This window comes from Mycobacterium ahvazicum (assembly GCF_900176255.2).
GTDB classification, from domain to species: Bacteria; Actinomycetota; Actinomycetes; order Mycobacteriales; family Mycobacteriaceae; genus Mycobacterium; species Mycobacterium ahvazicum.
Genome location: NZ_FXEG02000003.1, coordinates 1,423,758 through 1,539,100, shown reverse-complemented (window position 1 = coordinate 1,539,100; position 115,343 = coordinate 1,423,758). Strand labels below are relative to the sequence as shown.

The 115,343-nt window shown below is 65.9% G+C and carries 99 protein-coding genes and 1 pseudogene (2 of these 100 cut by a window edge); 57 read left to right on the top strand and 43 right to left on the bottom strand.

Annotation, left to right across the window (positions count from 1 at the left end; translation table 11 throughout):
- A protein-coding gene (locus MAAFP003_RS19780; RefSeq protein WP_096289518.1) for a GntR family transcriptional regulator crosses the window boundary here: on the top strand, positions 1-627 show its 3' portion. It extends 54 nt beyond the left edge of the window; the window shows 627 of its 681 coding nt (coding positions 55-681); its start codon lies beyond the left edge, outside the window; its stop codon occupies positions 625-627.
- On the opposite strand, the gene MAAFP003_RS19775 is transcribed toward MAAFP003_RS19780, so the two are convergent.
- Positions 624-1,562 (bottom strand): GlxA family transcriptional regulator, encoded by a 939-nt coding sequence (locus MAAFP003_RS19775; protein WP_096291287.1) that lies wholly within the window; start codon positions 1,560-1,562, stop codon positions 624-626. The two genes, MAAFP003_RS19780 and MAAFP003_RS19775, sit on opposite strands and share 4 nt — an antisense overlap.
- 75 nt (positions 1,563-1,637) lie before the next feature.
- On the opposite strand from MAAFP003_RS19775, the gene MAAFP003_RS19770 reads away from it, so the two are divergent.
- The 3 genes from MAAFP003_RS19770 (at position 1,638) to MAAFP003_RS19760 (ending at position 3,043) form a co-directional block, all read left to right on the top strand.
- Positions 1,638-2,294: a DJ-1/PfpI family protein gene (locus tag MAAFP003_RS19770; protein ID WP_096289517.1), complete on the top strand. Its 657-nt coding sequence runs from the start codon at positions 1,638-1,640 to the stop codon at positions 2,292-2,294.
- Positions 2,295-2,603 (top strand): hypothetical protein, encoded by a 309-nt coding sequence (locus MAAFP003_RS19765; RefSeq protein WP_096289516.1) that lies wholly within the window; start codon positions 2,295-2,297, stop codon positions 2,601-2,603. It abuts the gene before it with no gap.
- 77 nt (positions 2,604-2,680) lie between these two features.
- Positions 2,681-3,043 (top strand): Rv1352/Rv1906c domain-containing protein, encoded by a 363-nt coding sequence (locus MAAFP003_RS19760; RefSeq protein ID WP_096289515.1) that lies wholly within the window; start codon positions 2,681-2,683, stop codon positions 3,041-3,043.
- Here MAAFP003_RS19760 and MAAFP003_RS19755 read toward each other — a convergent pair.
- Genes MAAFP003_RS19755 through MAAFP003_RS19730 form a run of 6 tightly spaced genes read right to left on the bottom strand, consistent with a single transcriptional unit; the run spans position 3,040 to position 10,034 of the window.
- On the bottom strand, positions 3,040-4,572 hold the full coding sequence (locus MAAFP003_RS19755) for a class I adenylate-forming enzyme family protein (RefSeq protein ID WP_096289514.1): 1,533 nt from the start codon (positions 4,570-4,572) through the stop codon (positions 3,040-3,042). The genes MAAFP003_RS19760 and MAAFP003_RS19755 overlap by 4 nt on opposite strands.
- Positions 4,565-6,130 carry a class I adenylate-forming enzyme family protein gene (locus tag MAAFP003_RS19750; protein WP_096289513.1) on the bottom strand — a complete coding sequence of 522 codons (1,566 nt, stop codon included), beginning with the start codon at positions 6,128-6,130 and terminating at the stop codon, positions 4,565-4,567. The genes MAAFP003_RS19755 and MAAFP003_RS19750 overlap by 8 nt, the downstream gene beginning before the upstream one ends.
- Positions 6,120-7,595: a class I adenylate-forming enzyme family protein gene (locus MAAFP003_RS19745; protein ID WP_096289512.1), complete on the bottom strand. Its 1,476-nt coding sequence runs from the start codon at positions 7,593-7,595 to the stop codon at positions 6,120-6,122. Before MAAFP003_RS19745 ends, MAAFP003_RS19750 begins: the two co-directional genes overlap by 11 nt.
- Positions 7,595-8,398: an enoyl-CoA hydratase/isomerase family protein gene (locus MAAFP003_RS19740; protein ID WP_096289511.1), complete on the bottom strand. Its 804-nt coding sequence runs from the start codon at positions 8,396-8,398 to the stop codon at positions 7,595-7,597. Before MAAFP003_RS19740 ends, MAAFP003_RS19745 begins: the two co-directional genes overlap by 1 nt.
- On the bottom strand, positions 8,389-9,201 hold the full coding sequence (locus MAAFP003_RS19735; RefSeq protein ID WP_096289510.1) for an enoyl-CoA hydratase/isomerase family protein: 813 nt from the start codon (positions 9,199-9,201) through the stop codon (positions 8,389-8,391). Before MAAFP003_RS19735 ends, MAAFP003_RS19740 begins: the two co-directional genes overlap by 10 nt.
- An 11-nt stretch (positions 9,202-9,212) precedes the next feature.
- A complete protein-coding gene (locus tag MAAFP003_RS19730) occupies positions 9,213-10,034 on the bottom strand; it encodes an enoyl-CoA hydratase/isomerase family protein (RefSeq protein ID WP_096289509.1) in 822 nt (273 codons plus the stop codon).
- Positions 10,035-10,208: 174 nt separating this feature from the next.
- Between MAAFP003_RS19730 and MAAFP003_RS19725 the strand changes: the two genes are divergently transcribed.
- Both MAAFP003_RS19725 and MAAFP003_RS19720 read left to right on the top strand, forming a co-directional pair.
- Complete coding sequence (locus MAAFP003_RS19725) at positions 10,209-10,886, top strand: hotdog family protein (protein ID WP_096289508.1); 678 nt, start codon at positions 10,209-10,211, stop codon at positions 10,884-10,886.
- Complete coding sequence (locus tag MAAFP003_RS19720) at positions 10,883-11,773, top strand: enoyl-CoA hydratase/isomerase family protein (RefSeq protein WP_096289507.1); 891 nt, start codon at positions 10,883-10,885, stop codon at positions 11,771-11,773. The genes MAAFP003_RS19725 and MAAFP003_RS19720 overlap by 4 nt, the downstream gene beginning before the upstream one ends.
- 15 nt (positions 11,774-11,788) lie before the next feature.
- Here MAAFP003_RS19720 and MAAFP003_RS19715 read toward each other — a convergent pair whose 3' ends face one another.
- On the bottom strand, positions 11,789-12,595 hold the full coding sequence (locus MAAFP003_RS19715; RefSeq protein ID WP_096289506.1) for a TetR/AcrR family transcriptional regulator: 807 nt from the start codon (positions 12,593-12,595) through the stop codon (positions 11,789-11,791).
- Between the two features lie 251 nt (positions 12,596-12,846).
- On the opposite strand from MAAFP003_RS19715, the gene MAAFP003_RS19710 reads away from it, so the two are divergent.
- Both MAAFP003_RS19710 and MAAFP003_RS19705 read left to right on the top strand, forming a co-directional pair.
- The gene (locus tag MAAFP003_RS19710) at positions 12,847-13,644 is read left to right on the top strand and encodes an SDR family NAD(P)-dependent oxidoreductase (RefSeq protein ID WP_096289505.1); all 798 of its coding nucleotides are present in this window, start codon (positions 12,847-12,849) and stop codon (positions 13,642-13,644) included.
- A 33-nt stretch (positions 13,645-13,677) separates the two neighbouring features.
- Positions 13,678-14,682 (top strand): dihydrodipicolinate synthase family protein, encoded by a 1,005-nt coding sequence (locus MAAFP003_RS19705; protein WP_096289504.1) that lies wholly within the window; start codon positions 13,678-13,680, stop codon positions 14,680-14,682.
- 87 nt (positions 14,683-14,769) lie between these two features.
- On the opposite strand, the gene mbp1 is transcribed toward MAAFP003_RS19705, so the two are convergent.
- Both mbp1 and MAAFP003_RS19695 read right to left on the bottom strand, forming a co-directional pair.
- Entirely contained in the window at positions 14,770-14,988 is a 219-nt protein-coding gene (gene mbp1 / locus MAAFP003_RS19700) for a microaggregate-binding protein 1 (protein WP_096289503.1), read from the bottom strand.
- A 96-nt stretch (positions 14,989-15,084) separates the two neighbouring features.
- The gene (locus MAAFP003_RS19695; protein WP_133160876.1) at positions 15,085-15,348 is read right to left on the bottom strand and encodes a hypothetical protein; all 264 of its coding nucleotides are present in this window, start codon (positions 15,346-15,348) and stop codon (positions 15,085-15,087) included.
- Positions 15,349-15,611: 263 nt separating this feature from the next.
- Here MAAFP003_RS19695 and MAAFP003_RS19690 point away from each other — a divergent pair, with 263 nt between their 5' ends.
- The 10 genes from MAAFP003_RS19690 to MAAFP003_RS19645 all read left to right on the top strand — a co-directional run bounded on the left by MAAFP003_RS19690 (position 15,612) and on the right by MAAFP003_RS19645 (position 29,381).
- Positions 15,612-16,469, top strand: coding sequence for an enoyl-CoA hydratase (locus MAAFP003_RS19690; protein ID WP_096289501.1), 858 nt, complete (start codon positions 15,612-15,614; stop codon positions 16,467-16,469).
- Positions 16,470-16,487: 18 nt separating this feature from the next.
- The gene (locus tag MAAFP003_RS19685; protein ID WP_096291286.1) at positions 16,488-17,690 is read left to right on the top strand and encodes an amidohydrolase family protein; all 1,203 of its coding nucleotides are present in this window, start codon (positions 16,488-16,490) and stop codon (positions 17,688-17,690) included.
- A gap of 12 nt (positions 17,691-17,702) precedes the next feature.
- Positions 17,703-19,352: an acyl-CoA synthetase gene (locus MAAFP003_RS19680; RefSeq protein WP_096289500.1), complete on the top strand. Its 1,650-nt coding sequence runs from the start codon at positions 17,703-17,705 to the stop codon at positions 19,350-19,352.
- Entirely contained in the window at positions 19,349-20,179 is an 831-nt protein-coding gene (locus tag MAAFP003_RS19675) for an amidohydrolase family protein (RefSeq protein WP_096289499.1), read from the top strand. The genes MAAFP003_RS19680 and MAAFP003_RS19675 overlap by 4 nt, the downstream gene beginning before the upstream one ends.
- A 16-nt stretch (positions 20,180-20,195) precedes the next feature.
- On the top strand, positions 20,196-21,254 hold the full coding sequence (locus MAAFP003_RS19670) for an acyl-CoA dehydrogenase family protein (protein ID WP_096289498.1): 1,059 nt from the start codon (positions 20,196-20,198) through the stop codon (positions 21,252-21,254).
- A 13-nt stretch (positions 21,255-21,267) separates the two neighbouring features.
- Positions 21,268-22,461 (top strand): acyl-CoA dehydrogenase family protein, encoded by a 1,194-nt coding sequence (locus tag MAAFP003_RS19665; RefSeq protein ID WP_096289497.1) that lies wholly within the window; start codon positions 21,268-21,270, stop codon positions 22,459-22,461.
- Between the two features lie 108 nt (positions 22,462-22,569).
- Complete coding sequence (locus tag MAAFP003_RS19660; RefSeq protein WP_025735226.1) at positions 22,570-22,839, top strand: metal-sensitive transcriptional regulator; 270 nt, start codon at positions 22,570-22,572, stop codon at positions 22,837-22,839.
- Between the two features lie 132 nt (positions 22,840-22,971).
- Complete coding sequence (locus MAAFP003_RS19655) at positions 22,972-25,665, top strand: cation-translocating P-type ATPase (protein WP_207768557.1); 2,694 nt, start codon at positions 22,972-22,974, stop codon at positions 25,663-25,665.
- Positions 25,666-26,016: 351 nt separating this feature from the next.
- Entirely contained in the window at positions 26,017-26,448 is a 432-nt protein-coding gene (locus MAAFP003_RS19650) for an MmpS family transport accessory protein (RefSeq protein WP_096289495.1), read from the top strand.
- Positions 26,445-29,381, top strand: a complete 2,937-nt coding sequence (locus MAAFP003_RS19645; protein WP_096289494.1) for an MMPL/RND family transporter — start codon at positions 26,445-26,447, stop codon at positions 29,379-29,381. Before MAAFP003_RS19650 ends, MAAFP003_RS19645 begins: the two co-directional genes overlap by 4 nt.
- Positions 29,382-29,700: 319 nt before the next feature.
- On the opposite strand, the gene MAAFP003_RS29250 is transcribed toward MAAFP003_RS19645, so the two are convergent.
- Together MAAFP003_RS29250 and MAAFP003_RS19640 are read right to left on the bottom strand one after the other, a co-directional pair.
- A complete protein-coding gene (locus MAAFP003_RS29250) occupies positions 29,701-29,874 on the bottom strand; it encodes a hypothetical protein (protein WP_165796394.1) in 174 nt (57 codons plus the stop codon).
- Between the two features lie 11 nt (positions 29,875-29,885).
- Positions 29,886-31,343: an NAD(P)/FAD-dependent oxidoreductase gene (locus tag MAAFP003_RS19640; RefSeq protein WP_096289493.1), complete on the bottom strand. Its 1,458-nt coding sequence runs from the start codon at positions 31,341-31,343 to the stop codon at positions 29,886-29,888.
- 183 nt (positions 31,344-31,526) lie between these two features.
- On the opposite strand from MAAFP003_RS19640, the gene MAAFP003_RS19635 reads away from it, so the two are divergent.
- Complete coding sequence (locus MAAFP003_RS19635) at positions 31,527-31,835, top strand: hypothetical protein (protein ID WP_096289492.1); 309 nt, start codon at positions 31,527-31,529, stop codon at positions 31,833-31,835.
- An 81-nt stretch (positions 31,836-31,916) separates the two neighbouring features.
- On the opposite strand, the gene MAAFP003_RS19630 is transcribed toward MAAFP003_RS19635, so the two are convergent.
- Positions 31,917-32,330: a DUF302 domain-containing protein gene (locus tag MAAFP003_RS19630; protein WP_096291285.1), complete on the bottom strand. Its 414-nt coding sequence runs from the start codon at positions 32,328-32,330 to the stop codon at positions 31,917-31,919.
- An 84-nt stretch (positions 32,331-32,414) separates the two neighbouring features.
- Here MAAFP003_RS19630 and MAAFP003_RS19625 point away from each other — a divergent pair, with 84 nt between their 5' ends.
- The 3 genes from MAAFP003_RS19625 to MAAFP003_RS19615 all read left to right on the top strand — a co-directional run bounded on the left by MAAFP003_RS19625 (position 32,415) and on the right by MAAFP003_RS19615 (position 34,382).
- Positions 32,415-32,795, top strand: coding sequence for a carboxymuconolactone decarboxylase family protein (locus tag MAAFP003_RS19625; RefSeq protein WP_096289491.1), 381 nt, complete (start codon positions 32,415-32,417; stop codon positions 32,793-32,795).
- A gap of 101 nt (positions 32,796-32,896) precedes the next feature.
- Positions 32,897-33,271, top strand: coding sequence for a thioredoxin (gene trxA, locus MAAFP003_RS19620; RefSeq protein ID WP_096289490.1), 375 nt, complete (start codon positions 32,897-32,899; stop codon positions 33,269-33,271).
- Positions 33,272-33,656: 385 nt separating this feature from the next.
- The gene (locus MAAFP003_RS19615) at positions 33,657-34,382 is read left to right on the top strand and encodes a peroxiredoxin (protein WP_243394131.1); all 726 of its coding nucleotides are present in this window, start codon (positions 33,657-33,659) and stop codon (positions 34,380-34,382) included.
- A gap of 39 nt (positions 34,383-34,421) precedes the next feature.
- Here MAAFP003_RS19615 and MAAFP003_RS19610 read toward each other — a convergent pair whose 3' ends face one another.
- Genes MAAFP003_RS19610 through MAAFP003_RS19595 form a run of 4 tightly spaced genes read right to left on the bottom strand, consistent with a single transcriptional unit; the run spans position 34,422 to position 39,342 of the window.
- The gene (locus MAAFP003_RS19610; RefSeq protein ID WP_096289488.1) at positions 34,422-35,651 is read right to left on the bottom strand and encodes an amidohydrolase family protein; all 1,230 of its coding nucleotides are present in this window, start codon (positions 35,649-35,651) and stop codon (positions 34,422-34,424) included.
- Between the two features lie 12 nt (positions 35,652-35,663).
- Positions 35,664-36,809, bottom strand: a complete 1,146-nt coding sequence (locus tag MAAFP003_RS19605) for a thiolase family protein (RefSeq protein ID WP_165796443.1) — start codon at positions 36,807-36,809, stop codon at positions 35,664-35,666.
- 51 nt (positions 36,810-36,860) lie between these two features.
- Complete coding sequence (locus tag MAAFP003_RS19600) at positions 36,861-38,078, bottom strand: CaiB/BaiF CoA transferase family protein (RefSeq protein ID WP_096291284.1); 1,218 nt, start codon at positions 38,076-38,078, stop codon at positions 36,861-36,863.
- Positions 38,079-38,136: 58 nt separating this feature from the next.
- Positions 38,137-39,342, bottom strand: coding sequence for a cytochrome P450 (locus MAAFP003_RS19595; protein WP_096289486.1), 1,206 nt, complete (start codon positions 39,340-39,342; stop codon positions 38,137-38,139).
- Between the two features lie 170 nt (positions 39,343-39,512).
- Here MAAFP003_RS19595 and MAAFP003_RS19590 point away from each other — a divergent pair, with 170 nt between their 5' ends.
- Positions 39,513-40,949 carry a coniferyl aldehyde dehydrogenase gene (locus tag MAAFP003_RS19590; protein ID WP_243394160.1) on the top strand — a complete coding sequence of 479 codons (1,437 nt, stop codon included), beginning with the start codon at positions 39,513-39,515 and terminating at the stop codon, positions 40,947-40,949.
- Here the strand turns inward: MAAFP003_RS19590 and MAAFP003_RS19585 are convergent.
- From MAAFP003_RS19585 to MAAFP003_RS19565, 5 genes and pseudogenes are all read right to left on the bottom strand, one after another.
- Complete coding sequence (locus MAAFP003_RS19585; protein WP_096289484.1) at positions 40,946-41,773, bottom strand: SDR family NAD(P)-dependent oxidoreductase; 828 nt, start codon at positions 41,771-41,773, stop codon at positions 40,946-40,948. The genes MAAFP003_RS19590 and MAAFP003_RS19585 overlap by 4 nt on opposite strands.
- Positions 41,770-43,428, bottom strand: coding sequence for an acyl-CoA synthetase (locus MAAFP003_RS19580; RefSeq protein WP_096289483.1), 1,659 nt, complete (start codon positions 43,426-43,428; stop codon positions 41,770-41,772). Before MAAFP003_RS19580 ends, MAAFP003_RS19585 begins: the two co-directional genes overlap by 4 nt.
- A 20-nt stretch (positions 43,429-43,448) precedes the next feature.
- Positions 43,449-44,069: a PaaI family thioesterase gene (locus tag MAAFP003_RS19575; protein ID WP_096289482.1), complete on the bottom strand. Its 621-nt coding sequence runs from the start codon at positions 44,067-44,069 to the stop codon at positions 43,449-43,451.
- Positions 44,066-44,695: a cysteine hydrolase family protein gene (locus tag MAAFP003_RS19570; protein WP_096289481.1), complete on the bottom strand. Its 630-nt coding sequence runs from the start codon at positions 44,693-44,695 to the stop codon at positions 44,066-44,068. The genes MAAFP003_RS19575 and MAAFP003_RS19570 overlap by 4 nt, the downstream gene beginning before the upstream one ends.
- Positions 44,692-45,680 (bottom strand): annotated as a pseudogene (locus tag MAAFP003_RS19565) (Rieske 2Fe-2S domain-containing protein). The gene MAAFP003_RS19570 and the pseudogene MAAFP003_RS19565 overlap by 4 nt, the downstream one beginning before the upstream one ends.
- Positions 45,681-45,841: 161 nt before the next feature.
- On the opposite strand from MAAFP003_RS19565, the gene MAAFP003_RS19560 reads away from it, so the two are divergent.
- The 4 genes from MAAFP003_RS19560 to MAAFP003_RS19545 are packed head-to-tail and all read left to right on the top strand — an operon-like array spanning position 45,842 to position 50,037.
- Complete coding sequence (locus tag MAAFP003_RS19560; protein WP_096289480.1) at positions 45,842-47,452, top strand: flavin-containing monooxygenase; 1,611 nt, start codon at positions 45,842-45,844, stop codon at positions 47,450-47,452.
- A gap of 19 nt (positions 47,453-47,471) precedes the next feature.
- A complete protein-coding gene (locus MAAFP003_RS19555; protein ID WP_096289479.1) occupies positions 47,472-48,620 on the top strand; it encodes an alpha/beta hydrolase family protein in 1,149 nt (382 codons plus the stop codon).
- Entirely contained in the window at positions 48,617-48,997 is a 381-nt protein-coding gene (locus tag MAAFP003_RS19550; protein ID WP_096289478.1) for a nuclear transport factor 2 family protein, read from the top strand. The genes MAAFP003_RS19555 and MAAFP003_RS19550 overlap by 4 nt, the downstream gene beginning before the upstream one ends.
- The gene (locus MAAFP003_RS19545) at positions 48,994-50,037 is read left to right on the top strand and encodes a TIGR03857 family LLM class F420-dependent oxidoreductase (RefSeq protein ID WP_207768556.1); all 1,044 of its coding nucleotides are present in this window, start codon (positions 48,994-48,996) and stop codon (positions 50,035-50,037) included. The genes MAAFP003_RS19550 and MAAFP003_RS19545 overlap by 4 nt, the downstream gene beginning before the upstream one ends.
- On the opposite strand, the gene MAAFP003_RS19540 is transcribed toward MAAFP003_RS19545, so the two are convergent.
- Positions 50,034-51,530, bottom strand: a complete 1,497-nt coding sequence (locus MAAFP003_RS19540; RefSeq protein WP_096289476.1) for an acyl-CoA carboxylase subunit beta — start codon at positions 51,528-51,530, stop codon at positions 50,034-50,036. The genes MAAFP003_RS19545 and MAAFP003_RS19540 overlap by 4 nt on opposite strands.
- A 143-nt stretch (positions 51,531-51,673) precedes the next feature.
- On the opposite strand from MAAFP003_RS19540, the gene MAAFP003_RS19535 reads away from it, so the two are divergent.
- Together MAAFP003_RS19535 and MAAFP003_RS19530 are read left to right on the top strand one after the other, a co-directional pair.
- On the top strand, positions 51,674-52,693 hold the full coding sequence (locus tag MAAFP003_RS19535; RefSeq protein WP_096289475.1) for an LLM class F420-dependent oxidoreductase: 1,020 nt from the start codon (positions 51,674-51,676) through the stop codon (positions 52,691-52,693).
- Between the two features lie 11 nt (positions 52,694-52,704).
- Positions 52,705-53,925 carry a cytochrome P450 gene (locus MAAFP003_RS19530; protein WP_096291283.1) on the top strand — a complete coding sequence of 407 codons (1,221 nt, stop codon included), beginning with the start codon at positions 52,705-52,707 and terminating at the stop codon, positions 53,923-53,925.
- Between the two features lie 8 nt (positions 53,926-53,933).
- On the opposite strand, the gene MAAFP003_RS29960 is transcribed toward MAAFP003_RS19530, so the two are convergent.
- Positions 53,934-55,202: a PPE family protein gene (locus MAAFP003_RS29960; RefSeq protein WP_096289474.1), complete on the bottom strand. Its 1,269-nt coding sequence runs from the start codon at positions 55,200-55,202 to the stop codon at positions 53,934-53,936.
- A gap of 335 nt (positions 55,203-55,537) precedes the next feature.
- Between MAAFP003_RS29960 and MAAFP003_RS19520 the strand changes: the two genes are divergently transcribed.
- Positions 55,538-55,837 (top strand): PE family protein, encoded by a 300-nt coding sequence (locus MAAFP003_RS19520; protein WP_096289473.1) that lies wholly within the window; start codon positions 55,538-55,540, stop codon positions 55,835-55,837.
- An 18-nt stretch (positions 55,838-55,855) separates the two neighbouring features.
- Here the strand turns inward: MAAFP003_RS19520 and MAAFP003_RS29245 are convergent, their stop codons facing one another.
- On the bottom strand, positions 55,856-56,185 hold the full coding sequence (locus tag MAAFP003_RS29245; RefSeq protein WP_165796442.1) for a DUF732 domain-containing protein: 330 nt from the start codon (positions 56,183-56,185) through the stop codon (positions 55,856-55,858).
- A gap of 192 nt (positions 56,186-56,377) precedes the next feature.
- Between MAAFP003_RS29245 and MAAFP003_RS19510 the strand changes: the two genes are divergently transcribed.
- From MAAFP003_RS19510 to MAAFP003_RS19485, 6 genes are read left to right on the top strand one after another with little or no spacing between them, the layout of a single operon-like run.
- Positions 56,378-57,202: an SDR family NAD(P)-dependent oxidoreductase gene (locus MAAFP003_RS19510; RefSeq protein ID WP_096289472.1), complete on the top strand. Its 825-nt coding sequence runs from the start codon at positions 56,378-56,380 to the stop codon at positions 57,200-57,202.
- 47 nt (positions 57,203-57,249) lie between these two features.
- On the top strand, positions 57,250-57,864 hold the full coding sequence (locus tag MAAFP003_RS19505) for a TetR/AcrR family transcriptional regulator (RefSeq protein WP_096289471.1): 615 nt from the start codon (positions 57,250-57,252) through the stop codon (positions 57,862-57,864).
- Between the two features lie 13 nt (positions 57,865-57,877).
- The gene (locus tag MAAFP003_RS19500; protein WP_096289470.1) at positions 57,878-58,549 is read left to right on the top strand and encodes an ATP-binding cassette domain-containing protein; all 672 of its coding nucleotides are present in this window, start codon (positions 57,878-57,880) and stop codon (positions 58,547-58,549) included.
- A gap of 2 nt (positions 58,550-58,551) precedes the next feature.
- Complete coding sequence (locus MAAFP003_RS19495; protein ID WP_096289469.1) at positions 58,552-60,456, top strand: YhgE/Pip family protein; 1,905 nt, start codon at positions 58,552-58,554, stop codon at positions 60,454-60,456.
- 10 nt (positions 60,457-60,466) lie between these two features.
- Positions 60,467-60,907, top strand: a complete 441-nt coding sequence (locus MAAFP003_RS19490; RefSeq protein ID WP_096289468.1) for a VOC family protein — start codon at positions 60,467-60,469, stop codon at positions 60,905-60,907.
- Positions 60,904-61,638: an SDR family NAD(P)-dependent oxidoreductase gene (locus MAAFP003_RS19485; RefSeq protein ID WP_096289467.1), complete on the top strand. Its 735-nt coding sequence runs from the start codon at positions 60,904-60,906 to the stop codon at positions 61,636-61,638. Before MAAFP003_RS19490 ends, MAAFP003_RS19485 begins: the two co-directional genes overlap by 4 nt.
- A gap of 2 nt (positions 61,639-61,640) precedes the next feature.
- On the opposite strand, the gene MAAFP003_RS19480 is transcribed toward MAAFP003_RS19485, so the two are convergent.
- Together MAAFP003_RS19480 and MAAFP003_RS19475 are read right to left on the bottom strand one after the other, a co-directional pair.
- Positions 61,641-62,798 carry a Zn-dependent alcohol dehydrogenase gene (locus MAAFP003_RS19480; RefSeq protein ID WP_096289466.1) on the bottom strand — a complete coding sequence of 386 codons (1,158 nt, stop codon included), beginning with the start codon at positions 62,796-62,798 and terminating at the stop codon, positions 61,641-61,643.
- Positions 62,795-64,021: a cytochrome P450 gene (locus MAAFP003_RS19475; protein ID WP_096289465.1), complete on the bottom strand. Its 1,227-nt coding sequence runs from the start codon at positions 64,019-64,021 to the stop codon at positions 62,795-62,797. The genes MAAFP003_RS19480 and MAAFP003_RS19475 overlap by 4 nt, the downstream gene beginning before the upstream one ends.
- Before the next feature lie 176 nt (positions 64,022-64,197).
- Here MAAFP003_RS19475 and MAAFP003_RS19470 point away from each other — a divergent pair, with 176 nt between their 5' ends.
- From MAAFP003_RS19470 to MAAFP003_RS19445, 6 genes are all read left to right on the top strand, one after another.
- Entirely contained in the window at positions 64,198-64,557 is a 360-nt protein-coding gene (locus MAAFP003_RS19470) for a Rieske (2Fe-2S) protein (RefSeq protein WP_096289464.1), read from the top strand.
- Positions 64,554-65,612, top strand: coding sequence for an amidohydrolase family protein (locus tag MAAFP003_RS19465; protein ID WP_096289463.1), 1,059 nt, complete (start codon positions 64,554-64,556; stop codon positions 65,610-65,612). Before MAAFP003_RS19470 ends, MAAFP003_RS19465 begins: the two co-directional genes overlap by 4 nt.
- A complete protein-coding gene (locus MAAFP003_RS19460) occupies positions 65,612-66,775 on the top strand; it encodes an amidohydrolase family protein (protein WP_096289462.1) in 1,164 nt (387 codons plus the stop codon). The genes MAAFP003_RS19465 and MAAFP003_RS19460 overlap by 1 nt, the downstream gene beginning before the upstream one ends.
- Positions 66,776-66,913: 138 nt before the next feature.
- Complete coding sequence (locus tag MAAFP003_RS19455; RefSeq protein WP_096289461.1) at positions 66,914-67,879, top strand: alpha/beta hydrolase; 966 nt, start codon at positions 66,914-66,916, stop codon at positions 67,877-67,879.
- A gap of 121 nt (positions 67,880-68,000) precedes the next feature.
- A complete protein-coding gene (locus MAAFP003_RS19450; protein ID WP_096289460.1) occupies positions 68,001-69,152 on the top strand; it encodes an acyl-CoA dehydrogenase family protein in 1,152 nt (383 codons plus the stop codon).
- Complete coding sequence (locus MAAFP003_RS19445; protein ID WP_096289459.1) at positions 69,149-70,393, top strand: acyl-CoA dehydrogenase family protein; 1,245 nt, start codon at positions 69,149-69,151, stop codon at positions 70,391-70,393. Before MAAFP003_RS19450 ends, MAAFP003_RS19445 begins: the two co-directional genes overlap by 4 nt.
- On the opposite strand, the gene MAAFP003_RS19440 is transcribed toward MAAFP003_RS19445, so the two are convergent.
- From MAAFP003_RS19440 to MAAFP003_RS28970, 5 genes are all read right to left on the bottom strand, one after another.
- Positions 70,390-72,354: a SpoIIE family protein phosphatase gene (locus tag MAAFP003_RS19440; protein ID WP_096289458.1), complete on the bottom strand. Its 1,965-nt coding sequence runs from the start codon at positions 72,352-72,354 to the stop codon at positions 70,390-70,392. The genes MAAFP003_RS19445 and MAAFP003_RS19440 overlap by 4 nt on opposite strands.
- A 160-nt stretch (positions 72,355-72,514) precedes the next feature.
- Positions 72,515-72,946: an anti-sigma factor antagonist gene (locus MAAFP003_RS19435; RefSeq protein ID WP_096289457.1), complete on the bottom strand. Its 432-nt coding sequence runs from the start codon at positions 72,944-72,946 to the stop codon at positions 72,515-72,517.
- Between the two features lie 153 nt (positions 72,947-73,099).
- Positions 73,100-74,305 (bottom strand): amidohydrolase family protein, encoded by a 1,206-nt coding sequence (locus tag MAAFP003_RS19430; protein WP_096289456.1) that lies wholly within the window; start codon positions 74,303-74,305, stop codon positions 73,100-73,102.
- Positions 74,306-74,381: 76 nt separating this feature from the next.
- The gene (locus MAAFP003_RS19425) at positions 74,382-75,410 is read right to left on the bottom strand and encodes a hotdog fold thioesterase (protein WP_096289455.1); all 1,029 of its coding nucleotides are present in this window, start codon (positions 75,408-75,410) and stop codon (positions 74,382-74,384) included.
- 122 nt (positions 75,411-75,532) lie between these two features.
- Positions 75,533-75,865 carry a hypothetical protein gene (locus MAAFP003_RS28970; RefSeq protein ID WP_133160875.1) on the bottom strand — a complete coding sequence of 111 codons (333 nt, stop codon included), beginning with the start codon at positions 75,863-75,865 and terminating at the stop codon, positions 75,533-75,535.
- A gap of 194 nt (positions 75,866-76,059) precedes the next feature.
- Here MAAFP003_RS28970 and MAAFP003_RS19415 point away from each other — a divergent pair, with 194 nt between their 5' ends.
- Both MAAFP003_RS19415 and MAAFP003_RS19410 read left to right on the top strand, forming a co-directional pair.
- Positions 76,060-80,499, top strand: coding sequence for a cation-translocating P-type ATPase (locus MAAFP003_RS19415; protein WP_096289453.1), 4,440 nt, complete (start codon positions 76,060-76,062; stop codon positions 80,497-80,499).
- Positions 80,500-80,526: 27 nt separating this feature from the next.
- On the top strand, positions 80,527-81,018 hold the full coding sequence (locus MAAFP003_RS19410; RefSeq protein ID WP_096289452.1) for a hypothetical protein: 492 nt from the start codon (positions 80,527-80,529) through the stop codon (positions 81,016-81,018).
- On the opposite strand, the gene MAAFP003_RS19405 is transcribed toward MAAFP003_RS19410, so the two are convergent.
- From MAAFP003_RS19405 to MAAFP003_RS19380, 6 genes are read right to left on the bottom strand one after another with little or no spacing between them, the layout of a single operon-like run.
- A complete protein-coding gene (locus tag MAAFP003_RS19405) occupies positions 81,015-82,448 on the bottom strand; it encodes an HNH endonuclease signature motif containing protein (protein ID WP_243394130.1) in 1,434 nt (477 codons plus the stop codon). The genes MAAFP003_RS19410 and MAAFP003_RS19405 overlap by 4 nt on opposite strands.
- 40 nt (positions 82,449-82,488) lie before the next feature.
- Complete coding sequence (locus MAAFP003_RS19400) at positions 82,489-83,988, bottom strand: class I adenylate-forming enzyme family protein (RefSeq protein WP_096289450.1); 1,500 nt, start codon at positions 83,986-83,988, stop codon at positions 82,489-82,491.
- A complete protein-coding gene (locus MAAFP003_RS19395; protein WP_096289449.1) occupies positions 83,985-84,920 on the bottom strand; it encodes an acyl-CoA dehydrogenase family protein in 936 nt (311 codons plus the stop codon). Before MAAFP003_RS19395 ends, MAAFP003_RS19400 begins: the two co-directional genes overlap by 4 nt.
- Positions 84,917-86,065: an acyl-CoA dehydrogenase family protein gene (locus MAAFP003_RS19390; protein WP_096289448.1), complete on the bottom strand. Its 1,149-nt coding sequence runs from the start codon at positions 86,063-86,065 to the stop codon at positions 84,917-84,919. The genes MAAFP003_RS19395 and MAAFP003_RS19390 overlap by 4 nt, the downstream gene beginning before the upstream one ends.
- A gap of 2 nt (positions 86,066-86,067) precedes the next feature.
- Positions 86,068-87,177 (bottom strand): acyl-CoA dehydrogenase family protein, encoded by a 1,110-nt coding sequence (locus MAAFP003_RS19385; protein ID WP_096289447.1) that lies wholly within the window; start codon positions 87,175-87,177, stop codon positions 86,068-86,070.
- Positions 87,174-88,241 (bottom strand): acyl-CoA dehydrogenase family protein, encoded by a 1,068-nt coding sequence (locus tag MAAFP003_RS19380; protein WP_096289446.1) that lies wholly within the window; start codon positions 88,239-88,241, stop codon positions 87,174-87,176. The genes MAAFP003_RS19385 and MAAFP003_RS19380 overlap by 4 nt, the downstream gene beginning before the upstream one ends.
- Before the next feature lie 69 nt (positions 88,242-88,310).
- Between MAAFP003_RS19380 and MAAFP003_RS19375 the strand changes: the two genes are divergently transcribed.
- Positions 88,311-89,180 carry an LLM class flavin-dependent oxidoreductase gene (locus MAAFP003_RS19375; RefSeq protein WP_096289445.1) on the top strand — a complete coding sequence of 290 codons (870 nt, stop codon included), beginning with the start codon at positions 88,311-88,313 and terminating at the stop codon, positions 89,178-89,180.
- On the opposite strand, the gene MAAFP003_RS19370 is transcribed toward MAAFP003_RS19375, so the two are convergent.
- On the bottom strand, positions 89,143-89,862 hold the full coding sequence (locus MAAFP003_RS19370; RefSeq protein ID WP_096289444.1) for an SDR family oxidoreductase: 720 nt from the start codon (positions 89,860-89,862) through the stop codon (positions 89,143-89,145). The genes MAAFP003_RS19375 and MAAFP003_RS19370 overlap by 38 nt on opposite strands.
- An 8-nt stretch (positions 89,863-89,870) precedes the next feature.
- Complete coding sequence (locus MAAFP003_RS19365; protein WP_096289443.1) at positions 89,871-90,704, bottom strand: FadR/GntR family transcriptional regulator; 834 nt, start codon at positions 90,702-90,704, stop codon at positions 89,871-89,873.
- 113 nt (positions 90,705-90,817) lie between these two features.
- Here MAAFP003_RS19365 and MAAFP003_RS19360 point away from each other — a divergent pair, with 113 nt between their 5' ends.
- Positions 90,818-93,208, top strand: coding sequence for a CaiB/BaiF CoA-transferase family protein (locus MAAFP003_RS19360; protein ID WP_096289442.1), 2,391 nt, complete (start codon positions 90,818-90,820; stop codon positions 93,206-93,208).
- Positions 93,209-93,219: 11 nt separating this feature from the next.
- On the top strand, positions 93,220-93,414 hold the full coding sequence (locus MAAFP003_RS19355) for a ferredoxin (protein WP_096289441.1): 195 nt from the start codon (positions 93,220-93,222) through the stop codon (positions 93,412-93,414).
- A 1-nt stretch (position 93,415) separates the two neighbouring features.
- Here MAAFP003_RS19355 and MAAFP003_RS19350 read toward each other — a convergent pair whose 3' ends face one another.
- Positions 93,416-94,651 carry a cytochrome P450 gene (locus MAAFP003_RS19350; RefSeq protein ID WP_096289440.1) on the bottom strand — a complete coding sequence of 412 codons (1,236 nt, stop codon included), beginning with the start codon at positions 94,649-94,651 and terminating at the stop codon, positions 93,416-93,418.
- A gap of 144 nt (positions 94,652-94,795) precedes the next feature.
- Here MAAFP003_RS19350 and MAAFP003_RS19345 point away from each other — a divergent pair, with 144 nt between their 5' ends.
- The 5 genes from MAAFP003_RS19345 to MAAFP003_RS19325 all read left to right on the top strand — a co-directional run bounded on the left by MAAFP003_RS19345 (position 94,796) and on the right by MAAFP003_RS19325 (position 98,959).
- Positions 94,796-95,905, top strand: a complete 1,110-nt coding sequence (locus MAAFP003_RS19345; protein ID WP_096291281.1) for a Rieske 2Fe-2S domain-containing protein — start codon at positions 94,796-94,798, stop codon at positions 95,903-95,905.
- Between the two features lie 3 nt (positions 95,906-95,908).
- A complete protein-coding gene (locus MAAFP003_RS19340) occupies positions 95,909-97,492 on the top strand; it encodes an AMP-binding protein (protein ID WP_096291280.1) in 1,584 nt (527 codons plus the stop codon).
- A gap of 60 nt (positions 97,493-97,552) precedes the next feature.
- The gene (locus MAAFP003_RS19335; RefSeq protein WP_096289439.1) at positions 97,553-97,978 is read left to right on the top strand and encodes a nuclear transport factor 2 family protein; all 426 of its coding nucleotides are present in this window, start codon (positions 97,553-97,555) and stop codon (positions 97,976-97,978) included.
- 70 nt (positions 97,979-98,048) lie between these two features.
- Positions 98,049-98,522 carry an FAS1-like dehydratase domain-containing protein gene (locus tag MAAFP003_RS19330; RefSeq protein ID WP_096291279.1) on the top strand — a complete coding sequence of 158 codons (474 nt, stop codon included), beginning with the start codon at positions 98,049-98,051 and terminating at the stop codon, positions 98,520-98,522.
- Complete coding sequence (locus tag MAAFP003_RS19325) at positions 98,519-98,959, top strand: MaoC family dehydratase (RefSeq protein ID WP_096289438.1); 441 nt, start codon at positions 98,519-98,521, stop codon at positions 98,957-98,959. The genes MAAFP003_RS19330 and MAAFP003_RS19325 overlap by 4 nt, the downstream gene beginning before the upstream one ends.
- A 3-nt stretch (positions 98,960-98,962) precedes the next feature.
- Here the strand turns inward: MAAFP003_RS19325 and MAAFP003_RS19320 are convergent, their stop codons facing one another.
- Complete coding sequence (locus MAAFP003_RS19320; RefSeq protein ID WP_096289437.1) at positions 98,963-100,435, bottom strand: aldehyde dehydrogenase; 1,473 nt, start codon at positions 100,433-100,435, stop codon at positions 98,963-98,965.
- A gap of 101 nt (positions 100,436-100,536) precedes the next feature.
- Between MAAFP003_RS19320 and MAAFP003_RS19315 the strand changes: the two genes are divergently transcribed.
- Positions 100,537-101,889: a lipocalin-like domain-containing protein gene (locus MAAFP003_RS19315; protein ID WP_096289436.1), complete on the top strand. Its 1,353-nt coding sequence runs from the start codon at positions 100,537-100,539 to the stop codon at positions 101,887-101,889.
- On the opposite strand, the gene MAAFP003_RS19310 is transcribed toward MAAFP003_RS19315, so the two are convergent.
- A complete protein-coding gene (locus tag MAAFP003_RS19310) occupies positions 101,872-103,026 on the bottom strand; it encodes an aromatic ring-hydroxylating oxygenase subunit alpha (RefSeq protein WP_096289435.1) in 1,155 nt (384 codons plus the stop codon). The two genes, MAAFP003_RS19315 and MAAFP003_RS19310, sit on opposite strands and share 18 nt — an antisense overlap.
- 179 nt (positions 103,027-103,205) lie before the next feature.
- Here MAAFP003_RS19310 and MAAFP003_RS19305 point away from each other — a divergent pair, with 179 nt between their 5' ends.
- From MAAFP003_RS19305 to MAAFP003_RS19285, 4 genes are all read left to right on the top strand, one after another.
- Positions 103,206-103,925, top strand: a complete 720-nt coding sequence (locus MAAFP003_RS19305) for a DUF1906 domain-containing protein (protein ID WP_096289434.1) — start codon at positions 103,206-103,208, stop codon at positions 103,923-103,925.
- 563 nt (positions 103,926-104,488) lie between these two features.
- Positions 104,489-113,719, top strand: coding sequence for a type I polyketide synthase (locus MAAFP003_RS19295; protein WP_096289433.1), 9,231 nt, complete (start codon positions 104,489-104,491; stop codon positions 113,717-113,719).
- A 28-nt stretch (positions 113,720-113,747) separates the two neighbouring features.
- The gene (gene acpS / locus MAAFP003_RS19290; RefSeq protein WP_096289432.1) at positions 113,748-114,140 is read left to right on the top strand and encodes a holo-ACP synthase AcpS; all 393 of its coding nucleotides are present in this window, start codon (positions 113,748-113,750) and stop codon (positions 114,138-114,140) included.
- A 14-nt stretch (positions 114,141-114,154) separates the two neighbouring features.
- Positions 114,155-115,343: the 5' portion of a dipeptidase gene (locus tag MAAFP003_RS19285; RefSeq protein ID WP_096289431.1), read on the top strand. Its footprint extends 137 nt past the window's final position; the window shows 1,189 of its 1,326 coding nt (coding positions 1-1,189); its start codon is at positions 114,155-114,157; the stop codon falls past the right edge of the window.

Below are 115,343 nucleotides of genomic sequence, written 5' to 3'. Positions count from 1 at the left end.
ATTATCCGCGGGCGGATATTCGACGGCGTCTACACCGCGGGGTCCTATATCCGGCTGGATCAATTGGCTGCCGAGCTGGGGATCAGCGTCACGCCGGTCCGTGAGGCGCTGTTCGCGCTGCGCGCCGAGGGGCTGATCGCCCAGCAGCCCCGCCGCGGCTTCGTGGTATTGCCGGTCACCGGCCGAGACGTCACCGACGTGGCGAACGTACAGGCACATGTCGGAGGGGAGCTGGCCGCGCGGGCCGCGGTCAACATCACTGCCGAGCAGCTGCATGAACTCAAGGAACTCCAGGCCCAGCTGGAACAGGCCTATGCCGGCGATGACCACGAGCGGACGGTCCGGCTCAACCACGAGTTTCACCGGGCCATCAACGTCGCGGCGGACTCGCCGAAACTCGCTCAGTTGATGTCGCAGATCACCCGTTACGCCCCCGAATCGGTGTTTCCCTCGATCGAGGGCTGGCCGAGCCAGTCGATCAAGGACCATCGGGAGATCTTGACGGCGCTTGAAATTCACGACGACAAGCTTGCCCGCGCGGCGATGTCGGAACACCTTGCCGCCGGCGCGATCCCGTTGATCGATCATCTCGTCGCGCGTGGTGTGGTGCTCGACGAAGAGTCTTAGCTCTGGCGGAAGGTGTTGCGGTAACTCTGCGGCGATACTCCGGACAGCCGACGGAATTGCTCGCGGAAATTCGTCGCTGACGCGAAACCTACTTGACGCGAAATGGTTTCGACGCTGTCGGCAGTTCTCTCCAGCAGTCGTTGCGCATGGCGGACCCGAACATTGTTGACCCACTGCATCGGCGTCTGACCGGTCTCGAGCTTGAATCGGCGATTGATTGTCCGCTCGCTGCTGGCTGCCCGGCGGGCAATGTCTCGCAGCGTCAGTGGCAGGTGCGCGTTGTTCTCGATCCAAACCAGCAGGCCGTCGAGTTCGGTGTTGGACATGCGGCGGTTGCGGATGATGAATTGTGCTTGGCCGCCGCTGCGGTGCAGCGGGGTGACGGCGAGGCGGGCGGCGTCAGCGGCTGCGGCCGAGCCATAATCGCAGGCGACCATGTGCAGGCACAGATCCAGTCCGGCCGACGCTCCGGCCGAGCTGAGGACTTGGCCTTCGTCGACGTAGAGCGCATCGGCATCGAGCCTGACATTCGGGTAAGTCGCGGAAAACAATTCCGCCGGAAGCCAATGCGTGGTCGCCCGCTTGCCGTCGAAGATGCCCGCGGCGGCGACGGTAAAAGCACCGCTACAGATCGATGCAATTCGAATTCCCCTGTGGTAAGCCGACTTCAATGCTTCGATCACGTCGCCGCGGACTGCTGCCGCGGCATCGTTGCGGCCCGGCACGACGATGGTGTCGGCGTTGGCGAGCTCGTCCAGGCCGAAGTCCGTCGCGATCCGGATTGGCCCCGCCGCGACCACGGGTTCGCAGCCACACACTCGAACGCGGTAGCCTGGCGCTGCGTTGGCGAGCCAGACACGGCCGAAGACCTCGACCGCGATCGCGAGATCGAACGCGATGGTGTCGGGCTCGGCCAGAACAGCGACAGAATGCATGGCTTGGCAATATACCGGCGCAATGTGGCAATCCAGCCACTGGTCTGAGTTGCCGCGACCGGCGAACATAGCCGGGTGCATGCGCAAATCGTGTTGTACGACGGCTTCGACCCGTTGGACGTCATCGCTCCGTTCGAGGTTCTGGCCGCCGGCTCGGATATGGTCGCGGGCGAGCTTTGGGTGACATTGGTAGCGGCGGAAGGCCCTCGCCGCGTGACCAGCGGGACCCGCGGTTTGACGCTGGCCGCCACCGCCGTGCTCGATCCGTCCGAACCCGGGTGCGTGATCGTCCCCGGTGCCAGCGGGCCGATCGCTGGTGACCCCGATGACGGCGTCGACACCATTCCGGTGTTGTTGGCACGGGCTGCGCAGACGGAGCTGACTCCACTGCTGCACAAGGCATTTGCCAATCCCGACGTGACCATGGCGGCGGTGTGTGGTGGTTCGGTGGTGATGGCGATGTCGGGTCTGATCGAAGGACGCCACGCCGTGACGCATCATCTGGGTCTGGATCTGCTCGAGGCCGCAGGTGTGCACCCGGTGGCGGCCCGAGTCGTTGACGACGGAGATCTCGTGACAGCGGGCGGGGTGACGTCGGGACTCGACCTGGCCCTGCATCTGCTCGATCGCCTCTACGGTCCTCGAATCGCGCACGCCGTCGAGGAACTCTTCGAATACGAACGGCGCGGCACCGTATGGCGGCCCGTGGGCCGAGAGCCTGTGGAGGTTTAGTTGAGCATCGACGGCGACTGGGACGTGACGATCAAGACTCCGATCGGAACACTGGCGGTGCAGTACGCGTTCACGCAGCTGCGCGACGGGCTCGCCGGTACGGCGACTTACAAAGACGAAACCGTTGCGCTGCAAGGGCTTACGAGCGAGCCGGCGGATGGTGGTACCCGACTCACCTGGCGTCAGTCGGTGAGCAGGCCCATGCGGCTGAATCTGGCTTTCGACGTACTGGTCCACGGTGATGTCCTGAGCGGACACTCTCGCGCCGGCCGATTGCCACGCTCGGCGGTATCGGGGGTTCGCCGGTAGCCGTCGCCATCGCTTGTTGCTGGGGCGGGGCGGGGCATACGCTGCCATCAGGGTGGGCAACGAATGGAGAGAACAACATGACTCCAACACTTCGGGTATCGGCCCTCTTCGTTGCAACCGCGACGGCGATCGCGTTCGCGGCACCGGCGCATGCGGATTTGCTCGACCCGATCCCCGGTAATGGCGTCTTTGTCGTCGGGGTTGACATCGCACCCGGTCTCTACCACACCGGCGGATCGGGCTCGGCATTCGGAGTGTGGATCAACAATGTGCCGACCCAGGATTCGATGTGCTCGTGGTTCACCTACAGCACCCCCGATGCGAACAAGGATCATGTACTGCAGACGAACACCTCGATCGGTCCGATGTTCGCGAATATCAATACTTCGGTGAAGGCCTTCGAGTCGCTGAACTGTCAACCCTGGACCCGGGTGCCCTAGCGCCGGTCCGCATCGGCCAGCATTTCGCGCAGCCGGCGGATGTCGACCTTGCCGGTGCCGCCCCGCGGAACGTCGTCATCGGAGTCCAGCAGGAGCCACACCGTCGGCACCTTGAACGAACTCATCGCGGCCTTCGCCGCACTGCGCAGCCGCGCGGCTGTCAGCCCACGATCACCGCGCACCACCGCCGCGCCTACCCGTTCCCCCGTGGTGCCAGGCACATTCGTGACGAAGGCATTATCGACGCCCTCGATCGTGCGCAACGCTCGTTCGACCTCACTCGGGTAGACCGTCGCGCCGCTGACTTTGAACATGTCGTCGGATCGCCCGTGGTAGAACAGGAATCCGTCCTCGTCCAGATGGCCGAGGTCGCCGGTCGGGTAGAAGCCGTCGACGGTGAACAGCTCTTCGCGACCGCGACCACAGATCCCCCGCATCGTGTGCGGTCCACGGAGCTGGATCATCCCGGTGGTACCCACCGCGAGGGGCTGGCCGCTGTCGATGTCGACGATGCGGACCTCCATGCCGTCGAACGGTTTTCCGCAGCTGCCCCACGCCGTCGTCGGCATATCCGTGTCGGCGGGGTAGCCGCAGTACGGCCCGAAAGCCTCGGTCATGCCGAACAGCGTGGCTCGAGCTCCGGGCGCGGCTCGCTGCTCGGGCGGCAGCAGGGCTTCCAGGCTGCCCGGTCGCAGTGCCGACAGGTCTACGCCGGCTGCGCTCGCGTGCCGGGCCAGTACCTCGGCTTGATCCGGCCAGCCGCGAAACAGGTTGACGCGCTCGCGTTCCAGCAATCGCAGCGTGGTTTCGGGCCGGGGGAGTTCTTCGGTCACCAGGGTGGCGCCGGCCAGCAGGGCGGACAGTATTCCGCTGCCGAAACCCCCCACCCAGAAGAACGGCATCGGCAGATAGAGACGGGTTTCGGAGGTGATGCACCGCGCCGCAAGTCCCGACCGCACGGCGCCCAACGCGCTGCCATGGGAGTGCATGACTCCTTTGGGTGTTCCGCTGCTGCCGGAGGTGAACATGATGACCAGCGGGTCGGCGGCGGTCACCGTTGCGGTCATGGCGTCGACGATATGGCGGGCGCGATCACTCGCATCAGCCTTGTCAAGCTGCCCGGTCGACCAAACGTGGCGTAGCGCAGGCAGTTCGGCCTGCGGTACCGCCTTGAGGTCGTCGAGATAGCGATGGCCCCGGAATTGGTCGACGCTCACCAGGAACTGCACGGCCGCGATGCGCAGCTGCGCTACGAGTTCGCGGGCCCGCAGCAGGGTGCTCAACGGAACCAGCACGGCGCCAATGCGGGCCAGCGCCATGGAGATCCGCACCCAACGGACGCTGTTGGGCATGATCAATCCGACCCGGGTACCCTTGCCGACGCCGGCTTCGATGAATGCCGCCGCCAAATCGCTTGTAGTCGAATCGAGTTCGCGGTAGCTAAGCCGAGACGTGGGATCGATCACCATCGGCGAATCCCCGTCGCGGCCGGCTCGGAGCCGGACCAGCGCGTCGATGGTGTTAGGCATCGAAGAGCTGCTTCAGGCGCTGGATGTCGACCTTGCCGCTGGACATCAGCGGGACGTCGGCGCGTGCCAAGCTGATGAACCGTTTGGGGATCTTGTACGCGGACAGTACGGATTTGAGTCGTTCGCTCAACGTCACGGTGTCCAGCGCAGTGGCGCCGTCCGGCCGGACCACCACCGCGGCGACGAGTTGCCCGCGTCGTGGGTCGGGTAGGCCGATGACGTACGCCGCAGCTCCGTCGGTGACCTTGGCGATGGCCTTTTCCACCTCGGCCGCCGAGACGTTGGCGCCGGCCGTCTTGATCATCGCGCTGCGCCGGCCGGCAAAGTAGACGAAGCCGTCGCTATCCGTGCGCACCAAATCGCCGGTGTGCAACCAGCCGTCGGCGTCGAAGCACTCTTCGCGCGCCCGCTTGTAGTAGCCCTGCATCACATACGGCCCGCGGATGCAGAGTTCGCCCACCTCTCCCACGGCGACGCGTTCGGCCGTATCGGGGTTGATCAGCATCGTCTCGAATCCGGGTGCGGGCTTGCCGAACGATCCGCGCCGCGCTTCGGGCTGATCGGATTCGTCCTCGGCGATCAGCACGACGCTACCGGCCTCGGTCATGCCCAGCATGTTGTGCCGCAGCTCCGGATCGGCCGGCCTGGTGTCGGGGGCCATGATCGGGTAGAGGTTGCCGCGCCGCATGGACGACAGATCACGTCCGGGGTAACTCGGGTGGTCGGCCAGGTGTGCGATGCCGGCCGCGAATCCGTTGGTCGCCGTCGGCTTTTCGGCTTCCAGCAAATCCAGCATCGCCCCCGCGTCGGTGGCGTTGGAGCACACCAAGGTCGAACCGGCCACCAGGCTGGCCAGCAGACCGAACGCGAACCCGCCAATCCAGAAGAACGGCGAATTGCAGAACAGTTTGTCGGCGGGCGTCAATCCGCGAATCTTGTTGAGGTTGCGTTGATGTCCCAGCAGCGCGGCATGGGTGTGCACCACGCCCTTGGGGGCGCTGGTCGATCCCGACGTGTAGACGATCGATAGCGGATCGCAGCCGTAGACGTCGGCTTCCATCGCCCGCAGCAGCTCGGGGTCGACGGTGCCGGCTCGTCGGCATACCGTCTCGTGAGTGATTGCAACGTGGCGCAGTTGCGGGGCGGCGGGTGAAAACAACCGGGAGTCGAGATCGACGTTCGGGAGGACCTCGGCCAACCGCCGCGCATAGTCGTGGGAGCGAAAAGACGCCGCGGTCAGCAGTATTTCGACATCGCTGTCGACCAGTTGCTCGCCCATTTCGCGGGCGGTGACAAACGTCGAGAACGGGACCACCACAGCGCCGATCCGGGCGGCGGCCAGCATCGCAACCACGAACTCGGTGCCGTTGGGGTAGAGCACGCCCACATGGGTCCCCTTGCCCGCGCCGAGGGCGATCAGTCCGCGGGCGAGCTCCGCCGATGCGATGTCGGCTTCGGCGTAACTGATCCGCTCTGCGTCGCACACCAGCAGCGGGTGGTTGTCCCGCGAGCCGGCTTGCTGCCGTAGGACGTCGGCGACCGTCGAATCACCGGGCATGATCGCGCTGCGCCGCGGATTCGTCGAAGAACCGGCGGATCTCACTCAGGTCGGCTTTACCCGACGGGGTACGCGGAATCTCACCGACGATCGCGATCGCGGTAGGAATCTCGTAGCGGGCCAACCGCGTTCGCAGATACTGCACCAACGCATCGGTATCGGTGCCGCCGGAGTCGCGCAGTTGCACCATCGCGACCGGTGTCTCGCCCAGACGGGCGTCGGGCCGGCCGATCACGGCCGCGCCCGCTACCGCCGGATGGCCCTCCAATGCGACGCGCACGTCGTCGGGCATCACCTTGAAGCCGCCGCGGATGATCGCCTGATCGGCGCGCCCGACGATCCAGAGGAAGCCGTCGGCGTCGATGCGCGCCAAATCCGTGGTCCGCATCCAGGGCACCGAACGCCCCAGTTGTCCCGGTTTGACCTCGAGCAGCCCGACCTGGTCGGCTCCCAGTGGCGTGCCGGCGTCGTCGACCACCCGCAGCTGGGCGCCCGGGTTGGCCCGCCCGACGCTACCGCGTTTGGTGGCCCAATGCTGCCGGTAGTCGGCCAGGGTCCAGCCGGCCACCCCGCCACCGAATTCTGTTGCAGCATAAGATGTTAAGACAGGTATGCCATATTTCTGGGTGAAGGCGTCGGCGTCGTCGGCCGACAGCGGGGCGGTGCCGCAGGTGACCGCTCGAATACTGTCCAGATCGGCACGCGACAGCTCGGAATGCAACACCGTCCGCAACGCGGCCGGCACCAGCGAGACAGCGCGGGGCCGGTGCGTGCGCACCGCCTGTGCCCAGGCGTTGAGCTCGAAGCGTTCCAGCAGCACAAAGGATCTTGCTTCGGTGACACATTGCAGGACCCGGAAGACGCCGCCCATGTGCACCAGCGGTGAGTTCATGATCGCGACACCGCGGCGCAGTTCCTGCGGCGCCGGCGTCTGATCGGGGTCCGGACCCATCACGCTGCGCGCCAGCATGTCGTAGCCGAGGTCGATTCGCTTGGGCGGACCCGTCGTTCCGCTGGTCAGCATCCGCACCGCGATTTGCGTTGCGGCCGTGGGCCACTCGCGTACCGGCTCGCCGGGCTCGGCGAGGCATCCGGAGATCGGCATGGTCGGCGTGCCGGGCGTGACCAAGGTAGCCAGATCTTCGGGCTCGCCGACCACCAGGGGCAGTCGGAGTGCGGCGATGTCGGCTCGGGTGCGCTCGTCGCCCCGCGATGGATTGATGGTGACCACTGTCCCGCCACCCAGCAGCACGCCGAGGAACGCCGCCACTTGGCCCGGCCGGTTGCGCAGCAGCATCCCGATCGCGGGGTCGTGGCGGTGTTCGGCGGTCACCGACGCCATGTGCCGGGCCGCGTCGGCGATCCTTCCCCACGACAGCCATCGGCCGTCGTACTCGATCGCGGGTGCGCTCGGCCGCAGCTCCAGTACGTCGGCGATGCGTCGACTCAGCGGATGACGGCTCATCAGCGGATCTTTGGATTCGCAGCCTTGGCATCGGCGCCCTGCTGCGCCGCCAGTTCGGCGGTGCCCAGGGGGTTGCCCAGCCGGGTGTAGATCAACCCCTGCTCCATGGCGGCGCGGTACGGCCTGTCCAGCGATTCCCAGATCGCCTTGACGGTGCCCTGCGTGGCCGACGGCGGCTTGGCCGCAATCACCGCGGCGATCTCGTGGGCTCGGCTCCAGAGCTGGTCGGTCGCGACGACCTCGGACACCAAGCCGATCCGCAACGCCGTGTCGGCGCTGACCCGTTCGTCGTTGCCCATCAATGCGATGCGCAACGTTTCGCCCAGACCGATGCGGCGCATCAGGCCGATCGGCTCCAGTGCGCAGACCAGGCCCACCGAGACGTGTGAGTCGAAGAACGTTGCGTCATCTGCGCAGATGACCACATCGGACTCGTTGATGAAGTAGAACGCACCAGCGGTGCACATGCCCTGAACGGCGCACACCACCGGCTTCCACAACTTCTGCCACTTGGGGCTGAGCAGTTCGCCGGGATCCTGGTGATTCCATACGTTTTCGGGTTGCCCGTACGGCGTCTTGATGTCCAGGCCCGCGCTGAAGGCCCGGCTGCCGGCGGCTCGCAGCACCACCGCGTGCACCGACTCGTCGAGTCTGACGGTGCGCCACGCTTCGGCCATCTCCTCACACATCGTGCGGTTGAACGCATTGAGCTGATCGGGACGATTCAGCGTGATGGTCGCGACGTGGTCGTCCGCGCCGACGTCGAGCAGAATGGTTTCGAAACGCGGGGTACTCAACGGCACTGCCAGTTTGGTTTGCGCTTCTCTACAAAGGCTTTAGGGCCTTCGGCGGCGTCCTCAGTGCGCAGCACCCGTTCCCGGAAGGTTTCGGCCATGATCTCGGCCTCGTGCAACGGCACGTTCAAGCCCTTCAGAATCGCCAACCGGGTGCCCCGAACCGCCAGTGGCGCGTTGGAGTTGACGATGTCGGCTATCTCGCGGGCACGGCCCAGCAGCTGGTCGTGCTCGACGACCTCACTGATCAATCCGAGCTCGTACGCGCGCCCGGCGCTCATCCGTTCGTGCTTACCCATCAAGGCCATTCGCAAGGCGATCGAGCGGGGCAGCACCCGGGAGATCCGCACCAATTCACGGCCGGCCACCAGCCCGATGCTGACGTGCGGATCGAAAAACGTCGCCTGTTCGGATGCGATGACGATGTCTGTCGTGGTGACCCAGTCCATGCCTGCGCCACAACAGATTCCGTTCACCGCGGTGATCATCGGCTTGGCCATCGTGCGGAACGGGGGAGTGCCTTCCTGCGGGGCCTCCCACTGGTCGTAGGTCGACAGATACGGCCGCTCGTAAATCACCTTGCCGTCTTTGGGAATCTCCCTGACATCGGCCCCGCTGCAGAACGCGCGTCCGGTACCCGTCACGATGGTCAGCCAGACGCTGTCATCGTTTTCGACCTCGTGGTAGGCGGCGCGCAACTCGGAGACCATGTGCGGGCTCAGCGCGTTGAGCGCCTCCGGCCGGTTCAGTGTGATCGTGGCGGTGTGCCCGTCGACCTCGTATTTGATGGTGTCGAACGAGTCAGCAGGCATCCTTGTTCCCTTCAGCGTCCATCGAATTTCGGCACGCGTCGTTGCCGATAGGCTTCCAGGCCCTCTTTGAAATCATTGGTCCGACAGGACAATTCGAGGTTGAACAGCTCTTGTGTCAGGGACTCGCCCAACGACGCGTGCTGGCCGTAGTTCAGGGCTTGCTTGGCCAGTCCGAGCGCGACGGTCGGCCCGTCGGCGAGGCGCGCCAGCAGCTGCTCGACGGTGTCGTCGAGTTCGGCCGGGTGGGCGGCCTGGTGAATCAAGCCCCAGTCGGCCGCGTCGGCTCCGCCCACCTTCTCGCTGAGCAGCAGCATGCGCCGGGCCCGCGCCATCCCGACGAGTCGGGGCAGCAGCCAGCTCGCACCGGAATCCGGGCTGAAACCCCGTTCGATGAACGGTTCCCAGAACACGGCATCGTCGGCCGCCACGGCGAAGTCGGCGGCGAGGGCGAGATTGCAACCCATGCCCACTGCCCAGCCCCGAACCGTGCAGACCACCGGGAGGTGGATGGTTTGCACCAGCTCGATCAGCCGGTGCGCGGCGTGTGGAATCCGGCGCACCAGGTCCCCGGTGCGCGGCCGCTGTCGACTGCCGTTGTTGGTAGCGACCCAGTCGGCGCCCGAGCAGAAGTCTTCGCCGGCGCCGCGCAGGTGGATCGCGCGCAACGAGTCGTCGGCGGCGGCATCGGTCAGTACGCGGACCAACGTCTCGATCATCAAGTGGGTCAAAGAATTACGCCGCTGTGGGCGATCGAGAGTGAGCCGCAGAATCGGGCCGTCCCGACGTGGGATCACCGACCCCTCGGCGTCGGCCGCATCGGCGTCGTGACTCACCGTCGAATCCGGCCTTTCTCAGCGATACGGTTACCCATACAGTAGGCAATACGATTGATACGCTGTATAAGTTATCAAGTAAACGCTGCCGACGGAACAACCGGGTCATACCCGGCGGAAGAGGACCATGCCCCGCGCCGGCGACGATGCACAGGATGAACAGGAGCGGCGCCAATGCCCGAGGGGACACCGGTACGCGCCGATGACGCAAAATTCGGCGAGATGCCCCTTGCTCAAACCATGGCGGCCGCCCGCGCGATGCGGCGGCTGAGTTCACTACTGCTCTCCCTGGAACATCCGCATCCAACGGTTGACGCGATGCTGGCGAAGTTCGGCGAATGGGAAAGTGAGCTCGCCTCCGCCGCGCCGCAGGACCACGCGCCCCGAATCGGTGAGATGGACGACGACCCGCGCCGGGTGTACCTCAACCACGCCACGAACATCGGCGCCTACAACCCGTCCTTCCCGGAGTACTCGTTCGACTACCTCGATGCGGACAAGGCCGAGGGGCGGGTCGTCTTCCCCGTCGTCTACGAAGGGCCGCCGGGACTGGTGCACGGTGGCTTTCTGTCCGTGTTCTTCGACTGCGTGATCCAGCATCACAGTTGCGTCATGGGACTATCCGGTAAGACGCGATCGATGCACGTGAGTTTCCGGCGGCCCACGCCGTTGCTGACCGAGCTGCGCTTCGAGATTGCCCGATCGCAGATCGAGGGAGGCATCGAGTCGACCGCACGGCTGCTGCGTGGCGATGAAGTGTTGTGCATCGGCCGGGTCAATACCCTGGCGTCGCAGCCGGACAAGCTGACCGGCTATCGATTCGGCAGGCGGCGAAAGGAATCCGCGACATGACGGGCCCGAGCGACGATCGCGTGCTTTTCGAGGTTGATCCGGGCAAGAGAATCGCGACGATCACCCTGAACAATCCCGAGCAGCGCAACTCCTATGACGCCACCATGCGCGAGGCCATCGGCCGGTGCCTGGATCAGGTGGCTGAAGACGACGATCTGACTGTGGTACTGCTGCGCGGAGCCGAGGGAGTCTTTTCCGCCGGGGCCGACATGAACAACGCATACGGCTGGTATGACGAGAAGTCCAAGGCGCCCGACGCGGCCGCCCCCAAGCGCCGGCCCAGCCAGCGTAGGCGACTTGCGGTGGACCGCAAGTCATTCAGCTTCTACCACAACTTCATGGGCTTCCCGAAGGTGACGGTAGCAGAGATATCGGGGTACGCCTTGGGCGGCGGTTTCGAGATGGCGCTGATGACCGACATCTCGGTGATCGCGCGTGACACCAAGATCGGCATGCCGGCGACCCGGTTCCTGGGACCCGCGCTCGGCAGCCTGCACATGTTCTTCCACCGGTTGGGCCCGGTCCTGGCGCGGCGCCTGCTGTTGACCGGCGACGTCATCGAAGCGGGCGAGCTCGAACATTTCGGAATCTTCACCGACACTTGCGATCCCGGCGCCGTGACTGCGCGTGCTCGTTACTGGGCCGAGAAGGCGGCGAAGATGCCCGCCGACGGAGTTGTGATCGCCAAGGAAGCATTCCGCCTCGTCGAGCAATCCCAGGCGTACAGCGGTGAGGAAGTCGCGAGCTATCTCTTCCACGCCTACGGCACCAACCTGCAATTCGGGCCGGACGAATTCAACTTCGTCAAAACCCGCGCCGAGCACGGCACCAAGGAGGCGTTCCGGCTACGCGACGAGCACTTTCATGTGCCGGAACCCGAAGCTTAGCAAGGAAATTCGCGCCTAACGGTCCGCGGTTGCCTTCGCTCGGGCACGTGGAGAGGCCGACTTCGTCGCCTTGCGCGGCCGGGATGTCGTCGACTTGGCGGCTTTTGACCCCTCGTCGATCAATCGTTTGGCGTGGTCGAGGATGCAGGTGAGGCCGTACTCGAAATTGGTTTCATCCGGCGCACCGATCCGGTGACCTATCCGGCTCACCTGCGCGAGCAGCGGAGTGTTTTCCGGGTCGATGGCAACGGCGTCCTCGATGGCGCGCGGGCCGACGTCGGAGGACTGGTTCTTTTCGTAGAGCCGCTGCAGTACCACCGAGCCGCGGACGTGGACCGAAACCGCCGAATAGGTGTCGAAGGCGTCTTCGGGCGTGAGGCCGGCCTCGACCAGGTTGGAGATCGCCTTCTCCATCTCGAGGGCGCCGAGTCGGGCCGCCTTGGGGCTCAGCGCCGCGCGAATCAAAATCAGATCGCACAGAATTGGGTTGCCCATGAACGTCTTACGCATCGAGCGGGCGTGGTTGCGCAGGGTTTCGCGCCAATCGCTGGCTTCCACATAGGGCGTGGCGAACACGTATTTGCTCAACGCGCGGTCGGTCATCGCGTTGAGCAAGTCGTCCTTCTTGCGGAAATACCAGTAGATGCTGGTGACTCCGACGCCGAGGTGTTTGCCCAGCAGCGGCATGCTCAAGTTGTCGATCGAGACTTGCTCGGCGAGTTCGAATGCGCCGCTGATGATGTCATCGGGGTTGATGGACCCGCGTTCGCGTCGTTGACGCTTATCAGCGGTTGCCTGCTTTGCCACTACGGGCACCTCCATCAAAATGTATCCTGCGCGTACGGTTGGAAATCGTGCCACCGATTGATTCAAATCTACCGGTAGATGTGCTCCCACCTGCGTATACGTAGGCGTGTCGCCATTCGGGTATGGCCGTCAACCGGGCTCTCGTACGCTTTTCCATCTGCTACTGTAATACCTATCGTAGGCTTTTTGGTATAGAAGGCTGGACGGGCGAAGATGACCGGACGCAAGCCATCGGCTGCCGCACCGCATGAGCCGCGGAAATCTCGATGGATCTAGGTCTGGGGAATGCGACAGCAGTAGTTGTCGGCGGTAGCCGTGGCATGGGTTTGGCCGCATCCCGTTGCCTCGCCGAGGACGGCGCACGGGTGGCGCTGGTCGGCCGAACCCAAGCCGTCCTCGACAACGCGGTGGCGGATCTCACTGAACGCGGCAGTCCGGACGCGGTTGGGTTCGCGGTCGACATCGGGGACGCCGCCGAGGTCGACGGGGTCTTCGCCGAGATCTCCACCCGCTGGGACGGCGAACTCAACGTGCTGATCAACACGGTCGGGCCCGGAGCGCCGGGCAGCTTTGAAGAGCTGACCGACGACCAGTGGCGCGAGGCCGTCGAAGACGGCGTGCTGGGCATGGTGCGCTGTGTGCGTTCGGCGCTCCCCCTGCTGCGCAAGGCGCAGTGGGCGCGGATTGTCAACTTTTCGGCGCATTCGACGCAGCGGCAAAGTGTGATGTTGCCCGCCTACACCGCGGCCAAGTCGATGCTGACGAGCGTGTCGAAGAACCTGTCGTTGTTGCTCGCCAAACACGAGATCCTGGTCAACGTGGTGTCTCCGGGCAGCATCGCCTCCGAGTCGCTCGTCGGCTGGGCCGACTCGGTCGGTGTCGACGGTAGCGACCCCTACCGTCTGATGGAGGCCATCGACAAGCACTTTGGGCATCCGGCGCATATGCCGCGTGCCGGCCTGCCGGAAGAGATCGGACCCGTCGTCGCATTTCTCGCATCGCGGCGCAACTCCTACATGACCGGCGCAAACATCAACGTCGACGGTGGTTCGGACTTCACCTGACTCAAATCGCTTGGCCGACAAAAGGAGTGGATTGTGGCGACAGCTACTGAGGCACGCGCCTGGGCGCGCGGAGCACTGCGGGGAATCGGCGACTCCCTCTACACGCCGTTTTGCGGTACCGACGGTGACGACATCGACTGGGACGCCTACCGGACGCTGGTGCGGTACTGCGTCGGCGATCTCGGGCACCCGATGTTGTGGTGCACCAGCGGGCTTTCCGAGTTCTGGTCGCTGACCAACGACGAGCGCAAGCGCTTGCTGGAGGTGGCGATCGAGGAGGCGCGCCGCATCAATCCCGATGTGGTGGTGCAGTCCTGCACGGCGGCCATGTCAGCCAAGGACTGTCTGGATTTGACTCTGCACGCCCAGGCCTCCGGTGCGGACATCGTCTACATCCAAACACCGATGATGGAGGCACACGGCGGCGACGGCGTGCTGCGCTTCTTCAAATACGTTGCCGCGCGGACGGATATCGCGCTGGGCATGTTCAATTCCCCGTCCTCGGGTTATGTGCTGACGCCAGCCGAAAGCGCCCGCATTTACGATGAGGTGCCTGCGGTATGCGCCACCAAGGAGGGCGCGTTCCGGCCCGCGGCGAGCAGAATGCTGCATGAACTGGCACCGGGTCTGGCGGTGTGGGAATGCGACAAGACGGTCTACCGCGCCGGATGGCTGCGGGACGGAATCGTCTGTCCGGCACAGTTGGGTACCGCCGGCTACCTGTTCGAAACCCCGCACCGGCGACTCTTTTCCGAGTACTGGGATCTGGTGATGTCCGACAAGCTGCTCGAGGCAATGGATTACGGTCGCGAGTCCGGACTGGACCAATTCGATCTCGACGTCGGTCCGTGGTGGACCTGCTATCCGGGGCGATCGGACTACTTCACCCACTGGGGAGGGGCGTTCAAGTATGCCGCCTCACTATTGGGCCTGCCGATAGGTTCGTATCCGCATTCCCGGCCTCCGCAGGCCGAACTGCCGCTGGCGGCCAAAGCTCAAATGGAATCGGCGTATCGCAAGCTTGGGCTCATCAACTAGCAGCTGAACGTCCAAACAGCTTGTGCCGCAGCCAGTACGAAGGCCCGGCCACCGAGGGGGTGACCGGGCCTTGCGAATGCGCGTGGACTAGTTCTGCTCGGCGTGTTGACGCGCCTCGTGAACTTTCGCTTCGGCACGCGCCTTGTCGGCTTCGGCCTCTTTCTTCGAGGCGTTGCGCAGCGCTTCTGCCTTGTCTTGCTGCGCCTGGCCTTCGGTGATCCAGTCGTTGCGACCCGCGACCGTACCGACTACTTCCTTGGCCTTGCCGACAACGTCTTCCACCATGCCCCTGATGACGTCAACCATTGGCGATTCCCTCCTCCTGCCTAGTGGGTGCCACTTCTTCCTCTTCCCAGCCGCCTGACGGGAAAACACGATCGGGACGTGGCGCTCGACACAGTGTCAGCGGGCCAGCCCGTTGGCGGCGGCGTCCGCCGTGACCGGCGTGGGGGCTTCGGTTGCGGCGTCAGTCCCGGCCGGCGCTGTCGGATGCGCCTGCGCAGCGCGCTTTCGTTGCCCTCGCACCCACAGAATGATGCCGATCACGACGCCGATCGGCCCGAGCGCGAACAGAAATTGAATGCCCGCCCACGTCGCCTCGAACTTGATGATGGTCGATCGCGCCTGTTTCACGCGGTGCCAAACCGCTTTTGCTGCCTCTTTCACTGCTGATCCCCTTAGCTGCCTCAAATGCACGTCCGTGGTGTCGAGGTGTCGATAACCCGGTCCACCCCGATCCCAAACAACGCGGTGTGCATCGGGACGGATTCAGGGCCGTCCGGACCGCGGTTGTGCATTGCGAAATTCGCTGTTTGGCGCGGGTTCACGGGGCCGCTAGGCGGTTGTGGAATGCGGTACCGATAGGTATACAGTATGGGTACAAAGCCCATGAAATCCGTACTCGAAAGCATCAGGAGGTGCCGCGGAAGATGTCCGGCAGCAACGGCGCCTCCCAGGACTCTCAGGCCGGCGGCGCGGTGCTGTACGAGACCACCGGCAGCGGCGTCGCGATCCTGACGTTCAATCGGCCGGACCGCCTCAACGCGTGGGGTCCCGACATTGCGGCCGGGTTCTATGCCGCCATCGACCGCGCCGAATCCGACCCCGCGATCCGGGTGATCGTGCTGACCGGCCGGGGCACGGGGTTCTGCGCCGGTGCCTATCTGGGCGCGCCGAGCGCGGCGGCCACGGTCGGCGAAGCGATGGAGGAGGCCAGTGCGACGAACCTGGCCGAATTGGTCGGCGAGCGACCGCCGCACTTCCTGACCACGCTGCGCAAGCCCGTCATCGCGGCCATCAACGGCGCCTGTGTCGGCATCGGGCTGACCCAGGCGCTGATGTGCGACGTGCGGTTCGCCGCTGCCGGAGCCAAATTCGGCGCCGTGTTCGCTCGCCGGGGCTTGATCGCCGAATTCGGCATCTCCTGGATTCTGCCGCGGCTGACCAGCATGGGAATTGCGCTCGACCTGCTGCTGAGCGCACGGACCTTTCTTGCCGAGGAGGCCGTCGAGCTGGGCCTGGTAAAAGAGGTCGTGGCGGCCGAGGACCTGATGAAACGCGCCCTGGAGTACGCCGAGGACATGGCCGAAAACTGTTCGCCGGCATCGATGGCCGTTATCAAACGGCAGGTCTACGGCGACGACATCCGCGACGTCGTGGACGCCAATGCCCGTTCCGAAGTCCTGGTGCACGAGGCGATGTCGCGGCCGGACGTCATCGAAGGGATCACGAGTTTCCTCGAGAAGCGGCCCCCGCATTTTCCGACGCTGCGCCCGACAGACGCGTAGTTCCAGGGAAGGAAGATGATGAATAGCTTGAGCTACAAGGCGATTGACGTCGATAACCACTACTACGAACCGCTGGACGCGTTCACCCGCCACCTGGACAAAGCGTTCAAGAGCCGCGGCGTGCAGATGGTCACTCAGGGCAAGCGCACCTTGGCGGTCATCGGGGGCCAGGTCAATCACTTTATTCCCAACCCCACCTTCGACCCGATCATCGTGCCCGGTTGCCTCGACCTGTTGTTCCGCGGTGAGATTCCCGAAGGCGTCGATCCGGCATCGCTGATGAAGGTCGAGCGGCTTGGCGAACACCCCGAGTACCAGAACCGCGACGCCCGCATCACGGTGATGGACACCCAGGACATCGACACCGTCTTCATGTTGCCGACATTCGGGTGCGGAGTCGAAGAAGCGCTCAAGCATGACATCGACGCGACGATGGCGTCGGTGCACGCGTTCAACCTGTGGCTCGACGAGGACTGGGGCTTCGACCGCCCGGACCGCCGCATCATTTCCGCGCCGATCATCTCACTGGCCGACCCCGTCAAGGCGCTCGAGGAGGTCGACTTCGTGTTGGCACGCGGCGCCAAACTGGTGCTGGTTCGTCCGGCGCCGGTGCCGGGCTTGGTCAAGCCGCGCTCGCTCGGGCATCCCAGCCACGACCCGGTCTGGGCCCGGCTGGCCGAGGCTGGGGTGCCGGTGGGATTCCACCTGAGCGACAGCGGTTATCTGCACATCGCCGCGGCCTGGGGCGGCAAGGCGACGTTCGAAGGGTTTGGCGCCAAGGATCCGTTGGACAATGTGCTCCTCGACGACCGTGCCATTCACGACACGATGGCCTCGATGATCGTGCATGGTGTGTTCACCCGCCATCCGAGCTTGAAAGCGGTCAGCATCGAAAACGGTTCGTATTTCGTGCATCGGCTCGTCAAGCGCCTGAAGAAGGCAGCCAACACCCAGCCGCGCGACTTTCCCGAGGATCCGGTGGAGCAGCTGCGCAACAACGTGTGGATCGCTCCGTACTACGAGGACGACCTGCCGGAGCTGGCCGAGGTCATCGGCGTCGACAAGATCCTGTTCGGCTCCGACTGGCCGCACGGCGAGGGCCTCGAATCGCCGGTGTCGTTCGCCGAAGAACTCACGGCCTTCAGCGAATCGGACATCCGGAAGATCATGCGCGACAATGCGTTAGATCTGCTCGGCGTCAAAGCCACCGTGGCGGCCTAGGCGGCCACGGCAGTGGGTGAATGGACCGTCGGTGCGGTTCTCGACGCCATCGCCGACGTCATCGGTGACCGCTTGATGACGGTGTGCGGATCACGTCGCAGCACCTTCGCCGAGTCGGCAGAACGGACCAGTCGATTAGCGAACTTTCTGAGCGCCAACGGTTTCGGGGTGCACCGTGAGCGCGACACGCTGAGCCGCTGGGAGTGCGGTCAAGACCGGGTCGCGCTGCTGATGTACAACGACCTGTACCCGGACGCGTTGATCGCGTGCCTGAAAGCCCGCGTGGTCCCGGTCAACGTGAACTACAGCTATTCGCCCCGGGAGATCGCCGACCTGCTCTCCTACGTCCGGCCGCGCGGCATCATCTATCACCGATCGCTTGGCGCGCGGTGCGCCGAGGTGCTGCCGTTGCCCGAGTTGTTGATCTCCATCGAAGACGGCAGCGACGCCCCCGAACTGCCCGGTGCGGTATCGCTGGATGATGCGCTGGCGCAAGGCGGTTCGGGCGACCCGGCGCCGGGATCACCCGACGACTTGATCATGATGTGCACTGGCGGAACGACCGGCCGTCCCAAAGGCGTGCTGTGGCGCCAAAGCGACATGTATGTGGCGTCGATGGTCGGGGCCGACCACGTCAGCGTCGAGGAGATTCACGCCAAGGTGCGCGGCGGCGGCCAGCCATGGTTCGCCGTCTCTCCGCTGATGCACGCCGCGGGCATGTGGACCGCGTTCGCGGCGATCATGGGCGGGTTCACCGCCGTGCTCTACGACGGCCGGGGCAAACTCGACGTGCGCGCGGTATGGGAGACCGCGGAGCGCGAAGGCGTCGGCATGATGACCATGGTGGGCGACGCGTATGCCGGCCCCCTGGTCGATGAGTTGCAACGAGGTGCCTACGACCTGTCGACGCTGAACGCAATCGGGACCGGCGGAGCCGCAACCAATCCCAAGTTCAAGCGCGCGCTGATGGAAAAGCTGCCGCAGGTCACCATCATCGATGGGTACGGCTCGTCGGAATCCGGCAACATGGGATTCGGGCACAGTCAGCGCGGCACGCAGAGTGAGACCTTTCACCTCCGCGAGGGCGGAGCGGTGGTGTCGGAGGATCGCAGCAGGTTCTTGGCGCCCGGTGATCCCGAGATCGGCTGGGTGGCGCGCAGCGGCCGGATTCCGTTGGGCTACTTCGACGATGCAGAAGCCACCGAGCGCACCTTCCCGGAGATCGACGGTACGCGGGTGGTGATCCCCGGCGACCGGGCCAGTATCGAATCCGACGGCACCCTGCGTCTGTACGGTCGTGATTCGCTGGTGGTGAACACCGGCGGTGAAAAAGTCTTCGTCGAAGAGGTGGAAGAGGTGCTGCGTACCCACCCCGGCGTCGCCGACGCACTGGTGGTGGGGCGGCCCAGCGATCGCTGGGGCCAGGAGGTCGTCGCGCTGGTCGCCGTCGCGCCGGGCGCCGCCGCCGTCGAAGAAGCCGAACTCGCCGCATTGTGCAAGTCGCAGCTGGCGCACTTCAAAGCGCCCAAGGCCATCTTGTTCGTCGAGCAGGTTCAGCGGCTCGGCAACGGCAAACCGAACTACCGATGGGCTAAACAAGCTGCCGCAGAACAGCTTCCGGCTACCGCATTGGCCGGCGCCGAGGCCGAGGGGCCGGCATGAACGACAAAGCGATCGACTGCCTGGTCAACGTGCATTTCGGCGAGGTCGACTCCCAGCCGACCTGGATGCTCAAGGTCCGCGACGACTACTTCAAGGGCCCGCAGTCGATGTTCGCGCCCGTCGATCTGGCCGAGCTGCTCGACGAGATGGACGACCAAGGCGTGCAGAAGGCCATCCTGATGGACAACCTGGCCAGCCCGTCGACCACCGCGCGCAAATTCGTCGAAGCCAAGCCGGACCGATTCGCCCTGGCCATGGGTGGCGTCAACCTGCTGCGCCCGGTAGCGCCGTTACGTGAACTGACCGCCATCGTGGGCGACCTGCCCGTCGCGTATGCCGTTGTGGGACCTAGCTTTTGGGGCGACGGCCAATATCCGCCCAGCGATGCCGTCTACTACCCGCTCTACGCCAAGTGCGCGGAACTCGACCTGCCGCTATGCGTCAACACCGGTATTCCGGGGCCGCCGATCCCCGGAGAGGTGCAAAATCCCATTCACCTCGACCGGGTGTGCGTGCGGTTCCCCGAACTGAAGCTGTGCATGATCCACGGTGCCGATCCGTGGTGGGATGTCGCGATCCGGCTGATGCTCAAGTATGAAAACCTGCGCTTGATGACCTCGGCCTGGTCGCCCAAGCGGCTGCCGGAAAGCCTGCTGCACTACATGCGCACCCGCGGCCCGAACAAGGTCATTTACGCATCCGACTGGCCGGTCCTGCGGATGCACCGGGTGATCCCCGAAGCCCGAGCGCTTGACCTGCCCGCCGAGGTACTGGACAACTACCTGTACAACAACGCACAGGAGTTTTTCTTCGGCGACCGAGCCTGAGGACAGGAGCATAGAGATGGACCGCTTCGAGCTACGCAGACTGGACTACAGCCTGTCTGACCACCACGTGGATCTGCAGAATGCCTACAAGCAGTTCTTCAAGACCCACTGCTCCATCGAAACGGTGCGCGCCGCTGAGCCTTCCGGATTCGACAAGAACCTGTGGGAGCGCTTGTGCGCGATGGGTGCGACAACGATGGCGCTGCCCGAATCCTGCGGTGGTGACGGGGCGACGCTGGTGGACCTCACGCTGGTGGCCGAGGAGATCGGGCGGTGCATGGCGCCGGTCCCGTGGATCGATCACGTGTGCACGGCGCGGCTGCTGGGCCGGCTCGGCGCGCTGGACGCCGATACCGCCGGCGTCGCCGACGGCGAGCAGCTCGCGGGCATTGACGCGCGGATCGACAGTGCGCCGGGCCTCCGTCTTATCCCCACCGGATCGATCGCCGACCACATCGTCGTCCGCGACGGCGACCAGGTGGTGCGCCTGACATTCGGGACCCGGCCCGCCAAGGTCGACAATCTCGGCCGGTTGCCGATGGCCTGGGTCGATCCGGCCAACGCCGACACCCGCACGGTCGTGGCGGCGGGGCCCGAAGCGCTGGCGAACTACGAACTCGCGCTGGACGAATGGCGACTGCTCACCGCGGCTGCTCTGGTGGGCCTGGTCGAGGAGACGATGACCATCGCCGCCGAATTCGCCAAGACCCGTTACACATTGGGAGTTCCGATCTCGACGCTGCAGGCCATTTCGCATCCGCTGGCCAACATGGCCATCACCGTTGCGGGCGGACGCAACCTGGCCCGGCGAGCGGCCTGGTTCCTGGACAATGAACCGGGCGCACGGGCGGAGCTGGCGCCGTCGGCGTTCGTGTTCATGTCGGAGGAGGCCGCCAAGGCGGCAACCATGGCCGTCCATATCCAAGGTGGACTTGGTGTTTCGTCCGAAGCCGCGGCGACGGCCTACCTGGTGCGTGCCCGGGGATGGCCGCTCGCGGCCGGAGACCCCGGCGCCACCGCGAAGCGTGTCGCTGAGATCGTGACCGCCCGCGAGGGCGCCGCGGCAGCCGTCTAGGACAGGAGCAAACATGGATTTCTCCCAGGTGGAACTCTCCGATGAGGACAAAACCTTTCGCGAGGAATTGCGCAGCTTCTTGAAAACCCATGTGACCGAAGATGTGCTGCGGCGCGACCGTGAGACCGGTGACAACTTCGACGAGGGCGTGCATCTGGCACTCGGCGCTGCGGGCTATCTGGCGTGCGAATGGAAGCCGGAATCCGAGGGCGGATTCAGTCGCGTGCGCCGGCGCATCTACGAGCTGGAGAAGCGCCGCGCTCACGTTCCTTGGGTGACCTGGGGGACGACGGCCATGGTGGCCCGGTCGGTCGCGAGGTTCGGCTCGGCCGAGCTGCACGACGAGGTGATGCCGCGAGTCTTCAGCGGCGAAGTCCGGCTCTGCCTCGGTTATACCGAGCCCGAGGGCGGTTCCGACATCGCGACCTGCAAAACCCGCGCCGTGCGCGACGGCGACAACTGGGTGATCAACGGTTCGAAGATGTTCACCACCGGTGCGCACAATTGCCAGTACGTCTTCCTGATCACGAACACCGCCCCGGATGCGCCAAAGCACAAGAGCCTGACCATGTTCCTGGTGCCGTTGGACTCCCCGGGCATTGAGATCCAGGGCATCCGCACGGTGGACGGCGACCGGACCAACATCGTCTACTACAGTGATGTCCGCGTCGACGACAAGTACCGGCTGGGCGACGTGAACGCCGGCTGGACCGTGCTGCGCGAGCCGCTCAACACCGAGCACGGCGCGGTCGCGGCCGCACCCGACGGCTTGCAGGACACCTCGATAATGATGCACCAGGCCGGTTCGATGGCGCTGGCGGTCGACAACGCCGTGAGGGCCGTGACACGGCCGGATCCCAACGGGCGCAAGCTCGTTGACGACCAGTCCGTCGCATACCGGCTGGGCCGCAGCGTCGCACGGTTGGAGGCGGCTTTGTCATCCCCGAACATCTACGGACGAGTGGCGATTGCCCAGACCATGCGCGATATCTCCCCGGACCTGATGGACATCCACGGCGCGGCCTCGACCCTGCCGTTCGGCGCCGACGGGGCCGCCGATGACGGCAGCGCCGAATACGTCTACCGGTTCGCACCTTTGGTGGGAATCTACGGTGGCACGCTCGAGGTGTTCCGCAACATGATCGGCCAGTACACGCTGGGGCTGGGTAAGCCCAGCTACTCACCGCCGGTCAAGAAGATTTCCTAGCCCCGCGCCACACACCGACCGCTGAGCTCATGCGGTCGTGGTATCGCCTGCGGAATACCCCCGGGGGGATGATGGCTTATATTGGCGTATAACAAGCAAGGAGATGTGATGGTTGGTGACGAAGACAGCATCGCTGCCGTGTTGAATCGGTTGCGGCGCGCGCAAGGCCAGCTGGCCGGCGTTATTTCGATGATCGAGCAGGGTCGTGACTGCAAGGACGTGGTCACGCAACTCGCAGCGGTGTCGCGTGCTCTCGATCGGGCCGGGTTCAAGATCGTCGCCACTGGTATGCGCGAATGCACCACCGGCAAAGGCGCGAAGGGGAAGAAGCCGTTAACGGAAGACGAGTTGGAGAAGCTCTTTCTGGCGCTGGCCTGAGGTGCCCGGCTATAGCCATGTGCGTTTACTCTGAGGCGCAACGGGACTCAATCTGAGGGCGCGGCCGAATTGGGTTCGATGTGTGACCTTTGACCCCAGACTGCGGATGCGCCCAATGACAGGCTCGAACCGATGGGATCCGCTGTCGCTTCACCAGAGCTACTACCGCAGCTTCCGCACGCGATGTCGGCTGCGGACATTGCCGTCCGATTGGGCGTCGACCCTGCCGTCGGCCTGAACGCGGCGGAGGTCGAGCGTCGGCAGCTGTTATTCGGACGCAATCTCCTGCAGACCCGCAAACCGACTTCCGACCTGATCCTGCTGGTGCGCCAGTTCGCCAATCCTGTCGTGGCGCTGTTGGCCGCGGCGATGGCGGTGTCTTTGACGTTCGCTGAATGGCACCAGGCGACGGCGATCGCGATCGTGTTGGTCCTCAACGCCGCGATCGGTTATGGCACGGAGCGCAAGGCCGTGCGCTCGATGGAGGCTTTGCGCGCGCTCGGCGGACGAAGCGCTCGGGTCCGCAGGAGCGGCCGGTCGGAGGTCGTCGGCGCCGACGCGTTGGTGCCCGGCGACGTGGTGCTGTTGGAGGCCGGTGACGTCGTTTCGGCCGACCTACGGTGTGTGGACAGCGCGGCTCTGGGTGTTGACGAGTCGGCGATCACCGGTGAGTCGGTGCCGGTCAGCAAGTCCGTGGCGCCGGACGCCGGAGCTGCCGCCCTGCACGAGCGCGACGCAATGCTGTTCAAGGGCACGCATGTGGTCGCGGGCAGCGGCGTGGGCATTGTGGTGGGTACCGGGTTGGCCACCGAACTCGGTCGCATCACCCAGCTGGTCGAGGAAGCTGATGAGGGAAGGTCTCCGTTGGAAGGCCAGCTCGCCCGGCTGTCTCGCCAGCTCATTTGGTTGACCCTGGTGTTGGCGACCATCGTGGCGGCGACGGGACTGGTCACCGGCAGGTCGGTGCCGCTCATGGTCGAGACCGCTATCGCGCTCGCGGTGGCAGCGATCCCCGAGGGCCTGCCCATTGTTGCCACGCTCGCGCTCGCCCGCGGAATGCTGCGGATGGCCCGGCGCAACGCGCTGGTGGAGAACCTTCCCGCCGTCGAGACGCTCGGCTCGACGACGGTCGTGCTCACCGACAAGACGGGCACGCTGACCGAGAATCGGATGACCGTCGAGCGCATTGTCACGGCCACGGGTGCATTCGAGCTCGACTACCACACCAAGACCGTTCGCACCGATGGTGTCGTGGTCGACCCGTCCACCGATGCGGAACTAGCGAGGGCGCTTCTTATCGCGGTGTTGTGCGGGAACGCCGACTACGACGCCGAAACCGACACCGGTACCGGTGATCCGATGGAAGTTGCGCTGTTACGCGCCGGCGCAGTCGCGGGGCTAAACCGTAGCGAAAAGCTGACCCACTACCCGGAAGTCCGCGAGTACCCGTTCGACTCCGCCACCAAATGGATGGCCACCGTCCATCGCGACCATGATCGGTATCTCGCCGCCATCAAGGGCGCGCCCGAAGCGGTCTTGGCGCTCGCCGATCGCAGGGGTGTCGTGGCTGAGCGTTTCGACGATCGCCGCAAGGCCGAGTGGCTCGAGGCCGCCGAAGAACTCGCGGCCGACGGGTTGCGCGTGCTTGCCCTCGCCGCTGCACCGTGCACGGATCCGCAGCGACTCGTCGGGAACGGGATCGCGTTCATCGGCTTGGTAGCACTGCGCGACCCGCCACGATCTGACATCGCGGACGCGGTCAACGCATTGCGCGACGCGGGGATCGGCGTTGTCATGGCCACCGGCGATCACCCGAGTACGGCGCTGGCCATCGCCCGGGAGGTGGGCATCTCCGCAACCGACGGTGCCGTGACGACCGGAAATGACCTGCCGCGCCTGAGGGATGCTCCGGAAGCAGTTCGCGCGGAGCTGGCCCAGAGGCGGGTCTTCGCGCGGGTGAGCCCCCAGCAGAAACTTGATTTGATCGAGCTGTTCCAAGCCGAAGGGCAGATCGTGGCCATGATCGGCGACGGCGTCAATGATGCGCCCGCGCTGACGAAGTCGGACATCGGCGTAGCGATGGGCAAGCGGGGCACCGAGGTTGCGCGCGATGCGGCCGACATAGTGCTGCTCGACGACAGTTTCCCGACGATCGTGACCGCGGCGCGCGAGGGCCGAGTCATCTTCGACAATATTCGGCGCTTCGCGGTCTACCTGCTGTCGTGCAATTTAGCGGAAGTCCTGGTGGTCGCACTGGCGGTGTTCGTCAGCATGCCGCTGCCGTTGCTGCCGCTGCAAATCTTGTATCTGAACCTGGTCACCGACGTTTTTCCGGCGTTCGCGTTGGCCAGTGGTGAGGGCGAGGGGGATGTTTTGCACCGGCCGCCACGCCGCCCACATGAACCCATCATCACCGCCGGTCACTGGCGCACAATGACGGGTTACGGTGTGGCCATCGCGGCAAGCACCCTCTTGTCAATCGTCTTCGTTACGCAGGTCGTTGGGCTGGGTGGCGCGGCAACGACGACCGTGTCGTTTCTGACCATCGCGCTGGCCCAGCTATGGCATGTCTTCAACATGCGTGGCCGCCGTACCACGTTGCTGGACAACGCCGTAACGCGCAACCCGCTGGTGTGGTGGGCGCTGGCGCTGTGCCTGGTGCTGATCGGTGCGGCATTCACCATCCCGGTGCTGGCAGGGGTGTTGCAGATTCACGCGATAGGTGTCAAAGGTTGTGTGGTGGCCGTCGGGTGCAGCCTGCTGCCGCTGGGGGCAGGTCAGGCGTGGCTTGGGGTCAACTGGCGCCGCGGGCCCGTCGGATCGTAAAAAGCCAGAATACCTGCAGCGCTTGAGAAACCGGGCTGCTGTCCAGCAGCCTCGTACAGGCAGCGAGTAGTCGCTGACATAGCCCGGGTTACTATGCTATACCGGGTAGGGTATATATGACGCGGGTGATCGAGGGGCAGATGGGAGATCGTGCATGTCACAGGGCGGATCGGCGCTATCCCGTTAGCGGCGAACGAGCGACCGCTGCGATCGGCCAGATCACTCGGCAATTTCTAGTAATCGCAGTTGGCTACCCAAAGCCATCTGGATCATGGGCCGAACGGCCCTGTTCGGTGTGTCGACCTGACGCGAAACTGGCCAGACGAGGGAACGAAACCAAGGGAAACTTCGATGTTCACATTTCTCAGACGAGGATGGGTGCCGCTCGTGGTCGTGGTCGCCGTCGCACTCGGCGGTGTTGCCGTCACCCGGTTGCGCAGCGTCTTCGGCTCCGACGCAATCTTCACGGCTACTGGCAGCAGCGCCGAACCGCTCGAGCCGTCGCATATCAAGCGGGTGACGTATGAGATTTATGGACCGAGCGACACGGCGGGCAGCGTGAGCTATCTGAACAAGAGTGCCCAGCCGGAACAGGCGGACTTCACTAGCCTGCCATGGACCTACACAATCACCACGACGGTGCCAGCCGTGATCGCCAACGTCGTGGCACAGGGTGATAGCGACCACATCGGGTGCCGCATCACCGTCAACGACGAGGTCAAGGACGAAAGGCTTGCGGCCGGGCACCACGCCCAAACCTCCTGCCTGGTGAAGGCCGCATGAACACCGATAGCGACGCCCGTCCGAAATTCATGCGATTCGTCTACACGTTCGCGTGGCCGATCATCATCGGCTGGCTGCTGCTGACCGTTGCCCTGAACGTGCTTGTGCCGCCGATCGAGTCGGTCGCGCGCAAGCACGCGGTGACCATGTCGCCGCAGGACGCGCCGGCGATGATCGCCGCCAAACGTATCGGCGCGACGTTTCACGAGTCGGACTCCGACAGCATCGCGATGATCGTCCTGGAGAGCGACAAGCCACTCGGCGAAGAGGCGCACCGCTATTACGACGGCCTGGTGAAAAAGCTGCAGGAGGATCCCAAGCACGTGCAGCACGTGCAGAACGTGTGGGGGGATCCACTCACCGCCGCGGGCGTCCAGAGTAAGGACGGCAAGGCGGCCTACGTCCAACTCAACCTGGCCGGCAACCAGGGCAGCACCCTGGGCAATGAATCCGTCGATGCGGTGCGCAAAATCATCGACAAGCCGAACCCGCCCCACGGGCTGAAGGTTTACCTCACCGGTCCGGCACCGCTGACGACCGACATGAACGAGGCCGCCGACAAGAGCATGTTCAAGATGATGGGCGTGACAGGCGTGGTCATCATGATCATGCTCTTCATCGCCTATCGATCGGTCAGCACGGTGCTGCTGGTCCTCGTCATGGTCGGCTTCGAGATGGGCACGGCCAGAGGGCTTGTCGCGCTCCTCGGAAATTACGAACTGTTGGGATTTTCGACGTTCGTGGTCGCGATGTTGTCCTCGTTGGCGATCGCGGCGGGAACCGACTACGCGATCTTTCTCATCGGCCGCTACCAGGAGGCGCGGCAGGCCGGTCAGGACCGAGAGACGGCCTACTACACCATGTTCCGCGGAACCTCGCACATCATCGTGGGCTCGGGGTTAACGATTGCCGGGGCCACCTTCTGCCTGCACCTGGCACGGCTGTCGTACTTCAAGGCGCTGGGCATTCCATCCGCGCTCGGGTTGCTCGTCGTCGTCGCGGGGGCAATGACCGCAGCCCCGGCCGTCGTCGCGGTGGCAACCCGGTTCGGCTTACTCGACCCACGACGGATGATCAAGACTCGCGGGTGGCGGCGCATCGGCACCGCCACCGTGCGCTGGCCCGGTCCGGTGTTCGCGGCCTCCTTGGTCATCGCCATCGTCGGCATCTTGATCATGCCGAGCATGAAGGTCAGCTACAACGACCGCTTCTACATTCCGGCCGGCCTGCCGTCCAACGTCGGATATGCCGCGGCGGAGCGTCATTTCACCGCGGCCACAATGAATCCCGACATCCTCATGATCGAAAGCGATCACGACATGCGGAACAGCGGCGACATGATCATCCTGGACAGGCTTGCCAAAGACGTGTTTCGTTCGCCGGGAATCGCGATGGTGCAGAGCATCACCCGCCCGCTGGGCGGGCCGATCGAGCACACGTCCATACCATTCCAGATCAGTGCCCAATCCATCCCGATCCAAGAGAACCTTCAATTCATGAAGGACCGCACGGCCGACATGCTGAAGATGAGCGACGATCTCGGCGCCATGATCGGCTCGATGCAGCGGATGCAGCGCCTGCTCGGACAGATGAGCAACGCGACGCACCACATGGTCGGCGACATGCGCGATATGCAAGCAACTCTCGACGAGATGCGTGATCATCTCGCGGACTTCGACGATTTCGCCCGTCCGTTCCGCAGCTATTTGTATTGGGAACAACATTGTTTCAACATCCCGGTGTGTTGGGCTTCGAGATCGGTGTTCGAGGCGATCGACGGTGTGGACAAGTTCAGCGAGAACATGAGCACGCTGATCAAGGACGTGGACAATGTCGACGCGATCATCCCTCAGATGGCCGCGCAGTTCCCGCCGATGATCGCGGTCGCCAAATCCATGCAGGGAACTCTGCTCACGATGCACAGCAGCTTCTCGAGCCTCGTCACACAGATGGCGCAGATGACGGACACCGCCAGCGCAATGGGGCAGGCCTTCGACGCCTCCCGCAGCGGCGACTACTTCTACCTGCCGCCGGAAGCCTTCCAGAATGCCGACTTCCAGCGCGGTCTGAAGCTCTTCCTGTCGCCGGATGGCAAGGCCGCGCGCTTCATCATCACCCATGACGCGGACCCGGCTACCCCGCCGGGTATTTCAGCCGTCATGCCCGAACTGGCCGCCGCGCATCAAGCGGTGAAGGGAACGACCCTGACCGGTGCCAAGTTCTACCTCGCCGGGACGGCGGCTATCTACCGTGACATCCAGTCGGGATCCCATTACGACCTACTGATCGTGGGACTGGCGGCCCTGACGCTGATTTTCGTCGTCATGGTGATCATCACGCGGGCTTTGGTTGCTTCCCTGGTGATCGTCGGGACCGTGCTGCTGTCGCTAGGTGCCGCCTTCGGGCTCTCGGTGCTGGTGTGGCAACACCTCTTCGGTCTGGAGCTCAACTGGATCGCGCCGGTGTTCGGGTTGATCATCCTGCTGGCTGTCGGATCCGATTACAACCTGCTGCTGGTGTCACGGTTCCAGGAGGAGATCGGCGCCGGCCTCAAGACCGGCATCATTCGGTCGATGGGCGAGACGGGTGGGGTGGTCACCACGGCGGGCCTTGTCTTCGCCTTCACCATGATGTCGATGGTCGCCAGCGACCTGCGCTCGATCGGCCAGGCCGGCAGCACCATCGGCCTGGGCCTGCTTTTTGACACGTTGATCGTGCGCTCGCTGATGACGCCGTCGATCGCGGCGCTGCTCGGCCGGTGGTTCTGGTGGCCGCTGCGCGTGCGCTCGCGCCCCGCCAGCTTCATGCTGCGGCCCTTCGGGCCCCGCCGCCTGGTTCGTTCCCTCCTGCTGGGCGAAGATACCGATGCTGCGATGCCCAAAGGCTCAACACCCAATGGGCAAAAGGCCAGTCATGCTGATGCGAATCCATAGGACATCACGTGAATCCGACGCGGCGAACGTAAACGCCGTTGGCTGTAATGGGCCGCGTCCCAGCGCGGCAACGATCGCCGGGGTGATCTCGTCCGACTCGAGGCCGAGTGATGCTCGTCGAATAGGGCCGGTCATAATGATCGAGCACTGGCAACGCTGTCGATGCCGGCGAGCAGCGCTTTCGAGCGCCGGTGCAGCCAGCTTTGCCAGCGCCGGAAGGCCCGAACATAAGTAACTTTCAGATTGGCGAGCGCGCTGTCCGGCAGCCATTTCGAGCGGCGTTCGTGTTCCGCCGAAACACACCCGTTGCGATCGCCCTTCAGCCGTGCCCGTAGATGATTCGCAGCATCTTGAGATTGATTCGAACGAATCGCCAAAACTGGACGAAGATGTTCTGACGCATTCGCAACGTCGCGGCGGTCGGCAGCGGTGCGTCGGCAATGCGCTCGGCAGTTTGCGCGTTCACGTCTGAATACGTGCTTTCGTCATCCATCGGAGTGCCTTTCACTCGGGGATGAGCCACCAGAATGGGCGGCCTTTGGCCTTGTAGATGAACAGGTAATGCAACAGCAGCTTGATCCAGTGCCCGGCCAGGCCGAGTTCGCCGGAGGTGCCGCCGATGTCACGACCGGTCTGCGGATACTTCACCGGGTCGGGGACTACTGGGAACATCGTCATCGCGGCGGCCGAGCCTTGCCGCAGACCGGTGCCGGCCGACGCCACGCATGCGGCGCCCATACCTGCCATTGAGGCACGGTGTGCAGCAGTGGTTTCCCCCGTGGTGATTCGATCGCGGATGGTCTCGGCCACGGTCTTGGCCATGATGCCCGACGGCATACCGGTCCGCGGCGGGCTGGGCGTGATGACCGTTCCGTTCGGACTGGTACGCGGCCGAGAGATCGGATGCGGGGGTGCAAACGCGATGCCCGGCGCGAAGATGTTCGGGTAGACAGGAGACTCGTAGGTATGCGGCCAGTCCTCGGCAGACCACTCGTCGAAGGGCTTGCCCGAGTAGTCGGCGTCCACCTTCAGGAAACCAGACGGTGCGAACAACGCGGACGTGATGTCGTTGCCGCTCTTGTCATATGCCGCAAGGGCAGCCCCCCTGAATGGCGGCAACAGCATGGCGAAGTCGAACTCCAAGTCGTGCTCTTGGCCGTCGAGCTGTTCGTAACGCAGCTTGCCATCCATCACCTCGTGGACAGCTGCCTGCGTGATGGCCTTGACGCCGCGCTCACGGAACAGCGATTCAGTCCACAACCGACTGGACTGCACGAAGCCTTTGTCGACGAAACTCATGCCGTCGACCCCGAAGTCGCCCAATTCGTACTCGTTGGTGAGATAGACAATGTCGGCGAGATCTCGTACTCCCGCGGTTCTCAGCGTGTGCTCAACGTTGAAGGTGTACTCGAACGCCGCGCCCTCGCAGGTGCAGGTGCCGTGTCCGACGCCGATGACCAGACGCTGTCTCTCGCCGGCCTTCAGCCTGGCGATGACCCGGTCGAGTGCCTTGGCGGCCTCGACGGCATGGGACGCGGTGCACACCGAGTATGAGTGGCCGGCAGGGCCGAGCCCGGGTGTGGCGGCGAAATTCAGTTGCGGCCCAGTGGCATTGACGAGGTAGTCGTATGTAATGGAGCCGGTCTGGCCACCGTGCTCCTCGTCGGTGTAGGTGAAGTCCACCGACGGTGCCGACTGGCCTGCGGTGCCCTCTGGATGCAGCGCTGTGGCCAGCGCTTGATGAAAGACGATGCCTTTGCGCCGGTAAATCGGCCTCAGTGGAATGAGCACTTTGGCGGCGTCCATCCGGCCGACGCCCACCCAGATGTTCGATGGGATCCAGTTCCAGTCGGCATTGGGAGAGATCACGACGACCTCGTGCGTGCGGGCTAGCCATCGGCGCAGGTGCAGCGCGGCCGTATGTCCGGCGATACCAGCACCGAGGATGACGACTCGTGCCATTGAAACTCCTCCGTCAACTGTGGCGATCTGATCGCACGGTCGCAGCCTGGCATTTACCCCCATGGGTATACCCAGCGGGCGCGGCAGAACTCGCACTCCGAGCCCAGAATGCGCGCGACGACAGCGCATTCCTAGGGCCGATTGACCCTACCGCCGCAGGAATATGTGCTGCATCGTTCGACCATGGCTGATACGTCTGAATCCAACCCCGTCTCTTTCGAACGGCCGCTCGGCACGGAAAGATCCGAGCGGCCAAGTCGGCTAGGGCAATCCGCGGCGTGGGTGGGCATTGCTGCCGGCGTCGTATTCGTGGTCGCCGTGATCTTCTTCTCTGGGGTGTTGTTGGGCCGGTCGTCGGACGACTTTGGATGGCGACGTGACGGCTGGCCCGACCGGGCCGGTGGTCACTACGGCACTTGCCCGATGATGGGCACAGGCGGCATGATGCCACCTGGTGAAATGGGGCCGATGGGTCCTCGAGCGCGACCCTAGCTTTCGGGCATCGCGGCAACCCGGCCCTCTTCACGAATTAGATTGGCCGCCAGTGTGGCACAGCTCGATCCAAAGTATCGGTTACGAGCCTTGACTGTTGCCCAGCGCCTCGATTGCGGCCTGCAATTTTGCGGCGGCTTCGTCGGCGATTGGGCGAAGTGCCGGCTGGTCGGTGACCTTGATCATGATCTGCGGGTCCATCGCCTCAATCAGTACGGCGCCAGCTTGACTGTCGGGGTCGGCTCGCACCACTACGTTGCAGGGCAACAACTGACCAATCTGGCGGTCCACATTCAGGGCTTTGTGTGCCAGGACCGGGTTGCAGGCACCCAGGATCAGATAGTCCTCCATGTCCAAGTCGAGCTTTTGCTTCAGTGTGGATTTGACGTCGATTCTGGTGAGCACCCCGAAGCCCTGATCGGCCAGAGCCCGGGTGGCCCGTTCGACCGCATCTTCGAATGTGGTGTTCAACTTGGTAGTTAGCCCCATGGTCATGGCCATCCCTTTCTACGGTGTTGCGTCGGATCAATTGTGGGCGGAATCTGGAATACCCCCACCCGTATAAGTATTGTAATAGGCATGACTGAAGACAACCACTACCACCACGTGCTCGACGACCTCAACCCTCAGCACCGCGCGCTACGCAAGATGATCCCGGAGGTGTACCGGGGCTTTGCAGAGATGAGCAATGGCGCACTGAACTCGGGGGCGTTGGACCAGAAATTCAAGGAGCTGATCGCGATGGCGATCGGGGTCGTAGCCGGATGCGACGGTTGCATCGCCTCCCACGCCCAAGGAGCGGCTCGTGCCGGTGCATCGAAAGAGGAGGCCGCCGAGGCCATTGGCGTCAGCATTCTGATGCACGGCGGGCCGGCCACGATCTACGGTGCTCGTGCCTACGACGCCTTCTGTGAATTCGCCGACAGGGCTTCGGAAGCCGTCCCCGGCTCGTCTCAATGATTACACCGGAGTAGGTCCGCCGTTAGAGACCCCAGGGCCGACCCTGGAAGCCGGACAAATCCTGAGATTGGGTCAATACCCTCAAGTTCGAAAGGAAACCAATGACCGTCAAAACGCTCACCGCCGCAGACTTCGAGGCGACGATTATCTCAAGTCCGATCGTGCTGGTCGACTTCTGGGCCCCGTGGTGCGGGCCATGTCGGTCTTTCGCGCCGGTTTTCGAACGGTCGGCGCAAAACCACCCGGATGTTCTTCACGCGAAGGTCGACACCGATGCCGAGAGTGAACTAGCCGCGACCGTCGGCATCCGTTCTGTTCCAACCATCATGGCATTCCGCGAGGGGATCCTTGTGTACAGCCAGCCGGGCGCGATGTCACCAGCAGTACTGGACAATTTGCTCGACCAGGTAGAGGGCCTCGACATGACGAGAGTCCGCGCCAAGATCGCCGAGCGCAAGGCTGCGGCAAATGCCTAGTCGCCCAAGGCTTTCAGACCTTGGCAGCAAGTGAGTTGCCATGTGCTACCCCGTAAGGTGCTCCCACTGCGGCAAGATCACGTGGGCCGGTTGTGGTCTGCACGCCGAAAGCGTGATGAGACATGTGCCCGCCGACCAACGTTGTAACTGTCGCCCTAGCGCCCCCAGATAACGTGTCCCTGCCACGACGACATGTTCGAATGCCAACTAGACCAGTGTTTCACGGGCCGCTGCGTCAGCAGTAGGCCTCATTGCGGGGCAGAACCAACTGACGAAGCAGGAATGTGCACAAAGGTCTTGACGCCCGCCCGCTGGTGACCATCGACCCTATGGGGACGAGGCGAATCAGGCGCACGCTTAGAAGTAGTGAGAAGGGATCAATCTTATGACCGACAGTATCGAAGCAGCCGCTGAGACATCGCCTATGCCGCGTATTGGTGACCCAGCCCCCGCTTTCACCGCCACTAGCACTCAGGGCGAGATCAACTTCCCCGGCGATTACAACGGCAAGTGGGTCATCCTGTTTTCGCATCCCGCCGACTTCACCCCCGTCTGCACAACCGAACTCATGACCTTTGCCTCGATGCAGCAACAGTTCGCGGCCTACAACACACAACTGGTGGGTCTATCAGTCGATGGGCTCTACAGCCACATCGCCTGGCTACGAACGATCAAAGCCCGAATTGTCTTCCGCGACCTCAAGGAAGTCGAGATCAACTATCCGGTAATCGAAGACGTCTCAATGGATGTCGCGCGACGGTACGGAATGATAATGCCTGGGGAGGACTCGACGAAAGCGGTTCGGGCTGTTTTCGTGATAGACCCCAACGGCGTTGTCCGCGCGATGATCTACTATCCGTTGAGCCTTGGACGCAACTTCGATGAATTGCTTCGTGTTGTCAAGGCATTACAGACAGCGGACCATTTCGGCGTCGCGACACCAGCCGACTGGCGACCAGGTGAACCGGTAATCCTGCCCCCGCCCGGGTCCCTCGGCACCGCGCAAGAGCGCATGGCCGGACACGCCGACAGCACGCATTGCGAGGATTGGTTCTTCTGCACTCAGGAACTCGGTGTCGAAGACGTTGAGTCCGCGATTCGGATTTCCTAACGCAAGTGCCCCAGTAGGACGGTCCCGTGGCGCAAACGCTCAGGCGTTCGCCAGCGCGGGTGGATTGGCGGCGTTCGGATCCGGGTTGGTGATCGGAAGGCCCATGAAGCGGCGAGCGTTGTCGCCCATGAAGTCGTAGGTGCGCCGCTCGTCCATGTCGTCGGCGTACTTCCAGAACCCCTTGGGCTCGGCGAGCCCTTCGGGATGCGGGTAATCCGAGCCGAATAGCACGCGGTCCCAGCCGACGGTGTCGACGACGTCGGCCACACAGCCCTCCCAGAACGGGCTGACCCAGATGTTGCGCCGGAACACCTCGTGCGGATGCTCGGGGAAATTCTGCGGCATCTTCTTTTGTAGGTCCTCGAAGTCACCGAACAGCGGGAAGATCCACGAACTGCCGTTCTCGACGCTGGCGATGCGCAGCTTCGGGAATCGGGTCAGCGTGCCGTGACAGATCAAGCTGGTGATCATGTCCGCGATCTCGCGATGGCCCAACGTCATCCAGCGGAAGGCGCTCTGCGCCATGAAGTTCTGCGTGTGTGGTGGTTCCCATTTGGCGACGTAGTCGTCCAGCGGTGGAAAGCTGGCATGCAGCACGATCGGCAGCCCGGCGGCTTCCACGTCACGCCAGAAGGGATCGAACTCGGGGAGCGCCGGCGAGCGCCAGCCGTGAATCCCGTTCACCGGCCCCGGTTTGATCAACGCGGCACGAACACCGTTGTCCAGCAGGTACTCCAGTTCGCGCTGGGCGGCGTCGACCTCGGACAGGTTGATGATCGGCGTGGAGAACACCCGGTCTTGGTAGTTGTACGTCCAGTGTTCGAGCATCCACTGGTTCAGCGCGTGGATGATCGCGAGCGTCAACTCGGGATCGTCGGCCGACGAGTGCTCGACCAGGCTGGCCAGCGTGGGGTAGTTGAGAGCCTCGACGACGCCCTGGCGGTCGAGTTCGGTGATCCGGTCGTCGGGATTGCGCGTCGCAGCCGGCGCCGCGATCGCCGGGCCCTGCATCTCGCGCAGCGTGAGCCCCTCGGTGTTCTCGCCGGCGAAGAACTTCTCGTGCGCGCCGGGCGCGGCCACGCGTTCGAATGTCGGATTCGGGATGAAGTCAGTCACCTTGTTGTTGATGATGATTCGGGTCTGGCGCCCGATCTGGGCGAACTGCACGGCCCGCGCGTACTTTTCCGGAAGATATTTGGTCAACGACTCCGGGGTTTCGTACATGTGTTGGTCGGCGTCGAAAATCGGCGCCTGAGTGAACTGAGCCATCGAATGGTCCCGTCAGGTCGTCAGGATGGTCGCCGCGGCGGTGCCGGGGGCGCCGTACAGCTGGGTGAACCCCACCGTTGGATTCCCGGGCACCTGGCGGTCGCCCGCCTCACCGCGGAGTTGGCGGACGATTTCGTGGATCTGCCGCAGCCCGGAGGCGCCGATAGGCTCGCCGTTGGCGATCAGCCCGCCGTCGGTGTTGACCGGCATCGGGCCACTGATCTCGGTAGCGCCGTCGGCCAGCAGCTTTTCCTGGTCGCCGTGCTCGCAGAACCCGCACTCGGCCATGTGGATGATCTCGGCGCCGGCATCGGTGTCCTGCAACTGGATCACGTCGACGTCGGCGGGCGCGACACCGGCCTTCTCGAACGCGGCACGGGCGGCGTAAACCGTTGGCGCGACGTCTTCTTCGACTGGAGCGCACGTGGTGTTGACCTCGTAAGCGCCGTAGCGCCGGGTGCGGACCTCCACCGCCTTCAGATAGACCGGCTTGGCGGTGAAGCGGTGCGCGATGTCGGCCCGACACATCACCGCCGCGGCGGCACCTTCGTCGGGTGCGCAGAACATGTATTGGGTCAACGGATAGTTGAGCATCGTCGAATTGAGAATGTCCTCTTCGGAGATCGGCTTACGGCGAAACGCGCATGCGTTCAACGCTCCATTGCGGAAGTTCTTCGCCGCAACCTTGGCCAGCGTCTCCCGCGAGATGTTGTGGTCGTGCAGGTAGCGGTTGGCCTTCATGCCGAAGAACTGGGTGGTCAGATATTGCCCGTTCTCCGCATACCAACTCGGCATGCCCACCAGTGCCGGGTCTTCGGTAAAGGCCCCGCGCGGGTGCTTGTCCAAGCCGATCGCGATGCCGATGTCATAGTCGCCCAACCGGATTCCGTCGGCGCAGGCCTTGACCGCGCTGGCCGCCGTCGCGCACGCGTTGAACACGTTGGTGAACGGGATGCCGGTGAGCCCGACCATGCCGACGATCGCATCCGGGTTGGCGACGGTCCAGCTGCCGCCGGTGGCGAATTGCACATCCTGCCAGGCGATACCGGCGTCGGCGACCGCGGCAAGGATGGCGTCCACGCCCATCTGCATCGCCGACTTGCCCTCGAACCGGCCGAACGGGTGCAGGCCCACCCCGATGATCGCCACGTCATTCACGGCGCCACTCCTCCTCATCGCTGCGCTCTGCATCGTCGCCGGCGCAATTCGTCACGCTATGGCTCCTGCGTTTTTGAGTTCCTCGATGCGGTCCCAGTCCATGCCGATCTCCATCAGCACGATCTCGGTGTGCTCGGACGCCTGCGGCGCCCGGGTGGTTTCCAGTGGCTCGTGGTTGAACTGGACCGGGCCGCGTACCACCTTGAACGGCGCCCCGCCTGCGGCGACTTCGACCTCGGCGATCATGTCGTTGGCGATGGCCTGCTCATCGTTGGCCAGGTCGAGCAGGCTCTGGAACGGCGCCCACTGACCCTTCATCGTCTTGAGGTGCTGGCGCCAATACTCAAAGGGCTTGGCGGCGAACGCCTTCGCGATCAGCTCGGCGGCCGCGCTGGCATTCTGAATCAACGGGAGCACCTCGGAGAAGCGTTCGTCGTCGGCGGCCTCGGGGATGCCGAGGTGTTCGAAGGTGTCCCGGATCACGCCCGTCGGGCTGATGATGCACAGGTTGATCGTGCCGCCGTCGGAGGTCTCGTAGTTGCCCATGAACGGATTCACCGATATCGCAGCGGCCGACCCCGGCATGGGCGTGCGCATCACCTCTCCGGTCTCCATGCCTTGGGTCATGCTGGCGCCGGCGGCCCACCACGCCGTGCTCAGCAGCGAGACGTCCAGTTCGACCGCCTCTCCGGTGCGCTCGCGATGCAGTAGCGCCGCCGAGATGCCGCCTGCGATGAACATGCCGCCGATGGAGTCGCCGAACGCGGGAATGCCTTGTCCCAGTGCGCCGCCCAGCTCCTCCGGCGTCAACGCATAACCGATGCCGCTGCGCGTCCAGAACGCCGTCCCGTCGTAGCCACCGACATTGCGCTCGGCGCCCTTGTCGCCGTAGGCCGAACCCCGGGCGTAGATGATGTTCGGGTTCACCGCGCGGATGTGCTCGACGTCGAACTTGTGCTGTTGGCGCTGAGAGGGCTTGTAGTTGGTCAGGAACACATCGGAGGTCTTGGCCAGTTCGTAGATCACTTCCTGACCACCCGGGGTGGAGACGTCGATGCCGACGCTGCGTTTGCCGCGGTTGGGATGTTCCATCAAGGGATGCCGGTCGGGGTTGACCTGAATACCTCCCATATTGAGGAAGCCACGTTGCGTGTCGCCCCGCAGCGGGTGCTCGACCTTGATCACGTCCGCACCCCAGTCCGCGAGAATCGCTCCCGCCGCCGGGACGAAGGTGAACTGCGCAACCTCGAGGACACGAATGCCCTGCATTACCTTGACCATTTCTCCCACCAACTCCGTCTCGACGTCAGAAGACCTATCGCGGACGCTACTTGGCGTCGAACGTCACGGGAAGCGCCGTCGGCGAACGGAAAGGCTGACCGTGGATGTGCGGATCGTCATCGGTGAGCACGGTGAAGTTCGTCAACCGGCGCAGCAGGCATTCGACCGCGACGCGAGTTTCCAGCCGGGCCAGGTGCAGACCCAGGCAGGTGTGCTCGCCGGCGGCGAACGAGATGTGCGGCACGGGCTTGCGGAAGATGTCGAATTCTTCGGCACGCTCCCAGCGCGTTTCGTCGCGATTGGCCGAACCGATGCACACACCGACCACGGCGCGCTGTGGAATCATCACGCCTTCCAGCTCGGTTTCCTCGGTGGTGAACCGCTGCACGGTGGTGAGCGGCGTCTCGTAACGCAGACCTTCCTCGATCGCCGGGCCGATCAGCTGATGATCGGCTTGCACCGCGGCGAACTGTTCGGGATGGGTGAGCAACAGATACAACAGGTTTCCGGACGACCGGTAGGTCGTCTCCAGGCCGGCGGGCAGCAGCAGCCGCAGAAAGGAATAGATCGCCTCGTCGGTCAGCCTTTCGCCGTCGATCTCGGCGGTGACCAGATCGCCGATGATGTCTTGGGTCGGCTGGGACTTGCGTTGCTCGATCTGCGCGACGAAGTAGTCCTTCAGCGCCGCGGACGCCTCGAAGGCCTTCTCGTAGTTGACGTGGTAGCTGATCAACTGCACCGCTCGCTTGCGGAACATCGGCAGATCTTCGTCGGGCAGCCCGAGCAGCCGGGCGATGACGCGGGTGGGGAACTCGAAGGTGTAATTCCGGATCAGGTCGGCATTGCCGGTTTCGACGAATTCGTCGATCAGCGCGTTGCAGATCGGCCGGACGATCGTCGGCTCCCACTGCTCCAGCGCCCTGGACTTGAAGGCCGCCGACACCAGGTTGCGGTGTTCGCGATGCTTCTTGCCCTCCATCGCCAGGATGGTGGGACCCATGAACAGGCCGATCGTCTTGTCGTAGGGCTTGGAGCTGAACACCCGCCCGTCCCGGAACACCGTGTTGACGGCGTTGAACGACACCGCGGAGTACTCGTTCTTGGGCAGCATCGACTCGGGCGTCTTGGTGTAATCCATGACCGTTCCGCGGAAAACCCCGGACTGACGGCGTTTGTGAGCGAAGTACGGATAAGGGTCGCGCAGACTGACGGTTTCCTCGCCGGTGCCGGCGGTGTGAACGTTTGTCGTCACCTAAATCTCCAGCATCTTCTTCCGCCTCGGCACGAACGGGCCGTCGTTACGTAAGATCGTACTGTAATTATTACAGTAGACAACATGGGCTTAGGATCAGCACTGGCATGAGCACACTCGAGGAACGCGCCGGCAGCACCGTCGAACAGCAGCGGGCGGCCCTGGGTGCGATCCTGGCCCGGCAGCGCCAAGCATTCATCGCCGACGGACCACCCAGCCTGGCGCTACGGCGCAACCGGATCGACCGGTTGATGGCGCTGGTGCTCGACAACACCGACGCGTTCGTCGACGCCATGGCCACCGATTTCGGCACCCGGTCCAAGGCCGCAACGCTGTTCACCGAGGTCATCGGCATGATCTCGGTGATCGAGCACACGAGATCCCATGTTGGGCAATGGATGCGGGCCACCAAGCTGCTGCGCGCGGCCGGACTCGTCGGGCTGCGTGCCGAGGTCCAGCCGTCGCCGCTCGGCGTGGTCGGAATCATCGGTCCGTGGAACTTCCCGCTCAATCTCGTGGTGCTGCCGGCCGCGACCGCGTTCGCGGCGGGCAACCGCGTGATGATCAAGATGTCGGAGATCACCGCGCATACCGCCGAGTTGATGAAGGCGACCGCGCCGAAGTACTTCGACTCCGACGAGCTCGAGATCGTCACCGGCGGTCCCGAGGTCGCCGCGATGTTCTCGACGCTGCCGTTCGACCACCTGTTCTTCACGGGTTCGCCCTCGGTCGGCGCGCTGGTGCAGCGGGCGGCCGCCGAAAACCTGGTTCCGGTGACGCTGGAGCTCGGCGGTAAGAATCCCGTCGTCGTCGCACCCGCCGCCAACATCCGCCGATCCGCCACCCGGATCGCGCAGGGCCGCATGGTCAACGGGGGACAGGTCTGCGTGTGCCCCGACTACGTCTTCGTCCCCGACGACCAGCTCGACAACTTCGTCGGCGCCGCACGGGAGACGTTACGCGACATGTTCCCGAACATCGTCGCCAACGACGACTACTGCTCGAGTGTCAACGAGGCCAACTTCGACCGGGTCGTCGGTCTGATCGACGACGCGCGTGCCCACGGTGCCACCGTGGAAACCGTTGCACCCGAGGGCGAGCTATTGCCCGACCGCGGTTCCCGCAAGATCGCACCGACCATCGTTCGCGACATCGACGACACCATGCAGATCGCCACCGAAGAAATCTTCGGCCCGGTCCTGGTGGTGAAGGGATATTCGCGCCTGGGCGATGCGATCGACTACATCAACGCGCGGCCGGCGCCGCTGGTGGCCTACTGGTATGGACCCGACGACGCCGACTTCCGCACCTTCGTCTGCACCACCCGCAGCGGTGGGGTGGCCCGCAACGACTTTGCCGCACAGATGATTCCGTCGGGCGCGCCGTTCGGCGGCGTGGGCCGCAGCGGGATGGGGGCCTATCACGGCAAGGCCGGCTTCGACGCGTTCTCCCACCACCGGTCAGTCGTGGGCAGCGATCTGCCGTTCAGCGTCACCGGCAGCGCCGCGCCACCCTTCGGGAAATCGATGCGCATGTATGCCGACGCCATGATGCGCGTGACGCGGGCCCGGACCCGCCGCCGACTCCGGGGCGATCCGCGCGCCTAGCGCGCGTTGGGGTTCAGCCGCGCGGCCCGCGCCATCAGGTCGGCGTACCGGACACCGAGCAGGCGCGGCATCGCCGCCATTGCCCAGCCGTCGGGTCCGATCACGATGCGGGGACGGTTCTTCTCGGCACCCCGCAGGATGGCCCGGACGGCCTTCTCCGGCGACGTCAGCGCCAGGCGCGAAAAGTACTTCGCCGCTTGCTCGGGATCCTCGGTGTCCGCGGTGCGCATGTTGGTCCCGAAGTTGGTGCGCACCACACCCGGGTGCACGCAGTGCACGGTCACCGGATGGCGCTCCATGATCATCTCCTGGCGCAGCGCTTCGGTGAAGCCCCGCACCGCGAATTTCGAAGTGCTGTAAGCACCTTGGTAGGGGACCGCGATCAGGCCGAAGGCGCTGGACAGGTTCACCAGCCTGGCGGGCCGCCGGGCGGTGCCGGATTCGATCAGCTGCGGCAGAAAGGCCTTCGTCCCGCTGACCACGCCACCGATGTTGATGCCGACGAGCCAGTCGAAGTCCTTCCAGGACATGTCCGCGATGCTGGCGAACAGGTCGACGCCGGCGTTGTTGAACAGCATCGAGGCGGGCCCGAGATCGCGGCGCACGTCCTCGGCGTACCCACACACCGCGTCGCGGTCGGCGACGTCGACCCGATAGGTGCTCACCTGACCGGGACTGCACATCGCCTGTGTCGCGGCCAGATTCGCCTGGTCGATGTCGGATGCCGCGACGTGCGCCCCGTCCTGGGTGAGCGCGAGGGTCAAGGCGCGCCCGATTCCCGAGCCGGCGCCGGTGACGACGGCGACCCGATCCTGATATTTCATGAATTCCCCTGTCCCGCTTGCTCGCGCGCCCAGCGATAGTCGGCCTTGCCCGACGGGCTGCGCTCGATGACGGGGCGAAAGACGATCGCCTTGGGCAGCTTGTAGCGGGCCAGCGACTGCGCGGCGTGCGTCACCAGTTCGTCGGCCTCGGCGTGCGCACCGTCGGTCAGCGCGACGATGGCGACCACCTCCTGGCCCCATCGTTCACTCGGCCGCCCCGCGACCACCACGTCGCCCACCGCGGGATGCGAGGCGATCGCGGTCTCGACCTCCTCGACGAAGATCTTTTCGCCGCCGGAGTTGATCGTCACCGAATCACGGCCCAGCAATTCGATGCTGGCGTCCTCGCGGTGCCGGGCCCGATCGCCCGGGACCGCGTACCGCACACCGTCGATGACCGGGAAGGTCGCGGCGGTCTTGGCTGCATCGCCCTTGTAGCCCAACGGAATGTAGCCGCGCTGGGCCAGCCAGCCGATTCCGTCATGTCCCCGTGGCAGGATCGACGACAGATCCTCGCTAGCGACGAATGCATCCGGGCCGGCGTTGAAGGTGCCGGTGGACACCGCGCCCGAGGCCGACATGTGATGCATCTGCGCGCCGGTCTCAGAGGATCCGACGCCGTCCACGACGATGACGTTCGGCAGCGCTTCGATCAACCGCTGCTTGACATATGGGGTGAGCAAGGCGCCGCCGTTGGCGATCACGGCGAGTGACGACACGTCGGCGATTCCCTTCTGGATGGCGGCGAGCAACGGGCGGGCCATCGCGTCGCCGACCACCGTCACCACCGCTACCCGCTCCCGCTCGATCGTGCGGACTACGTCCTCGGCATCCAAATGGTCGACGACGGAAGGGAATACAACGGATTGTCCGGTGGTCAGGGCGGTCATCACGCTCCACTGTGCGGCACCGTGGATCAGTGGTGGCAGGACCATCAATTTGGTGCCGGGGCCGGGGGTGAGCCGTTCCACGATCTCGTCGACCGAACCGGCTGGCTCGCCGGTCATCAGATTGCGGCCGCCGAAGGACGTCATGAAGATGTCGTGCTGGCGCCACAGCACGCCCTTCGGCATTCCCGTGGTGCCGCCGGTGTACAGGACGTAGAGGTCGTCGGGGGAGTGCCGCACCGGCGGTGGCTTGGCCGGGCTGGAACCGATGATGCTGTCGTAATCGACTGCGCCGTGCACCAAGTCGTTGCCCGAGTCGTCGGCGATCTGAATCAGCACCCGCAGCTTCGGCAACTCGGGCAGGACCTCGGCCACCCGCGGCGCGAACGCGGCGTGGTAGACCAGCGCGGTAGCGCCCGAATCCGCCAACAGATACTGCAGCTCGCTCTTGACGTAGCGGTAGTTGACGTTGAACGGGGCCACCCGCGCCGCAAACGCGCCGAGCAACGACTCGACGAATTCGTTTCCGTTGTAGGCGTACAGGCCGAGCAGGTCCTGGCCCACCTCGTGGCCGGCCAGGCCGGAGCGCTCGGTGTGACACCCGAGGCCCCGCGAGTGCAGATAGGAGGCCAGCCGGTTGGACCGCTCGATGGTCTGGGCATAGCTGAATCGCTTGTCGCCCTGGATCAGCAGGTCGCGATCGCCGATCGTGGCCGCGACGGCGTCCGCGACTGCGGGGACTGTGAATTCGGTTGCGGTTTCTGACATCTTTGTCCTTCGAGCGCCTCTCACGGCTGGTGGGGTAGCAGGCGGACCATCAGGCCGTTGGCCTCGCTGAGCAGCGATCCGTCGGCCGACGTCATCGTCGAGGAGATGAAGACCTTGCGGCCGTCGGTACTGCTGATGCGGCCCTGTGCGATCAGTGGTTCGTCGATCGGGGTGATCTTGCGGTAGTCGACGTGCAGGTATGCGGTGCGGGTCGGGCGAATGCCCGCGGTGGACACCACCATGCCGAACATCCAGTCGTAGAACAGCGGGATCATGCCGCCGTGCACGGCGTGGTTGCCGCCGACGTGTGATTGGGTGAAATGTCCTTCCATCGTGACGCCGTCGGGGCCGAATTCCGTCACCATCCAGGGCGGCATCAGCGGGTGCGCCAACCCCGGCAGGCTCAGTACCCGGCCGGCCACCGCCTCGGTCTCCGGTACCTGATGCCCGTCCAGCAGGGCGCAGGCGTTCTCCAAATGTGTGGTGGCCGCGGCCCACAGCTCCGGATCGGGATTGGTGGACACGGTCAAATCCTGCAGTCGGCGCAGCGCCGCAACGAACGGTCCGAGCTCCACTGGAGCATTTTCGACGGGCTGGACGTCGGGGAACCCGCCGCGGGTTCCGGAGGCGGTGTCGGTCATGCGGATCCTTCGTTCCATGTCTGGAGCAGATCGTCGGTCGTGGTGATCGTTGCCAGCAGCGACAGCGTGTTGGCGATCATCGCAGCACCGTACTCGGTGGGGATGCCCGCGACGGCGTCGCGGGGCACGACCACGCGATAGGCGGCGTTGACCGCATCCATGACGACGTTGGGTATCGCGATGTTCAGCGAGACGCCGACCACGACGATCGTGGACACCCCGAGGTTGCGCAGCACCGCGTCCAGGTCGGTGCCGCCCATCGGTCCCACGCCATGCCAGCGGCGCAGAATCAAATCCGTTGGCTCGGGACCTAATTCGGGCAGTACCTCGGCTCCCGGCGTGCCGGGGGTGATGTCCACCTGGTTGCCGCCGCTCATCGCGAAGATCTTGGCGTTGTGGTTGGACCCGAGCCCGTCGGGCCGCCGCTGCACCAGGCAGTGCACGACGTGCACCCCGGCGGCCCGGGCCGCCGGGAGCAACCGCACGATGTTGGGTAGCGCCTCGCGGCGCGCTTCCTCGGCGAGCATGGCCAGCCCGGCGTCCGGGCCCATGACCGCGCCCTGACATTCCTGGGCGACGATCGCGGTGTGTCCGGGCACAACGAGGTCGGCGAGTCGAGGCTTCATGCTGGCACGTCGTAGAACTGGGTCGCCCATTTCCGCAGTGCCATATAGCCTTTCGCGTCGACCTTGGACAGCGCCGGATTCTCGACGTACTTCTGGTAGCGCCAGATCTGCAGGTCGTCGAAGACCGTGGACAGGAACTGCCTTTCGATCAGGTCGCGCAGCTTGCCCTCCGGTACGTCGGCGTCGTCGCCGGGAGTTCGTGGCCACCAGATCGAATAGAACAGGTCCGAGCACTCGTCGTCGACCGGCGTGCAGGTGAAGATCAGCCGGTGATTCTGCGCTCCCTCGAAGACGCTGATCGCCCCGCCGAGACCGAATAAGTGGCTGTGGAACCGCAATGCGAGATCGTCGGGGTTGTCGCTGCGCGCATCCGGCCAGCCCGCGATGAACTGCCATTCCTGGTCGACGATCTTCCAGTCCAGCACCCGGGGTGTGACCGTCGCGTGGTGGACGTACTCGAAATGGGCGCTGTCGGGTGCGTTCTCCGCGACGATCTGCGGATGCACCGGCTCGCGCGCGGCGCGCCGGGAGAACTCCGGATAGGCCCGGTAATAGCCCGCCGGATCCGTCTCGAACTGCGGGAACTTGAGGAAGATGTCCGGCATCTCCCACTGCGGTTCCTTGCCGTCGGGGTGATGCCAGATGAACACGCAGTCGTACTGCTCCCGGACGGGATACGACTTCAGCCGCAGCGCCTTGTTGGGCCGGTCCGGCTGGTAAGGGATGTATCGGTTGGTGCCGTCCGGTCCCCAGCGCCACCCGTGGAAGGGGCACTCGACGCAGTCGCCGACCACCTTGCCGCCGTGACCGATGTGGGCGCCCAGATGTTTGCAGTGTCCTTCCAGCACGTGCAGCTCGCCCGACTCGTCGCGATAGGCGATCAGATCCTCGCCGAAGTACTGCAGCGGCCGGACCTCGCCGACGGGAAACTCGACCACCCGACCATGAACCAGCCGGTGACTTTCCAGGTGAACGGCACTTTCACACTGGCGCCTCTCGCGATCGTTGATACTAAATCCATTACAGTATAGATTTCAGCAGTTCGTTCCGGATTCGTCTAGGCGCGGCAAGGAGTGAAATGACGGCGGCGGCAGACGAGCTGGAAGAGCTCCGCAAACTCGGCCCGCTACATAAAAGGCGGTGAGGGTGCCTGAACTCGAGGTGCTGGTGATCGGGGCCGGGTTTTCCGGTCTCTACATGCTGCATCGGCTGCGGCAGCTCGGAATCCGCGCCCGGGTGCTGGAGATGGCCGAAAACGTCGGCGGCACCTGGCTGTTCAACCGCTATCCCGGTGCGCGTTGCGACATCGAAAGCATCGAGTACTCCTACAGCTTCTCCGAAGAGATTCAGCAGGAATGGGTCTGGACGGAGTCGATGCCCGCGCAGCCCGAGATCGAGGCGTACCTGAACTTCGTTGCCGACCGGTTGGATCTGCGCCGCGATATCGCGTTCAACACCAAGGTCGTCGCGATGGAGTTCGACGAAGAGTCCGCGGTGTGGCGGGTGCGCACCGACACCGGCGAATCCTTTGTCGCCCCGTTCGTCGTCGCGGCCTCCGGCATCCTGTCGGTGCCGCTGGAGCCCGACATCCCGGGAATGCGGACCTTCGCTGGAACGCCGCTGTTCACCAGCCGCTGGCCGAAGGAGGGCTTCGACCTCACCGGAAAGCGCGCCGGTGTGATCGGCACCGGCTCCACCGGCGTGCAGCTCATCCCGGTTGTAGCTCGACAAGCTTTGCAGCTCTGCGTGTTTCAGCGATCCCCGGCATACACGTTGCCCTGGCGCGTGCACCAGTTCGCGCCCGGCGAGTTGGACGAGATGAAGGGTCGCTACGGCGAGATCCGGGAAGCTCAGCGGGCTCACCCGATCGGCGCCGCCCGGCTGAGCGCCTTCTCGGTGCTACTGGAAATGTTGAGCAGTCCGCCGATCAAGTCGGCCTCGCGCGCGGAGCAACTGCGCGCCATCGAGGAGAACGGCGTGATGGGCGCGCTCAACTGGAGCGACATCTTCTTCGACATCGAAGCCAACCGGATGGCGGGCCGGCTCTACGGCGAGGCGGTGGCCCGCATCGTCAAGGACCCGCAGACCGCGGCGTCGCTGGTGCCCGTGCATCCGTTCGCGTGCAAGCGCCCGATCATCGACCAGGGCTACTACGAGACGTTCAACCGGGACAATGTCACGCTCGTCGACCTGCGCAAGACACCGATTCGCGAAATCACCGCGACCGGCATCCGGACCGAAGGCGACGAGTACGAGCTCGACGTGATCATCTACGCCACCGGGTTCGACGCGATGACGGGAGCGTTGAGCCGCATCGACATCCGCGGTCGCGACGCGATGTCGCTCGGCGAGTTCTGGGCGACCGAGGGGCCGCTGTCCTACCTGGGACTGGCGATCGCCGGCTTCCCGAACCTGTTCACCATCCAGGGGCCGGGCAGCCCGAGCGCGGCCACGAACTTCGTCGCGGCGCTCGAGCAGCATGTGGAGTGGATCGGTGATTGCATCGCATACCTGCGCGACAACGGAATCCGCACGATCGAGGCGTCCGGCACGGCGCAACAGGAATGGATCGACCACGCCACCGCGCTCGTCGCCCCGACGGTGCTGGTTCATCCGTCCTGCAACTCCTGGTACAACGGCGGCAACGTGCCCGGCAAGAAGCGGATGTACATGGGCTACACCGGCGGCATCCCCGAATATCGGCGCCGCTGCGACGAAATCGCCTCCGGTGGATATGCCGGTTTCAAGTTGGCGTAGCTGGTTTAAGGTGAGCGGCATGGCTGGATCTTCGCTGGCGAAACGTTCCTTGGACCTGGGCCGCGAACTGGGCATGGTGCTCCCGCGCACGGTGGCCGGCCTGAACGAATCCACCGGCTGGGATCCCTTTACCCCGCGGGGGGCACGCCAGTTCGGCGAGGTCATGCTGGACGAACTTGTCCTGAGTGGCTTTTCGCTACTGGGCGGAAAGCTGACCACCGACATCCGGCCGCTGAGCGCGTGCGAACCGGCGGCCGAAGAGTTGTCGACGCTGGGTATCGACGGCGCGCATGCCGCACCAAAACCCTTGCAGGTGAAGTCGATACGGCGGCACCGTATCGGTGGGCTGGCGTTCGAACGGATGACCTTCGAGCACGATCCACAGCTGCCCGCGACGCTGGCGGCCGAGGGCCTGGGTGGTCCGGCGCGGGCGGTGGTGCACCTGTGCCGCCACCGCGACCGGCCCCGGCCGTGGCTGGTCTGGGTACACGGAGCCGGTCAGGGTGGCACCGAGGATTTGGTGCTGTCGCGCATCGGTCGCATCCACCACACGCTGGGGTTCAACGTCGCGATGCCGGTGCAGCCCGGCCACGGGTGCCGGCGCCGCGAATGGCCGGCCTATCCGGACATGGATCCACTCGGCAATGTCGCGGGCATGATGCGGTCGGTGTCGGAGGTGCGCGCCGTGGTGCGGTGGGTGCAATCGCAAGCCAGTGCCGTTGTGGTGTCCGGTATTTCGATGGGAACCCCGGTCGCCGCACTGGTGTCGCACCTAGAGCGCGAGATCGACGCGGTGGCGTTGTACACCCCGATTCTGGGGCTCAACGCGATGATCGCCCGGCACCTGTCCCGCTGGGGATCGGCGCGCGACGGGTTCCGGGATCTGCTGGGATCTCCGGTGGTCGCGCAGCTGACATCGGTGATCGACCCGCTGGCGGTCGATCCGGCGCCGCCGCCGCAGCGTCGGCTCATCGTCGGGGCCTGGCACGACCGCATGGCGATGCGCGAGCCCACCGACGCGTTGCAGGAACGCTGGGGCGGCCAGTTGTATTGGTATGACGGCGGCCACGTGGGCCACATATTCTCCCGTCGCGTGCAAAAGGTGTCGGAGCGTTTCCTGCGCGAGGTGGTCTCGCAAAACGGGCCAGAAGCGGTGTCGCAGCGATGACGGCCGCCCGGACCGCACGCGAGGTCGTCGAACTCTACAACCTGGTGGTCTGGAACGAACGCAACATCGAACTGGCCGAAGAGTTGTTGGGCGACACCGTCATCCGGCACGAGGTCGGTGCGGCGCGAACGCTCACCCACGCCGAGGCCGTGGCCCGTGTGTCGGACATGTGGGAGCAGGTCGAGTCACTGCACTTCGACCTCAACATCGTCATCGCCAATGACGACGGCGAACACGTCGCCATCGTCTACGACTCGACCATCATCACCGAAGACGGCGGTGAAACCCACATCGCCAGTATCGAAGTGTTCCGGGTCGTTGCCGGCCGGATCACCGAAGTCTGGAATTGTGGCTACCACCAAGGAGTTTGGAATTGACTGAACGTGCACTCGACGAATTGGGCTACTACCTGCTGGCCGGGGCCGGAGGTGAGGGCCCGGCCACGTTGATGGACGAGGCCCGCCGCGGTGAGCAGCTGGGCTTCGGCACCGGGTTCATCTCCGAGCGCTGGAACGTCAAGGAAGCGTCGTCTCTGGTCGGTGCGGCCTGCGCGGTGACCAACCGGATGCAGATCGCTACCGCCGCAACCAATCACAACACGCGGCACCCGCTGATCACCGGATCCTGGGCGACCACGATGCACCGGCTCTCCCGCGGACGGTTCACGCTGGGCATCGGCCGCGGCATCGCCGCGATCTACGGCGCCTTCGGCATCCCCGCCGTCACGACCGCGCAGATGGAGGATTGGGCCCAGGTCATGCGCCGCCTCTTCCACGGCGAGCTGATCTTCAATCACGAAGGCCCGATGGGCAAGTACCCGATCCTGTTTCTCGACCCGGACTTCGACGAGGACATCCGGCTGGCGCTGGTTGCGTTCGGGCCCAACACCTTAGCGCTCGGCGGCCGCGCCTTCGACGACGTCATCCTGCACACCTACTTCACGCCGGAGACGTTGCAGCGCTGCGTCAAAACCGTCAAGACCGCGGCGGAGAAGTCGGGCCGCGACCCCGACAGCGTGCGAGTATGGTCGTGCTTCGCCACGGTGGGCGACCACCTTCCCGAGGAGCTGCGCCTGAAGAAGACCGTCGCACGGCTGGCCACCTACCTGCAGGGCTACGGCGACCTGATGGTGCGGACCAATGACTGGGATCCGGCTGTACTGGAACGCTTCCGGGCGGACGCGGTGGTGACCTCGATCGCCGGCGGGATCGACCACAAGGCCACCGCCGAGCAGATCGAGCACATCGCGACGCTGATTCCCGATGAGTGGCTGGAACCCTCGGCCACCGGGTCGGCTCAGCAATGTGCGGATCGGATCCGCAAGGAATTCGAATACGGGGCCGACGCGCTGATCATGCACGGCGCGACGCCCGACGAACTCGAACCCGTGGTCACGGCCTACCGAGCGGGAGACTAGGGCAGGATCAGGGTCCGGCTCACGGGCTCGGCGGCGGCCTGCCGGGCCGACAGGCCCCGCAGCAGGGAAGCCAGCAGGGCGTCGCGGGTCTCGCGGGGATCGATGAGTTCGTCGAATCCCATGCTTTCCGCCGAGCGGAAGGACGCCTGCAACTCCGCGTCACGCAACTTCGCGGTGACGTCCTCGCCGGCGTGCGTCGCGCGGCCCAGCGCTGCCGCGCTCATGGCGCCCATCGTCGCGCCGGGGTAGGCGAAGGTCGCCGATTGGCTGTCGAAACCCAACAGCGACATGACCATCGAGCCGAACCCGTACGCCTTGCGCAGCGTCACATGCAGCTTCACCGTGGTGGCCGCGGTTTGGGCGGCGAACATCCGGGCGCCGGCGCGCAGCACTCCGCTGCGTTCGGATCGGCTGCCGGGCAGCATGCCGGGATTGTCGGCAAAGAAGATGAGCGGCAGGTGGAATGAGTCGGCCACCATGATGAAATGCGCTGCTTTGTCGGCGGCGTCGGCGTCGATGGAGCCGGCCAGCACGTTGGGCTGGTTCGCGACGACCGCGACCGGATGGCCGCCGAGATGGGCCAGCGCGCAGATGATCGCCTTGCCGTACTGCGGCTGGACTTCGAACCAGTCCGGCCGGTCGAAGACCGCATCGAGCACGGCGCGCATGTCGTAGACGCGGCGGTTGTCGCGCGACACGATCTCGAGCAGTTCCGGTGTCGGCCGTGGTTCGCTGTCTTCGTCGCGGGGCAGCGGGGTGGGGTACGACCATGCGCTGGGCGGGAAGTACGACAGGTAACGCCGAATATCGGCAATGACGGCTTCGTCGTCGTCGGCGACGTTGTGGATCACCCCGCTGGGCAGGGCGGTGACGGGTCCGCCGAGGTCTTCCTTCGAAATATCTTCTCCGGTTGACTCTTTCACGACCGGGGGCCCGGCAGTGAAGATCGCGCCCTGCTGGCTCATGATCCGGAAGTCGCACACCGGTGCCACCAGCGCGCCGTGGCCGGCCGAGGGCCCGAGCACCGCGGCGACCGTCGGCACCTTGCCCGAGCACTGCGCCTGGGCGAGCAGGTCGGTGGGGGCACGTCCGTAATGCCCACCGCCGGGACGGAAGCCGGCGCCTTCCAGCAGCATCACCAGCGGAGTCTTGTCGCGCAGCGCCAACTCGGCGATGCGATAGCGCTTCGAGTTGCCGCCGGGCCCGATGCTGCCGGCCATCGTGGTGAAGTCCTCGGCGCCCAGCATCACCGGTGAGCCGTTGATCTCACCCGAGCCCACGATCAGCGCGTCGGAGGCGACCTCGCCACCGACGAGCGTGCCGATTTCGCGGAACGTACCCGGATCGAGGAGGTGCTCGATGCGCGCACGGGCGTCGAGCTTGCCCTTGCCGCGGTGCTTGTCGAGCCGCTCCGGCCCGCCCATGCCCCGGGCGTGCTGGCGCCGACGGGCAAGGTCGGAGAGCGTGTCCTCCCAATCCGGGGGTTTTGTCATGCGTCAGTCCTACCTCTTACGGACGCGATCGCGCGCGCCTGGTCCGATGGTGACGACCCGCTGCGCTCGGCTACGCCGCGCTTGCGATCGTCCCTAGGTCTTGCAGGGTCACATACTGGATTGCTTACTGTAAAGTTACCCGCATGCCTGACGGCCCCCGCTTGAAGATCGACGGCGGCATCCCCAATCGACTCGATCGCGTGGTGGAAGCGGTTGGCAACCTGGAACAGCAGGGGTACGACGGGGGCTGGACCGCCGAAACCAGTCACGACCCGTTCCTGCCGCTGCTGTTGGCCGCCGAGCACACGTCGCGGCTCGAACTGGGCACCAACATCGCGGTGGCTTTCGCGCGCAACCCGATGACCGTCGCCAACGTCGCCTGGGACTTGCAGGCGTACTCGCAGGGCCGCTTCATCCTCGGTCTGGGCACCCAGATTCAGCCCCACATCGAGAAGCGATTCAGCATGCCGTGGAGTCATCCGGCCCGCCGGATGCGCGAATTCGTCTCCGCGTTGCACGCCATCTGGTCGGCCTGGAACGGCGAAGCCAAGCTGAGTTTCGAGGGCGACTTCTATACCCACAAGATCATGACGCCGATGTTCACCCCGGAGCAGCACCCGTACCCGGCGCCGAAGGTGTTCATCGCGGCGGTCGGTGAAGTGATGACCGAGTTGTGCGGCGAGGTCGCCGACGGCCATCTCGGCCACCCGATGGTTTCGAAGCGCTACCTCGACGAGGTGACGGTGCCGGCGCTGCTGCGTGGGGCGCAGCGCGCGGGCCGTGGTCGTTCGGATATCCAGGTCTGCGCCGAGGTGATGGTCGCGACCGGCGAAAACGACGCCGAATTGCGAGCGGCGATGACGGCCGCCCGCAAGCAGATCGCCTTCTACGGCTCCACGCCCGCGTATCGCAAGGTGCTGGAGGTGCACGGCTGGGGCGAGTTGCACGCCGAGCTGAATCGCCTGTCCAAGCAAGGCGAATGGGACGCGATGGGGTCGCTGATCGACGACGACATGCTTGCGGCCTTCGCGGTCGTCGGCACCGTCAAGGAGGTCGGCGCTGCCCTGCGTACCCGGTGTGAGGGAGTCGATCGCGTGCTGCCGATCTTCTATAACGCTTCCCAGTCCTGTATTACCGCCGCAATGAAGGAGTTTCGCCAGTGAGCACCACGACGATGGACGACGCCGGAAAGTCGTTGGCAAATCCGTTGGCGTACACCGACGAAAAGCGGTTGCACGCGGAGCTGGCCCACCTGCGCGCCACCGCGCCGGTGTCCTGGGTTGAGGTGCCGGACTACAAGCCGTTCTGGGCGATCACCAAACACGCCGACATCATGGACATCGAGCGCGAGAACATGAAGTTCACCAACTGGCCGCGCCCGGTCCTGACCACCACCGTGGGCGACGAGCTGCAGGCCAACGCCGGCGTGCGCACGCTGATTCACATGGACGATCCGCAGCACCGGGTGGTCCGCGCGATCGGCTCGGACTGGTTTAGGCCAAAGGCCATGCGCGCCATGAAGATGCGCGTCGACGAACTCGCCAAGATCTACGTCGACAAGATGCTGGCCGTCGGGCCCGAATGCGACTTCGTCCAGCAGGTCGCGGTGAACTACCCGCTCTACGTGATCATGTCCTTGCTCGGCATTCCGGAGGCCGACTTCGCTCGCATGCTCAAGCTCACCCAGGAGCTGTTCGGAAGCGAGGACAGCGAATTCAAGCGCGGCACCTCGAACGAGGATCAGATCCCCGCGCTGCTCGACATGTTCGGTTACTTCAACGATGTGACGGCGTCGCGCCGCGCGAACCCGACCGAGGACCTCGCGTCGGCGATCGCCAACGCCCGCGTCGACGGCGAACCGCTGTCCGACATCGACACCGTGTCCTACTACCTGATCGTGGCCACCGCGGGTCACGACACCACCAGCGCGACGATCTCCGGTGGCATGCAGGCACTGATCGAAAACCCGGACCAGCTCGATCGTTTGCGCGGCAATCCCGAGCTGATGCCGTTGGCCATCGAGGAGATGATCCGCTGGGTCACCCCGGTCAAGGAGTTCATGCGGACCGCCAACGAGGACACCACCGTGCGCGGGGTGCCGATCGCCGCGGGGGATTCGCTACTGCTGTCCTATGTGTCGGGCAACCGTGACGAGGACATCTTCGACGACCCGTTCCGCTTCGATATAGCGCGGGACCCCAACAAGCATCTGGCCTTCGGCTACGGCGTGCACTTCTGCATGGGCGCGGCGCTGGCCCGCATGGAAGTCAACAGCTTCTTCTCCGAGCTACTGCCGAGGCTGAAATCCATTGAGCTGAACGGTGATCCGGAGCTGGTCGCCACCACGTTCGTGGGCGGCCTCAAGCACCTGCCGGTGCGTTATACGCTGGCCTGAGTGAGGACTTAGCCCGCCACTCCTGCCAGATCGGCCGCCGCGACGTCCACACCCGAGAGGCCTTGGGCCCATTGCAGCAGCGCCGGCGCGTCGAGCTGGGGCTGAATTCCCGCGGTCCCCGCCAGGCCTGGGGAGGCTGCTAGCGGTGCCGCGGCGGCTCCCAGCCCGCCGGATGCGGCGGGGGCGGCAGCTGGTGTGGCTGTCACGATACCGACTGTCGCGCTCAAGTTAGTTATGGAGGCGCCGGCGGAGCCGACGGTGGCAGTGGCGCTGATGCCAAAGGATTGGATGCCAGTTCCCGTTCCTGCGCCGGCAGGGGCACCGATGAGGGTCGCGGTGCCGCTGACGGGAGTGACAACGACCGATGCTGTGCCGTAGGGGGTCAGGGTGATCGGGCTCGAGCCGGCAGTGATGGTGGTACCGGCAGGCAGCAATGTGGTGCCTTCGTAGGCGGAGTTGTACATAAGGGTAACGGTGCTGCCGGCATTGACGATAATGGAGTCGGCGCTCCAGAGGTAGGTGCCGACTGTCCCGCTGGTCAAAGAGCCGCTGTTCACTGCCACAACTCCGTTACTGATGTCGATAGTGCTGCCGGCCGGAGCGGTGACGGTGTCGCCGACGTTCACTGGCTGTGTGACGCCGATGGCCTGTTGGGCGTTGGCGCTAACTTGCTGCACTGCCGATTGCGCACGGCTGCCGGTGTTTTGGGCGGTGCTGCGGGCGACTGCGTTGGCCTGGTCCGCCTGCCCGTTCTGGTTGGTGGTTTGCTGCGGCTCGTCGAAGGACTCCAGCGTGCTGGCGACTTCGGAGTCGGCGGCGTAGGCGTACATAGCGGTGGCGTCCTGGACCCACATCTGCATGTACTGGGCTTCGGTGGCCGCGATCGCCGGGGTGTTCTGCCCGAAGAAGTTGGTCGCGACCAAGACCATCAGCTGCATCCGGTTGGCGGCGATCACCGGCGGGGGCACCGTCATCGCGTAGGCGACGTCGTAGGCAGCCGCGGCGGTGTAGGCCTGCGCTGCGGTCTGCGCCGCCTGGGCGGCGCTGGCTTGCAGCCACACCACCTGGTGCGTGCCCGCGGCCGCCATCCGCATCGAGGACGGCCCCAACCAGCGACCGGTCAATCCCGAGATCTCCGACGAGCACCCGGCAGCGGCGGATTCCAATTGCGCCGCAACCGCGTCCCAGCTCGCCGCGGCGGCCAGCATCGGCCCGGACCCCGGGCCGGCATACATGAGACCCGAATTGATCTCGGGCGGCAGCAATCCAAAATCCATGTCTTAAACCTTTTCTCGAGTCGACCCGGTAATCCTGGCCAAGAGTACAAACAAACCCTCCGAACTAAACCCGACCGCGCTGAACTCTTGATGACGCCGCTCTGAACTTCAATTCGTTGGGAAGTCAAGCGGGACAGTACTTTTCAAGATCATTTCGCGCGCTGCGTCAGGGGCGTTGCTATCGGAACGCGCATGACCTCGTCGTTATATTGACCGAACGGTAAATTCCTCGTACCGGCTCGTGAACAGTTGCGGTACAGGTGTCCCAGAACGGCCTCGAGCGAATGTCTGCGTCTACTGTCAGTGCAGCATTGGGATCGCGGAGGAGGAACACCATGTCGTTCGTGACGACGCAGCCGGAGGCGTTGGCCGCGGCAGCCGGAGCATTGCAGGGCATCGGGTCAGCGCTTAGCGCCCAAAACGCGGCCGCGGCAGCCCCGACCACCGGGGTGATCCCGGCGGCGGCCGACGAGGTCTCGGCGCTCGCCGCGGCCCGGTTCGCCGCACACGGGGAGTTCTACCAGGCGGTCAGCGCCCAGGCGGCCGAGATTCACGAGCAGTTCGTGAACACGCTGTCGACCAGCTCCGGCTCGTACGCGGCCACCGAGGCCGCCAACGCCGCCGCCACTGCCTGACCCGTAGCACCCGCGCTCTCAGCGGCCAACCCCGAGAAACTGTGGGCAGTAAGCACTCTCGGCGGCACTGATGAAAAAGCCGGCCTGAAAGACCGAGAGTCCCAGGTCGCCCATCACCGGGCCGAACGCCGGTGTCCTGGTCCATCGGGGCAAGCTGGTGGCCAGGTGGGCATTCGAGATGTCGTCGCAGGCGGTGTGCCCTTCGGTGACAAGCTGATTCGGATCGCCGGTAATCCCTTGGTCGGCTAGCACTTTCACGAAATTATCGTCATTGCTGTCGGCCCGTGCCACACCAGTGGGTATGAGCAGGACCGCCAGAACGCAGGATATGAGCGCAGTCAACTTCATGTTGGTGTCCACATCCACTATTTCCGAATGAGTTGAGGTCCGCGCGGTCTCGTACTTTTCACCGTACTCGCGCCGACTTCCACGGGCACCCAAAGCGCGGGTCTCCCAGTGACAACGCCGGTTGCCCGCTCCCGCGTCGTTGAGCAGATCGGTTACTTCCGGCTCGCTACACTCCGAGCGGAGGACTACGCAATGACGTATAGGACGATCCTCATCACCGGTGGCAGCGACGGCATCGGTGCTGCCGCGGCTCGGCGGTTGCGCCATAGCGGTGATGACATCGTGGTGGTGGGGCGCTCGGAAAGCAAGACGGCGGCGGTGGCGGCCGAGTTGGACGCCGACTATTTCGTGGCCGACTTCGGTGACCTGGCTCAGGTGCGAGCCCTGGCCGACAAGATTCGGGCCAACTATCCGCGCATCGACGTGCTACTCAACAATGCCGGCGGCATGGGCACCAAGATCCAGCTGACCGCCGACGGCTACGAACACACCTATCAGGTCAACTATCTGTCGCCGTTTCTGCTGACCACGCAGCTTATGCCGGTGCTGCTGGCCTCACGCGCCACGATCGTCAACACCACCAGCTCGTCGCACAAGCTGGTCCGCCGCGCCACCATCGACGACCTGGAGAACACCGCCCGGCGCCGGGCCAGCACCGCTTACGCGTTCTCGAAACTGGCCATCGTCTTGTTCACGAAGGAGTTGCACCGGCGCCATCAGGGCGGTGGATTGTCCGTTGCGACAGTTCATCCCGGCTACGTCAATTCCAACTTCGGCCGCGCCTCGGGGTCGCGGTTCCTGGTGTTCATGCAGCAGTACACGCCGCAGGCGCGGTTCACCGCGAGCGTCGACGAGGGGGCCGACCAGTTGGTGTGGCTCGCGTCGAGTGCTCCCGGCGTCGCGTGGGCGCCCGGTGAGTACTACGCGAAGCGTGCGGTCGCCAAAGCCAGCCGCTTGGCCAACGACCCCGCGCTTGCGCGCGAGCTGTGGGATCGCACGCTGGCCAGGCTCGGCTGAGGCTCCACCTTTCGATACCGACTAGTATCCAATCGATACTAGCGAGTATGCTGCTGGACATGTCGCCGGTGAAACCACATCGAACCCGCCCCACTCGTGGCGAGGTGCGCGACCGGATCCTGGACGCGGCCGCCAGGGTGTTCGCCGGTGAAGGGTTCGCCGGTGCCACCATCGATGCGGTCGGTCAGGCCGCGGGCTTTACGAAGGGTGCGGTCTACTCGAACTTCGAGTCCAAGGACGAACTGTTCCTGGCCCTACTCGATCGCGAATTCGAATTGCGGGGTGAGCAAATCGCGACAGTCCTAGACAGCAGTGGCGGTGACAACGTTTTGGCGGCAAGCGAATTGAGTCGTTCGGTGCTCGACTCGGTTCGCGACCATTCCGACTATTACGTCCTGTTGGTCGAGTACTGGCTGCGGGCACAGCGCGATCCGCAGCTTCGTGAGCGACTGATCGAACGCCGTCGTGCCGCCGCCGACCAAGCGCTACAGATCGTCAAATCGGCCGACACGGTGCCGTCGGATCGGCGGTTGGCCGACCTCGCCCAGCTCGTCATCACCCTCAATTTGGGTGTCGCGATGGAAGAGGTCTTGCGCCCCGGAAGCATAAACCCGGACCTGCTCACACAATTGATGGCCGCGCTGCTGGAATCCGGCGATTAGGGGAGGGGTCCACATGGATGCGACGGAAGACGTGAGTCCGCCGGTAATTGCCGCCACCGGATTAGGGGTGAACGGCGAGCACGGGCCCCTGTTCTCGGGTGTCGATCTTGCCCTCGCGCAGGGTTTTCACGCCATTCAGATGCCCGGCGGACCGGGGCAGACCACGTTGCTGTTGACCCTCGCCGGGCGCTTCAAGGCCACCCACGGCTCGCTGACCGTGCTCGGCGCGACGACACCGCACGCGATCCGTCGGCACTGCTCGATCGCGGCCTTCGACGACATCGATGACCTGGAGGAGTCGGTGACCGTGGAGACCGTGCTCGCCGAGCAACGGCGGTGGTTGGCGCCTTGGTACTCACTGGTGCCGCTGCGAGGCGGTCAGGCCGAGCTGGCAGAGGTGTTCGGCGAAACGGACCCGCCGCCCGGCGATGCCTACATCGTCGAATTGTCCGACCTGGAACTGTTTTTGCTGCGCATCACGTTGGCCCTGTTGTCGAAGCGACCGATCCTGGTGGTCGGCGACCTCGAGCAGGTTCGAGACAATGCCCGGCGCGCGATCGCGGTGGAGCGCCTCGGCGCGATCGCCGAGCAGCGCACGGTCGTCGTCGGTGTCACCAATCCGCTCGGCACGGACGCGCCCGACCACGAACTTCACGATCACCGCATCCTGACCGAAGGGGATTGACGATGCTGGCTGGACTCGCATTCGGCTCGGAGATAAAGCGTTTCGGTCGCAACCGGTTGACGCGTGTGGCCGTCGTGGTGCTGATGCTGCTGCCGCTGGTGTATGGCGCACTGTACCTCTGGGCCTTCTGGGATCCCTTCGGCCACACCAACAAAATGCCGGTGGCACTGGTCAATTCGGATCGTGGCGCCATGGTGTCGGGCGAGCAGTTCAACGCCGGCGCGGAGATCGCCAAGAGCCTGACCGCGGACGGCGGCCTGGACTGGCACGTCGTGGACTTGGCGGAAGCACGCAACGGGGTCGACCACGGCAAGTATTACTTCATGGTCGAATTGCCGCCCGACTTCAGCGCGGCGATCGCGTCGCCGGTGACCGGGCAGCCCAAGAAGGCCAACCTGATCGCCGTTTACAACGACGCCAACAACTACATCTCGACCAGCATCGGTCGCACCGCGATCAGCCAGGTGCTCAACGCCGTGTCCGACCGGATCTCGGGGCAGGCGGTCAATCACATGCTTTCGGTGGTGGTTTCGTCCGGAGCGGGGATCAAGCAGGCCGCCGACGGGGCGGCTCGGCTCGATGACGGCGCCGGACAACTGGTAGCGGGTCTCGACAGCGCCCGGGCCGGTTCGGCGAAGCTCGCCGCCGGAGCCCAGCAACTGTCCGACGGAATCAACCAGGCCACCGACCCGCTGATCGCGATCACCAAAGCGGTATCCCAGATCGGCGGTAATACGCAGCAACTGCAACAGGGTGCGAGCGCGCTACAACAGGCCAACGATCAGATCGGCGCCATTGCCACGGCACAGGATGGCGCCGCGAACTCGCTTCAGTTGGTCATCGATCAGCTCTCCGCGCGACAGGATCCGCTGGCGAATAACCTGCGCGGCATCCAGGATCAGCTGCGCGGTCATCAGTTCACGCCGCAGATCCGCCAGCAGCTCACCGACGCGCAGAACGCCGCGATCGCGATGACCACTTCGCTGCGCGCTCCCGGCAGCCCGCTGGGCTCAGCCCTCGATCAAGTCGGCAACAGGGGCCAGGAGCTGACGAACAAGCTCACCCAACTGCGCGACGGCGCCCAGCAGCTCGCCGCAGGTAACGTTGAATTGGCCGGCGGCATAGTGAAACTCGACGACGGAGCACACCAACTCAAGGCGGGATCGGCCGAATTGGCGACCAAACTCGCCGACGGTGCCAAGCAATTGCCCAACTGGACGACCCAGCAAAAGGATGCGGTCGCGGACACCATCGGCGGCCCGGTGCAACTCGAAGCCTCGCACGAGAACGCCGCGCCCAACTTCGGCACCGGCATGGCGCCGTTCTTCCTGACGCTGGCCCTGTTCTTCGGCGCGTTGGTGCTGTGGATGGTGCTGCGGCCCCTGCAGAGTCGCGCGATCGCCGCGGAGGTGCTCGCGCTGCGCGTGGTGCTGGCCAGCTATCTGCCGGCAGCCGCGATCGCGTTATTCCAGGCGGTCATTCTCTACTGCGTGGTCCGATTTGGTCTCGGTATGCACGCGGTGCACCCGGTGGCGATGCTGGGATTCATGATCCTGATCTCCGGCGCGTTCGTGGCCGCGACGCAGGCGATCAACGCGCTCGTCGGCCCGGCGGTGGGCCGCGTATTGATCATGGCCCTGCTCATGCTCCAGCTCGTCAGCGCCGGCGGCATGTACCCCGTGGAGACCACGTCACGGCCCTTCCAGATCTTGCATCGCTTCGACCCGATGACCTACGGCGTCAACGGGCTCCGACAGCTCATCCTCGGCGGCATCGACACCCGGCTGTGGCAGGCGATCGTGGTGCTGGTCGTGATAACGGCTGTCGCGCTGGCGATCTCATCGGTGTCGGCGCGACGAGACCGAACCTGGAATGTCGACAGGCTGATCCCGGCGATCAAGATGTAGAGGAGAGCCCATGTTAGGTGTGCACCACTCGGCGATCTGCACCTCCGATGTCGAACGGTCCCTTCGGTTCTGGCGCGACGGCCTGGGCCTGACCCAGGTGATGGACTACGAGTTCACCGGCGATTGGCCAGAACTGTTCGGCGCCAAGTCCGACCGGCTGCGGTCGATCTTTCTCGGCGATCCGCAGCAGCCGGGCAGCGGCAGCGTCGAACTAGTGCAGCTCGAAGGCGCCGACGCGGAACTGCCGGACTCCACCGCACTACGGCACGGTTTCATGTTGCTCTCGCTGCAGCGCGAGGTCGACGAGACGCTGGCCGCGCTGGCGGCGCTGGGTTTCACCGACGGCGTCCGTCGTATCGACGTGGTGGCCCCGGACGGCAAGACCGTCGCGATGGCGGTCATCACCGCACCCGACGGCGTGCTCGTCGAGCTGATCGGACGGGCGAAATGAGCACCGCGCTGGTGACCGGGGGCGCGTCCGGCATCGGGCATGACGTCGTAACGCGGTTGCGCGACGCGGGTCACGACGTCGTGGTGTGGGACCTATCGGGCGGCGACATCGATTGCGACATCAGCGATCCCGAGGCGGTATCGGTCGCGATGGAGGCAACCGTGCGGGAATATGGTGTGCCCACCCGGGTGGTCACCTGCGCCGCGGTCGGCGCGGCGGGCGTGCTGCTCAAGCAGTCACCCGCGCAGTGGGAGCGGGTGCTGGCGGTGAACCTGACCGGCACCTGGCTGACGATCCGCGCGGCGGCGCGGGCGATGATCGACGCCGGTCTGGGGGGCTCGATCGTCGCGGTGTCCAGCATCAGCGGTTCGATCGCCGATCGCGACATGGGCGCCTATTGCGTGTCGAAGGCCGGGGTCGACATGCTGGTCAAAGTCGCCGCGGTGGAGTGGGGGACGCACGGCATCCGGGTGAACGCCGTCGGGCCCGGAGTCACCCGAACGCCGATGCTGCCCAACCCCGAAGCGCTGCCCGGCTGGGTGGAAGGCCTGACCGAGCGGACGCCGCTCGGCGGCCTGGGGCAACCCGACGACGTGGCCGAGGCGATCGTGGGCGTGCTCGAATTGCCTTGGGTGACAGGACAGATCGTGCACGCTGACGGGGGTCTGGCGCTGCACAGCCCGATCGACTCCTACGGCCAGGTGCAGCGGTTGAAGAATCGCGGAAAGTGACGTCACTCGATCCCGAAGTCGATGATGCCCCGGACGATCTTGCCGCTGAGCAGGTCGTCGTAAGCCTCGTTGATGTCGTCGAGCCGGTAGCGCCGAGTGATCATCTCGTCGAGCTGTAGCTGGCCGGTCTGGTAGAGGCGGGCCAACCGGAAGACATCGGCCTTGGGGTTGCACGAACCGAACACGGTGCCGGCCAGCGTCTTGTTCGACAGGATGAAGTCCTGCAGCTCGATCTTGACCGAGCTGGTCAACTGCGAGGTCATGCCGGTCAGCACACAGGTCCCGCCCTTGCGGGTGAGCCGCACCGCGTCGCGGACATCGTCGGGGGTGATCAGCGACGGTGCGACCACGACGGCGTCGGCCATCACGCCGTAGGTCAGCTCGCGCACCAAATCCATTGCCTCGGCGGCGGTTGCGGCGGTGTGGGTGGCACCGAACTGGAGCGCCGACTTCTGCTTGAACTCCACCGGATCGACCGCGACGATCTGCGCGGCGCCACCGATGCGGGCCCCCTGAATCGCACCGGTACCGATGCCGCCGACGCCGACCACGACGACGCTGTCACCCGGTCGCATATTGGAGCGGTTGGCCACCGAGCCGAACCCGGTCGGTATCGCACACGAAAGCAGCGCGCTGGGCGCCAGCGGCAGGTGCGGCTCGATCTTCACCAGTGAATTCGTCGACACCACAGTGTGTTTGGAGAACGCGCCCACCTTCGCTAGATGTCCCAGTGGCTTGCCATCGGCGGTGTGGTGGCGGTAGGTGCCGTCGGTCGGCATGCCCGGTGTCAGCACGCTGGCACCCATGTCGCAGATGTACTCCATGCCGCTGGCGCACCAGCGACACTGCCCGCACACCGCGACGAACGACATCACGACATGATCACCCGGGACGAATTCCGTTACCCCGTCCCCGACTTCACGCACGACGCCCGAACCCTCATGGCCGCCGATCATCGGGAACATGGTGGGCAGCCCCAGCGAACGCAGCATTTCGTTGGGCGCCGACATGTCGCCCTTGAGGATGTGGTCGTCGGAGTGGCACATCCCGGCGGCGGCCATCTCGACCAGCACCTCGCCGGCGCGCGGTGCGTCCAACTCGAATTCCTCGACAGACCACGGCCCGCCGACGTCGTGCAGGATCGCCGCGCGGCTTTTCATGCGGCCGGGGTGAACGTGACGGGAAGTTTGTTCGGCGACCGGAAAATCAGGCCGACGATCCTGGACTCCTCGCCGGTGCCGTCGTCGGGAACGAACGCGAGGTTCTCGACCCGGTCGAGCAGGCTGTTCAGCATCACCCGGGTTTCCAGCCGGGCCAGATGCATACCGAGGCACATGTGGATGCCGCCGGCGAACGCGATGTGGGAGCTGCGCGGGCGGTGGATGTCGAAGCGATTGGCGTCGGGCCAACGGCTTTCGTCGCGGTTGGCCGAGCCCATGCACATGTCGACCTGGGCGCCGGCCGGGATTGTCTTGCCGCCGATTTCGACTTCCTCGGTGGTGGTGCGCATGACCATCGTCAGTGGTGTCTCGACGCGCAGGCCCTCTTCGATGGCGGCCGGGATCAGGGCCCGGTCCTGGCGGACCATCTCCAGTTGGTCGGGGTGGTTCAGCAGCAGATACAGCAGGTTGCCCGACGAGCGGTAGGTGGTTTCCAGCCCGGCGGGCAGCAGCAAGCGCAGGAACGCGATGATCGCGTCGTCGGTGAGCTTCTCGCCGTCGATCTCGGCGGCGACCAGGTCGCCGATGATGTCGTTGGTGCGTTTGCGGCGCCGCTGCTCGACCTGCTCGAGGAAGTAACCCTGCAACTCAGTGGCGGCATTGAGCCCCGCCACGATGTCGGTCGGAATCGAGATGAGGTCGAGCGACAGCCGCCGGAACATGTCGAGATCCTCGGGCGGAAGTCCGAGCAGCACCGAGATGATCCGGGTCGGGAACTCGAACGTCAGCGCCTGCACCAGGTCGGCGTGGCAGTCGTTCTTGATCTCGTCGATGAGCTGATCGCATACCGGGCCGATGACCGAGGGCTCCCAGCGTTCCAGCGCGGTGGCCCGAAACGCCTTGGCCACCAAGCTGCGGTGGTCGTGGTGTTCCTTGCCGCCCATCGCCAAGATGGTGTGGCCCATCACCAAACCGATCGTCTTGTCGTAGGCGGCCGACGTGAAGACCCGGTCGTCGCGGAATGCCTGAAATACGCCGTCATATCCGAACAGCACCCACTCGTCGCTCGGCCGCAGTTCTTCCGGCATCTGCGAGTGGTCACCGAGCGCGCCGTGCCAGACCGGATCGGTGCGCCTCATGTATTCGAAAAACGGATACGGGCTGGTTTCACCGGTGAAATCGAGTGTGACGGGCTGGCCGACGGGGTCGGTGCTTAGCGGCATAAGCGCTCCTCCTGGGCAACCGGAAAGGCGGGGATCTATCCGAGCGGATTTTCGCTATCATAATATAAATAGCAACGAAGCCCAACGGCTTGTGGTGGTTACCGTAACGAGCACAGTATTGATCTGCATAGGTCCTGGATAGGTCCTGGATAGGTCCCGGAGGCGGTGATTCTCGAGTGGCCCAGCGGCGTTTCGTGTGCTCCCTCGATGAGCTGCCGCCCGGCGGGATGAAACTCGTCGACGTCGGCAAGTTCGGGGTCGGCGTCTACAACGTGCACGGCGCGCTGTACGCGATCGTGAACTACTGCTCGCACGAAGGCGCCCCGCTGTGTCTGGGTTTGCTCGGGGGTACCACCGAAGCGGCGCCGGAGGAACCCGGCGGGATACGCCGGGTGCGTGACGGCCAGATCGTCCGATGCCCTTGGCACAATTGGGAATTCGACGTGACGACGGGTCAGAACCTCGCCGATCCGAAGCGTCGGATCCGGACGTACCACGTCGACGTCACCGACGGGGAGGTGTACCTGACCGCATGAGCACGCCCGTCATCGACACCAATGTGCAGCCGCACTTCCGCTACAACGCCGAGATTCGGCGCTACCTGTCCGACGCGCATCAGCTGCGGGCGATCCCCGACGTCGAGCAGCAGTGGTATCAGGCCCCGGGTGGCGACTATCGCCAGGATCTCTACGGCGAGCAGTACCCGGGCTCCGATCCCGAGACCGTCGGCCGCCATCTCTTCGAAGACACCGGAGTGGATTACGCCATCCTGAACCCGCTGACCCGCGGCAATATCGCCGATTACCTGCTCAACAGCCGAATCTGCGCCGCGGTCAACGACTGGCTGCTGGACCGATGGCTCGAGCCCGACACCACCCACCGATACGCGGACCGGTTTCGAGGCACCATCCGGGTCAACCCCGAGGACCCGCGCGGCGCGGTCGCCGAGATCGAACGCCTCGCCGATCACCCCAAACTGGTGCAGGTCGGCATTCCGATGCAGTCGCGCGAGCCCTACGGCAAGCCGATGTTCGAGCCGATCTGGGAGGCGGCGGCCGCCCACGGCCTACCCGTCGCGGTGCACATCAACGGCGGCAACGGCGTCGACCATGCGCCGACATTCGCCGGCCACGCCCACACCTACCCGGGGTACGCGGCGTTCATGCCGCTGAACTATTTCGTGCATCTGGCCACGCTGATCATCGAGGGCGTGTTCGGCCGGCTGCCCAATCTCAAATTCGTGTTCGCCGACGGCGGCTACGACATCCTCACCCCGCTGATGTGGCGGCTGGACACCTTCTGGCTGTCGATGCGCGACCAGACGCCCTGGGTCGACCGCTATCCCAGCGAATACCTGCCTGGCCATGTGCGGTTCTGCTCGTCGGCCTTCGACGGGCCGCTCGAGACGGCCCAGACGCCGCGCTGGATGGAGTTTTCCGGCAAGACCGACCTGCTGATGTACGGGTCGAGCTACCCGCACTGGTCGACCTCGTCGCCGGACGTGGCGGCCCAGGGGCTCGACGCCGAGCAGCGCGACAAGGTGTTGTGGCGAAACGCGCACGAGCTATACGGACTCAAGGAGCGTGTCTGATGACCACCATCGAACGAGTCGAGGACTCGACGGACCAGAACGACGAAATCGCGGTCAGCATCGTCGACACCGACGTGCATCCGCTGCCCGTCTCGACCGACGTGCTCAAGTCCTACGCGCCCGCCGAATGGGTGGACAAGATCTGGCCCACCGGAAATGCGGTCGGCCCGATGTCGTATTTCTACGACACCCCGGACGCGTTCAAAACGTCGTCGCTGCGCATGGACTCGTGGCCGCCGGGCGGCGGCGTAGCGGGTAGCGACCCGGACTACGCCGCCAAGCAACTGCTCGTCGACGCCGGCGTCAGCATCGCGTCGCTGGAACCGATGTGCGACGCGCAGCTGCCGCAGGCCGAACATGTGCTGAAGTCGACCTACAACGACTGGCTCGCCGACGTGTGGCTGGACAAGCACAACGCGCACGGTCGCTGGCGCGGGTCGATCAGCGTCAGCGCGCAGACACCGGAGCAGGCGGCGCGTGAGGTCGAACGCTGGGCCGGCCATCCCTATATGGCGCAGGTGCTGATGACGCCGCAGACCCGCGGAATCCCGTTCGGCAACCCGCATTTCGATCCGCTCTACGAAGCCGCGTCGCGCAACGGACTCCCGATCTCCACGCATCTGATGGGGCAGACGCCGTTCGAGTTGATCCCCCTCTACCCGGTTGGCAATCCCGCGCACTGGCACGACTTCTTCGCGTCCTGGCCGCTGCTGTATGTCTCGCATCTGATGAGCCTGGTGTTCGACGGCGCCTTCGATCGGCACCCCGATCTACGGGTGGTCTTCATCGAGGGCGGCTTCACCTGGGCGATGCCGGTGATGTCACGCATGGACCGGATCTGGGAGGCCCGCCGCGCCGACCTGCCGCACGTGCGACGCCGTCCGTCGGACTACGTGCGCGAGCATGTCCGCTTCACTACCCAGCCGCTGGAAGACGTCGACACCGTCGAGTTCCGCGAGTACCTGGAAATGATGGACCTGGGCGACAATCTGATGTTCTCCACCGACTACCCGCACTGGAGCTACGACTCGCCGGCGTATGCGATCAACCGGTTCCCCGCCGAGCAGCGGGAACGGATCATGCGCGGGAACGCGACGGCTCTTTACGGGTTGCCGGCCACGGTCCAGGCACTCCCCGGCGAGGCGGCCACTCCGGGCAGCTGAGCCGCCCTCCGGGCCAGTCTCCGGTTACCCGCAGCTGCGGCGGTGTGACGGCTCGCGGCTGACCAGGTCTACCTTGACTATGGTTTCCGACAGGGCCTCCCGCCAGGCCCGCACCATAAGCCCGAAAGTTGAGAGGGTATGACGCAAACGGATCTGACCCGCCCGCAAGGCATTAACCGCCTCGACCCGGTGCTGCGCGACGCCGCCGGCGAGGTGGGCATCGTCGAATTCCGTACCGAGACACTGTCCGCCGAGCGAGAGCAGGCCAACCGGGCCGCCGCCGAGCGTGCCGCGGCAGTCGACACCGAGGGCGTGACCATCGACACCCGCCCGATCTCCGGCCCGGGCGCCCAGCAGCTGAACCTCCGCTTCTACCGGGGACCCATCGAGGGTGACTCGGGGGCGCCGTTGCTGGTCTACGCCCACGGCGGGGGCTTCGTGTCCGGCAACCTGGACACGGACCACGCGGCATGCGTGGAGCTGGCTCGCGAGGGCGGTTGTCTGGTGGTTTCGGTCGACTACCGGCTGGCTCCGGAGAATCCGGCCCCGGCGGCGATCGACGACGTCGAGGCGGGTTTGTACTACGCCATCCGAAACTGTGCCGAGCTGAACGTCGACACCGGCCGGCTGGCCGTGATGGGCCGGGATGCGGGTGCCGCCCTGGTCGCGAGCCTGGCGCAGCGGATGTTCGACGCCGAGGGGCCACAGATCCGGATGCAGATCCTGCACCAGCCGATGCTGGACAGCGATGCCACGCCGTCGCGGCGCGAGTTTCAGCGCACGCCGGGGCTCAACGGTCCGGCGGTGAGCCGGGCGTGGGGTCACTACCTGGGGCCGGCCAGCGCCAGCGGTCAACATGTTCCGGCGCACCGGGCGAACCTGGAGGGCCTGCCGCCCACGTTGATCAGCTGCTCGGAGATCGACCCGTGTCGCGACGAAGCCATCGACTATGCCAACCGGCTGCTGCATGCCTTCGTCCACACCGAATTGCATGTCATCGCCGCGACATTCAACGGCTTCGATTCGCTGGTGCCGGACTGGGTCGTCTCACAAGAGAACCGGGCATTGCACGCGCAGTCAGTGCGCCGCGTGTTCGCGATGTAACACCTCGATCGGGTAAGTGCGACCGAACTCCGGTACCGCTTACGGTATTGTCATTTGCTAATATCGAGAACGTGATTCTTGGCGGCGGCGACCGAATGGCGCGGAAGGGTCGGTCGGTGTCATGACGGCCGTGGACACGCCCGAAAAGGCGCTCTTCGTCTCGACAACCCAATCGTTTCTGCAGAAGGAAGCGCCGCTGTCGCGCGTGCGGGAGCTGCACGCCGCGGGGGTTTCCTTCGACCCGGCCTGGTGGCGGCGCGCCGCGGAGCTCGGCTGGACCGGCCTGCTGGTTCCGGAGGAGTTGGGCGGCGGCAGCGTCTCGGAGAGTGGCGTCGCGGATCTGGCCTCGGTCGCCGAGCTGCTCGGCAAGACCGTCGCACCCGGCCCGCTGTACCCGGTCAGTGTCGTGCTTACCGCGCTCGCCGAAAGTGCCGATGCGCAGTCACACGCGGCGGTCATCGAGGAGTTGATCTCCGGCGAAACCGTGGCCTCCTGGGCGGTCTCGGAACCCGGACGTGGCTGGCGGCCACTGGATCCGTCGGTGACAGCCACCCAGGCCGATGCCGGCTATCGCAGGTACCGTCTTGATGGCACCAAGGACCGCGTCGAGGCCGGTGCCCAGAGCGGCCTGCTGCTCGTGGTGGCGCGCTGCGGTGACGAGGTTCGTCAGTTCCTGGTCCCGACGGACGCGCCCGGGGTTCGGGTCGAGCCCCAGCAGTCGGTCGACTTGGTCAAGCAATACGCGCGAGTGCATTTCGACGGCGTGGTCGTGGACTCGTCCGCGGCCATCGGCAGCGCCGCCGAGTCCGCCGCGCTGATCGACCGCCAGAGCCAGATCGCTGTGGTTCTGCAGTGCGCCGAGGTGGTCGGCATTGTGCAAACGGTGTTCGACTTCACCGTCCAGTGGGCGCTGGACCGGCACACATTCGGCCGGCCGCTGGCGTCCTACCAAGCGCTCAAACACGGCTTCGCCGACATGAAGCTGTGGCTGGAAGCGTGCCGCGCCACCACGGCGGCGGCGGTTGCCGACGTCGCCGACCGCGCCCCCGACGCGGGCCTGTCGGCCAGCGTCGCGAAATCCTATGTTTCCGAGATGGCGGGGCGGATCGTCCAGGGTTGTGTGCAGATGCATGGCGGCATCGGTGTCACCTGGGAACACGACCTGCACCTCTACCTGAGGCGAGTTACGTTGTACCGCGCCATGTTCGGCACCCCGGAAGAACACAACTTGCGGGTGTATGACTCAGAGAAAGCCGGCCGTACCGCGAAATGACGCACGACCAGACGCCGACGGAATCCGTCGCAGAATTCGCCGCCCGCGCCCGAGTGTGGTTGGCGGACAATATGCCGCCCATCGACCCCGATTCGCCGCCGGCTGCGCCCCGGGACGACGGGGACGCCTGGAAACGTGCCCGGGAACTGCAAAAGCGGCTCTACGAGGGCGGATTCGCCGGCATCTGCTTCCCGCGCGAATACGGCGGCCTGGGTCTGGATTACACCTACCAGAAGGCGTTCGACGACGAATCCCTTTGCTACGAGCTGCCTTTGATCCTCAATATCCCGACGTTCACCATCTGCTGTGCCACCCTGCTCGACACCGGTACCGAAGAGCAGAAGAAGCAACACATCGCCGCAGCACTGCGCGGCGACGAGGTGCTGGTGCAGCTGCTGAGCGAACCCAGCGGCGGATCGGATCTGGCCGGCGTCATCACCCGGGCCGAACGGCGCGGTGACCGATGGGTGATCAACGGCGCCAAGACCTGGAGCACCAGCGCGTTCGCCGCCGACTACGGCCTGTGCCTGGCCCGCACCAACTGGGATGTGCCCAAGCATGAAGGTTTGACCATGTTCCTGGTGCCGATCGATCACCCAGGCATCACGTTGCGCCACATCACCATGCTCAGCGGCTCCACGGAGTTCTGCGAGGAGTTCTTCGACGGTGTGGACGTCGGCGACGACGCCGTGGTAGGAGAGGTCAACGGCGGCTGGGCGGTGGCCTCACGTCAGCTGTACCACGAGCGGCGGGCAGTCGGTCAGGGTTCGGAGTTCGCCAGCGGCAGCGGCAGCGAGGGCGGCAACGCCAATCCTATTGACTACGTTGCGCTTTTGGCCAAGACCGGTCAGGCCGACAACGAACGTCTGCGGGAGATGGCCGGCCGGGCGTTGGTGCATCGGGCGGTGGCCGAGCAGCTGATCGAACACGTGTCGCGCAACGTCCGCGACGGTGTGCTGCCTCCGGCGGCCGGCACGCTGATTCGGCTGTTCCACGCCGAGACCGTGCAGGTGGACGTCGACACCGCGGTGGCGGTCGCGGGAGCGGCCGGTGTGGTCGGGGAGGCCGGCGACGGCCTGGAGGCCGGACTGCGGTACCTGGTGCGGCAGAGCGTCGCCATCGGCGGCGGCACAACGGAGATGGCGCGCAACGTGATCGGGGAGCGGGTGCTGGGCTTCCCGCGTGAATACGCTGCCGACCGAGGAGTGCCGTTCAATCAGGTGCGACACGGCAAGGACTAGTCCTCGGCGAAGACGTTCTCGCTGTCACCGCTGCTGACGGGAATCTGGACCATCGACAATATGTGCTGGGCGGGGCTGCCGGGCGGGGCGATCAGCACGCAGGCGCCGCCCTGTCGCAACGCCCGATCCCGGGCGGCCGCGAGCGCGCTGACGCCCGCGGACCCCAGATGGGTGACGGCGCTGAGATCAATCGTCAAAGGCGCTATGCCCGAACGGCTTTCGACAGCAATCAGGCGGTCGAGCGTGGACGCGGTGGTCGAGTCGACGTCACCGCTGACGACGATGTGGCCGGGCTCGCGAACGGTCGAGACGAATTCATTGTCCACGGCCCGGCGGTAGGTTGCCCGACTGACGATCGTGTCGGTGACGAAGTTGGCCGGTCGCGACAGCCGGTGTGTCACGCTGGCCGTCGTCCCGTTGTCGCTGCGGGTGATGAGGGCCTGGGAAACCAACGCCTCTGCCATCGCGAGCCCGCGCCCGCGACCCTGTTCGCCTTCACGGTGATCCTTCCACTGTCCGCGGTCGATCACCGCGGCGTGCATGTTGCCATCGCCGGACAGCGATGCCTCGACAACGACGCCGTCGGAAACCTCGGTGCCGTAACCATGTTCGACCGCGTTCTCGACGAACTCGGAGATCGCGTGCACGACGTCGGAGATGTCGTCGGCGTCGGCGCCGACCTCGGAAAGCCAGCCGCGAAGCCGGGAGCGCACGGTCCGTGCGGCGTGGATCGTCGCGTCCAGCGTCATGTGCAGCGGAGCCGGGGGAGTGCGGCGCTGCGCGGCAAGCAGCGTCACGTCGTCGCTGTAACCGGTTGACCGGAGCAGCAATTCGAGCGTCTCCGAACAGATGCGATCGATGGTTCGCGTCGGCGCGTCGATGACGAACCCGCCGACACCGGCGGAGATGTTGGCGGCCAGGTCGGCGAATTCCGCGGTGCTGGCGCCCAATGGGCGCCCGGGCCGCTCGATCAGGCCGTCGGAATAGAACAGGATCGAATCGCCGATGTCGAGCATTTCGGTGCGAACCGGAAACCCGACGCGGCTGCCGAGCGGACCGGCGCCCGATGGTTCCACGTAGCGTGCGGTCGAGGCCGCGCTTACCACCAGCGGCGGTGGATGCCCCGCGGTGCAGTAGTGGAGTTCACCGGTGGCGTAGTCGAGCGAGCCCACGCACAGCGTGGCCGACTTCGACCCGGGCACCTGCTCGTGGAACCGGTCGACGGCCTCGAGCGCTTCGGTGATGCCGTAACCCTGCGATATCTGCATGCGCAGCGCGGTGCGCAACTGCGACATGACTGCCGCGGCTTCGACGCCGTGGCCGACCACGTCGCCGACGACGAGCACCAGCCGGTCCCCGAGGGGTATCGCGTCAAACCAGTCGCCGCCGGCCGCGGTGTCTTCGGTGGCGACGAGGTACTGCGCGGTGATGTCGGCGCCGGGAACCACGGGGACCGACGAGGCCAGCAGCGCCTGCTGCATGACGATGGCGGAATCACGGACGTTGCGATAGCGCTCGGAGAGTTCCTCGATGCGGGCCTCGGTGGCCAAGCGCGCCTGCACCCGATCCGTGACGTCGTCGAAGATGATCTGCACGCCCTCGATCGCTCCGCCCTCGCGGCGGCGAGCGGTGACCAGGAAGTCGAAGTAGCGCTCCTCGAGTCCGGTTCCTTCGAAATCGGCCTGCAGCCGCCACTCGGCCCCGGATTGCGGCTCGCCGGTCTCATAGACCCGGTCGAGCATTTGGAAGATTTGCTGGCTCTCCAGCTCGGGATAGATCTCCCGCGCCAGCATTCCTACCGGGTTGAGTGCCGGATTCAGGGCGCGGTAGGCGGCGTTGGCCGCGACAAAGCGGTGTTCCGGCCCTTGCAGGCCGATCAGCATCGCGGGGACCTTCTCGAAGATGCGACGCACGTCGTCAGCCGCACCGACAATCTTGTCCCAGTCCTTTTCGGCCACCATATGGCCGTCCCTCCTGAGCCTCCCGGCGGGCCTTTCTATGGGCCGAGAAATCCAACAACGCGCGGTTCTATTCGACACGCGCAAGTAATCAGATTAGCAATGGCTCGAGGGTGCTTCATGCATCAGTTTGCTAACGTCCGGTCACCCTGATGACCCGGCCTCAGCCCACCGACGTACCCAGCGCGGTGTCGATGGTCGGATGCAGGGGCAATTCGCTGCCGAGATTGCACGCCTGGATGACCCGGGCAACGCCGGGATCGCAGCTGACCACGCGTAGTGCGATGCCGCGAGCCCGGCAACACTCGGATTCAGCGGCCAGGATCGCGAACGCGCAGCAACCCATGAAATCAAGGCCGTTGATGTCGACGATAAAGGGGCCCGGCGCGGTGGCGACCGCGGCCGCCTCCGCGACCAGCCCCCGCCAGGTGTGCTCGTTGGAGGCGTCGACCTCGCCGCCCGCGCGGATGATCACGACCGCGCCGCTGCGCTGGGTTGCCGCCCGTAGCGTGCTGTGCGGATCGCCCAGCTCGGAAACCAGCCGGGGGCTCAGCGTCACTCTGGTCACTGACGACTCGACCGGAGCCAGATTCATCGTGCGCTCCTAACCCGGAGGGAAGTTTCTTTTCTATAGCAAGGTCGAAGGCCGCGTCTATAGTCCGGCTTTCGACCAGGACATACAAAGCCCACCTCCGAGCGACAACGTAGGCGGGATGTCGCTCGGAGGCGGGCGAGGCTTGGTACCGGATCAGGCTGAGACGGGCTTCTTGGCCGGCTTGGAGACCTTCATCAGCCCCATCAGGTTGCCGCCCATGATCTTGGCGACGTCCTCCTCCGAGAAGTCGGTGAGCTCGTCGACGAAGGAGATCGGGTCCTTCAGGCCCTCGGGGTGCGGCCAGTCGGAGCCGAACAACACCCGGTCGGTGCCGACCATATTGACGATCTCGGTGAACCGGTCCTCCCAGAACGGGGTGATGTAGACGCAACGCTTGAACGCCTCGATCGGGTCCTCGCTGAACGACTGCGGCATCTTCTTGTAGACGCCCTTGAGGCCCTTGAACAGGTCCGGCACCCAGTCGGCGCCGTTCTCGATGGACAGGATCCGCAGCTCCGGGTTGCGCGACAGGGCGCCGTGGCAGACCAGCGCACCCATCGCGTCCAGGATCGGCCGGTGGCCCATCGCGAAGCTGCGGAAGGGGGTCGGCTTGAACGGCAGGAACTCATCGCCGGGCTCCCAGACGTTGGCGAACTCCGAGTAGCCGCTGTCGGACGCGTGCATCGAGACCGGGATCTCGGCCTTGATGCAGGCCTGCCAGAACGGGTCGAACTCCGGGAGGCCGAACGACCGGCTGCCCTTGAACCCGGGCACCGGCGCCGGGCGGACCAGGACCGTGCGGGCGCCGCGCTCCAGGCACCATTCGAGTTCTTCGAGCGCTCGTTCGACGATCGGCAGGGTGATGACCGGCGTAGCGAAGATGCGGTCTTGGTAGTTGAACGTCCACTGCTCGTGCATCCACTGGTTGAGCGCGTGGATGACGTCGTGGGTCATCTCCGGGTCGTCCTTCATGCGCTCCTCGACCAGGCTGGCGAGCGTCGGGAACATCAGCGCGTAGTCGATGCCCAGCTCGTCCATGACCTCCAGCCGCGCGCCCGGTTCGCGGAACGCGGGGATGGCCTTCATCGGCTCGCCGAGGATCTCGCGGTAGCTCTTGCCCTGCGCGCCGTTGCGGAAGTAGTCCTCCTGGGCGCCCGGCTTCGCGACCTTCTCGAAAGTCGGGTTGGGGATGTACTCACTGATGTGGCCGCGCACCACGATCTTCGTACGACCGCGAACCTGCACGTAGTCGATCACGTTCTTGCGGTTGTCCGGGAGGAACTTGGTCAGCGCCTCCTGCGGCTCGTACATGTGGTTATCGGCGTCGAATACGGGGAATGGAAGCTCGCGAGACGGCATAGCGATCTCCTTGAAGGCTGGATTCTCTTTGGGTGGTAATGACGTTACCACTGCCGTGCAATAACATGTATCGGCGTTAGGTGTCCGCCCGGAGACCCTTGGGTGTCGCGCCGTTGATGATGGCGAAATTCACCGTCGCCGTCGCGGCCACCTCGTCGTCCCCGTCGCCGTAGATGTCGATTTGCATGACCATCGCCCGCCGGCCGGCGCGCAGCATCCGGGGCACCGCGAACGCGGCACCCTGCCGGATCGGACGCAGGTAGCGGACGAACAGATCCGCGGTTGTCATGGTGGTCCCCGGCTCCAGAAAATCCAGCCCGTACTGGCCGCCCGCGACGTCGACGAGGGTGGCGATCAGGCCGCCCTGCAACGCCCCAGAAGTGTTGACCACGTTCGGACTTACCGGCATTGTCATCGCGAATTCGCCGTTGCGGGAGCCAGCGCGCAAGCCGATCTGGGCGAACAGCTCGGCCAGCGAGGGCGTGCCGGTTTCGTCGTCCACGTCGCGAATGCCCAGCGCGCGACTGAGGAAGTCGTACAGCTGGCCGGCGTCGATCGGGGTCCCGTTCAATTCGGTGCCCAGCCAATGCAACCGCTGCGCCCCGACCATCGTCTGCATGACGATGGCCGCCGACGCCGCGACATCGAGCCCCGGGTTGAACACCCCCTCGGTGATTCCCTGCCCGACGATGTCGCGAATCAGTTGATGCAATGGGGACAGCACGCGGGCATATTCGCGGGGGCGCGTCTCGGCCAAATGCTGGTTATAGAGACCCAGCGCCCGGTTCAGGCTGTCCTGCGTGGTGGATTCCGGTTGCTGGCTGATGCGGTCGAGCAGCAGCTTCAGCGCGGATGTGCTGTCCAGCCCGTTGATCTCGGCGCGCCAGCTCTGCACAGATTGCGAAATTGTTTTGTCGAAAAGCGCCAGCAGCAGTTCGTCCTTGCTGCTGAAGTGCTGGTAGAAGGCCCGCAGCGAGGTCTTGGAGCGGGCGACGATCTCCTGCACGGTGAAGTCGGTGCGCCCCGTCTCGCGCAGGATCTCCACGGCCGTCTTGATGAAGCGGTCGCCGCGCGTCACCTCGGGTTCATCGCTGGGGGCGGTCATGTGCGCTAGGTCCCCTTCCGTCGCGCATGCGTGCGCGTCGAGAATGAGGTTACCGCGCGGGCCCGCGGGTCGTGGAGTGTCGGCCGCCCGGTGCGCCCGGCCGCCCGGGATCGGGCAGAAACCTATTCGGGGGTTTCGGTCTCGACGTCGATGGTCTCGACCTCGGCTGCGCCGTCGATTTCGGCCTCTGGGGACCGCTTCTTCAGTTTGCTGGCGAGCAGCGCGACACCGCCGGCCGCGAGCAGCAGCGGCCATTCGACGACGGCGATCAGGCCGACGGCCGCGGCGACGACGGCGGTCCGGGGGCGGATGTGGCCCTCCCGCATTCCGGTGCGGATGTCCCTCGTTGTAACAACGACGCCCTCGGCGACCGCGGTCCCGATCTGGCTAACTGTTGAAACCGTTTGGTCGGCAACCGAGTTCGCCGATTTAGTGGCTCGTTCGATGAGCGTCACTGTGCCCTCCCAAGATTCGAGTTGTCGTGTGCGTGGCCAATAATTTGTCGTCCGTTTGCTTTTCAGAAGCTCTAAGTGGCGCTCTTAGATCCTCTCAGTCCTTACGGTGTAGCACGCACGTACTACTTCGACGAGTCTGCTGCGTGAATCTGCAATGTCAAAGCTAACTATCGCGAGAGGGTGTAAAGCGCAATATGGTCATCGAGCCGATCGTCTCGGGGCTTCGAATGGTGGTCGCAGGCGGCGCAGCCGCGGCAGCTGAGTTGTTGGGCGGGGACCGTCCCCGCCGCCGCTGGTCCGGCAATGGCCGGGGGTGGATTGAGCTGCGTATGCCCGAGGCGACCCGCTCGTCCGAGTACGAGACCGTCCTGGAAAGGACGATCGGCAGCACCCTCGGTGTCGCACGCACCCAGGTGAACTGGCCGCTCTCGCGCCTGATCGTCGACATCGACGAAAATGGGCCTACCGTAGACGATTTGGCGCTGATGGTGGAGGCGATCGAGCGGGCCTTCACCGCCAAAGCCGATCGAAGCAGGCCGGCTGACGAGTTCGGTTCGCAGACCCCGGACCGGTTGCCGGTGATCGACATCCCCGGGGATGGCGCCGAAGTCGTCAACCGGATGAGCCTGCTGGGAGCCAAGGCCATCTCGCTCGGTGTGACCACGTTCTTGCAGGTGACGCGGATGCCGAGACTGCCGCGGGCCTTCGCGGCCGCGACAACTTTCGCCGAGGCGCAGCCCGACGTCCGCCGGGTGTTCGAGCGGGCCCTCGGGCGCGGGCGCGCCGACGCACTGCTCGCGTTGGGCACCGCCGTCACCCAGTCGCTCGGGCACACCCCGTCGGTGATCGCCGCCGACATGTGCCTTCGGAGCCTGCGCCTCATCGAGGCGCTGTCAGCCGTGGAAGCCTGGAACGAGCACGAACCCAACCTCGCGCTCAGCGCGCAGTGCGAACCGCACCCGGAAACGTCGCGGCCCCGCCCGGTGCCGGACACCGCGTCGGAGAACTACGCCCGCGCAGCTACCGCGGCCGGCCTTGCCGGCGCCATCGCCCTGACCGTCAGCGGCGGTGCGATGCTGGCGAGCGAGGCGGTCATCGTTGCCGCGCCGCGGGCACTGAACTACGCGCGCGAGTCTTTCGCCACCACGTTCTGCGCCGGCTTGAACCGCTACCACCACACCCTGGTGATGCGACCCGACGCGATCCGCCGCCTGGACGGAATCGACGTCCTGATCGTCGAGCCCGCGGTACTGATCGGCGAAACCCTGCGCGTCGCCGAGATCAGCGGCGTCGACGGCGAACTGCGCACCAAGGTATGGCAGTGCGCCCAAACGGATGTCAACGACGGCCTGCTCGGCCCGGGTGTCCACACCGGCTGCTCGCTGTCGCCCGCGCATCACCTGCCCGAGCTGGAGGACCTCGAGGTCGTGGTGGCGCGCAACGCCGACCCGTACGCCGAACCGCTGATGGCCGCGGCGCGTGCGGCCGATCTCAAGCTCATCTCGGTGGATCAGGCCGATGCCGGCCACCTGCGCGGGACATTCGACGAACTGCTGCCGTTCGACGACGCCGACGTGGACCTCACCATCTTCGGAGCGGTCCGCCAATTGCAGGCCGACGGAAAGATCGTCGCCGTGATCGGGCGTGACCTTCGGCTTGCTTTCGCGGCCGCGGACCTGGCGCTGGGGGTTTGGCCTGGCGGGCGGGCGGCGCCCGCGTGGACGGCCGACGTCCTGATCCCGAATCTGAAGGTCGCCTGCCGCATCATCGACGCCATCCCCGCGGCCAAATCGGCCGCACGTCGCGGCGTCGAGTTAGCCGCTGCCGGAACGCTTCTCGGCTCGCTGACGCTGCTGCCCGGAGTTCGGGCAGCGGGCGTGCGCCCCAGCATCGCGGCTGCCGCCATCGCGCTCATCCCGGGATACGTGATCGGGCGGGGTGTGGCGATGCAGCCGGATCCGGCCGCTGCCTCCGACACCGAATGGCATGCCCTGGATGCCGACCAGGCGCAGGAACAGATTCGGGCGCTGTGGCCCGAGCTCGCCGACTCCACCGGTCCCATTGCACCGGCAGCACAGCTGCCGAAGACCCGGATGCAGGCGCTGGCCGCCAAATTCGCGGACAGCGGCAAGGATGTCGTGGACGCGATGTGGCACGAGATGCAGGATCCGCTCACGCCGATCCTTGCCACCGGCGCCATGGCGAGCGCGCTCGTCGGTTCGCCGATGGACGGTGTGCTGGTCGGGATCGTGCTCGTCGGTAGCGCCGCGATTGCCGCGGCGCAGCGACTCAGCTCGGATCGTCAGCTGAACAGACTGCTCAGCGCCCAGACGCCGCCCGCGCGCGTCCTGACCGGCCCCGACCAGTTCGAGCTCATTGCCACCGAGCATCTGACGCCGGGAAGGATCATCGAGGTCCGGTCCGGCGAGTTGGTCCCCGCCGACGCCCGCGTGCTGAGCGCGGTTGCCGTGGAGGTGGACGAATCGTCGCTGACCGGTGAGTCGTTGCCGGTGACCAAGAACCCCGCGCCGACACCGGGCCGACCGCTGGCCGAACGCGCCTGCATGATCTACGAGGGCTCGACCGTGCTCAGTGGAGTGTGCCGCGCGGTGGTCATCGCCGTCGGCGACTCGACCGCCGCGGGCCGGGCGATGGCGTTGGCTCCGCGCCGCCGCGACGAGGTGGGGCTGCACGCGCAGTTGGCCGCGGTGACCGCGAAAGTTCTGCCGTGGACCCTCACCGGTGGTGTGGGCGTGATCGCCACCGCATTGCTGCGGGGATCGGGCATCAAAGAGGCCGTCACCAGCGGTGTGTACTGCGCGGTCGCCGCGGTGCCGGAAGGCCTTCCGTTGGTGGCGACGCTGGCTCAGCGCGAGGCGGCCAGGCGATTGACCGAGCGCAATGTTCTGGTCCGCGCGCCGCGGTCGGTCGAGACGCTCGGTCGTGTCGAGGTGGTCTGCTTCGACAAGACCGGAACGCTCAGCGAAAACCGGTTGGTGGTGACGAATATCTCCGCACAGCCAGGTTTCGACGAGGACGTGATTCTCGAGCGCGCGGCGCTGGCGACCCCGGTGGCGCTGACCGAGCACGCTCCGCTGCAGGCGACGGATGCCGCGGTGGTCAACCGGGCCGGAAGCCAGCCGAAGCGCGACCGCGAGTTGCCGTTCCGCGCCGGCCGGGCCTACGCGGCGGGTCTGGACGGCGACACCCTGGCGGTCAAGGGCGGTCCGGAAATCGTCCTCTCCGCGTGCGTCGAGGGTCAAGACGACGACCTTCGCGAGGAGCTACTGGCACACGTGCACGGGATGGCGACCCAAGGCCTTCGGGTGATCGCGGTCGCCGACAAGACACTGACCGACGATGAGCTCGAGATCGCGCAGGACAAGGGCTTGGAACCGTTGTGCCGCAACGGCCTTCGCCTGCTGGGCTTCCTCGGGATCACCGACACCCCCCGGCCCGACGCGCGGGAGCTCCTGCTCGGGCTGGCCAAACGGGACATCGGCGTGCGCGTGATCACCGGTGACCACCCGGCCACCGCCCGCGCCATCGCCCGCGAGATCGGGCTCGACGTGCCCGAGGACTGCATCATCACCGGAGCGCGCTGGGAGCGGTTGTCGATCGCCGAACGGGCCGAGGTCGTCAAGACCAACGTGATCTATGCGCGTATGTCGCCCGAGCAGAAGGTCCAGATCGTCCAGCAGATCAGCAATTCCGGCGTGGTGACCGCGATGGTGGGCGACGGCGCCAACGACGCCGCGGCCATCCGTGCCGCCGCGGTGGGCGTGGGCGTGTCCTCGCACGGCAGCGACCCGGCACGCGGCGCCGCGGACGTGGTGCTGACCGAGGGCCGCGTCGGCAGCCTTCTCGAGGCGATCGAGGAAGGGCACCGGCTGTGGCAGCAAGCGCAGGCCGCGGTTGGAATGTTGTTGGGCGGCAACGCCGGTGAAGTGGCTTTCAACATGTACGGGACGATGGTCCGCGGCATGGCGCCGCTGACGGCACGGCAGATCCTGCTGGTGAACATCCTGACCGACGTGTTCCCCACGACGGCCGTCGCGGTGAGCGCGGTGCGCAACATGCGGCCGCCGTCGGAGCGTGGGATCAACATGGACGATCTGATGGAGACCGTCGCTATCCGCGGGGCCGCCACCACGATTGGAGCAAGCACCTCGTGGAGTCTGGCCACCTTTACCCGCGCCGCCCCGCAGCGTGCGGCGACGGTCGGTCTGGTCGGCCTGGTCACCACGCAGCTCGGGCAGACGTTGCTGGATTCGCGCGATCCGCTCGTGGTCAGCACTGTCGTCGGCACATTCGTGGCGATGGGCGCCCTGATCACGACCCCTGGCCTCAGCCAGCTTGTCGGTTGCGTGCCGCTGGGTCCGCTGGGGTGGATCGAAGGTGTGGCCCCGGCCGTGGCGCTGACCGTGCTTACCGCTGCCAAGCCCGACCTGTTGATCCGGATGGCGGCGATGATCGGCAAACGCGTCTCAAAGTACGGCGGGGAGGCTGACAACGTCTTGAACAACATGGTGGGCTCGCTCACGACGTGGGCCCAGGAGCTGCCGGGTATGGACAGTGGCAATGGCGCCAAGGGTGAGCGCGCACCACAACTGGAACTCACACCAGCCGGTTAACCGACTACACAACAGAGAGAGACAGACATGACCACGCTGGACGAAGAACAAAACGGCTCGGCTGCAACGGATTCCGACTCGGACAAGCTCCATGACGAGCTGCACGACGAGTTGCACGAAGAGCTCCACGACGAGCTGCACGATGAGCTCCATGACGAGTTGCACGAAGAGCTTCATGAAGAGTTGCAGGAAGAGCTGCGTTTCGGACCGAGCTTCGCGCAGCGGTGGGCGGCCTACGCCGAGGCGCACCCGAATTCCAAGCGCGCCCGTACCCTGCGCACCCTGCGGGAGTTGGAGTCACGGGCGATCGATTTGCCGGTCATCGGGAAGTTCCACCGGCCCGACAAGCACGATGTCGTCTACGTCGCCGGACTGACCGCGCTGCTGGTGTTCGGGGCGGTCGAGCTGCCGATCGCACTCGTCGTGCTGGGCGGCCACGTACTGGTCAAGCAGCACTCCAGCCGTTCGCTGGCGGCGGTCGGTGAAGTCATGGAAGACGTCTTCGGCCACCACATCTAGAAGGGTGGTGGCTCGCCGTCCGGGGGTCGGCCCTGTGACGTGAGTTGTGTTGCGGCCGAGTTGGTCTGGAGCTGGTTGCGGGCTTTCCGGTTACGCCGCCGTTCGGTGGTGAGGTAGTCAGCGCGGGTCTGGGCTCGGGTGCGGCGCCGCCGCGGCATCATGGCGTATCGATCGGTGCAGGGGTCGGGCCGGACGTCCGGAACCAGCTCGCCGGTCGGTGCGCACAACTGCGCGAATAGCAGTGCGCTGCCGGGAGTGGTCACATGCGTGCGCCCGGACGGTGACATCCAGATCATCGTGCCGTCGGCAACCTGCCGATCTCGCCAGCCCCAGAAGGTCTTGACCAAATGGTGAGAACGGCAAAGGCATTTCAGATTCGAGGCGTGGGTTGCGCCGCCTTCGGCGTGCGGGATGGTGTGGTCGAGATCGCAATCGGTGGCCGGGTGGTCGCAGCCGGGGAATCGACAGGTAAGGTCACGGCAGCGCACGAAATCGGCCAGCGCGCGCGACGGAACGTAGCCGCGTTCCGGCGTCGTATTGCCGGGATGCACCACCGGCCGCAGTGTTGCCGAGTCCGCCAGTTGCGCAACGAGCTCGGCCGGGATGAGCGTTTCGGAGCCGATGATCGCGGCGGGTTCCAACGAAGTGCGATCAACGCTGGACTGGTTGGCGACTATGTGGATCACCACGGGGCTCGGTGCGGCCGCGGTCGCGCGCGGACACGTCGGTTGCCCGCATCGGCACTGCAGTCTGTCCGCGCCGGCGCCCAGCGCTGCCAAGGCATCGGCACGGCGTTGCTTCACGGTGCGGGTGTCCCCGTCACACACGCTGTGCGCCAATGCATTCAACCGCGCATCCAGCACGCGGGCGTCGGTGGTGACGAGCCGGCCGAACACCTCTGTCAACCCGTTGCCGCCGTCCCAGAGCGAGAACTCGCGATCGGCCTGCCGCTCACGGGCGCGGCGAACCGCGTCGCGGTCGGCCCGCGCAACGACTCGATCCACCGCCGCGCTCAGCCGGCCGCGAGTCATCGCCGGCCACCGTCGCACCCTTGTCGCGAGCTCCGCGTCGACTGCGGCCATGACGTCGGAGTCGGTGATCAAGTCCGTGCGGTACACGATCGTCTGGAACGTCGAATAGCTGATCTCGCCGGCGATCAACGCGGCGCCGATGTGGGGCAGCCGAATTCGCATGGCGCGTGAATAGTTGAGATAACTCGACGCGAGCGCCTGACTGATATTCAGCGCCGCCGCGACCTCCGCCGAAATGGCGTCCCAGGTGTCACTCACCCAGGACTCTCGTTCCCCGCACTCGCGCAGCCGCAGCAGGTCGAGTTCCCCGATGGCCGCCAGCCGCGCGCCGGCCGCCCGGTTCTCCGCAGCCGACGCCGCGCAGATCCGATCGATCACGGCCGCCGATTCTTCGAACATAGGTTCGATCATAGGAGGCTGGGCTGACAACTCCTGGGCGTTACCCGCCTCGGGCCTTGATCATCGCCGAGCGATTGACCTTGGTCGCCGCGGTCCGGGGGATAGCGTCGACGAATTCGACCGTCTTGGGCGCCTTGTAGGGTGCCAGCCGGTTCTTGGCGTACTCGATCACGTGTTGTTCGGTGACCTCCACGCCGTCGGCGGCCTGCACGACCGCGTGCACGCGTCGGCCCCACCGCTCGTCGGCGAGTCCGATGACCACGACATCGGCGATGCCGGGGTGCCCCGCGAGCGCCGATTCGACTTCGGCGGGAAAGACATTCGCACCGCCGCTGACGATCATGTCGACGCGGCGGTCGACGATGTAGAGGAAGCCGTCCTCGTCGAGGTGGCCGATGTCGCCGGCGGACCGGAACCCGTCGTCGGTCGACGGCAGCGGCGGCGCCCCGCCGAGGTAGCGGTAGCCCGCGCTCATCACCGAGCGCAGGTAGACCTCACCGTGTTCGCCGGGGCCCAGCGGGTTCTTGTCGGCATCCAGAATCCGGATCTCGGTGTCGCGGAAGCCGCGACCCACACTGCCGGGATGCGCCAGCCATTCGTCGCCGCGCAATGCGGTGAGACCGAGATTCTCGGTCATGCCGTAGGCCGTCACGATCTGCTCGGGGCTGAGCAGTTCGAACCAGGTGTGCAGCAACGACGGCGGCATCACCGCGGCGCCCTGCAGGATGAACACGACGCTGGACAGGTCGCGTTGCGCGATGTCGGGCAGGGCCGCGATGCGTGCCAGCATCGTCGGCGTGGCCGTGAAGTTGGTGATCCGGTAGCGCTCGATTGCGTCGACAAACACTGCCGCATCGAACTTTTCGAGGATCACCAGATGGTCGCCGCTGAGCAGCATCAGGAACGTCGCGAAGCCGTTGGTGTGATACATCGGCGCGGGCACCAGGATCGTCTGCGGCTTGTCCACCGGCGTCCAGTTGGACAGAAACGGTTCGCCTTGCTGCGGTATCCACAGCGACGGAGCCAGGCTGAGGATCACCTTGGGTACGCCCGTCGACCCGCTGCTACAGATTCCGTTGGCATGCGGGGAAACGGCCTCGGGCAGCGGGCCGGCCGGTTCCGCGGCGGCCCTGGCCTCCAGCTCCCACCGGCTTGTCTCGTCGACGACGACGGCGGGATCGATCACCGCGCGCACCCGGTCCCGTTCCCATTCGGGCAGATCCCAGTGCATGGGAATCGGGACCGCGCCGATTTTCCAACACCCCAGCGTGGCCAGCACCAGGTGCTGTGAATTTGGAATCGCAAGCGCGACAAGCGAACCCGTCTCAGCCCCGCTGGCGGCCAGTGCCCGTCCCCACTGGTTGGCGCGGGCATCGAGCTCGCGAAAGGTCAGCGTCTGGGCGGTGCCGTCCAGCGCGACAATCGTCACTGCCGGCTTGTCGCCCAGCTCCTCGGCGAGCTCGGCCAGTTTGGTTCCGAACGGGACCCCGTCTTCGAACGGGTTCGGCGTCGCCGAGGCTTCGGCGGGCTGGGTGCTCACGCTGATACCGGCTCCGTGAACAGGGTTTCCAGAGAGCCGTCGCGGACGTCGGAGATCAGGCGCAGCCCGAGTGCCTCGGCGCCCAGCGGAAGACGGATCAGCGGCTGGGTGTGCCGGTCGAGCACGCTGACATCGGACTCGTCGCAGAACCCCAGGGCGCCGAGCAGCTGATGGGAGGTGCGCAGCACTTGCCGTGCGGTGTCGGTGGCCTTGAACCGCAACACCAGCGCGTCGGCCGAATGCACCCGCACCGGCAGTGATTCGGGGCGGCAAATGGTGTATTTCGCCAGCTCGTGCAGTCCGCGTACCGCGACGGAGGCATCCGCGACGGCGAACCGGACGGCCTGGAAATCCGCCAGCGGCTTGCCGAACTGGATGCGTGCTTGCACATGGTCAGTGACGATCTGCAGCGAGCGCTGCATCGCACCCAGAATCCGCCATGATCCCAGCACGAGATGAAGATTAACGTCGGCGGCCGGAACTGTCCCGTCGGGTGCGCTGATTGAGGCCGGCACCAGGAACGGCCCCAATTTGGCGTTGGTCCGCGACGCGATCCGCAGCCGGTAGCGATTGCCGTCCAGGTCCGCGGCGATCCAGTCGCCGGGCAGGTCGCCGTGGTCGATGCGCGGCGCCTCGGGATTGACCAGCGCCAGCCGGGCACCGTCGATCGCCAGCAGCTCCTCGACGAGGGGATAGGGCAGCGCGCGCGCACCGGCGGTTTGACAGAGCACCGCCGCGGCCAGCACGTCGTCGGGACCGGACCGAACGTCGAGTTCGAACGCGCCGAGCTCGCTCAGCGCCACGCGCGCCGCGTCCCGGACGCTGTCGTCTCGCTCGGCCCGCAGGGCGGCCGCTGGCCCGCCCAGCCGATCGAAACGTTTGGCTGCGACCGCCGCGAAGTCGCTAATATCTTGTGGCAGTGTGGTTTTCACCGGTGTTCTCCCAGGGCGTCTCGTGCCACCAGCATCCGTTGCACCTCGATGGTGCCCGATGCGACGGTGGCCGCTTGTGCATAGCGCCAATGGTCTTCAATCGCCCCGTGCAGTGCCGACGAGGCCCCGCTGTCCAGCGCGACCGGTCCCAGCACGTCGAACAGCAACTCGGCGACCTGTTGATCGCAGGTCGTGGTCGCGATGCGGGCGGCGCTGGCCGCCGCCCCCGCCGACGGATCGTCCTGCAGCGATACCGCGCGGTAGGCCAGCAGCCTGGCCACTCGCAAGTCGACAAGTGCCCGGACCCACCGGGCCCGAAGCGTTTCGGGCAACCGGTCCCAGTCCTCGCCGAGCTCGCTTTGCATGCGGTGCAGCAGCGACTCGCAGCGTGCGTAGCGTGCGATTCCGACCCGCTCGAACGCGAGCGCTTCGCGCATCACCCGCCAGCCGTCACCGACCTCACCGAGCACATCGCTGGGGTATGCGGGTACGCCGTCGAGGAACATCTCGTTGAGGTGATGCGGGCCGAGCATCGACGGGATCGGCCGTACCGTGAAGCCGGGCCGATCCATCGGGATCAGAAAGAGAGTGAGCCGCTTGTGCTTTGGCGCGTCGGGGTCGGTGCACGTCGCCAGTACGCACCACGACGCCATCTGGGCGTACGACGTCCACACCTTCTGGCCGGTGATGCGCCACCCCTCGCCGTCGGGCACGGCCCGGGTACGCAACGAGACGAGGTCGGATCCGGCCTCCGGCTCGGAAAAGCCTTGGCACCAAATCACATCGCCGGAGGCGATGGCCGCCAGGTGTTTGGCTTTCTGCTCTTGGGTGCCGTAGCGCATCAGTGCCGGACCGACCCAGTTGATGCCCATGTATTGCGGACCGCGCGGCTCGTGCTGAGCCCACATCTCTTCGCGTAACACGGTCTGCTGCCAGACCGAACCACCGCCGCCGCCATGCTCTTTCGGCCAGGCCAGCGCCAGCAGCCCCTCGACGGCGAGCAGCTTGCAGAACGTCTCGGTGGTGGCGAGGTCCTCGGGATCTTCCGTGCAGGCCCCGAGGAAGTCGGGTGGCACGTGATGAGCGATCAACTCCCGCAGCCGGTGTCGCAGTTCGACGGCGTCGTCGCCGAGGTCGTAATCCATCGTTATCCCTTCGGCAGCCCGAGTAGTCGCTCGGCGATGATGTTGCGCTGCACCTCCGAGGTTCCGCCGTAGATGGTGGCGGCGAGCGCGTCCTGGCGTTCGAACAGCAGATCCGGGTCGCCGGCCGAGCCCGGTCCTTCGGCGGCGGCGGCGAGTTCCCAAACCCGTTGCAAGGTAACCGATCCGAGTAGTTTCATGATGTCGGCTTCCGGGCTGTTGCGGCCTGCCAGCTCGTTGCCCAGCGCACGGTATCCGGTGGCCCGCAACGCTTCGGCATCGGCAAGCAGCGACCCGAGTTCGGCGCACAGGCCCTGGTCGTCGGCGCCGGCCTTGCGCACCGCGTCGAGTCCGCGCTTGATTTCGACCCAGTTCATGATCCAGATCATCTGGCGCTCGTGGTGCAGCGACGACAGCGCGACGTTCCAGCCGCCGTTGACCGGGCCCAGCAGGTTCTCCACCGGGATCTCGACGTCGTCTAGGAAGACTTCGCAGAACGTCTCATCGGAGATCGACGACATCCGGATGGGTTCGATGCGCACACCGGGGGAGTGCAGGTCGAGGATCAGGCACGAGATGCCACGGTGCTTGGGCGCATCCGGATCGGTGCGGGCATACAGCGTGCACCACCGTGATTCGTGGGCCTGGGTGGTCCAGATCTTGTGGCCGTTGACCCGGAAGACGTCTGCGTCCCGATCGGCGCGGGTGCGCAGTCCGGCGAAATCCGATCCGGCTTCCGGTTCGGACATGCCCAGCGCCCACCATTCGTCGCCGCGCAGCAGGGGCACCAGCAGGCGCTCGATCTGGGCGGGTGTGCCGAACTGGCGAATGCCGGGTGCGGCGACGCCTGGCCCTTGAATGTTGGGCAGTTTGGGCGCCGACCGCAGCGCGCCCTCGATGCGTATCTCCATCGCGTCGCGCAGGCCCAGCGATCGTCCGCCATGCTCGCGCGGCCAGGTCGGCTGGATCCACCCGGCCTCGAACGCGGCCCGTTGGTGGTCGCGGCGCAGCGGGATATCCCAGCGATACCGGCGGTAGTTCTCGTAGTAGTCGTCGGGCAGGAACGCGGCTAACCAGTCGACGTACTCGGCGACGACCTCGGATGGAGTCGTCACGCCGCGCCTCCGGCGACGAAGCGGCAGCCCACCTGGTGGTAGAGCGCGCGACTGTCTCCCAGCTGCGCCGCACCCTGCCAGGCATGCCGGACATAGAGGTGGGCGTCGTGCTCCCAGGTCTGTCCGAGTGCGCCGTGCACCTGGACGGCGGTGCGGGCACAGTTGGCCGCGGCATCACCGGCCGCCGCCTTGGCCAGTGCCGCGGCCGTCCAGGCGTCCGCGGGTGCGGTGTTCGCCGCGGCGAGGCGGGCGGCGGCGGCGTAGGTGAGGCTGCGGGCGCGCTCGACGCCGACATAGTTGTCGGCCAGCGCGTGCTTGATGCCCTGAAACGCCCCGATCGGCGTGCCGAACTGACGGCGTGACTTCGCGTGCTCGACGGACAGGTGCAAGGCGGCGCCGGCGGTCCCGACCAGATCGGCCGCGACGGCCACCATCGGTGCGGTCAGCGCCGACTCGAGGTCGACGGGCGCCGAGGCCACGGGTTCGGCGTCGATCTCGACGTCGGCGACCGGGTGCGCGGGGTCGGTGGATTCGCCCGCGGTGATCGTCATGCCCTCCCCGGCGCGCACCACCACGGCGACATGGCCGTCGAGGGATTTGGCCAGCGTGACGAACAGCTCTGCCCGGGCCGCGTCGGGGACCGCGACCGCCCGGCCGCGCACCCGTCCGCCGCGCAGTGTCATCGGTGGTCCGGGCAGCCGAGATCCCTTGGCGTGCACCGCCAGGGTGGCGACGACGCCGCCGGCGATGTCGGTGAGGAACTTGTCCAGACCACAGGCCCGCAAGACGCCGGCGGCCAAACCGACGCTGCTGAGCAACGGAATTGGGGTCAACGCGGCACCGCACTCCTCGAGCACCAGTGCCTGCTCGACGGGTCCGAAGTCACCGCCTGCGGGTGCGGCGAGTTCGGTCCAGCCCAAGTCGACTACGGTCTTCCACAGAGCGCGCCAGCGCTCCGGGTCCGTCAGGGCCTGCCGGGCGGCATCGGGAGGACATTCGGTACGCAAAACGTCGCGCACGGTGTCGCGCAGCGACAGCTGATCCGAAGTCAGTCCGACATCCATAAGACCCCTAACATAATAAAGATAGTAAACTAGCCGCGCTGTTGCAATCGGCACGAGCATAGGTGGCGCATGGTCGAGTGGTATCTGTTCCTGCCGCAGGTGCGGTTGTCGGTGGGCGACATCACGCAACGGGCGCGCGCCGCTGAAGCCAGTGGCTTCGACGGAATGGCGTTCATCGACCACCTCGAGGCTCCCGGGTTGCCGAGCGAAAGCATTTGGGAGGCAATGGCCGTCGCTACCTGGGTGGCGGCCAATACCGAGCGGCTGCGGGTCGGACATCTGGTGCTGTGCGACGCCTTTCGGCATCCCGCCGTGCTCGCCAAGCAAGCCGTCACCCTGTCGGACGCATCGGGCGGCCGCTTCGACCTGGGCCTCGGTTCGGGATCCTGGCCTTCCGAGTTCACCAGATTCGATGTCGGTCAGCAGGATCCGGTGGCCCGCGTTGCGCAGCTTGGCCGTCACTTGGTCCTGATCAGGCAGTACTGGGGCGACGGTGCCGACGACGGCGTGGCTCAGTTACCCAAGCGCAGCCATCCGATACCGCTGGTTCTGGGTGGCAGCGGGCCTCGCATGATGGAACTTGTTCGCAATCATGCGGATTGGTGGAACCTGCAGGCCGACCACATCGACCGGTTGGCCAAGTTGGCCCCGTCGGCGGGAAGCGCCCGGATCTCGGTGCAGCAGATGATCGGGTTCGCCCACTCCGGTGCCGATCCCGAGACCGTGCGCGAGGTCAGCACCCGGCGCTTCGGCGTGCTCGGGGCGGGTCTGGTGTGCGGCGACGCCGACGATCTGATCCGGCATTTCGCGGGCCTGGCCGCCCAGGGCGTCGAGCGATTCTATGTGTGGTTCGCGGATTTCGCGAAGCCGGACTCGCTGCACCAGTTCGGCGAAACGGTGATCAAGCCGTTCCCTGACGGCGGCGGCGGGCTTCGTTAGGAACGACCGGCGGCCGGGCGTACGGACCGCGCTGCACCGCGGAAAGCCGGATCTCCGGCAGATCCACCGACGGGTCCACGGTGTCCAGCCAGGCGACCGCCTCGGCGACATCGGAGATCTGAATCGCGAACATCTCGAAGGGAACGTCCTGCAGCATCTCGGTTTCCACCGGGCCCGGTGTCACGATGTGCACGGCGATGCCGTCGCGGTCGACTTCGAGCGCCAGGGCGCGGGCGAACGCGTTCATGCCGGCTTTCGACGCGGAGTAGGCGGTGCGGGCCATCATCGGCTCGTGCGCGGCCGACGACGAGATGAAGACGAAGCGGGACCCGGGGCGCATCCGCGCCAGCACCGCGGCGGTCACCACGAAACACGAATCCAGGTTGGCCGAGATGATGGCCTGCCACTGCTGGAAGGTCTGCTTGCGCGCATACGTTCCACCGAGCGTGCCGGCGGCGTGAACGACCAGGTCGATCGTCTCCAAACTGCTTATCGCAGTGCTAAATCCGTCCGGATCGGATGCGTCGGCCACGATGTGACGGGCCCCGATCTCCTCGGCCGCCGCGCGTAACGGGCCCTCGCGCCGGGCCACCAGGACCACGTCGTAACCGAGTTCGGCAAGCTTGCGCCCGCAGCCCTTTCCGATCCCGCCGCTGCCGCCGGTGACCAACGCGGTTCGCATAGGGGGACTTAGGACTGCCGGAGATCGCGCGGGCGCGACCCCGAACGAGAAAGAGACTGCGGCGACAGGGCGTAGATCCGTTGGCTGGGCCGACCGGCCAGCACATAGGTCTGCGTATCGGCGAGGTGACGTCCCGCGATGCGCCGAGCCCGGTCGACGTCGCCTTCGGCAATCGTCTCGGCGAGCTTGACGTGTGTATTGAGAACCGCACGCCGCTGGGTCAGCGAGGGGTAGGTGCCGCGCGCCGCGCTCTCGTCTGCCCATTGACGCTCGTGGCTGCTCCACAGCGTCTCCAGGCTGCCGACGACCGCGATGATGGTGTGATTTCCGCAGCCCTGCACGATGAGATCGTGGAACTGACGGCCGATTTCGGTGAACAGTCGCCCGTCGTCGAGGTGCTCGGCCATGGAATCGTTGACCTGCTTGAGTTCTGGCACCAGGGTGTCCGCCCGGTCCGGACGCTGAGCCGCCAGCGCGGCGCACGCGGGCTCCAGCTCCTGCAACGCCATGCCCAGGTCGGCGACCTGAACGGACTCGCTCTGCAGCAACAGCCCGAGCATGTAGGCCGCGCTGGTCTTGGCCGGCGCATGCACGACGGCGCCGCCGCGGTTACCGCGGCGCACCGACACCAGACCCTCGGTCTCCAGGATGCGCAGCGCTTCGCGCAGCGAGACCAGGCTGACGTTGAACTGTTCGACCAGTACTTCCTGGCGCGGCAGGAGATCGCCGTCGGCCAGCTCGCCGTCGATGATTTGCCGGCGCAGTTCGTCGGCTACGATTTCGGCGATCCTCGGCGCCGACAACCGGCGACGGGCATCGGGCCCAATTCCCAGGGTGGTCATCCATTCCTCGCAGGAGCAGCGTCAGAGCGGCGAACCCGCACTCAGCTGGCTTAGCTATTTTAGCAGTAATGATATAAATAGCATCTCTGGTCGCGTGTCGATCGGAAGGGCGGATGCAATTGAGCCAGGGGTCTGACGACCGTCCGACACCGCTGCGCGAGCTGCGGGTGGTCGAGATCAGCGACCGGATAGCTGGCAGCTACTGCGGCAAGTTGCTGGTCGATGCCGGTGCATCGGTGCGCAAAATCGAACCGCCGCAAGGCGATTGGCTGCGGCGTTATACGGCGTCGGGCTCGCCGGTGCCCGCCGACCGGCCGTCGCCGTTCTACAGTTATCTCAACGCCGGCAAGCAGAGCATGACGTTTGCGCCCGGCTCGCAGCGATTGCGTGCCGAATTGGCCGCGGCCGACGTGATCATCCTCACCGCCGGCCCGTCGCGTGCCGCAGCGCTGGGTATCGATCCGCGCCGGCTGCTCGCGGATGCGCCGCAAGCGGTCGTCGTCACGATCTCCGACTTCGGCTGGACCGGACCATATGCCGACCGGCCCGCCAGCGAGTTCACCCTGCAGGCCTGGGCCGGCTCGCCCGGTTTCCGCGGCGATCCGGCCGGGCCCCCGATCTCGATCGGCGGCGACCTGGGGGAGTACATGGGCGGTGTGTTCGCCGCGTTCGGTGCGCTGGCCGTGCGTCGTCGCGTCGAGCACGGCGGTCCCGGTGAGCATCTCGATCTCTCGATGCTCGAGGCGATGACGTTGATGCAGAGCAGCGAATGGCTGCATTCGCAGTTGCTGCGGGTGCCCCCGATCAGCCGCACCACCGAAGTCCCGTCGATCGAACCGGCCAAGGACGGCTACGTCGGGATCACCATGGTGACCGGTCAGCAATGGCTCGACTTCCTGGCGATGGTGGAATGCCCGCAGCTGGAAGAGATTGAGCAGCTGCGTTTTCAGATCGGCCGGTGGGGCTATCGCGACCTGATCCGCGAGCAGATCGGCCCGTGGCTGGCCGAACGCACCGTCGCGGAGATCGTCGAGCTCGGCCAGCTGTTCCGGCTGCCGATCGCGGCACTGGGCAACGGCGCCACGATCCGCGACACGGAGTACGCGACCGAACGCGGGGTATTCCAACCCAATCCCGCCGGCTTTCATCAGCCCCGCCCGCCGTGGCTGATGTCGGCGTGCGCGGCGGCTCCGGTGGGCGAGACCGCCCCTTTGGGCGCCGACAACGACGAGCCACCTTGGCGCACAAGCAAACAGGAGCGCGCGCTGGCGCGCGGCGCTAGGCCATTGGAGGGTGTGCGGATCCTGGACCTGACCGCGTTCTGGGCCGGGCCGGCGGCAACCCACCTGCTGGCGGCGTTCGGGGCCGAGGTGATCAAGGTCGAGTCGATCCAGCGTCCCGACGGCATTCGGTACTCCGGCGGGATGCGCAAAGACGTGGACGACTGGTGGGAGTACGGCTGGGTGTTCCACGCGATGAACACCAACAAGCGTTCGGTCACATTGGATTTGGGCTCCGAAGAGGGACGGCTTCTGTTCAAGAAACTGGCGGCCGGCGCCGACGTCGTGATCGAGAACTTCTCACCGCGCGTGATGGACCAGTTCGGACTGACCGCCGACGTGCTGCTCGAAGTCAATCCCAAACTCGTCGTCGCCCGGATGCCCGCGTTCGGTCTGGACGGCCCGTGGCGCGACCGGGTCGGATTCGCCCCCACGATGGAGCAGCTCGCCGGGCTGGCCTGGGTGACCGGCCTGCCGGATGCCCCGCCGGTGACGCCGCGCGGCACCTGCGATCCGCTGGCCGGGGTGCACGCCGCCTTCGCCGTACTGGCCGCGCTGAACTTCACCGAACGCACCGGAACGGGTCAGCAGCTGGAGCTGCCGATGCTCGAGACGGTGCTCAACGCCGCCGCGATCCAGGCGATCGAGTACGAGGTATACGGAAAGACGCTGAGCCGCAACGGCAATCGTGGTTTCGGGGGGCTGATCCAAAACCTCTACCGGTGTACCGGAGACGACGATTGGATCGCGGTCACCGTGCGCGACGACCAGCAGTGGGCCGCGCTCGTCGCTGTGATGGGGCAACCGGCCTGGTGTGACGAATCTCTGGACACCGCCGCCGGACGACGCGAGCGCGCCGACGACATCGACGACCGACTGCGGCAGTGGTTTGCCGGGCAGCCCCTGGGGCCGACGGTGGAGTGGCTGGCGAGCGCGGGTGTGCCTGCGGCGCCGGTGATCTCGCCGTCGCTGGTGACCGAGAACCCCCAACTGCGCGACCGGGGCTTTTTCGAAGAGTTGCAGCATTCGAGCATCGGGTCAGCGGAGTATCCGTGCCCGCCGTTCGCGTCGCTTGCCGGGCAGGATCGGTGGCTGCTTCGCCCACCGCCGACCCTCGGCGAGCACAATGCAGAAGTACTGCGCGATCGGTGCGGGCTGACCGACGAGGAACTGGCGAACCTCGCTGCCGGCGGGGGGATCGGAACCCGCCCGAAGGGCCTATAAGGAGGAAACTGATGCGCGTGACCGTCGACGAGACCCTGTGTGAGGCGAACGGATTCTGTGAATCGCTCGCCGGGGACATCTTCGAACTGGGCGACGAGGACGTGGTGCAGATCGCGGACGGTCCGGTGCCGCCGGATCGCGAGATCGACGTGCGCGCCGCCGTGGAGCAATGCCCCAAGGCCGCTTTGCGCTTGCAGGAGGACTGACTCAGCGCTGGGTCAGCGAGATCGGCATCTCGTCGAAGATCGACATATTGGTGGTCAGGTTCGGATACGACACGGTGGCCGGCCCGATTTCGATGCGATCGCAGCGCAGCAGCAGTTCGTCGAGCACGGCCCGAAGTTCGGCGCGCGCCAGCATCGCGCCCAGGCAGTGGTGGGGCCCGCCGCCGCCGAACGCGACATGCGGGTTGGGTTGCCGCCCGATGTCGAAGGTGAACGGCGACTCGAAGACCTCCTCGTCGCGATTGGCAGAACGCAGCATCGACACCACCCGGTCGCCCGCGGGGATGTGCTGACCGTCCATCTCCACGTCGACCTTCGCGGTGCGGGTCCAATACGCCACCGGGGAGGCCCAGCGCAGCACCTCCTCGACGGCGCCGGGCCGCACCGCTTCGTCCGCGCGATAGCGTTCGATCTGCTCGGGGTCGGCGACGAACGCCTGCAGCCCCATGGCCAGCGCGTTCTTGGTGGTGTCACTGCCGGCGAACGCGAGCACGAAGAAGAAGAACTCCAGCTCGTTTTCGGGCAGACGGAATTCCTCGCCGTCGTCGCCGGTGATCACCGCGGTCGCCAGCGTGCTCCAGATGTCGTCGGTCGGGTTGCCGCGCTTGTCCGCGGTGAGGTCCATCGCGTATGCGAAGACCGATCCGAAGAGCTCGAGCTCTACCTGCCCACTCGGGCCTGCCTCGGGTGCGAGCGCCTTCAGGATGCGGTCGAAGATGTCGAAGATCCGCGGCCGGTCTTCGTCCGGGATGCCGATGATGTCGCCGATCACCGTCATCGGCAACGCGTCGGCTACATCTTCGATCCAGTCCCCACCGCCCTTGGCGAGCAGCGCGTCGATCATCTGCGCCGCTCGCGCCCGGATGCCGGCCTCCAGCTTGGCGATCGCGCGTGGATTGAAGGCGTTGGAGATGAGTTTGCGGCGCTTGTTCAGGTCCGGCGGGTCCAGCGTGATGATCGTCGGGGACGACGAGAACAGGGCGACCGGCTGGATGAGCGGGCCGTCGGCGGCGGTGAACGATTCGGTGTCGCGGTGCAGGCGGACCGCATGCCGGTGCTTGGTCGCGACCCAGAATTGGCGCTTGACCGTGTCGGCGACACCGGGTGTCAGTTCGTGCCGGAAAAGGGGTCTGGCGTGCCGTAAATCGGCGAACAACTCGTCGGGAAAACCGTTACGCCACAGGGCGAAATCGGATAGGTCCACTGCAGCAGCAGTCATGCGCAACCCCGCTCGCTCTCCTAACGTGCGGCACCCTGCCTGGTGCCGCGTTGACGTTCAATGCTTAAGATAGTAAAAATAGACTCTAGTCGTCGAAGCGCGGTGAGGTAAGAGCGGCCCGGCCGCGTGGGAAACGGAGTTCTCGTGACGCATACGATTTCGGAGCAAGACCCGTCGGAACGCGAGTTCGGACAGTCCGGCATTGCGCTGTCCACCTATCGATTCCCGACCGGGTGGTTCATCGTCGCCTTCGCCAGCGACGTCAAGCCTGGTGACGTCAAGCGTCTGCACTACTTCGGTGAGGAGCTGGTGCTGTTCCGCACCGCCTCCGGCAAGGTCAATGTGCTGGACGCCTACTGTCAGCACCTCGGCGCCAACATGGGCGTCGGCGGCACCGTCGACAACGAGAACATCGTCTGCCCCTGGCACGGCTGGCAATGGCGCGGCGACGGCAGCAACGCGCTGATTCCATACAGCAAGATCGGCTGTAAGAACAACGTGCGCATCCGCACCTATCCGACCATGGAGTGGTACGGCTTCATCCTGGTCTGGCACGAGCGTCACGGCAGGGCGCCGTACTGGCAGCCGCCGGCGCTGCCCGAATTGGAGACCGGCGAGTACTACCCCCTGCACCCGCACAGCCGGATGCTCAATCGGGTCAAGGTGCACGCGCAGATGATCATCGAGAACGCGGCCGACCCGTATCACGTGCAGTACGTGCACAAGGCCGCCAACCCGGCCAACACCGCCTCGTTCGAGGTGGCGGGCTATCACCTGCACGCCACCGTCAACGCTCACTTCGGTGGGGGCCGGGCCAAGACGTGGCTGACCCCCAACGGGCCGGTCGACGCCAAGATCATCTACGACAACTATTCGTTGGGACTGGGGCTCGTCCGCTTCCCGAGTGACCTGGTGGCCACCATCGAGGTCACCGGGCAGACGCCGGTCGATGAAGACTACACCGACTACTTCTACACGCAGGCTTCCGTCCGCGAACCCGGCGACACGGGTGACAAGCCCACCGGCCGGGCCGCGAAATTCCTTGCGCTGCAACAAGAAGTCATCAAACAGGACTTCTTCACCTGGGAGAACATGAAGTACCTGGAGAAGCCGAACCTGGCTCCCGAGGAGGCACGCGACTACGCGGCACTGCGGCGCTGGGCGCACCGCTTCTACCCGGACGCCGAGCCGTCGCCTGACGACTTCGGGTACACCGCCGGCGGCGAGCCCGACCCGGCGGCCGCGAAAGCCTAAGTGATGCATTCGGTTCGGAGTAAGCCCCTGGGGCCCTCCGATTTCGGCGCGCAGCGGTTCAGCGTTGCGGACGTGTTGGATCGGCGGGCCGAGCAGTACCCGGATCGAGTGATGATGTCGATCGCCGGGACCGAGGTGACGTTCGAGCAGATGCGGCAGCGCGCGTGCGCGGCGGCGAACATGCTCAGCGAATTGGGAGTGGGCCGCGGTGACGGGGTGGCGTTGTTCACCGGAACCTGCCCCGAATGGGTGTATTTCTGGTTGGGCGCGGCCCGCATCGGCGCGGTGAGTGCGGCGGTCAACGCCGCGAACAAGGGAGACTTTCTGCTGCACACCCTGCAGTTGGCGCGGCCCAAGGTGATTCTCACCGACGCCGAGCGCCGTGCCCGCGTCGATGAGGTTGCCGACCGGCTGGACACGGTGACCAACGTTGTGGTGCAGGATGATTCGCTTCAGGAGGCTGTGGACGCCGGAGCTGTCCGCTGCGCGGACAACCCGGCACGGGAGGGGGACGTGGGGGCGTTGTTCTACACGTCGGGCACCACCGGACCGTCGAAAGCCGTTGCCACGAGCTGGCATTACCTGTTCTCGGTGGCTGCGACCGTTGCGGCGGCCTGGGAGTTGCGAGCGGGGGAGGCGTTGTGGACGGCGATGCCGTTGTTTCACTTGAGCGCGGCTCCCAGCGTGCTGGCCCCGATGCTGGTGGGCGCGACGACCGTGTTGGCGCAGTCGTTCCATCCTGCTCAGGTGTGGGATGACATCCGCGCCCATGACGCGGTCGGCTTTGCCGGAGCCGGCGCGATGGTGTCGATGCTGTACAACCAGCCCGCGGAGCCCAGCGATGCGGAGTTGCCACTGCGGTTCATCTCCGCCGCGCCGATCGACGCCGGCTGCTACCGCGACATCGAAAAGCGTTACGGCTGCCGCATTGTGACGATGTACGGGATGACCGAGGCCTTCCCGATCGCGGTCAAGGGCGTGGCCGACGAGGGTGTGCCGGGGACATCGGGGCGGCCCAATCCCAACTTCGACGTGCGCATTGTCGACGGCGACGGGAACCCGCTGCCCGCCGGGGTCGTCGGCGAGATCGCCTGCCGGCCCCGGCACCCGCACGTGATGAGCGAGGGCTACCTAGGCCGGGACGCTCGGGTGGATCCGCACCCGGAATGGTTTCGCACCGGTGATCTCGGCCGGCTCGACGCCGATCAGAACCTGACGTATGTGGACCGGATCAAGGATTCGCTGCGCAGGCGCGGCGAGAACATCTCCTCGGTCGAAGTGGAGCGCGTCGTGATGGGCCACCCCGCGGTCGCCGAGGCGGCAGCGATCGGGGTGCCCAGCGAATTAGGCGAGGACGACATCCTGGTCGTGGTCGCGCTGCGGCCGGACGCGGTGCTGGATTGTGCCGAGTTGCTCGACTTCTGCGCCGACCGGATGCCCTACTTCTGCGTGCCCCGGTACGTCGAGGAGGTCAACGAACTCCCGAAGAACGTTATCGGGCGCGTGCGTAAAGATTTATTGCGAGCCAAAGGTTTGACTTCGGGGGTCTGGGATCGGGAAGAATACGGATATATTGTTAAGCGGTAAGTAAAGTCCATGTTACGTGGTGCGTTTCTTTTTCCTTCGGGGAGAGGCTGGCGAGTAGAAATGACATTGTCCTACCAGCAGGAACAGTTCTTGCACGCCGCGACCGGCCGCGATGCGATCTTGAATTTGAACGCCCGGCACAATCGCGCATACTCCGACGGTGACCGCGATAGCTGGATCGCGACGTTTCGTCATTCCGGTGCCAGCTTCGTCCGCGACGGCGAACTGTTCGCCGACCTGCGTCTGGCCTTCGACGGGGGCGAAGGACAACGGTTGGTGACCATCGATCACGAGATCGCGGTCGACGGTGTCCACGCGATGCAGCGTTGTGTCGCGGTGCTGTTCTCGGCCGCTTTCGGCGATACCACGCTGCGCGCCACCGGGACATACCGGGATGAGCTGATCTACGAGCGCGGCGGCTGGTATTACACCTCGCGCAATCTCTCCTGGGATCTGGTGCCGAGCCGGCACCCGCTTGTCATGTAAGCGGCACCGATACGTGGATTCGGATCTCAGCTACCAATTGGCCTTCGGCACATACGAAGACGCGCTGCGGATGGTTGGCGCGGCAAGCGAACCGCGGACCGCGGTGAATCCGGTCAGCGGTGCCCGTATTCAGTTGTATGCCTCGATGATTCACGACGGCAACCGGTCGTACTGGGATCCGGAATTCGCCCGGCAGCAGTGGGGCGGCCTGCTGGCCCCGCCGGGTCTGTTGATGGGATGGCTGATACCCCCGCCATGGGAGCCCGGCGGCCGGCGCCCGGCCGCGTCGCTGATCTTGCGAGTGCCGTTGCCGGGCACCACGTTCATCAATGCCGCCAACGACGTCGAGTTCACCGAACCCATTGTCGAGGGTGACGTGCTCACCAGTATCGAAGAACTGGTGTCGGTATCACCGGAGAAGCAGACCCGGCTGGGTACCGGCCATTTCATCGAGACGTTGGAGACCTATCGCCGGCAGGACGGAACGGTCGTTGCCCGATCGCGAAATACGTTGTTCCGCTTCACCCCGGCGAACCCGGCATGACCGATCTGGACTGGAACGAGATCACGGTTCCCGCGGAGTTGCCGGAGGTGGTCGACGAGATCAGCTACCAGCGGGTGGTGGAGAACGCCGGCGCGACGTGGGACTATTTTCCCGGCCACTTCGATCACGAATATGCCCAACGGCAAGGCAATCCAACGATTTACCTCAACACCATGCATCTCGCCGGGTTCGCCGACCGCGTCGCGACCGATTGGGCCGGGCCGAGCAGCCGGGTCGTGCGCCGCTCGCTGCGGCTGGCCGGTTCGATCTACGCGGGTGACACGATGATCGGGCGGGGCCGGGCGGTGGCCAAGCGGCTGGACACTTCGGTGGACCCACCGCGCCGGCTGGTCGACATCACGATCGATGTGACCAACCAACACGGCGTCCTGTGCTGCCCGGTCGAGCTCACGTTGCAGATGCCCCAATGCGGTTGATTATCAACCGGTTAACGGCGGCAGTTGCCCTTTGCACACCAGCGTCTGAAGCTCGACGTACTCGTGCAGGCCCTCTGGGCCGAATTCGCGTCCGATTCCCGACTGCTTGAAACCGCCGAACGGGGCGCCGATATCGAGGGTGTACATGTTGATGCCGTACGTGCCGGTGCGCACACCGGCGGCGACCTCGAGGCCGTGCGCGATGTCGGACGTCCACACCGAACCGGCCAATCCGTAGTCGGTCTCATTGGCGATCCGGATGGCGTCGGCCTCGTCGCGGTAGCGCAGCACCGTCAGGACCGGGCCGAAGATCTCCTCGCGGGCGATGCGCATGTCATTGGTGGCATCGGCGAATAGCGTTGGCTGCACATACCATCCGCGATCGGACGGGCTGGCTTCGCCGCCCAGTACGATGCGTGCGCCCTCGCTTTGCCCCGACTTGATGTAATCCTGGACCCGGCGTTGTTGACGTTGGGCGACCAGCGGGCCGATATCGGTGGCCTCGTCGGCCGGGTCGCCGACCGTCAGCGACGACATCATGCCGGCCAGGGCGTCGACGACGTCGTCGTGACGTTTGTCGCTGACCAGGATGCGGGTTTGGGCGACGCAGGCCTGCCCGTTGTTCATCAGGCCGGCCGACTTCAGCCCGGCGACGGTCTTGTCGATGTCCGCGTCGTCGAGGATGATGGCCGCGGACTTACCGCCCAGCTCGAGACTCACGCGCTTGAGCTGCTCGCCGCACAAGGCTGCGATGCGGCGCCCGACCGCGCTGGAACCGGTGAACGCGATCTTGTCCACGCCGGGGTGGCGCACCAGCGCCTCGCCGATGTCGGGTCCGCCGGGCAGCACCGACACCACACCTTCGGGCAGGTCCAGCTGCTCGATCATTTCGGCCAACCACAAAGCGTCCAGGGGTGTTTCGGGTGCGGGCTTGATGATGACCGTGCATCCCGCGATCAAGGCCGGGATCAACTTGGGCATGATCAGGAATTGCGGCACGTTCCACGGCACGATCGCGCCGACCACCCCGACCGGAGCCCTGCGCAGGTGCACCTCGCCGAGAACGCCCTGGCGCCGTTCCGTCCAGGGGAAGTCGCGGGCGGCGGCCAGCGTGAGGTGGATCAGCGCCGCCGCCGCCGCACCCTGACCCATCCGGCTGAAGGCGCGCGGCGACCCCATCTCGTCGGTGATCAGATCGGCCATCTCGTCGACGTGGCCGGCATAGATCGCGGCGAGCTCTTCGACCTTGGCCATCCGTTCGGCGTGGGCCATGCGTGGCCACGGGCCGTGATCGAAAGCCTGTCGCGCGGCGGCCACCGCGGCGTCGAGGTCCTCGGGTCCCGCCACCTGTACGTGCCCGACCGGCTCCTCGGTATGCGGCGAAATCACGGCGAGCTGTTGCGGATTGGCGGGCTTGCGCCACTGCCCTCCGATGAACAGTTCGGCGTAGGTCCGATGGTCGGATTTTTCTGTCATCGGGGCACTTCCTTGGGCCGGGGATGAGGTCGTGGCCGTAACTTCGCTATTGACGCTAACATAGCAAAGAATAAGGATAGCGCCGTGGCAAGGAAGCCGAAATGAACACCGATTGGCGCCGTTACCCGTATCAGTTGGTGCCCGGTGACAGCCAGCTGGATTTCCCCGAGGCCGAGGGTGAACATCCCGACCAGGAGTCCGACACGTGGTTCATCGCCGGGCAACTGCAGGCCGTCGAGACTGACCGGTCGTTCGCGTTCCTGACCATCTTCAACAAGAACCAACCCGGGGGAACGGTCGTCGCCGACTTCTACACGATGGCGCTGTTCGACCTGGATACCGGTGACTACGGCACTTACACCGATTACGACATGCCGCCGAAAAACATGGAACCGGGCGCGCAGCGCAAAATGACCATGGCCGCAGGCTATCTCGACATCAGCTATCAGAGCAGTGCCGGTACCGCGTCGTGGATGACGTGCCGCGACGGCGACGGTGGGTTGCTGCCGTACACGTATCGCGTCAGCCTGGTGGGGCAGGATCACCAGGGCCGGTCCATGCGGCTGGATTTGGTCGTCACCCCGACGCGCGCGCCGACACCGGTCGGGGCGTCCACCTACAACGGCAAGATCGTCTGTTTCGGCCAGGACGACACGTACTCGTATTTCCAGACCGGCATGTCGATGACCGGAACGTTGCGCTGGGGGGAGACGGTCGAGGAGGTCTCCGGTAGCGCCGGACATGTCGACCGGCAGTGGTTCCCCAAGTACGCGGGCGGCGGCGGATCCGGGGGAGACCCGCGGGCCCGCTCGCACGAATGGCGCACGATCAATTTCGACAACGGCGTCGACCTGAGTATATGGCGGCAGTTCGACCGCACGAACGGCAATGCGCTGCAACCATTTACCGGTGTGACGACGAGTCACCCCGACCCTGCCATCGCGCCGGAGTGTGCCGAGGACGTGGAGGTTACCGTCAGCAGCTACGTGCGATGGCCGGAAACCGTGCGGCCGTTGGTGCGTCCGCCGGCCCTGGCCCGGTACCTGCCCGATCGGCACCGAATTACTTGTGCCACTTTGCAACTCGATCTCATCGGCGAGCCGCTGGTGCCGGCTCCGGCGCACGGTTTGCCGATCGAATACATGGAAGGCCCGTACCGTTACCAGGGCACGCTGTGGGGTAAGCCGGTAAGCGGCTTCGCGTTCAACGAGCGTTCGTTCGCGCTGTACCGGGACTGGGAGCTGGTCGAGGTGCTGGCCACCACCGTCGCCGCCGTCGATCCGGGCTTGCAGTCGATGGTCGACGAGCTGGTGCCGTTGGTTGCGGCGGGCCGTCGCGTCGCGGCGGCCGAACTGCTGGCCGGTGCTCTTCCTGCCCAAAACGACATGCTTGCAACGCTTCTCGATGATCTGATCGCGGTGTTGTCCGAGGTCCAGTCAGCCGAGGGCAGCTGATGCGGCTTCGAGGGCTTTGGCCCACGCGATGTGGCGATGCTGCAGTCCCGGCTCGTTGCGGCCGAACACCAAGTGGTCGCGTGCGCCCGAGTTGAGATTGGCCTGCAACCCCTCAACCAGCTTGTAGTCCTCGTCGCGCACCGTCGCGTGCGCGTACTCGAACACGGCTTGAGCGCCGGCCGCCACGGATTCTTCGGAAATGTCCAGCGGCGTTGAGTTTTGGTGCACGGTGATCGACCTGTCGGGCTCGTCGCCCGGGTAGATCCGGAAGAGCTCGCCGTTGGCGATCGTCACCGAGATCACGATGTTGGGGAACAACGCATAGATCACCACCATGTTGTGGAACGGGTCCCATTGCTCCTCGGGAACATTCTCCAGCTCCAGAATCGCGTTGAGCGGGAAGATCAACCGGTGGTGCGGCCCATACGAATCGAACACCGTGCAGTTGCTGCGCGCGATTGTGGCGAAGGTGTCCCGGTGCACGGTGGCGAAGTGGTAGTTCTCCGCGAAGGTGTCGACGGCCAACTTCCAGTTGATCGGCGCGTCGAGGACCTTCTCGCCCAACGGAGACCACCGGCCGATGCCCCACGAGTCGAGCTCGTCGGCCAGCGGTCCCAGGTGCGCGGCGACGTCCAGGGTGGCGTCTTTTTCCAGCGCCACCCAGAGGAACCCGGCGAATTCGGCGGCGGGGAGTTCGGTCAGCGAATCGGACTTGACCGTCGTATCCGGGAAACCCTCGCGGCCCGGCACGCCGACCAGCTTGCCGGTGTTGTCGTAAGTCCAGGCGTGGTAGGGACAGCTGAACCGCTTCGCGGCGCCACACCCCGTCACGACCGGTGATTGGCGGTGCAGGCAGACATTCTCGAAGGCGCGGACCGACCCGTCGGACGTCCGCGTCAGCAGGATCGATCTGCCCATCACGGTCTTGGTGCAGTAGGCGCCGGGTGCGGGCAGCTCGCTGATGTAGCCGACCAGCTGCGGGCTGGCCAGTAGCAACGCCCGTTCACTGAGGTGTCGCTCATGTGATGTGTAATCGCCGGCGTCGACGGTATGTGGCCGCGGGGCCAGGTCGGTGGTGTTGTCGCGGGCCAACTTCAAAGCCCGTCGGGTCAGGTCGATGAGCTGGTCACGGTCCATCGGTTGCCCCCTGTGATTGCTGCACTCTCCGACGTTAACTTTATAAACTTAGTATTGACAACAACGATTGGGCCTGGGCCTGGATTGCCGCGGACTAAACCCGCGACGCACAGAAGTGACACTAATGTTATGTATGTGGCTGATGTGTCTGATGGGGTTTGTCACGTACCCTGTCCGATGTGTCGATTTCGCGTCGTGACGTGCTCAAATTCGCTGCCGCGACCCCGGCCTTGGTGGGCATGGGTGTTGCGGCGTCGTCGTTGAGCACGCCGACGGCTTCGGCATCGCTGGGCACTTTGCTCGACTACGCCGCGGGTGTGATCCCGGCCAGTGAGATCCGCGCGGCCGGCGCCGTGGGGTCGATCCGCTACGTCTCGGACCGGCGGCCGGGTGGCAACTGGATGCTGGGCAAGCCGATCCAGCTCTCCGAAGCGCGTGACCTGCACAGCAGCGGGCTCAAGATTGTCTCCTGCTATCAGTACGGCAAGGGCAGCTCCGCCGACTGGTTGGGCGGCGCCAATGCCGGGCTGCAGCACGCCAAGCGGGGGATGGAGCTACACGAAGCGGCCGGCGGACCCCCCGACGCGCCGATTTACGCATCGATCGACGACGACCCGTCCTATGAGCAGTACAAAAGCCAGATCGCTCCGTACCTGCGCTCCTGGGAGTCGGTGATCGGACACCAGCGGACGGGCGTTTACGCCAACTCCAAGACCATCGACTGGGCGCTGCATGACGGCCTGGGCTGCTGCTTCTGGCAGCACAACTGGGGCTCGCCCAAGGGCTATGCCCATCCGGCGGCCAATTTGCACCAGGTCGAGATCGATAAGCGCAGCGTGGGCGGCGTCGGGGTGGACGTCAACGAGATCCTCAAGCCGCAATTCGGGCAGTGGGCCTAGCAATCGCTCGGCGTCGCGAATACTTCTGACCCTTTAGCCCATCCGGCCGCGCTTTCGCAACTCGACTCCAGCAAACACTTGTTCGCCGTTCGTCGTGTCGTGCGAACGCCGCCGAGTGCGAGACGCCGCGGCCGTGGCGGCGCGAAGGGCGGCACGCACTGCGAATTCTTAACATAACGATTTGGTAACAATGACGCCTTGAACAGCGCAGTTATAGCTACTCGACCGTAACCACCTGCATGCAGGACGTTTGTTCTGGATACCCGGAAGGCCGGTTAATCCGGGTGTTACCCACGACACGGTTACCCGTGCGTAGAACTCATCAGTAACCGATCAGCGCAGAAAAACGACCCGAATCCTTATGACACTCTTAGTACAGCCGATGAAGTCCGCCGCGCCGCTAGGTCGACATCAGTGGCCCGCCGACAACACACCGGTCAGCCGCTATTAGGGCTGCGATTCAAAGCGGAATCGACCTAGAGCCGGCTGGGGCCCGGCCCGCCGGGACTATCAGCAGGCCGAACGAACCGATACGTGAAGACGCATACAGGGAGATATACAAGGTGACGATCCACGAGCACGACCGGGTGTCCGCTGACCGCGACGGGAATGGCCCGCACAACACCCATGCTCTGGTCGACCGTCTCGCGGCCGGCGAGCCGTACGCTGTTGCGTTCGGTGGGCAGGGCAGCGCCTGGCTCGAAACCCTGGAAGAGCTGGTGTCGTCGGCGGGCATCGAGACCGATATCGCCACGCTGGTCGGCGAAGCGGAGCTGCTGCTCGAGCCGGTGGCCAAGGAGCTGGTCGTGGTGCGTCCGATCGGCTTCGAGCCGCTGCAGTGGGTGCGTGCGCTGGCGGCCGAGGACCCGACGCCGGCGGACAAGCACCTGACGTCGGCCGCGGTGTCGATGCCCGGCGTGCTGCTCAGCCAGATCGCCGCCGGGCGTGCCCTGGCGCGACAGGGCATGGACTGGACCGCGACCCCGCCGGTCGCCGTAGCCGGCCACTCGCAGGGCGTACTCGCCGTCGAGGCGTTCAAGGCCGAGGGAGCTCGCGACGTCGAGCTGCTGGCGCTGGCCCAGCTGATCGGCGCGGCCGGAACGCTGGTGGCCCGTCGCCGCGGCATCCCCGTGCTCGGCGACCGCCCGCCGATGGTGTCGGTCACGAACGCCGACCCGGAGCGCATCGTCGCGCTGCTCGACGAGTTCTCGCAAGACGTTCGCACCGTGTTGCCCCCGGTGCTGTCCATCCGCAACGGCCGGCGCTCGGTCGTCATCACCGGCACGCCGGAGCAACTCTCCCGCTTCGAGCTGTACTGCCAGCAGATCTCCGAGAAAGAAGAAGCCGACCGCAAGAACAAGCTGCGTGGCGGCGACGTCTTCGCGCCGACCTTCGACCCGGTTCAGGTCGAGGTGGGCTTCCACACCCCACGGCTGGCCGACGGCATCGACATCGTCGGCGGCTGGGCCGAGAAGGTCGGCCTGGACGTCGAGCTGGCCCGGCGCCTGACCGATGCCATCCTGGTGAGCGGCGTCGACTGGGTGGAAGAGATCACCGCGGTGCACAACGCGGGCGCGCGCTGGATTCTCGACCTGGGTCCCGGCGACATCCTGACCCGACTCACCGCACCGGTGATCCGCGGCCTCGGCGTCGGCATCGTGCCCGCCGCCACCCGCGGCGGGCAGCGCAACCTGTTCACCGTCGGCGCCACCCCCGAGGTGGCACGGCCCTGGTCGAGCTACGCGCCGACCGTCGTGACCCTGCCTGACGGCCGCGTCAAGCTCTCGACGAAGTTCACCCGGCTGACCGGGCGCTCGCCGATCCTGCTGGCCGGCATGACCCCGACCACGGTCGACGCCAAGATCGTCGCCGCCGCGGCCAACGCCGGACACTGGGCCGAGCTGGCCGGTGGTGGGCAGGTCACCGAGGAGATCTTCGCCGCGCGCATCGAGGAACTGTCCGGCTTGCTCGACACCGGCCGCACCTACCAGTTCAACACCCTCTTCCTCGACCCCTACCTGTGGAAGCTTCAGGTCGGCGGTAAGCGCTTGGTGCAGAAGGCCCGTCAGGCCGGCGCCGCGATCGACGGCCTGGTGATCAGCGCCGGCATCCCGGACCTGGAGGAAGCCGTCGCACTGATCGACGAGCTCAACGACGTCGGCATCAGCCACGTCGTGTTCAAGCCGGGCACCATCGAGCAGATTCGCTCGGTCATCCGCATCGCGACCGAGGCGCCCACCAAATCGGTGATCGTGCACATCGAGGGCGGGCGCGCCGGCGGCCACCATTCGTGGGAAGACCTCGACGACCTGCTGCTGGCGACCTACTCGGAGCTGCGTTCGCGCTCCAACATCACCGTGTGCGTCGGCGGCGGCATCGGCACGCCCGAGCGGGCCGCCGAGTACCTGTCCGGGCGGTGGTCGCAGTCGTACGGTTTCCCGTCGATGCCGATCGACGGCATCCTGGTCGGCACCGCGGCGATGGCCACCCTCGAGGCGACCACGTCACCGTCGGTCAAGCAGATGCTGGTCGAGACCACCGGCACCGACCAGTGGATCGGCGCCGGAAAAGCGCAGGGCGGCATGGCTTCCAGCCGCAGCCAGCTCGGCGCGGACATCCACGAGATCGACAACTCCGCCTCGCGGTGCGGCCGGCTACTCGACGAGGTCGCCGGTGACGCGGACGCCGTCGCGCAGCGCCGCGACGAGATCATCGCCGCGATGGCCGGCACCGCCAAGCCGTACTTCGGCGATGTCCGGGAAATGACCTACCTGCAGTGGCTGCAGCGCTACGTCGAGCTCGCCATCGGTGCGGGCAACTCGACCGCCGACACCGCTACACCCGGCAGCCCGTGGCTGGCCGACACCTGGCGCGACCGTTTCCAGCAGATGCTGCAGCGCGCCGAGGCCCGGTTGCACTCCCAGGACCACGGCCCCATCACGACGCTGTTCGAATCGGACGAACGGGGGGCGGCGCTGCTGGAGAACCCGCAGGCGGCGATCGCCGCGCTGCTCGCGAGCTACCCCGACGCCGAAACCGTGCTGCTGCACCCGGCCGACGTGCCGTTCTTCGTCACGCTGTGCAAGACGCTGGGCAAGCCGGTCAACTTCGTGCCGGTCATCGACAAGGACGTGCGGCGCTGGTGGCGCAGCGACTCGCTGTGGCAGGCGCACGACGCCCGCTACGACGCCGACCAGGTGTGCATCATCCCCGGCACCGCCGCCGTCGCCGGCATCACCCGGGTCGACGAGCCCGTCGGCGAACTGCTCGACCGTTTCGAGCAGGCCGCGATCGACGACGTGCTGGCCGCCGGCGGCGAGGCGAAACCCGTCCGCTCGCGCCGGCTGGGCCGCCCGGATGTGACCGGGGCGCTGGCCGTCGTGCTCGACGCCCCCGACGTGCTGTGGGCGGGGCGCACCGCCACCAACCCGGTCCACCGCATCGCCGATCCGGCCGACTGGCTGGTCCACGAAGGTCAGCGCGCCACGCACTCGTCGACCGGGGCTCGCCTGCAGGTCCAGTCCGAGGAGCGCGTCGTCCTGAGCGTCCCGGTGTCCGGCGTCTGGATCGACATCCCATTCACGTTGCACGCCAACACCATTGACGGCGGTGCACCGGTGGTCTCCGCCGACGACGCCACCGCCGCGATGCGCGCCGTCCTGGCGATCGCCGCCGGTGTTGACGGGCCGGAATTCCTCCCGACGGTCACCGAGGGGACCGCGACCGTGACGGTGGATTGGGACCCCGAGCGCGTCGCCGACCACACCGGGGTCACGGCCACCTTCGGCGAGCGCCTGGCACCCAGCCTCACCACCGTGCCCGACGCGCTGGTCGGCCTGTGCTGGCCCGCGGTCTTCGCCACGATCGGTTCCGCGGTCACCGGGGCCGGCGTGCCGGTCGTCGAGGGCCTGCTGAGCCTGGTCCACCTCGACCACGCCGCTCATGTGGTCGGCAAGCTGCCCGCGCAACCGGCCCAATTGACCGTTACCGCAACGGCTTCGGCGGCAATCGACACCGACATGGGCCGAGTTGTCCCGGTTTCGGTGACGGTGGCCGCCCCCGACGGTACGACGATCGCGACCCTGCAGGAGCGATTCGCGATTCTCGGGCGTACCGGTCCGGCCGAACTCACCGACCCGTCCCGGGCCGGTGGTGCGGTGTCGAAGAACACCACCGACACCCCGCGCCGTCGCCGCCGCGACGTCACCATGACCGCACCGGTCGATATGCGTCCGTTCGCCGTGGTGTCCGGTGACCACAACCCGATCCACACCGACCGGGCCGCCGCACTGCTGGCCGGCCTGGAATCGCCCATCGTGCACGGCATGTGGCTGTCGGCCGCCGCGCAGCACACGGTGACCGCCACCGACGGCCAAGCCCGCCCGCCGGCCCGCCTGATCGGCTGGACCGCGCGCTTCCTGGGCATGGTGCGTCCGGGCGACGAGGTCGACTTCCGGGTCGATCGCGTCGGAATCGACCAGGGCGCAGAGGTTTTGGAGGTCACGGCCAAGGTCGGAACCGACCTGGTGATGTCGGCGACCGCGCGACTGGCCGCACCGAAGACCGTCTACGCGTTCCCCGGCCAGGGCATCCAGCACAAGGGCATGGGCATGGAGGTCCGCGCCCGGTCCAAGGCCGCGCGCAAGGTCTGGGACGACGCGGACAAGTTCACCCGCGACACCCTGGGCTTCTCGGTGCTGCACGTGGTGCGCGACAACCCGACCAGCCTGATCGCCAGCGGCGTGCACTACCACCACCCCGACGGCGTGCTGTACCTGACGCAGTTCACTCAGGTCGCGATGGCGACGGTGGCGGCCGCCCAGGTCGCGGAGATGCGCGAGCAGGGCGCATTCGTCGAGGGTGCCATCGCCTGCGGTCACTCGGTCGGTGAATACACCGCGCTGGCCTGCGTTTTGGGCGTCTACGAGCTGGAAGCCTTGCTGGAGACCGTGTTCCACCGCGGGTCGAACATGCACGACATCGTGCCGCGCGACGAGATGGGCCGCTCCAACTACCGGTTGGCCGCGATCCGCCCCTCGCAGATCGACTTGCCCGACGACCAGGTCACCGACTTCGTCGCCGAAATCGCCGAGCGCACCGGGGAATTCCTGGAGATCGTGAACTTCAACCTGCGCGGCTCGCAGTACGCGATCGCCGGCACGGTCCGCGGCCTCGAGGCACTCGAGGAAGCCGTGGAGAAGCGTCGCGAGATCAGCGGCGGCAAGCGGTCTTTCATCTTGGTGCCGGGCATCGACGTGCCGTTCCACTCGCGGGTGCTGCGGGTCGGCGTTGCCGACTTCCGCCGCTCGCTGGAGCGGGTCATGCCCCGTGACCAGGACCCCGAGCTGGTCATCGGGCGCTACATCCCGAACCTGGTGCCGCGGCCGTTCACGCTGGATCGCGACTTCATCCAGGAGATCCGGGACCTGGTGCCGGCCGAACCGCTCGATGAGATCCTGGCCGACTACGACACCTGGCTGGCCGAGCGGCCGCGTGAGATGGCCCGCACGGTGTTCATCGAGCTGTTGGCGTGGCAGTTCGCCAGCCCGGTGCGCTGGATCGAAACCCAGGACCTGCTCTTCATCGAGGAGGCCGCCGGCGGCTTGGGCGTGGAGCGGTTCGTCGAGATCGGCGTGAAATCCGCGCCGACCGTCGCCGGACTGGCCACCAACACCCTCAAGTTGCCCGAATATGCCCACAGCACGGTCGAAGTGCTCAACGCCGAGCGCGACGCCGCGGTGCTGTTCGCCAACGACACCGACCCCGAGCCGGAGGCCGAGGCTGAAGAAGCCGTTGATTCCGGCGCTGCCGCGTCGGACGGCGCGCCGCAAGTGGCGGCACCGGCAGCCGCGCCCACCGCGCCCTCGGGTGCTCCGCGACCGGACGACATCACGTTCGACGCGGCCGACGCCACTTTGGCGCTGATCGCGCTGTCGGCGAAGATGCGCATCGACCAGATCGAGCAGCTGGACTCCATCGAGTCCATCACCGACGGTGCGTCGTCGCGACGCAACCAGCTGCTGGTCGACCTTGGTTCGGAGTTGAACCTCGGGGCCATCGACGGTGCCGCCGAGGCCGACCTGGCCGGGCTGCGGTCGCAGGTCACCAAGCTGGCGCGTACCTACAAGCCGTACGGCCCAGTGCTTTCCGACGCGATCAACGACCAGCTGCGCACGATTCTCGGGCCGTCCGGCAAGCGGCCGGCCGCGATCATCGAGCGGGTCACCAAGACCTGGGAGCTCGGCGAGGGCTGGGCCAAGCACGTCGTCGTCGAGGTCGCGCTGGGAACCCGCGAGGGCACCAGCGTCCGCGGCGGAGCCATGGGGCACCTGCACGAGGGTGCGCTGGCCGACGCTGCTGCTGTCGACAAGGTCATCGACGCCGCGGTCGCTGCGGTCGCTGCGCGCCAAGGTGTTTCGGTGTCGCTGCCCTCGGCGGGCGGTGGCGGGGGAGCGACGATCGACGCCGCCGCACTGTCGGAGTTCACCGACCAGATCACCGGCCGCGACGGCGTACTCGCTTCGGCGGCCCGCCTGGTGCTGGGCCAGCTGGGTCTCGACGACACCGTCAGCGCTTCCCCGGTGGCCACCGACGCCGAGCTGATCGACCTGGTCACCGCCGAATTGGGTTCGGAATGGCCACGTTTGGTGGCGCCGGCGTTCGAGGCCAAGAAGGCCGTCGTGTTCGACGACCGCTGGGCCAGTGCCCGCGAGGACCTGGTCAAGCTATGGCTGACCGACGAGGGTGACATCGATGCCGATTGGGTGAACCTCTCGCAGCGGTTCGAGGGCGCCGGCCATGTCGTCGCCACCCAGGCGACGTGGTGGCAGGGCAAGGCCCTGGCGGCGGGCCGCGCAATCCACGCCTCACTGTTCGGCCGCATCGCCGCGGGTGCCGAGAACCCGGACCCCGGTCACTACAGCAGCGAAGTCGCGGTCGTCACCGGTGCGTCGAAGGGTTCGATCGCCGCGTCGGTCGTGGCGCGTCTGCTCGACGGCGGTGCCACCGTGATCGCGACGACGTCCAAGCTGGACGATGACCGGCTCGCGTTCTATCGCAACCTCTACCGCGACCACGCCCGGTTCGGCGCGACGCTGTGGGTGGTCGCGGCCAACATGGCCTCCTACTCCGACATCGACGCCCTGGTTGAATGGGTCGGTACCGAGCAGAGTGAAAGCCTTGGGCCGCAGTCGATCCACATCAAGGACGCCCAGACCCCGACGCTGCTGTTCCCGTTCGCGGCACCGCGGGTGGCCGGCGACCTGTCGGAGGCCGGTTCGCGGTCCGAGATGGAGATGAAGGTGCTGCTGTGGGCCGTACAGCGGCTGATCGCCGGCCTGTCCAAGATCGGCGCCGAGCGCGACATCGCGTCACGGCTGCATGTCGTGCTGCCGGGCTCGCCCAACCGCGGAATGTTCGGCGGTGACGGCGCCTACGGCGAGGCCAAGTCCGCGCTGGACGCCCTGGTGAGCCGCTGGCACGCGGAATCCTCGTGGGCCGCGCGAGTCAGCTTGGCGCACGCGCTGATTGGCTGGACCCGCGGCACCGGGCTGATGGGTCACAACGACGCCATCGTCACCGCCGTCGAGGAGGCCGGTGTCACCACCTACTCCACCGACGAGATGGCCGGGATGTTGCTGGCGCTGTGCGATGTGGAGTCGAAGGTGGCCGCGGCCGGCAAGCCGATCGAGGCGGACCTGACCGGCGGTCTCGGCGACGTCGAAATCGACATGGCGGAGTTGGCCGCCAAGGCCCGCGAGGAGATGTCCTCGGAGGCAGTCGAAGACGACCAGCCGGCAGCGGGCACCATCGCCGCGCTGCCGTCCCCGCCGCGCGGATTCACCCCGGCGCCGCCGCCGGAATGGGCCGACCTTGATCTCGACCCGGCCGACCTCGTGGTGATCGTCGGCGGCGCCGAACTCGGCCCGTACGGATCGTCGCGCACCCGCTTCGAGATGGAGGTCGACAACGAGCTGTCGGCCGCGGGTGTCCTCGAGCTGGCCTGGACCACCGGGTTGATCCGCTGGGAGGACGACCCCCAACCGGGTTGGTATGACACGGCTTCCGGTGACCTGATCGACGAGGCCGACCTGATCGAGCGCTACCACGACATCGTCGTCGAGCGCTGCGGCATCCGGGAGTTCGTCGACGACGGCTCGATCGACCCGGACCACGCGTCGCCGCTGCTGGTGTCGGTGTTCCTGGACAAGGACTTCGCGTTCGTCGTCTCGTCGGAGGCCGACGCCCGCGCGTTCGCCGAATTCGACCCCGAGCACACGGTGATCCGGCCGGTGCCCGAGTCGAGCGACTGGCAGGTTATCCGCAAGGCCGGCACCGAGATTCGGGTGCCGCGCAAGAACAAGCTGTCGCGCGTCGTCGGCGGCCAGGTCCCGACGGGCTTCGACCCGACCGTGTGGGGCATCAGCGCGGACATGGCCAGTTCCATCGACCGCCTTGCGGTGTGGAACATCGTCGCCACCGTCGACGCGTTCCTGTCCGCCGGATTCAGTCCGGCCGAAGTGATGCGCTATGTGCACCCGAGCCTGGTGGCCAACACCATGGGCACCGGCATGGGTGGCGGCAGCTCGATGCAGACGATGTACCACGGAAACCTGTTGGGCCGTAACAAGCCGAACGACATCTTCCAGGAAGTGCTGCCGAACATCGTTGCCGCGCACGTGGTTCAGTCCTACATCGGCAGTTACGGCTCGATGATTCACCCGGTCGCCGCGTGCGCGACGGCCGCGGTGTCGGTCGAGGAGGGCGTCGACAAGATCAAGCTGGGCAAGGCCGAGATGGTCGTGGCCGGCGGTATCGACGACCTGACGCTGGAAGGCATCATCGGCTTCGGAGACATGGCGGCCACCGCCAGCACCGAGATGATGCGCGACCGCGGCATCACGGACTCGAAGTTCTCGCGGCCCAACGACCGTCGGCGGCTCGGCTTCGTCGAGGCCCAGGGTGGCGGCACCATCCTGCTGGCGCGCGGTGACCTGGCGCTGAAGATGGGTCTGCCGGTGCTCGCGGTGGTGGGCTTCGCGCAGTCCTTCGGCGACGGCGTGCACACCTCCATCCCGGCCCCCGGCCTGGGTGCGCTCGGTGCGGGCCGCGGCGGCAAGGAGTCGCCGCTGGCACGAGAACTGGCCAAGTTGGGTGTTGGCGCCGACGACATCGCGGTGATCTCCAAGCACGACACGTCGACGCTGGCCAACGATCCCAACGAGACCGAGCTGCACGAGCGCCTCGCCGACTCGCTGGGACGCTCGCAGGGTGCTCCGCTGTTCGTCGTGTCGCAGAAGAGCCTCACCGGGCACGCCAAGGGTGGTGCCGCGGTCTTCCAGATGATGGGGCTGTGCCAGATGCTGCGCGACGGAGTGATCCCACCGAACCGCAGCCTGGACTGCGTCGACGACGAGCTGTCCGGATCGGCCCACTTCGTCTGGGTGCGCGACACCTTGCGCCTCGGCGGGAAGTTCCCGCTCAAGGCCGGCATGCTGACCAGCCTCGGGTTCGGTCACGTGTCCGGGCTGGTCGCGCTGGTGCACCCGCAGGCGTTCATCGCGACGCTGGACCCCAGCGAACGCGAGGACTACCAGCGGCGGGCGGACGCGCGCCTGCTGGCCGGTCAGCGCCGGTTGGTGTCGGCCATCGCCGGCGGCGAACCGATGTACCAGCGGCCGCCGGACCGTCGTTTCGACCACAGCGCGCCGGAGAAGCGCCAGGAGGCATCGATGCTGCTGAACCCGGTCGCGCGACTGGGCGATGACGAGGCCTATGAGGTGCCTGCCGGATGACTTTGGCGATCGGTTAACCTGGCCAGCCATGGGCATTGTCGGTGTGGGGATCGATCTCGTCTCCATTCCGGATTTCGCCGACCAGGTTGACCAACCGGGAACGGTGTTCTCCGAGACATTTACGCCGGGTGAGCGTCGCGACGCCTCCGACAAGAGTTCGTCGGCGGCGCGTCACCTGGCGGCACGATGGGCCGCGAAGGAAGCCGTGATCAAGGCGTGGTCCGGTTCGCGGTTCTCCCAGCGGCCGATCCTGCGCGAGGACATCCACCGCGACATCGAAGTCGTCACCGACATGTGGGGACGGCCGCGGGTGCGGTTGACCGGAGACATCGCCACGCATCTGGCCGACGTCACGATCCATGTGTCGCTGACTCACGAAGGGGATACCGCGGCCGCGGTCGCGATTCTCGAAACGCAGTGACTAGCCTCGAAACCATGAGCGATCTGGTTGAGCGCGTCCGTGACGTCCTACCGTCGGTGCGCCGCGATCTCGAGGACCTGGTCCGGATCGAATCGGTATGGGCCGATCCGGGCCGTCGCGACGAGGTGCATCGCAGCGCGCAGGCAGTGGCGGATCTGTTGTCCCAGGCCGGTTTTGGCGACGTGCGCATCGTCAGCGAGGGCGGCGCCCCGGCCGTCATCGCCCAGCATCCCGCACCCGTCGGCGCGCCTACCGTGCTGCTGTACGCCCACCACGACGTGCAGCCCGAGGGCGACCGCGACCAGTGGGCGTCGCCACCGTTCGAGCCCACCGAGCGCGACGGACGGTTGTATGGGCGCGGCAGCGCCGACGACAAGGCCGGTATCGCAACGCATTTGGCCGCATTCCGGGCGCACGGCGGTCAACCGCCGGTCGGCGTGACGGTCTTCGTCGAAGGCGAAGAGGAATCCGGCTCGCCGTCGTTGGGGCGCCTGCTCGCCGCGCACAAGGACGCGTTGGCCGCCGACGTGATCGTCATCGCCGACTCGGACAACTGGAGCACCGAAACCCCGGCGCTGACAGTCACGCTCCGCGGCCTGGTCGACTGCGTGGTCGAGGTCGCGACCCTCGACCACGGCCTGCACTCGGGTATTTGGGGCGGCGTGGTGCCCGACGCGCTGAGCGTGCTGGTCCGACTGCTGGCCAGCCTGCACGACGACGACGGAAACGTGGCCGTCGCGGGCTTGCACGAAAGCACCGCCGCAGCGGTGGATTACCCGCCCGAGCGGGTGCGCGCCGACTCCGGTCTGCTGGAGGGGGTTTCCGAGATCGGCTCGGGTTCGGCGCCGCAGCGGCTATGGGCCAAGCCCGCGATCAGCGTGATCGGCATCGACACCACGCCGATCGACAAGGCGTCGAACACGCTGATCCCGCGGGCGCGCGCCAAGATCAGCATGCGGGTCGCCCCCGGCGGCGACGCGGCCGCACATCTGGACGCGTTGATCGCGCACCTGCAACAGCACACCCCGTGGGGCGCCCAGCTCAGCGTCACCCGCGGCGACATCGGTGAGCCGTACGCCATCGATGCCAGCGGCAGCGTCTACGACGCGGCGCGAGCAGCGTTCCGGCAGGCGTGGGGTGTCGACGCGATCGACATGGGCATGGGCGGCTCGATCCCGTTCATCGCCGAGTTCGCCGAGGCTT

Coding starts and splice junctions, on each gene's coding strand:
- MAAFP003_RS19775 (WP_096291287.1), bottom strand. CDS start 1,562: ATGCATTCTGTCGCTGTTCTGGCCGAGCCCGACACCATCGCGTTCGAT.
- MAAFP003_RS19760 (WP_096289515.1), top strand. CDS start 2,681: ATGACTCCAACACTTCGGGTATCGGCCCTCTTCGTTGCAACCGCGACG.
- MAAFP003_RS19755 (WP_096289514.1), bottom strand. CDS start 4,572: ATGCCTAACACCATCGACGCGCTGGTCCGGCTCCGAGCCGGCCGCGAC.
- MAAFP003_RS19750 (WP_096289513.1), bottom strand. CDS start 6,130: ATGCCCGGTGATTCGACGGTCGCCGACGTCCTACGGCAGCAAGCCGGC.
- MAAFP003_RS19745 (WP_096289512.1), bottom strand. CDS start 7,595: ATGAGCCGTCATCCGCTGAGTCGACGCATCGCCGACGTACTGGAGCTG.
- MAAFP003_RS19735 (WP_096289510.1), bottom strand. CDS start 9,201: ATGCCTGCTGACTCGTTCGACACCATCAAATACGAGGTCGACGGGCAC.
- MAAFP003_RS19725 (WP_096289508.1), top strand. CDS start 10,209: ATGCCCGAGGGGACACCGGTACGCGCCGATGACGCAAAATTCGGCGAG.
- MAAFP003_RS19720 (WP_096289507.1), top strand. CDS start 10,883: ATGACGGGCCCGAGCGACGATCGCGTGCTTTTCGAGGTTGATCCGGGC.
- MAAFP003_RS19715 (WP_096289506.1), bottom strand. CDS start 12,595: ATGGAGGTGCCCGTAGTGGCAAAGCAGGCAACCGCTGATAAGCGTCAA.
- MAAFP003_RS19710 (WP_096289505.1), top strand. CDS start 12,847: ATGGATCTAGGTCTGGGGAATGCGACAGCAGTAGTTGTCGGCGGTAGC.
- mbp1 (WP_096289503.1), bottom strand. CDS start 14,988: ATGGTTGACGTCATCAGGGGCATGGTGGAAGACGTTGTCGGCAAGGCC.
- MAAFP003_RS19690 (WP_096289501.1), top strand. CDS start 15,612: ATGTCCGGCAGCAACGGCGCCTCCCAGGACTCTCAGGCCGGCGGCGCG.
- MAAFP003_RS19685 (WP_096291286.1), top strand. CDS start 16,488: ATGAATAGCTTGAGCTACAAGGCGATTGACGTCGATAACCACTACTAC.
- MAAFP003_RS19675 (WP_096289499.1), top strand. CDS start 19,349: ATGAACGACAAAGCGATCGACTGCCTGGTCAACGTGCATTTCGGCGAG.
- MAAFP003_RS19670 (WP_096289498.1), top strand. CDS start 20,196: ATGGACCGCTTCGAGCTACGCAGACTGGACTACAGCCTGTCTGACCAC.
- MAAFP003_RS19665 (WP_096289497.1), top strand. CDS start 21,268: ATGGATTTCTCCCAGGTGGAACTCTCCGATGAGGACAAAACCTTTCGC.
- MAAFP003_RS19660 (WP_025735226.1), top strand. CDS start 22,570: ATGGTTGGTGACGAAGACAGCATCGCTGCCGTGTTGAATCGGTTGCGG.
- MAAFP003_RS19655 (WP_207768557.1), top strand. CDS start 22,972: ATGGGATCCGCTGTCGCTTCACCAGAGCTACTACCGCAGCTTCCGCAC.
- MAAFP003_RS19650 (WP_096289495.1), top strand. CDS start 26,017: ATGTTCACATTTCTCAGACGAGGATGGGTGCCGCTCGTGGTCGTGGTC.
- MAAFP003_RS19645 (WP_096289494.1), top strand. CDS start 26,445: ATGAACACCGATAGCGACGCCCGTCCGAAATTCATGCGATTCGTCTAC.
- MAAFP003_RS29250 (WP_165796394.1), bottom strand. CDS start 29,874: ATGGATGACGAAAGCACGTATTCAGACGTGAACGCGCAAACTGCCGAG.
- MAAFP003_RS19640 (WP_096289493.1), bottom strand. CDS start 31,343: ATGGCACGAGTCGTCATCCTCGGTGCTGGTATCGCCGGACATACGGCC.
- MAAFP003_RS19635 (WP_096289492.1), top strand. CDS start 31,527: ATGGCTGATACGTCTGAATCCAACCCCGTCTCTTTCGAACGGCCGCTC.
- MAAFP003_RS19630 (WP_096291285.1), bottom strand. CDS start 32,330: ATGACCATGGGGCTAACTACCAAGTTGAACACCACATTCGAAGATGCG.
- MAAFP003_RS19625 (WP_096289491.1), top strand. CDS start 32,415: ATGACTGAAGACAACCACTACCACCACGTGCTCGACGACCTCAACCCT.
- trxA (WP_096289490.1), top strand. CDS start 32,897: ATGACCGTCAAAACGCTCACCGCCGCAGACTTCGAGGCGACGATTATC.
- MAAFP003_RS19615 (WP_243394131.1), top strand. CDS start 33,657: ATGACCGACAGTATCGAAGCAGCCGCTGAGACATCGCCTATGCCGCGT.
- MAAFP003_RS19610 (WP_096289488.1), bottom strand. CDS start 35,651: ATGGCTCAGTTCACTCAGGCGCCGATTTTCGACGCCGACCAACACATG.
- MAAFP003_RS19600 (WP_096291284.1), bottom strand. CDS start 38,078: ATGCAGGGCATTCGTGTCCTCGAGGTTGCGCAGTTCACCTTCGTCCCG.
- MAAFP003_RS19585 (WP_096289484.1), bottom strand. CDS start 41,773: ATGAAATATCAGGATCGGGTCGCCGTCGTCACCGGCGCCGGCTCGGGA.
- MAAFP003_RS19580 (WP_096289483.1), bottom strand. CDS start 43,428: ATGTCAGAAACCGCAACCGAATTCACAGTCCCCGCAGTCGCGGACGCC.
- MAAFP003_RS19575 (WP_096289482.1), bottom strand. CDS start 44,069: ATGACCGACACCGCCTCCGGAACCCGCGGCGGGTTCCCCGACGTCCAG.
- MAAFP003_RS19570 (WP_096289481.1), bottom strand. CDS start 44,695: ATGAAGCCTCGACTCGCCGACCTCGTTGTGCCCGGACACACCGCGATC.
- MAAFP003_RS19555 (WP_096289479.1), top strand. CDS start 47,472: ATGGCTGGATCTTCGCTGGCGAAACGTTCCTTGGACCTGGGCCGCGAA.
- MAAFP003_RS19550 (WP_096289478.1), top strand. CDS start 48,617: ATGACGGCCGCCCGGACCGCACGCGAGGTCGTCGAACTCTACAACCTG.
- MAAFP003_RS19540 (WP_096289476.1), bottom strand. CDS start 51,530: ATGACAAAACCCCCGGATTGGGAGGACACGCTCTCCGACCTTGCCCGT.
- MAAFP003_RS19535 (WP_096289475.1), top strand. CDS start 51,674: ATGCCTGACGGCCCCCGCTTGAAGATCGACGGCGGCATCCCCAATCGA.
- MAAFP003_RS19530 (WP_096291283.1), top strand. CDS start 52,705: ATGGACGACGCCGGAAAGTCGTTGGCAAATCCGTTGGCGTACACCGAC.
- MAAFP003_RS29960 (WP_096289474.1), bottom strand. CDS start 55,202: ATGGATTTTGGATTGCTGCCGCCCGAGATCAATTCGGGTCTCATGTAT.
- MAAFP003_RS19520 (WP_096289473.1), top strand. CDS start 55,538: ATGTCGTTCGTGACGACGCAGCCGGAGGCGTTGGCCGCGGCAGCCGGA.
- MAAFP003_RS29245 (WP_165796442.1), bottom strand. CDS start 56,185: ATGAAGTTGACTGCGCTCATATCCTGCGTTCTGGCGGTCCTGCTCATA.
- MAAFP003_RS19510 (WP_096289472.1), top strand. CDS start 56,378: ATGACGTATAGGACGATCCTCATCACCGGTGGCAGCGACGGCATCGGT.
- MAAFP003_RS19505 (WP_096289471.1), top strand. CDS start 57,250: ATGCTGCTGGACATGTCGCCGGTGAAACCACATCGAACCCGCCCCACT.
- MAAFP003_RS19500 (WP_096289470.1), top strand. CDS start 57,878: ATGGATGCGACGGAAGACGTGAGTCCGCCGGTAATTGCCGCCACCGGA.
- MAAFP003_RS19495 (WP_096289469.1), top strand. CDS start 58,552: ATGCTGGCTGGACTCGCATTCGGCTCGGAGATAAAGCGTTTCGGTCGC.
- MAAFP003_RS19490 (WP_096289468.1), top strand. CDS start 60,467: ATGTTAGGTGTGCACCACTCGGCGATCTGCACCTCCGATGTCGAACGG.
- MAAFP003_RS19485 (WP_096289467.1), top strand. CDS start 60,904: ATGAGCACCGCGCTGGTGACCGGGGGCGCGTCCGGCATCGGGCATGAC.
- MAAFP003_RS19480 (WP_096289466.1), bottom strand. CDS start 62,798: ATGAAAAGCCGCGCGGCGATCCTGCACGACGTCGGCGGGCCGTGGTCT.
- MAAFP003_RS19475 (WP_096289465.1), bottom strand. CDS start 64,021: ATGCCGCTAAGCACCGACCCCGTCGGCCAGCCCGTCACACTCGATTTC.
- MAAFP003_RS19465 (WP_096289463.1), top strand. CDS start 64,554: ATGAGCACGCCCGTCATCGACACCAATGTGCAGCCGCACTTCCGCTAC.
- MAAFP003_RS19460 (WP_096289462.1), top strand. CDS start 65,612: ATGACCACCATCGAACGAGTCGAGGACTCGACGGACCAGAACGACGAA.
- MAAFP003_RS19455 (WP_096289461.1), top strand. CDS start 66,914: ATGACGCAAACGGATCTGACCCGCCCGCAAGGCATTAACCGCCTCGAC.
- MAAFP003_RS19450 (WP_096289460.1), top strand. CDS start 68,001: ATGACGGCCGTGGACACGCCCGAAAAGGCGCTCTTCGTCTCGACAACC.
- MAAFP003_RS19445 (WP_096289459.1), top strand. CDS start 69,149: ATGACGCACGACCAGACGCCGACGGAATCCGTCGCAGAATTCGCCGCC.
- MAAFP003_RS19440 (WP_096289458.1), bottom strand. CDS start 72,354: ATGGTGGCCGAAAAGGACTGGGACAAGATTGTCGGTGCGGCTGACGAC.
- MAAFP003_RS19435 (WP_096289457.1), bottom strand. CDS start 72,946: ATGAATCTGGCTCCGGTCGAGTCGTCAGTGACCAGAGTGACGCTGAGC.
- MAAFP003_RS19430 (WP_096289456.1), bottom strand. CDS start 74,305: ATGCCGTCTCGCGAGCTTCCATTCCCCGTATTCGACGCCGATAACCAC.
- MAAFP003_RS19425 (WP_096289455.1), bottom strand. CDS start 75,410: ATGACCGCCCCCAGCGATGAACCCGAGGTGACGCGCGGCGACCGCTTC.
- MAAFP003_RS19415 (WP_096289453.1), top strand. CDS start 76,060: ATGGTCATCGAGCCGATCGTCTCGGGGCTTCGAATGGTGGTCGCAGGC.
- MAAFP003_RS19410 (WP_096289452.1), top strand. CDS start 80,527: ATGACCACGCTGGACGAAGAACAAAACGGCTCGGCTGCAACGGATTCC.
- MAAFP003_RS19405 (WP_243394130.1), bottom strand. CDS start 82,448: ATGTTCGAAGAATCGGCGGCCGTGATCGATCGGATCTGCGCGGCGTCG.
- MAAFP003_RS19390 (WP_096289448.1), bottom strand. CDS start 86,065: ATGGATTACGACCTCGGCGACGACGCCGTCGAACTGCGACACCGGCTG.
- MAAFP003_RS19380 (WP_096289446.1), bottom strand. CDS start 88,241: ATGGATGTCGGACTGACTTCGGATCAGCTGTCGCTGCGCGACACCGTG.
- MAAFP003_RS19375 (WP_096289445.1), top strand. CDS start 88,311: ATGGTCGAGTGGTATCTGTTCCTGCCGCAGGTGCGGTTGTCGGTGGGC.
- MAAFP003_RS19370 (WP_096289444.1), bottom strand. CDS start 89,862: ATGCGAACCGCGTTGGTCACCGGCGGCAGCGGCGGGATCGGAAAGGGC.
- MAAFP003_RS19365 (WP_096289443.1), bottom strand. CDS start 90,704: ATGACCACCCTGGGAATTGGGCCCGATGCCCGTCGCCGGTTGTCGGCG.
- MAAFP003_RS19360 (WP_096289442.1), top strand. CDS start 90,818: ATGCAATTGAGCCAGGGGTCTGACGACCGTCCGACACCGCTGCGCGAG.
- MAAFP003_RS19355 (WP_096289441.1), top strand. CDS start 93,220: ATGCGCGTGACCGTCGACGAGACCCTGTGTGAGGCGAACGGATTCTGT.
- MAAFP003_RS19350 (WP_096289440.1), bottom strand. CDS start 94,651: ATGACTGCTGCTGCAGTGGACCTATCCGATTTCGCCCTGTGGCGTAAC.
- MAAFP003_RS19340 (WP_096291280.1), top strand. CDS start 95,909: ATGCATTCGGTTCGGAGTAAGCCCCTGGGGCCCTCCGATTTCGGCGCG.
- MAAFP003_RS19335 (WP_096289439.1), top strand. CDS start 97,553: ATGACATTGTCCTACCAGCAGGAACAGTTCTTGCACGCCGCGACCGGC.
- MAAFP003_RS19330 (WP_096291279.1), top strand. CDS start 98,049: ATGGTTGGCGCGGCAAGCGAACCGCGGACCGCGGTGAATCCGGTCAGC.
- MAAFP003_RS19325 (WP_096289438.1), top strand. CDS start 98,519: ATGACCGATCTGGACTGGAACGAGATCACGGTTCCCGCGGAGTTGCCG.
- MAAFP003_RS19320 (WP_096289437.1), bottom strand. CDS start 100,435: ATGACAGAAAAATCCGACCATCGGACCTACGCCGAACTGTTCATCGGA.
- MAAFP003_RS19315 (WP_096289436.1), top strand. CDS start 100,537: ATGAACACCGATTGGCGCCGTTACCCGTATCAGTTGGTGCCCGGTGAC.
- MAAFP003_RS19310 (WP_096289435.1), bottom strand. CDS start 103,026: ATGGACCGTGACCAGCTCATCGACCTGACCCGACGGGCTTTGAAGTTG.
- acpS (WP_096289432.1), top strand. CDS start 113,748: ATGGGCATTGTCGGTGTGGGGATCGATCTCGTCTCCATTCCGGATTTC.